Source organism: Prosthecobacter sp., assembly GCF_044227185.1.
Taxonomy (GTDB): domain Bacteria; phylum Verrucomicrobiota; class Verrucomicrobiia; order Verrucomicrobiales; family Verrucomicrobiaceae; genus Prosthecobacter.
This window is the reverse complement of record NZ_JBGAFO010000014.1, coordinates 115,344-215,379: the sequence shown is the minus strand read 5'-3', so window position 1 is coordinate 215,379 and position 100,036 is coordinate 115,344. Positions and strand designations below refer to the sequence as shown.

The window sequence follows — 100,036 nt, the reverse complement described above, 5'->3', positions numbered from 1 at the left end:
GGAAACTTCACCGCCCACTGGCTCGTGGTCACACGGCCAAACAGCTCGCCATTGATGAAATTGGCGATCCGCCCCAGAAACACCCCCAGCGGTGCGCCGCAGACAATGGAGTCCCCGATGCCCGCCCAGGAGATCTTGTGTTTCCACGCATACCAGCCGCAGAACAGCGTCACTCCGGCGATGCCGCCATGGCTGGCCATGCCGCCCTGCCACAGCATGAAGAACCTCCACGGCGCATGGATGAACCCGTCAAAGTCATACAGCAGCATGTAGCCCAGCCGCCCGCCCAGCAGCAGGCCGAACAATGACACATACGTGATGAAGTCCGCCACCGCTTCCGGCTTGATCTCAGAGAGACCACGCTGCGCCAGAAAATACATCACCCGGTAGGTCAGGTAAAATCCCAGCACGTAGGCGAGACCATACCAGTGAACGGCAATTCCATCCGTAAACTTGATCACAAACGGGCTGAGGTCGTGCAGGTAATAGGCGAGCGGCATTCCCATAGGCATTGAACGGGAGTCGCGGGCGCACAAGCGGCAAAATGCAAAGAGAGAGAAGCGTGGCCGCAGTCAAGGTGTGCCGACGCACCTCAAGCATCGCATCCAGCCTCCGCCTCTTGACCGGCGCAGCCTTGACCCTTCTCTCCTTGACCTCTGAATCTCCTGACCTTCCACCTAGTGCAGGAAATGCCGCACGCCGGTGAAGCACATTGCCAGCTTGTGCTCATTGGCAGCCTTGATCACGTCCTCGTCCTTCACGGAACCCCCGGGCTGGATCGCCGCGGTGGCACCGGCTTCCGCAGCGGCGATCAGGCCGTCAGGGAAGGGGAACATCGCGTCCGAGGCCACGATGCTGCCTTTCAGGCTCAGCCCCGCCTCCTTGGCCTTCCACACCGCGATGCGGCAGGAGTCCACCCGGCTCATCTGCCCGGCGCCGATGGCCAGCGTCCGGTCATGAGAGGCGAAGACGATGGCGTTGGATTTCACATGCTTCACCACGCGCCAGCCAAAGCGCATCGCCTCCAGCTCGTCGCGCGTCGGCGGGCGGATGGTCTTCACCTTGGATTCCAGATCGTCCAGTCCCAGCGCGCGGGAGTCGCTGTCCATCACCATCACGCCACCAGGGGCGGAGCGGATGATCGGCTCGGTGAGCGCCTCGGCCACACCCGGCAGCATCTGGATCAGCCGCAGGTTCTTTTTCTTCTGTAGCAGCGCCCGCGCGTCCGCATCGAAGTCCGGCGCAATGATCACATCCGTAAAAATCTCCGAGATGATGCGCGCCAGGCCGATCGTCATGCTGCGGTTCACCACGATCACCCCGCCAAACGGCGCCTGCTTGTCCGTTTCAAAAGCCTTCTGCCACGCCTCGCGCAGGTCCTCGTCCGCGCAGCCCACGCCGCAGGGGTTCGTGTGCTTCAAAATCGCCACCGTCGGGCGGCGGAACTCCAGCGCGATCTCCGCCGCCGCCTGGATGTCCAGCACGTTCGTGTAGCTCAGGTCCTTGCCGTGCAGCTTCACAAAATAGTCGCCGAAGTTGCCGTAAAGAGACGTCTTCTGGTGCGGATTGTCCCCGTAGCGCAGCTCCGCGTACAGCGGCAGGCTCAGGTTGAAAGTCTTCTGCGTCGTCTGCTCCTTGTTCAGATACGCGGCGATGGCGCTGTCATACGCCCCCGTGCGCTGAAACACCTTGCAGGCCAGCCGCTCGCGCGTGGCCAGCGTCGTGTCGCCGGAGTTTTCCTTCATCTCCGCCAGCACGATGCTGTAGTCCGCGGGATCGGTCACCACTGTCACCCAGCGGTGATTCTTCGCCGCGCTGCGCAGCATGGAAGGACCGCCGATGTCGATGTTCTCGATCGCCTCCTCCAGCGTCACGTCCTTCTTCGCGATCGTCTGCTCAAACGGATACAAATTCACCACCACCAGGTCGATGCACGGGATGTCGTGCTTCTGCGCATTCTTCTTGTCCTCGTCATTGTCCCGGCGCTGCAGCAGTCCGCCGTGGACCTTCGGGTGCAGCGTCTTCACCCGCCCGTCAAACATCTCGGGGAAGCCGGTGTGGTCGGACACATCCGTCACCGTCAGGCCGCCATCCTTCAGATGCTTCGAAGTGCCGCCCGTGGACAGCAGCTCCACTCCCAGCGCCGCCAAGCCTTTGGCGAAGTCGAGAAGACCGGTTTTATCAGAAACAGAAAGCAGAGCGCGGGCGATGGGCATGTGTCTTGGGAAGGATGTTCGGGGGCGCGGACTAAAGGGAGATTTGCCAGGGTGCCAAGCGCATTTCACAGGCCAGTTTTGTGACTTGGGACACCCACACCTCCCTGATGCCGGCAGAAGGGCTAAAGCTGAGGGTCAAAAAGCTCCTCCCCGCTCCTTCAATTCTACAGTTCCAAATCGTTTTGCCCCTGTTTAAAAACCGAATGCCTCAACCCGACCGCTGTATTTTTCTTGCCACGGCCAGCCCCTTCGAATTAAGGAAGAGTTTCACTTCACACTCATGCGCATGCACACGCCGCCGCTCCCACCCCGTGGTCCCTCGGCATCCCGCCTGCCGCCCCCGGTGCCTTATCAAATGGCGGCCGTGTCTGATGATGATTCGGCCCAGCCTCCACCTACCGCCTGTGTGAACTGCGGCGCCTCCGAGTTCAGCACCCGCACCCAGATGTTTGTGTGCGAGCCCTGCCGCATGGACCTCGTGCGCCGCCCCTTTCCGCTCTGGGTCAAACTCTGCACCTTCGTGGTCTTCGTCATGGTCGTGGTCTCCCTGGCGCTCTCCCGCGGGCATTTCCAGGAGGCCCGGCTCTTCGCCCGTGCCAAGAAAATGCAGAACCAGCAGCGCTGGGAGGAGGCCTATCAGACCTGGCACGATCTCGTCCGCCGCCACAGGGACACCGCCAGCCTTCTGAACTACGCTGAAATGGCCGCCAGCAGCGGCCACTATGCGGACGCCGCCCTTGCCCTGAACGCCCTAGAAAACCGCTCCGGCACTAAGAGCGAACTGAACCAGGCCTCGCGGGTGCGGGAGCTGCTCGTGCGCTCCCTCCCCGTCGTCGCACAGCCACCACCGCCCGCCCTCACTCCTCCGGCCAATCCCTTCGGCGATTTCTCGAAGTTCCAGCAGCAGCAAGACCCTTCGTCCCCGCAATTCGACCCATGATCTTCATCCCTGGATTCCTCATCTCGATGCTCACCTTTCCCGGAGTCATCGTCCATGAGGCCGCGCATCAGCTCATGTGCCGTCTCACGGGCACTCCGGTGCTCGCTGTCTGTTATTTTCAGGTCGGAGATACGGCAGGCTACGTCATCCATGATTCCCCCTCCTCCGGCTGGAAGCATTTCCTCATCGCCTTCGCCCCCTTTTTGATCAATTCCATCCTCGCCGTCCTCATCTGCCTGCCCGCCGCCCTCGCCACAGCTTCAGACGCTGCCTTGACCCCGACGGACGTTTTCCTGGCCTGGCTCGGAATCTCCGTGGGCATGCACGCCTTCCCCAGCATCGGCGATGCCTCCGCCCTTTGGGCCGCCATGAAAAACGAAAAGGCCTCGTGGCTGCTCAAGATCACCACCTTGCCCGCCGTGGCTGTCATTTACATCGGCGCCGGGCTGTCCGCATTCTGGGTTGATGCCATCTACGCCGCCCTGCTTTGCTTCGGCCTCCCCCTTGTGGTGCTGGAGATGGTCGTGTAGTTCCGCAGCCATCCCGCGGAGGGCAGGGGACATGTCCCTTCAAGTGCTGCGTCTTCACCCCGTCGCCCGTCAAAAGCGGCCCTCAGCCCCCGTGCCCATCCCCCGGTCAAAGCGCATCCGGCGCACCCGGAGATCAGGCGGGTTTTTGGTGAGACCGAAAATTCCATCCCCTCCGAACCAAAAGAGAAGCCATCGCCAACCCCTGCCTGACCTTCCGATGAACACCCTCTCTTCAAAAACACCCCCTCCCGCAGCCGCAACTGCCCCGGTCAACAAGCGCACCTCATGGTATCTGACCGGCCTCGCCCTCATTGTGGCAGGCGTGGCATGCATTCCCACCATGTTCCTAGCTGCCATCGGCGGCGGGCTCATCCTCATCGGCATTGCCACCATCACCGCCGCATTCATTCAAACTCATCGAAGACCTCACTGATCGCTCACCGCGGCATCCGTTCCCTGCGCCCCCACCGCTCACAGCCCCGCCTTCGGCACAAACGGCCGGTAAAACTTCCGCTCCCCAAACTCCACATACCGGTTCTCGCCGCTCTTCAAATAGACAGGCAGGGGCAGGGGAGCCTTTCCGTCGCTCTGGGCGCGCTGGTAAATAAAATACCGCCCCGTTACATCCAGCGCCCGCTTCAGCATCGCCGCATCCTCAAAGGTCACCGCCTCCTCGCTGCGGCGAAACAGCCCCTCCTCCTCCCCCGCAAAGCGCAGGTTCGCCTCATACCGGTCATCCTCGCCCAGCGGCGTCGTGTAGTACTTCGTGTCTCCCAGCGCCGTCGGGTACTCCGTCCATTCATAGTCCGCCGGCCGCAGGTGAACGCGCCACGACAGCACTACTACCGACACAAACAACACCGCCCATCCCAGCAGCAACCTGCCCGGCGTATCACGGATTTCATTCGCTCCCATGAACGGCCTATAAAGCGGGGAAATCACCCGAGTCAAAATCGTCTCGCCTCGTCCTCGTCCTCCTACTCGAACTCGTCCTCGATCAAGGCGCACCGTGAAAAAACTTCCGCTCCCAAATAACCTCCACCCCCGCCACCTGCGCCAGCTCCCCATTCATCTTCCTCCTCCTCTTCCTCCTACTCCTCCTCCCTTTTCCGGCAACAGGAGCAAGAGCCCCCACCCCACCGCCTAGCTCCCCCCATCCAGCATCCAGCATCCAGCATCCAGGATCCATCGAATTCCCAGTTGCCCTCCCCGCCCCCCTCCGCTTCCATCCCCCCATGAGCATGAGCAAAAAATGGCGCATCGCCGGCATCAACTTCGATCACTTCCACATGGGCGACCTCCTCCGCCAGACCGCCGAGCACCCGAACGCCGAGATCGTCGGCATCTGCGATGAGCAGCCCGCCCGCCTCGTGGACGCCACCCGCCACTTCAGCCTCACCCCCGCCCAGGTCTTCACCGACTACCGCGCCTGCATGGAGCAGACAAAGCCCGACATCGTCATCCTCTGTCCCGCCGCCTCCCACCACGGCGACTGGGTCTCCAAGATCGCCCCCTACGGCACCCACATCATCATGGAAAAACCCTTCGCCGGATCCCTCGCCGAGGCCGACGCCATGATCGCCGCCATGCAGCCGCATGGAAAACTCCTCACCGTGAACTGGCCCCTCGTCTGGGACGCCGGCCAGCAGACCGCCCACCGCCTCATCCAGGAAGGCTTCATCGGCGAAGTCCGCGAATTCCACCACCACGGCGGCAACCGCGGCCCCCTCTACCACGGTGCCGACAAGATCGAAAAAGAACCCAGCGCCGCCGAAAAAGCCGCCAGTTGGTTCTACAGCAAAGAGCAGGGCGGGGGATCCCTCCTCGACTACATGGGCTACGGCACCACCCTCGGCACCTGGCACCTCGGCGGCCAGGCCCCGCTCGAGGTCACCTGCACCTGGAACCAGCCCGCCGGCCTCGAGGTCGATGAGCACGCCGTCGCCGTCATCCGCTACGCCTTCGGCCTCAGCAAATCCGAAACCCGCTGGGGCACCTTCACCGATCCCTGGACCCACCAGCCCCAGCCCAAATGCGGCTTCGTCCTCAAAGGCACCGACGGCACCATTTCCTGCTACGACTACGAGCCCACCCTCCGCGTCCAGACCCGCGCCCGCCCGGAAGGCTACGAAGTCCCCGTGGACCCCGTCCAGTCGCCCAACCGCAACCCCATCGAAAACGTCATCCACCACCTCGAGACCGGCGCCCCCTTGATCGGCCCCCTCCGCCTCGACATCTCCCGCATCGGCCAGCAAATCGTGGACACCGCCTTCCAAAGCGCCCAAGAAAAACGCACCCTCAAGCTGGTAGGGTAGGCAGGTAACCCGCGCCCGGTTTCTCCAGCAGAGGCCTCCTCAAAAGCCTCCGAGCGGCACGATTATTAACTACCAACAATCAATGTAATGTAAAGTATTTAACGTTGACAAATTAGCGAGATGGGCCGATGACTATCCAAGTTTCCATGAGTCAAGCTTGATAAAATGAAATTCGCAGAACTTCCCGCTTCACTGCTTGAGATTTTTGATCGTCCAGAACGCCCTGCGGCTCCAGCACGGTTGACTATGACCCACCAAGCCGTCATTGACGGAACAGTGGAAATTTTTGCAACGTCTGATGGCCTCGCCTGTGGTGGCTCATTTCTGATACCGCTGGGGGTATTTGCAGCTTCAATCGCAGAACAAGACGCGGATATTCTGCTTCCAGATCTGAAGGTGCGTCTGGAGGTTACGCTTCAACCCTGCCGGGCAGGTCTAACGCCACCTAATCATTATCACTTCATCTGCAAGTCTGCAGCTTCCTCCGAATAAGCGCCTGCTCAGCCCGCCGTGGCCGCCTCCAACCCCCGCAAAACAACCGCCAGCTCCGCATGCGGTTCCGCCGAAACAGGACAATCTCCCCCCCTCGGGAAAAAGTCCTACGTAACCTCGCCCCCCCTTGACCACCAGCGTTGACGGCATGCGCGGACCACACGGGATCGAATGCCGACCCACCAGCCCGTGGCGTACCCCAAGGATCACCTTAAAATGCGCCGATGGAAACCGGGGGAAAGATGTTAGGCATTGTAGCTTGTTTTAAACCGTCTCGTCAGGCTGTCTATACCATCAGACCTCAGTCTGACCGTCAACGTGGCACTTCTCCGCGTCCGTCTCGGTCTTAAACGACCAAATTTCAATTCCACCCAGAGCCATCCTCTGTTTGAGAAGGGTGTCAGCAGCAGGCGCATGACAGGAGAAAGTTTTGACAGAAGGCCAACCCGTAGGCCTGCGGAATTTAGAGTCTGGACGGCGAACATCAGCATCAACAAAGGCATGAATGAAGGCTGCAATCACCATGATAGAATTGGATTTGGAAAGAGATTCCAGCAGTCCTTTGGCATCTCCTTTTTCATAACCTTCGGTGTAAAGCAATTGCGCCATCGCCTCAAACATATCTCCGGACATCTGCCAAAGTTTCTCAAAGGTGAAGCCCTTAGCATCCGCGTAATAAGTCGAACACAGAGACTCTCCAGCTTGTTTCTTCTCACTGATGGTCACAAGAAAATGATGCATAAATCATCATGAATCACCCAGGCGAGATTACAAAGGAAAACAGAAAAGATGCCAGCATTGAGCTGGGCTCTGAAGCCATTTGATGTTATCCTGACCAATCTCGAAAAATGACTCCGGACGAAAAGCTTTTTGCCCAGGTGTGGGATTGGGAGTTAACGGAGCAACTCAGGGGGCGCGTGATCGCCAAAGTCGAGGGCCTACACGTCCAACCCAGAAGACGACAGCCATCCGGAAAAGGTCATCATGGAACTGGAGTGCGGGCAGATCCACAGCTTCTTCATCTCCATGGGCGGACACTGGCGGCAGATGGACCAGGAGGACGTCCTGTTTGAACGGGAGAACTATGAGTGCTCCCGAGTGGTTGATGACACGACCGCCTTCAATCTGAAAGGACAAGTGATTGAACGCGTCTGGTGTGAAGAGCGGAGGCCCGTGGCCATCCAGATTCAACTCAGTGGCGGCCTCCTGACCTTGACTGAGGGCGAAGGTGACGATCGTGAGGCCGATACCCTGCGGTTCCTGCCAGCGGGCATTGGGAACTGAACCAGACCAGCCACCATTCCCGCCCCCTGCTCTGCTGGATAGCCCAAAAAAAGTTTCCAAGTTTCCATCTCTAGGCACGGAACACGGAAACTTTTCAGCCCGTGCCAGCGGGGCGCATGAGGAGGCAGCCATGGGGCCTCGTTTTCGGTTTCCATGGTTTCCCTCTATAGGGGGGCAAAATGGAAACGAACCGGCGGAGGCAGGGAAAAGCTGCCGCTCGTGTCGATGAGTTCACCCGCAATACCCCTGCTCCGCCCAATGACGCAGTGTGACCGGATCAAGGTCGTAATGGTTCGGGCACGTGAGCACTCCATCGTCGATGTCCATGTCAGCAAAAAGAGCCGCTGAGCGCAGCGGCTCGACCATGGGCCCCTCCTGGCTGCTCAGCCAGCCAGGTTGAGTTCGGCCAGCAGGCCGTCACGAAAGCGGACCGCGATCTGGTGATCGCCTGTAACTCGTGCACACGTGATCTCGCACGCATTGAGGTCAAGGAGTGTCGCGGGCATGGCCTAATTTATTTCGGAGGATCGATTTTGAAAGGTGATTCATTCCGCATGCAGAGATCCCGCCCCCCCTTCCCTCTGTCGTCCCTCCCTCCCCACAACGACCACGCATCCCACGGCTGATCACGGATAATCAAGCCTGAAGCATCGGATCAATCCGTGCCGGTCGTGAAATCCGTGGTTCAAACAATGGGTCTGAAAATGCCTCCATCCCCTCCAAATCCGAAATTTTTCTGCCCAAAATCTTTTTGCCCCTTTTCCCAGCCCAAGCCCCCTGCACCGCAAGCATCTCCAGCAAAGAACCAATCCGTCCGCGGAATCCCCCGCCCCCAAATCTCCGGCCATTCCTTTGCCCACCATTCCTTTGCCAAAAACAGCGCCCCCACATCCCTCCCCACAACGACCGCGCATCCCACGGCCGGTCCCGGATAACCAAGCCTGAAGCATGGGATCGATCCGTGCCGGTCGTGAAATCCGTGGTTCAAAACATCGGAATGAACGCCGCCCTACGCTGAAGCCCGTTCTCATCCCGCTGCGGCCGCCTCCAGCCCCCGCAAAACATCCGCCAGCTCCGCATTCGGCGCCGCCGAAAACAAAACAATCTCCTCCTCGGGAAAACAATCCCAATCAATGTCCTCCGCCTTGACCACCAGTGTTGACGGCATGCGCGGCCCAAGCGAGCGAATGCCAACAACCAACCGGCGGCGTGCAGTCAGGACGACCTCAAAATCCGCCGACGGAAACCGGGGCGTCTCGCAATAGTCCTGCCCGCAAATCACCAGATACCGCCCATCACCCCCGTCGAAAATCCAAAACGCCCCCTCATCCTCGAACTCCTCACGCTCGATGATCCGGCTCGGTTGGCAGCGAATGACTCTGACCTGCCCGGCCTCCAACTCCTCAGCGATCCTTTGTCGATGCTCCATCATGCCCCGCCGCAACCGCCGCCTCTCCCAATATCCACCCAGGCGCATCCACGCAAACACCCCGGCAACGACTGCCCCAGCCATGGGATAGCGTCCGACCACTCCCACCAGGACCACTGCGGCACAAACAGCCAAAGTCACAAAAGCGGCCCGCCGTTCATCTCTCATCCAGTCAACACTGCCCACCTTAGGCACGACCGACCGCCTCCTCAATAATCGTCGTTCAGCTTCACTCAGGGATCGTGTGGTCTCTCGAATCATGACAGGAATGGCCCTCGGTTATAAAAAAGGTCTGGAAAAATGTTTCTACCCCTAATTTTTCTACCTTCGTTCCGGACGAAGCCTCACCCACAATAAAAAGATGCCGGACATGAATGGCAACCCGGTTAAGGCCATAAATCGCGGATTTGCAGTCGCTCAAAACATGGAAACATTTCGGGCGTGGCCGCAGAGCGCAGGGAGACAAGACATGCTTTTCGCGTCAGGGGCTCCTGTAGAGAAAGCTGCGACCCAGCTCCCCTGCCCCGCTGTTCCTCCCGCCTCCCCTCCCGTCTCCTGCCAGTGCCGCCGCAAGACTCTCCGCTACCAGGGTCACTGGCCTGTCCTGCCCCGTGCCTGTGGCTTGCTCATCATCCAGCCAATGAGCCGTGCCGGGGTTGACCCTCTCCGAGCTCTCATAAACCACCGCACCCCCCTCGCCTCACCTCCCGGCACCTGGCCCCGCCCGCACCCATTTCCCCCACGGGAGCCCCTACTCTCGCCGGGGCGCGGCCCTACGTCCTGCCGACGTCTGGGATTCGAAGATTCGGGTGTACCTCCCACCCCTTCAGCCAACCATGAACTCCTCATCGGGCATGAAATCGCTGCACCAGCTTCTGCTGCTGGGCGGCATGGCGGTGGCGGTCACGGGTTCGCTTTGTTCGTGCCGCACCGTCAAAAATGTCTTCGCGGCCACCCAGGTGCAGCCATCCGGCTTTTTGACGCACAAAACGGAACTCAGGCAGGATCGAAAGCGCTCGCCCTTCATCGGCAACTGGTGGAGCAAGAACCCCAAACTTCTCGCGGCGGCGGACCGCTGCCGCAAGATCTACATCGCACCCGTCGTGTATGACGACATTCGCGCGGACCAGACGGTGGTCTCAAGGGTGGAACACACCGCCGGCTGGAGAAAGCGCCACCTGCCCGAGCTGGCGCAGTACACGCACGCCGCCTTTGAGCACGCCTTCCGCAAGTCCAGGCAGCCCCGCTATGCCGTCGTGGCGGCGCCGGCGGCAGATGCCCTCACGCTGGAGCTCTCCCTGCTGGAATGGGGGCCCAATACCTACACAGGCCTCATCGTGCGCGAGGTGGTGGGGCTGCTGACCTTTGAAATGGGCACCGGAGCCCTCCTGCGCAACACCCGCGGCTACATCGCCATCGAGGGCAGGCTGGTCGAGCCGCGCTCACGCCAGCCGGTGTTTGAATTTGCGGACAAAGAGTATGGCAAGATCGTGCTTCTCATTTCACTCCAGGACTTCCGCCGCTCCGGCCAGGCCCACGCCGCCATCCAGCAATGGGCCAGCCAGCTCGAACGCCTCCTCCGCGCCAAACCAGGAGAGAAAGTGAAGGACAGCCTGCCGTTCACCATCGTGAACTTTTAGCCTGGAAAAAAGAAAAAGATGCCGGGCATGAATGGCACTCGGCTAAGGCCGTGCGTCGTTAGGCTTGCACCCCCCCGTCGCATAGCGTCTTCGACAGCAGAATCTCTCTTTGCCATGCCTGCGTCCATTCTCGCGTCAGCCCTGAAATGGCTGCGGATTATAGCCCAGGGTCAGGCGAGCCTGAGCGAGGCGACCCTGGGTTATCGCAAGCAATTCGGGAAGCAAAGCCAGCGCTTCGCCGCAGTCTGCCGGTTGCCAGCAGCGTTGGCAAAACCCTCCGCCGCACGCTTGCGTGCAGCGGCACCGACAGCCCCCATCAACCGTCTTAATCGAGTGCCATTCATGTCTGGCATTCGTTCACCCGGCCCTCATTCACGGCAGCAAGAGCAGGCTTCCATAGTCAGCTTTCTTTTGGCGGGGCTGGCCGCGGTAGAGGTAGGTCACCGTCAGGGTGCCTCGGTCTTCGGAGAGCTCTGCGGCGACACTGCCGTCCACCCAAGGGCTGGCGATGGGCACCCCTGTTCCGCTGGTGCCGCCCAGGGCGGCCGCCAGGCTTTGGCCGGCTGGGCTGCTGCTCAGCACGTCACGACAAAGCCGGTCTGAGACCTCCAAGACCACAAACCCATTCTCGGCGGCCCGGCGGGCCAGCAGTGGCTTCAGATCGCACGTGAGAGCGTTGGTCCGGGCGTAGCGAGCGCTGAGGATCTGAATGTCCTTGGGATCAAAAGCAGCCGTGGAGATGCCAAAATCACCGTTATTGTTGTTGGGTATGGCAACGACACCAGCCGCAGGCTGCTTCGGTGCCGGCCCGCCTCCCGCTGGGAGAACACACCCGCACAAGGCAAGGAGGATCAGGACTCTTCGCATCATGGCTGGCCATTTCATCACACCCCGGCGCTGCCGTCAAGCCGCCCGCCCCGTTTCGATAGAAGCCGGAAAAGTTTCCAAGTTTCCGTGTCTAGGGATGGAAACCTGGAAACTTTTTGGGACGCGGCAGGAGAGCGCATGAGGAGGAAACAGCGGAGCCTCCTCTGGCGGCGCGCGGGCCTCCGAGCCCGCAGCAGGTGCCACTCGCCTGACGCGGGATTCACCGGGCTCCCAGCACCGCAAGCAGGACGATGCCTGCTGAGTGAATGGATAGCGGCTGGATGCGCCGATGAGAGATTGGAGGGCGCGCCACCTCGTGGGCAACCGAGGGCGCTGGGGGGCGGAGACTGAAGAACGGTGGGTGTTTGCGGAGTGCTGCGGGCTCGGAGGCCCGCGCGCCATGGGGCGCCGTCTCCCATGGACAGCCGGGATGGCTATAGCGTTTCCAAAACGGATTTCCGGTCAGCGGCGCTTCGGGACGTTCGGCGGAGGCTGGAGGACCAGCCTCCCCACCTCGCTGCAGGCATGCGAGTGCCCAGCGCAGGCAGGGCTGGCTGTCCTCAGCCAGCCGCCGTCGAAGCCCATGATCCGCGTCAAGAAACAGCCCGCTCAACGGAAATGAGTTTTGCGAACCGCTATAGAAGCCGGAAAAGTTTCCAAGTTTCCGTGTCTAGGGATGGAAACCTGGAAACTTTCGAGTTCCGAGTCCCGAAGCGCGCCATCCCCCCCTCAATGAATCGAAACCGCCACCCCGGCCCGCACCCGCGTGGCCAGGCGCACAATGTCCCAGTTCGCCAGCCGGATGCACCCATGGCTCGCACTGCGGCCGATGGCATCCGGATCGCTCGTGCCGTGCAGGCCGATCCCCGGCTTGTCCAGCGCCACCCACACCACCCCCACCGGATTGTTCGGCCCGGGCGGCAGCAGGTGGGTCTTGGAGCTGCGCTCCCCGGTCTTCAGGAAAGACAGGTCGTAGCGGAAGTTCGGCAGCAGCGCCACCCCCTTCACCTTCCACTCCCCCAGCGGTGACTCCGTCTGCGCGGAGCCGATCGTCACCGGATACGCCGCCACCAGTTTACCCTTCTCAAACAGCCGCAGCATATTGTCCTTCGTGTCCACCTTGAGGGCGATCTCCTCCGGTGAAAGCATGCCTGGCACGGCGGCTGTGGGCGCCGCCTCCGCCGTCTTGGCTCCCTTCTCTTCTCCCTCCGGCTTCGGCTGTGGCGGCGGCGGGACCTCCCCGCCCTTCGCCTTCCCGTCCTTTTTCCCAGCCTCGCCCTGCGCCTTCTTCCCGCCCTTCTCCTTCCCCTTGGCGTGCGCCGCTTTGGCCTCGGCTTTTTGCGCCTTCTCCGCCAGCACATCCAGCAGCGGCAGCGCCTTCACGCCCGCCAGATCAAAAGGCTCCACATTCGGCACCTTCAGCACGTCTCCAGCCTTCAGGGCCTCCACCTTGCCAGGGTTCAACTCCTTGAGGTAGTCCACGTCCACGTGGTACCGCTCCGCCACCGCCTCCGCCACGGTCTCATACGGCAGCCACTTCAGCTTCGCCTGCTCCGGCACCGCCTTTGGCACCTTGCCCGTGGCCTTCACATCCGCCTCCGTCACCGTGTAGTCCACAAAGACCTCCTTCACGCTGCTCAGGTCCATGTCAGAGAGGTCCGGCAGCGCCACCGTCTTCTCCGGCTTACCCTCCTCTTTGGGGGAAGCCGGCGCGGCAGTAGCAGCGGCAGGCAGAGCTGGCAGCCCGTGTGCCTCCCGATACAAGCCCAGCGCCTTCTCCGAAAATCCGCCGAAACGCCCGTCGATCTTCCCCGGCCCAAAATTCGCCCGGTCCAGAAACACCTGCAGCCGCGTCGCCGCCTCCCGGTCGCCGGCATGAAGAGTCGCAGGCGGTGCGTCCGCTGCGGTGACAGTGCGAGGCAGCGGCCAGGCCAGGCCTGCAAGTGCGAGGAGCAGCATTCGTGTAAGGGTGGGCTTCATGCCCTCCATTCGCCGCAGCCCGCACGCACGGCCGTGCGCCATTCCCCGCAGGCAATGTCAGGCGGGGTTCGGGGACTCGTTCGACTGCGGATGGAAAGTCTGGCGCGAGGAAACGCCCGCCTCCGCCTCCTCAGACTCGGCCCGGATGCTAGTAGGACTCCGGCTGTCTGCGGAGGTAGTTGGCCAGGAGCCTTCCCTGCTCCAAAATCCCCACACTGTAGTTGAGGGGATTAGAGGTGAGCCACATGAAGCCTGCTTCCGTCTCCGCGTGGATCTTTTCCGCCGCTTCCTGGGCATAGGAGTCGCCTTTGACGCCTCTGACCAGCTCCACGGAAGCATCCGCGAGAACCCGCAGGTCTTCCTTGCCGAGCTTTTCATGCGTGCTCTGATCGACCTTCGCGTCGATTATTCGAAGCGCGGCGAGGGCCGATTTCGTGTTCATCCGGGCACTTCGTTCTGTTACCTTCAAAGTCAACACGTTTCGCAGAGAAGCCAGCTCCTAGCCGCAGGGGCGTACTTCGTGGGGAAGCAGTTGCCATTAAAGCGGGTTAGGATGGCCACTGATGAAGCGGTACAGCCCATCACAGGTCTTTAGGCTATAAGATTTTCACCCGAAGGGCACACAGGCCGACATTTTCACAGGGCAGGCCGCCACCTCCCCGCCCTGGCGGAGTACACTCGCGCCCGGTTTCAGGACTCCTTCAGGGCCTCCAAATCTCCCCGCCACGCCGTCGTGGACGCCTCGGCACCGGACGCCCTCACCGTCGAGCTCTGCCTGCTCAAGTGGGGCCCCAACACCTACACCGGCCTCATCACCGCCAGGCCGTGGACTTCTTCACCCTGAACTTCGGCGGCGAGGTCGCCCTGCGAAACACCCGCGGCCACACCGCCCTCAAGGGCCGCGTCGTCGAGCCCCGCTCCCACCAGCCCATCTTTGAGTTTGCCGACAAAGAGTACGCCAAAGTCGTCCTCATCAATTTCTAACGCCGCCCTCCCGTCACAGCCTTTGAAAAAGAGGAGCCGTTCAACCCATCAACATCCTGGGCACGGAATCACCTCAGTTATTTGATACATAGTGAATTAATTCGCCTTTTTACAATCCTGAGGTGTTGGTCAGCGGCTCCAGAAACCCGCTCGTACCCGCTCAGCTCAAGGCCCGTAAGACACACCCGCCTCCCGGCCCTCACCCTGCGGAAAAATCACCCCCGCCTCCCACCTCCCGCTGTAGATACAGGGACAGCGAAATCCCGCATTTCAGGATCTCGTCCCGGTGGCTGCTAGCCCGGTCCACGCTCTCTAGAAACCCCGCTTGAACGAGCCCCACGATCCACGCGGCTCTTTTCGCCACATCGGGCTCATCCTGCACACTTTGGGTCAGCCTTCGGCACGCCTCCCGCAGCTCCGCCTTCTCCCCCTGCCCCACCTCTCTGTGACCGCTTTTGTACACGATCACATCAATGGTCTGCAGAGCGACGAGGGCTGACTCCTTATGCATGGGACGCGTGCCTTTCAGCCGTGCGGGTTCTTAGTCAAGTCGTCATCTTTGGGATGACGAATCATTCATAAAACCACGGCTGGCACCGCCACAAACAGAGCCCCCTCCCATCGCGCCCACGTCTTAATTGAGGGCGTCCCAGAGCACCGCCCCCCGCCCACGTCCTAGGAGCGCGGACCCTTCGAGCCCGCAGCAGGTTGCAGACATTCCCCCCAATCCCTCTCCCGCCAGTTCGCAAGCATGCGCCTCCAGCCCGTCCTCAGCGGCTGGCCTGCCAGCCCACTGCCCCACAGGAGCGGCCACGCAGCGCACTGCAACGGAAGTCGCACAGCAGGCTTTTACCACACGCACCCTGCCATGGCAGTGCGCCAGTGCGCCCCCTGCCCCCAAACCCTCCCCCGGCCCGCCCCAGCTCACCACTCCCTGTTTGCCTGAACAGCCTCAACATCAGGGCTTTGGCGAATTCGTTCAATCCTTTCGTAAGTTTTCCCACCCCGGCCGCACCCCCTGACTCCCGATTTCATGGTGCTAGGAGATCAAAAAGCCATGAAAACATTCAAAGTGTTTCTCAACATCGGAGGAGCCTCCTTCGTCCCGGCAGACCGCTGGGAGCGGGAAGGAGACTGGTACAAGTTCTACCGGGACGGGTCCGTGATCGCCGAGTTCGCCGCCCTCTGGGTGGTGAAAATCGAAGAACGCGACTTCCAGGAACCCACCTTCCCGGGCAAGTAACAGACCCTCCCCCCCTCCAACACCCACACCAACACAGACACTCTCCCCACCCCTTAAAACCCAAATAGAACGCCGCAGATCAGACCTCCTCCGTGAGCTCGCTCTGCGGCGTTCTTGTTGGTGCTCAGATCCTCCAGATCCCCTTTTTAAATACCCGGAGATGATTTTAATTAACTAATATTAACAATGCGTATATCACTATAAATGTGTGATTTAAGCTATAGCAAAAGCTCTCTCCCGCGATCCATACCCCCCCATTCCCGCAGGGTCTCTCCCCTGCAATCATAGCCGCGCAGCAGGCACCCCCCTAAAGGAGTCCAGACAACTCCCCTGCCCGGCAGGCTTTTCGCCCGAGATCTCGCCTCATCCACTCCTGCTGGCTGCAATGAAAAAACACCCCAAAAGCCCTCGCGACTAAAAATATAATTAATATATGTTAATATTACATATATCCTTTTAAATCCGGGCGTTAGGCGTGGCCCGCACTACGCTGCCACCCTCTCTTTTACCGCTCAGAGCAGCCTCCACAGATGAACGCCCATCAAGCGACCCGCCAGGCCTCCCGCATCGGGCGGAGCAGCCTCTGGTTCGCCTGCTCGTCCCCCTCAAAGCGCTCGGCCTTCGGGTCAAACTTCAGCGGCCGGCCCAGCGCGGCGGAAATGGCCCCTATGTGGCAGGTGGTCGCCGCCCGCTGGGCGATCTCCGCCGTGGCGGCGGTGCGCCCCCGGGAATACACCGCGTCGATGAAGTTCCGGTGGTGGTTCTTCGACTCGTACAGCTTCACATCGCTGTCCTTGAGCTTGGCGCGCAGAATCGCATCGTCGCTGGCCTTCAGCACTTCGGACTCGGTGTAGATCCACCCCTCGCTGCCGATGAAGCGCGTCCCCCACTTCGTCTTGTCCTCCGTGCTGGTCATCACCACCCGTACACCATTGTTGTACTGGTACTCGATTCGGAAGCTCTCGGCAGCGTCATAGATGCCGGCGCTGCGCCGCTTCACCTCCGTGGCGCTCACCTCGGTCGGCGTGGTATCGTCCATGCCGGCACCCCACTGCGCCACGTCCAGAAAGTGCGCGCCCCAGTCGGTGATGTAGCCGGGGGCATACTCCTCGATCCAGCGGAAATTGAAGTGGCAGCGCGCCGCCGTGTACGGCTTCTCCGCCGCAGGCCCCAGCCACATCGCATAGTCCAGGTGGGCTGGCACCGCCTCCGCAGCCTCCATCCCGGTGTAGCCTCCACGAATGGCAAACTTCCCCGGCACGCCGATCTCGATCTCCTTGAGGTGGCCGATGTAGCCATTCCGCACCCGCTCGCAGGCCATGCGCACCTTCAGCCCGGAGCGCCGCCACGTGCCGCACTGCAGCACGCGCTTGTTCTCCTCCACCGCCCGGCAGATGGCCCGCCCCTCCACGATGCTCGCCCCCAGCGGCTTCTCCGAATACAAATCCTTTCCCGCCTTCGCCGCCGCCACTGCCACATTGGAGTGCCAGTGGTCCGGCGTCGCGTTCATGATGGCGTCCACATCCTTGCGCGCCAGCACCTCGCGGAAGTCTTTGAAGATGGCGCTCTCCGGCAGCCCGGCCAGCTTCGCGGCAGCAGCCGCATGCTGGGAGTCCACATCGCAGATGGCCACCACCTGCACCCGCTCATCGCCCATCAGCGCCCTCAGATTGCTCGTGCCCTGACCACCCACGCCGATGCACGCCAGCCGCACCTTCTCATTCGGAGACACCGCCCCGGCACGCCCTAGCGTGGCGGCAGAGACGATCAGAGGGGCGGCGGCGCGGAGGAACTGACGGCGGGAGGGAGAAGCAGGCGTGGACATGGGAAAGAAACGCCGCTTCCGGCCGATATTCATCATTCCACCTATCTCACCTCATTCATGGACTCCCCCGCCCTGCCCCGCCGTCGTGACTTTCTTCAAACCACCGGTCTGGGCCTCATGAGCTGGCCCGTCCTCTCATCTTTCCTGAGCAGCTCAGACGCCATCGCTGCCGCTGCGCCAGCGGGCCCCTCGCCCGCCTCCACCCTCCCACCGCTGAACCGCTTCCCCCGCATGCTGCAGGACTGGCTCGTCCGCGAAGTCCGCGCCGCCGAGCAGCGTGGCAATGCCCGCCGTGAAGCCCTGAAAACCAAGGCCGACGCCGAAGCCTACGTCAAGTCCGCCCAGGACCGCATCCGCGACTGCTTCGGCCCCCTGCCGGAAAAAACCCCGCTCAAGGCCCAGATCACCAAGACCCTCCAGCGCGAGGGCTACCGCATCGAAAACATCGTCTTCGAAAGCCGGCCAAACTACCTCGTCACCGGAAATCTCTACCTCCCCACCAGCGCCACGGGCAGCGCAAAGGTCCCAGGTGTCATCGGCACCTGCGGCCACTCCCTCAATGGCAAGGCGGCCGAGGCCTATCAAAGCTTCGCCCAGGGCCTCGCCCGCCAGGGCCAGGCCTGTTTCCTCATCGACCCCGTCGGCCAGGGCGAGCGCTTCCAGTACCTCAATGAAAAGCTCGGCTCCCGCCTCGGCGGCGGCACCTCCGAGCACAACCAGATGGGCGTCCCCCAGGCCCTCGTGGGCGAATTCCTCGGCACTTGGTTCGTCTGGGACGCCATGCGCGCCCTCGACTACCTCATCACACGCCCGGAGATCGACACGCAGCACCTCGGCGTCACCGGAAACTCCGGCGGCGGCACCCAGACCACCTGGCTCTGCGGCATGGAGCCCCGCTTCACCATGGCCGCCCCCTCCTGCTTCGTCACCACCTTCCGCCGCGACGCCGAAAACGAACTCCCCCAGGACATGGAGCAGTGCCCGCCCCGTGTCCTCGCCCACGATCTCGACCACTGCGACTTCCTCGCCGCCATGGCGCCAAAGCCCGTCATCATCCTCGCCCAGGAAAAAGACTTCTTCGACAACCGCGGCTCCACCGAAAGTTACGAGCGCCTCAAAAAACTCTACACCCTCCTCGGCAAGCCCGGGAACATCCAGCTCCACATCGGCCCGGATCCCCACGGCTACTCGCAGTCCAACCGCGAGGCCATGTACCAGTTCTTCGGCAAAGCCACCGGCATCCCCGCCGCAGCCGCCGAGCCCGCCATCACCCTGGAAAAAGACGCCGACCTCTTCTGCACCCCGAAAGGCCAGGTCAGCGAGGAAGGCTCCCGCACCCTCATGTCCTTCACGCGCGAGAAAGCCGAAGCCCTCGCCGCCCGGCGCAAACCGCTCTCTGGCGAGCCATTGCAGAAAGCCCTCCGCCACGTCCTCCGCCTCCCCGCCCTCCCAGACACCCCGCCCGACTACCGCATCCTGCGCAGCGTCGGCCAGCGCAAGTACCCCGCCAAAAGCTACTGCACCTACGCCGTCGAGACCGAGCCCTCCATCTTCGCCCTCCTCACCCGCCTGAGCGACGAAGCCCTCACCTCCCGCCTCCCCCGCGGTCAGACCCAGGCCGTCCTCTACATCTCCCACCGCTCCGCCGACGCCGAACTGCGCGAGGCCCCCTTCGTCAAAGAACTCCTCGCCGCCTCCCCCGGCGCCGCCTTCTTCGCCTGCGACCTCCGCGGCATGGGAGATTCCCAGCCCGACACCTGCGGCGCGAACCAGTTCCTCGGCCGCTACGGCAGCCACTACTTCTACGCCGCCTTCAGCCAGATGCTCGACCGCCCCCTGCCCGGCCAGCGCACCCACGATCTCCTCCGCGTCCTCCAGCTCCTCACCGCCGCCGGCCACACCCAGATCCACCTCGCCGCCCAAGGCTGGGGCGCCCTCCCCGCCGCCTTCGCCGCCGTCCTCAGCAGCCCCCAGGTCACACAAGTCACCCTCAAGCACCCCCTCACCTCCTTCCACGACCTCGCCATCCACGAAGACCAGCAATGGCCCGCCGCCCTCATCGTCCCCCAAATCCTCCCCCACCTCGACCTCCCCGACTGCTACACCGCCCTCAAGGCCCAGAACCTCCACCTCATCGCCCCCTGGTCCGCCCCCGATGGCATGAAATGACTTGTCTCGGATAGCGTCCACCGAATCCCCACGGGCAAACCGTTGCCTACATGCCGAAAAGCACACCCCTTGGCCCTTGTTCGCGCCACCTTTCTGCGGCAAATGGCAAGCCTACATCATCAGGACAGTCGCATGCCTACCGAAGTTGTTTCCGAATCCGGCCATCACATGCGCGTTGCCGGCACCTCGGAAGAGTGATCAGGGAGCCAAACGCCGAAGGATGCAGGCGTTTGAGACAATCCGAAGGATTGCCCCGAAGGGGTGAATCTGCGGGGAGCAGATGAATCAACCGCTCCGTGGCGGGCGTTGCGCTGGCATGTTCAGTTGGAAGTAGGTTTTACGTTTCTCCGTCAAAAAGCGTTGTCAGGAATATGACCAATCCGCAGCCTCAAATGTGCAAGCGCTGGCTGTGGGGAACTCATGGAACTGCTTCCACATAGGAGAGTTCAAAAACCGAGCTGCGAAGCCCGACGAAGGAGGAACCTGGGCTGATTTCAAATTTTTAAATAGGCTGGCACGTCCCGCGCTATTGGTTGGCGCGTGGGTTCATTTTGATCTGGCTCCGCCGCATCGCGGTGGATGGCTCGAAGACCCACCATGCCCACGAACGACGGTCCACGCTCATTTATAAAGATTTGGTTTATCCAACATTGATTTTAGCAACTTTGAATTCGGAGGAACGTCGCCATTAAAAAGCTTTTCAAGCGCTCCATATTCAAATCTAAAACGATCTGGAATGCTGACATAAACTTTAACAGCTGCGCTCCGTGGCAGTTCAATTACAGATGAGACAATGCCAAATTTTTTCATCAAATGCATTCGAAGGCGGCGTTGCCCCATTTCATTGAGCTGAACTTGATTTAATAATTCCAGGAGTTTCTTTTGTTCGGAAAACCAATAGGGCGGACCACCTTCTAGGTCAGCACCACTCGCCATTCTATTCAAGTGGGAAACAAATGCTCCGATGTTCGTGTCATCGTATTGATTTTCCAAGGCAAATACTTGTTGATAGGTCGATTCCAACCTGCTCAACATTTCACGGTCAACGCCCAAAAATAGGCGGGAAACACAACCTGCGATGCAGGCAGTGAAAAACGCAAATATCAATGCCGTTGAACACAATCCTAGAGAACTGTCTTTTTTATGATGAAACATACTTTTAGAAAAAGGCGAGGTATTTCACGGCTTAAAAATTAAGCGGGAATGCACGCGGCGGAGCACCGCGCTCATTTTCTTTGTGCGGCATAGCTTGCGCATCAGGATGTAATGGCGGCGGCTCGTTAAGGACTTTATATTGCAGTTTTGCCCCTTGTTTTGTTGCACATTGAACGGCTCTCAAAAGTTTGAATTGTGAGTCTATCGTATCTTGGAGACCAAATCCAGGCACACGATATTGTGTTCCGATACCATTTCTCGCAGCAAGTCCAAAGCGATCTCCGTCAAAAGGAGAGATAACTGGAATGTATGAAGTGCCGATCAACACACATCCGGTGGAGTGATTAGCAGTTGGCCAAAAATGAATATTTCTTCCATCCTTAACCTTATTTATATCAGGGTGAAATTCTTGATTGACTATATCATCATAATCAGACTGCGACATTTCTGATGGCTTTTGTGGAAGCCTTCCCGAGCCAGGTGAAATCCATTGCATCATCGTGATGAATTCAAGTTTTCCTCGAATACTGGTAAAGCGTCCTATGAATTCACCGTCTTCGTCTTTTGGAAAACCTGTGCCGTTGGCTCCCGTGCCATTGGCCCATGAATTTTCAGGGCTCGTATATGGGGTATAAGTTCCCACCTCTTTTAAAGGTTTACCAACGGTTTCCAAAGTTATAAACTTTAGAGGAACCAGTGCCGTGCAGCATGCAAATTTTGCTTCTTCTGCTCGATTTAATTTCAAACTTGCCGACAGTTCACCATACACGGCGAAATTACCTGTCAGGTTTCGTTTTAACACGATTTCAAAAGTCGCGAGTCCCAAAATATCCACCTGGTTCAGCGCGTCATTGCCCACCATCCCGTAAAGATTAATTCCCCCTCTTTCCTTGATGGGGTCTCTGGAGAGCCACCGTGCATTGGGAGCATCGTAAAGACGGTAGCCGTAGTTATAAAATCCGGATTCCCCGTCCAGATATTTCGTGCTGAACCGAAACGGATTCGCCTCAGCCACCGCGCCGCCATCAATGCTGATCGTTTCTCCAAAAGAGCCGTATTCGTACCGGGCACTCATGGTTCCGCTGGCGGGGTTGACCAATTCGGTCACATTCCCATTGCCATCATAGCAGGGAACTTGGACGACCGAAGATGGTATCGTGTGGAACCGCTCGATGAGTAGTCCTCCAACACCACCTGCGCCTTGCATCGTTTCGCTAATGTCCGTGCCCCACTCGTAGCTTCGAAGAAGCTGCGTACTGCTAGTGGTGTCGATCTCGGCGATCATGTTCCAGCCATCGTAAAGCTCAACGAGGCTCTGCTGCAACACAAAACCTCCGCTGCCAGTGGCGATGAAGGTGCGCTTACCGATGCGGCGGCCCCGCGCGTCGTAGTCGAACTCAAGTCGAGTCCGCTTCACCGGTGTGATGCTGGTCGGCTGAACGATGAAGCTGTTTTTTTCCTCCTGCGCGACCAGCCGATTTTCACCGTTCCAGACATAATTCCAGCGGGCGTCGCTGGTTAAATTGCCGTCCAGGTCATAGGTCGGCACTTCGCTAGGCGGCGGGATGAACAGCGCGCCCTGTTGCTGCGTGGTCACCGGGCCGTTGTTGACGCCGCCATCGGGACGTGTGGCGGTGATTTCCACCTCGCGGCGCACCGGGCCTTCGGTGTTGTCCACGCTTTGCTCGTAGAACCATAGCGTGCCTGTTGTCAGCGTTGGCGCATTGCCATCAATGGTCACTGTGGTACCCGCGGCGGTGTTGGCACTGCCGCGCAGCACCAGCCACCCGGGCTGCGGATGGGTGATGGAATCATACTGGTTCAACGCATTGGCGCTGTAACCTGTGGTTCGCAACGTGGAGGTGCTGGCGATGCTCGACACACTGCTGCTGGTGCGGTTGCCAATGCCGTCATAGGCAAAGGCGAACTGCTTGCCCGGTTCGGTCCCCTTGGCCGCGTTGGTGACTTCTCCGCGTGCGTTGTAGCCGTAGCTCCATGAGGAGCCGTCCTGCCGCTGCGCGGCGGTGCGGCGGTTCAGGGCATTGAGCGTGTAATCATGGCCGCTCACCGTGACCCCGCCCACGCTCCAGGTGATGGCATCCAGCCGCCCCAGCGCATCCGCCGTGCGTGTGCTGCTCAGGCCGCTGCTGTAAGTCACCCCGCTGTTCCAGCCGGTGGCCGCGTCGTAGCTGTAGGTGACGGCGAAGTCGCTCGCGCTCACGCCTGCCATCCGCCCGCTGCCTGCCTCATAGGTGTAGTTCACGGTCGGCAGCGTGATGGCGCCGAGGCTCGTCGCCCGGCTGCTGCGCTTCCCTGCGGTGTTGCCATAGCCCATGCTCAACCCGGTCCATGCGCCAGTGCCGCTGACGGACCAGCCAGAAACCCGCCCCCCTGAAGCGGCGTCATCATAAGTGAACGCATGCGTGCCCGCGGCATCCGTGGTGCCCGTGCGCCTGCCCGCGCGGTCATAGGTGAAGCTCACATCCGGCGTGCTGTCACTGTAGTCGATGCCGGTGTGCCTTCCCATGGCATCGTAGCTGTACGTGGTGGTGACCCCGCGCTGCCAGGCACGCGTGAGCACACGCCCTGCGGTATCGTAGGTGTAGCCCACGCTGCGGCCTGCGGCATCCGTCTTGCTCACCAGCACACCGCTGGCGGCATCGTAGGTCCAGGTGGTGACATCATCCGCACTACCACCCCGGTAGGTGTGGAGCTTCCACAGGCGGCCCATGGCATCGTACTCATAGCCCAGCGGATAACCCGCCGTGCCGCCCTGCGTGAGCACACGGCCCTGCGCATCGTAGGTGTAGGTGGTCGTGCTGGAGTCCGAATGCGTCTCGCTCGCCACCTGCCCTTGGGAGTTATAAGCATAGGTGACCGTGTCTCCCCCGGTCTGCCCTTGGGTGAGCACACGCCCCGCCGTGTCATACGTGTGGGTGATCGTGCCATTGAGCGGATGCACCACCGTCTCCACCTGCCCAAAGCCGTTGTAGGTGTAGGTCACCGCCGACGTCATGCCCGGTGGCGTTTCACTCATGAGCAGGTCGTTTTGATAAATCTGGACCTGCGACTGCGTGCCCGTGACACTCTGCTGCCCATGAATCGTGCGGATGCTGCCGGAAAGCACATCAAATTGCGTAAAGACACCGCCATCCGCCTGCGTGCTGCGCTGCCAGGAGGAGCCTTCCAGCAGCTTGCGCTCGGTCTTGGTCTCCAAGGTGGTGTCATCCCCGTCCTGCGTGTACTGCTGGCGCACCACCTGCTCCAGCACCGTTCCCTCACCCGTCACATAATCCGTGCTGCTGGTGCTGAGCACATCGGTGGAGCTCACCGTCAGCACCCCGTCTGCATCCATGTCGTAACCCTGCTGGCTCACGCGCCCCCAGCCATCATACGCGATGATCAGGTCCGCCATGCCCGGACTGCTCGTCTTCACCCGCTGGCCTTTGGCGTTGTACGTGTGCACCTTCGCACTCACGCCTGTGCCGGTGGGCGAGGGCGCCTCTTCCCGCAAAACTTGACCGAGGTAGTTGGTCGTCGTCTTGCGCCAGGCCGCGCCGCTGTCGGTGCCGTAATACACCGTCTCAGTGATGCTGCCCGCTTCATACGCGCCCACACTGCCGTCAGTGACCGTGTAGCTGTGGTACTCCGGCGTCACCGCCGTGCCCGTGATGCTCTTGAGCTGGCCATCCAGATAGTTCTCAGTGATCCGTGTCCCACCACCCGGCAGAGTCTCAGTCACCGTGCGCCCGTTGTTGGCATAGCTGTAGGTCGTCACACCACCGTTGGCATCCGTGCTGCTCACGGTGCGGCCCTGGGCATCCGTGACCGTCACGCTCATCGTGCGCGTGATGCCATCCGCCGTCTGCGTCACTGTTTGCGTGGTGCTGCCGTCGGTGCCGGTGGCTTTGGTGTAGTTCGTTGTCAGGCCCAGCCGTGTTTCAGAAACCACCTCCCCCGTGGTCTCATCCGTCACCGTGGTCGTGGTGATTCCCAGAATATCCGTGCTTGTGGAGGTGCGCAGACCGCCGGCAACCACGTCATCACCCTGGGAGGACAGCGTCAGATCACCCGCGCTGCGGGTGTAGCCAGTTTCTCCTGCATAGGTGGTGATGATGGTCTGGATCGTCGTGCCGCTCTCGCTGTACTTCGAGGTTTCAGACACCGTGCGACCCTGGGCATCCGCAGTGGTCGTTCTCCACAGCGGAAACATGACGCCCTCTGCGTAAACTGGAAATAGGGTACCGTAGGTGTTGTCTTCGCTCACCAAACGTCGCCACGAATCCCTCGCCGTCAGCCCTCCTGTCAGGGTCGCGCTGGAGCTCAGCGTTGCCACGTAGGTCTGATCCACAGTCGCGCTCATGCTGCCGTCTTCAGACTCAAAACTTTCGCTCCATGCGACCTGCGTCCCCGCGCCAGTCCAGCGCTCCGAACGGCTCTGCGCATAGAGGTAATTGTCCCCGGGCAGCGCATACGCATTGTCCAGATACCCCTGGCCGATGAACTCATAGCTGGTGCCCACCACTACGCCATTGATCAGGCTGATGTCACGCCTTGACCAAGGCGGCAGCGTCCCGCTGGTGATCTCGCTGGCATCGAAGGAGCGCGTGATCTGGCAGCCCGCGATCTGTGGGTTCCCCCCCCGTGGCCTGGGAAGCCAGGGCCGTGAAAAACGTCTCGGCGGCCGCCGTTGTGCTCAGGCTCCCTGCTCCGGAGGGACCATCCAGCCAGGGAGTGATTTGCAGTGTTTCCACCAGATCGGGACTGGCGGAGTCCGGCACGTAGCCGCGCACCGTCAGCGTCCAACTGCCCGCGGAGTCCACCTGCCATCTCTCCTGACCAAAGCGGCTGTCCACCACAGTTCCGCTCTTGTAGTAGGACTCGTAGTATCCATGCAGCGTGGTGGCCTCGTCCAGCACCGTGGTGCCGAGCTTGGTGGTCACCGTCTCTGACGTCACCACCTTGGCGGACTGCTCTGCGGACTGGTTGCCGATCCTGGCATAATGCCGCTCCGTGATCACCGTGGGCTGGCCGATTGCCGCCGGGATGAACTCCAGCATTTCCGTGAGATCGCCGGTCCACTTCCCCTGGGTGGCGTTCCAGGTGAACGCCGCTGATTCCGACATCGCGGTCCAGATCTGCACATCGCCGTTGGTGTCCACCGTTTTGAACGAGCCATACACCGTGCCGTCAGCCGCGATGCCGGTGGTGCCTGCGCCGCTGTTGTAAAAAGCCATGAACTCCGAATTGCTGCCTTCTGTGCGGGTGTATTTGATGCCTACCCCAGTGAAGTCGCCAGTGCTGGCAACCTTTTCAAAGGTGTGGGTGGACACCGGCTGGGAGGAACCCGCCGCTGGTGTGACGGTGAGGGTGATGGACTGCAGATCCGTGGCGGGTGAGGCAGCGGCCGTGGTTTCCACCAGCAGCGTCGCCATCACATCTCCAGCGCGGTTTTTCACCTAGCGTGTGCCTGCTGTGAGCGTGCTCACATCGCCGCCCAGCACATTGCTGAAGGCCAGGCTGCTCAGAGACAGCGTGTGCACTTCCGTGAGGTTGACGGAAAAATTCAGCATGCCATTCACCGCCAGGGCGCCCCCGGCCACCGTGTCACCTCCCATGCCAATGGAAATGCGGACCTTCCCCGGCTCGTCATCATCATCGCCTCCGGAGCCACAGGTGCTGCATCCCGCCACCGGCAGGCCGTTCGCATTCCCGTTGGAAGTCGCCGGCATCTGCACCTCCGTACAGCCCGCCGGCAGCGATGAGCCCGCGCTTCCAGACAATTGCGCCGGAGTAAAATAGGGCGTCTGGAAATTGATGCCCCCTGTCAGCTTTCGCACGCAATTGCAGTCCGGCCACTGATTGGGGTCCACGCTCATGCCGCCCGGCAGATTGTAAACCTCGTCATGGATCGATACCTCCCAGTCATTGAACGTCGCGTTGTAGTTCACGGCCGTCACCTTCATGATTTCAGTGCCATAACTGGCCGTTTCATCCCCCCCTTTCGGACGACACCCTCCGGCAAAGTAACGGATGCTTCCCACCTCAGGCGGGTCCAGTGAGTATTCTGTAAAATCTGTAGCATTGGGCCACTGGCTTCCCAGTGGTGGCAGCGGGCAGTTCTTGGCGCCGCAGCCGCCGGTGCTGTTGGCCTTCCGGATGCCCTGGGCCTGCGCCGTCATTGGCAGCAGCAGACATGCGCCGAGCAGCACGCATTGCTTAAAGATGGAGTTCAAGGTCATAAAAAAGGCAAAGATCTAAAGAAAAAGTAGGGAATATGGTTTCATCATCGCAGGTCAGGCAGAGCCGTGGTCCTCTTCCCATCGCCATCATCCGTGGTGCTCGCGCTGACGGGCTCCTGGAGGCAAATGCCACTGTCACCTGCAAAACAAAGCTCAGGAGGCAAAGCCACCCGCCAAATCCGCGCCGATGCAGCTTCTTCAACACGGTGCCGATGCTGCCACACGCCGCCTCATTGCCAAACTGCAATCTCATGTGCCTGCGTTCATCACAATCTTGCGGCAATGCCTATCCGACATCATCAGTTCAGTCGCATGCCTACCGAAGTTGTTTCCGAAAACGGCCATCACACATGCGCTGCCGTCAATTTGGAAGAGTGATCAGGGAGAAGCGCATTGGTGGCGGGCGTTGCGCTGGCATGTTGAGTTGGAAGTAGGTTTTCTTTTTTCCGTCAAAACCGTCGTCAGGGCCATCAACGATCCGCGGCTGCAAGTGTGAAAGCGCTGGCTGCGAAAACTTCATGGCGCTGCTTCAACATTGGAGGGTTCGGAACCGAGCAGCTGGGCTGACTTCAAATTTCTCAAGTGGGTTGGCATGGCCAATGCCATTGGTTGGCTCGTGGGTTCATTTCCATTGGTTGGCTCGTGGGTTCATTTTGGCGCGTGGGTTCATTTTTTTAATAATAACTGATTTTAATTTTTTTTGCATGAGTCCCTTCCAGCACAACAATCTCAGAAGGTAAAGCTAGAAGAATATCAGTTTGATCACCGGAAATATGGTCAAATTCCATTTTTATATAAACCCTAGTGGGGGAAAAAACATCGGTGAAATAGTATATATCCATTTCCGGAGGCCCAGGGTTTATTTTTAACTCTGGTTTCAATATCGCATCAACAGTTTTTCGGCTCATGCCAGCTCGCAGCTTCTTGGCGCACTCCATCAATCGATTAGTGGGCAGGCGTATTGAGTTATAGTGGCATCCACATACACTAACGGCCATTCCAACCATAAAAAAAACAACTCGTATATTCATTTGATAAATTTGGTAAAGTTAACCCCCAAGCAACAATCCCATTCCGATATAAGTTTACGCTTTTCATTGTTTGAATGATTACCAAAAGACTGCTTGCTTTTTCCCAAATTGTAATCAGCCCATTGTACTGGCGGATATGGCGGATACATTAAAGGCTCAGTAACTTGGTCGTAGTTAAACTTTTTAGTTGGCTGTGGATTTTTAACTAAATCTTCTGTGAAGTACGCTGTTGCTTCTATTTCGACTCTTCCCGCGCACGGTGTTAATTTGCCCCTACTCTTGCTAAAAGCAGCATACCAATCTACGGAACCCCACGTATCGCCTGATTTCAATGGGTACGACCATGCCTCCTTGAACTTTTCGTCCAGAATAAGGACGGCGTGCGCCTTGTCGGCACCTTTTGGTGTGCATGGGTATAAATATACCTTTCTTTTTCCCTCTTGATAAACAGTTCCATTTATCGGACCACTCCCAGAACTGGTCACATGCCATTCGATATCATAACGAAAATGTCCACAAAGACCCAGCCACCCCCCTTTGTCTTTTAAAGATAATGTATATCTTTTTGGATTCGACCCCGAGCGCAAACCCATATAATCCCATTGATTTAATGAGTCATTTTCACACATCCCATAAAGATTGACGCCGCCTCGTTCGCCTATTGGATCTCTTGACAGCCAGCCACCCTTCACTGCATCGCAGTAGCGGTAGCCATAGTTATATAATCCAGTCTCTTCATCCAGATACTTCGTACTGAACCGGAACGGATTCGCCTCAGCTAACGCACCTCCATCCATACTGATCGTCTCGCCAAACGATCCATACTCATAGCGGGCAGTCACATTGCCATTGGCGAGATTCACCAACTCTGTCACGTTGCCATTGCCATCGTAGCAGGGCGCATGTGCGACTGTCACTGGCGCTGTGTGGAACCGCTCAATGAGCAGGCCACCGACGCCGCCCGCTCCGTCCATTGTGCCGCTGATGTCCATGCCCCACTCATAGCTTCGGGAAAGCTGCGCGCTGCTGGTAGCGTCGATCTCGGCGATCATGTTCCAACCATCGTAAAGCTCAACGAGGCTTTGCTTCAACACAAAACCGCCGCTTCCCGTAGCAATGAAGGTACGTTTACTGACGCGGCGTCCCTGCGCGTCGTAATCGAACTCCAATCGTATCCGCTTCACCAGCGTGCTGCTGGTGGGCTGAACGATGAAGCCGGTTTTCTCTTCCTGAGCGGCTAGACGGTTTTCACCGTTCCAGACATAATTCCAGCGGGCGTCGCTGGTCAGATTGCCATCTAGATCGTAGGTGGGCACTTCAGTCGGTGGCGGGATGAACAACGTCCCCTTTTGCTGCGTAGTCACTGGGCCGTTGTTGATGCCACCATCGGAGCGCGTGGCGGTGATTTCCACCTCGCGGCGCACGGGGCCTTCGGTGTTGTCCACGCTTTGCTCGTAGAACCATAGCGTGCCTGTCGTCAGGGTGGGCGCATTGCCATCAATGGTCACTGTGGTGCCTGCGGCGGTGTTGGCACTGCCGCGCAGCACCAGCCACCCGGGCTGTGGATGGGTGATGGAATCATACTGGTTCAATGCATTGGCGCTGTAGCCCGTGGTTCGCAACGTGGTGGTGCTGGCGATGCTCGACACGCTGCTGATGGTGCGGTTGCCAATGCCGTCATAGGCAAAGGCGAACTGCTTGCCCGGTTCGGTCCCTTTGGCCGCGCTGGTGATTTCACCGCGTGCGTTGTAGCCGTAGCTCCATGTGGAGCCGTCCTGCCGCTGCGCGGCGGTGCGCCGGTTCAGAGCATTGAGCGTGTAATCATGGCCGCTCACCGTGGCACCGCCCACGCTCCAGGTGATGGCATCCAGCCGGCCCAGCGCATCCGCCGTGCGTGCGCTGCTCAGACCGCTGGTGTAAGTCACTCCGCTGTTCCAGCCGGTGGCCGCATCGTAGCCGTAGCTGACCGAGAAATCGCTGGCGCTCACGCCAGCCATCCGTCCGCTGCCTGTCTCATAGGTGTAGTTCACCGTCGGCAGCGTGATGCTGCCAAGGCTCGTCGCCCGGCTGCTGCGCTTCCCTGCGGTGTTGCCATAGCCCACGCTCAATCCAGACCATGCGCCCGTGCCGCTGACGGACCAGCCAGACACCTGACCACCGGAGGTGGCGTCATCATAAGCATACGCATGCGTGCCCGCGGCATCCGTGGTACTTACGCGTCTGCCCGCGCGATCATACGTGATGCTCACGTCTGGCGTGCTGTCACTATAGTCGATGCCGGTTTGTCTTCCCATGGCATCGTAGCTGTACGTGGTGGTGACCCCGCGCTGCCAGGCACGCGTCAGCACACGCCCTGCGGCATCGTAGGTGTAGCCAACGCTGCGGTCGGCGGCATCCGTCTTGCTCACCAGCACACCGCTGGCGGCGGCGTAGGTCCAGGTGGTGACATCGTCCGTCCCTACGCCCCGGGAGGTGTGCAGCTTCCACAGGCGGCCCATGGCATCGTACTCATAGCCCAGCGGATAACCCGCCGTGCCGCCCTGCGTGAGCACATGGCCCTGCACATCGTAGGTGTAGGAGGTGGTGCTGGAGTCCGAATGCGTCTCGCTCGTCACCTGCCCTTGGGTGTTATAAGCATAGGTGACCGTGTCTCCCCCGGTCTGCCTTTGGGTGAGCACACGCCCCGCCGTGTCATACGTCCGGGTGGTCGTGCCATTGAGCGGATGCACCACCGTCGCCACCTGCCCAAAGCCGTCGTAAGTGTAGGTCACCGCCGACGTCATGCCCGGCGGCGTCTCACTCATGAGCAGGTCGTTTTGATAAATCTGGATCTGCGACTGCGTGCCCGTGACACTTTGCTGGCCATGCACCGTGCGGATGCTGCCGGAAAGCACATCGAACTGCGTGAAGACACCGCCATCCGCCTGCGTGCTGCGCTGCCAAAAGGAGCCTTCCAGCAGCTTGCGCTCCGTCTTGGTCTGCAAGGTGGTGTCCGCACCGTCCTGCGTATATTGCAGGCGCACCACTTGCTCCAGCACCGTGCCCTCCCCCGTCACATAATCCGTGCTGCTGGTGCTGAGCACATCGTTGGAGCTCACCGTCAGCTCTCCGTCCGCATCCATGTCATAGCCCTGCTGGCTCACACGGCCCCAGTCGTCATAGGCGATGATCATGTCCGCCATCCCCGGGCTGCTCGTTTTCACCCGCTGGCCTTTGGCGTTGTAGGTATGCAGTGTTACGCTTACTCCTGTACCGGTGGGCGAGGGCGCTTCTTCCCGCAAAACTTGACCGAGGTAGTTGGTCGTCGTCTTGCGCCACGCCGCGCTGCTGTCATTGCCGTAATACACCGTCTCGGTGATGCTCCCCGCCTCATAGCTGGCGTCACCACCATCATTGACCGTGTAGCTGTGGTACTCCGGCGTCACCGCCGTGCCGGTGATGCTTTTGAGCTGGCCGTCCAGATAGTTTTCCGTGATCTGTGTGCCTCCACCCGGCAGCGTCTGCGTCACCGTGCGGCCGTTGCTGGCGTAGCTGTAGGTCGTCACCCCGCTGTTGGCGTCCGTGCTGCTCACCGTACGGCCCTGGGCATCGGTGACGGTCACGCTGACGGTGCGCGTGGTCTCATCCGCCGTCTGTGTCACGGTTTGGGTGGTGCTGCCGTCGGTGCCGGTGGCTTTGGTGTAGTTCGTTGTCAGGCCCAGCCGTGTTTCAGAAACCATCTCCCCCGTGGTCTCATCCGTCACCGTGGTTGTGGTGATTCCCAGAATATCCGTGCTTGTGGAGGTGCGCAGACCGCCGGCAACAACGTCATCCCCCTGGGAGGACAGCGTCAGATCACCCGCGCTGCGGGTGTAGCCGGTTTCTCCTGCATAGGTGGTGGCAATGCTCTGAATCGTCGTACCGCTCTCGCTGAACTTGGAGGTTTCAGAGAGCGTGCGGCCATCGGAGTCGCTGGTGGTGGTGGACCACAGCGGAAACATGGCGCCCTCTGCGTAAACTGGAAATAGGGTGCCGTAGGTATTGTCTTCGCTCACCACCCGCCGCCACGAATCCGCCGCCGTCAGCCCTCCTGTCAGGGTCGCTTTGGAGCTCAGACTCGCCACATAAGTCTGATCCACATTTGCGCTCATGCTGCCGTCTTCAGACTCAAAACTTTCGCTCCATGCGACCTGCGTCCCCGCGCCGTTCCAGCGCTCCGAACGGCTCTGCGCATACAGGTAATTGTCCCCAGGCAGCGCATACGCATTGTCCAGATACCCCTGGCCGATGAACTCATAGCTGGTGCCCGTCACCACGCCATTGATCAGGCTGATGTCGCGCTTTGACCATGGCGGCAGCGTCCCGCTGGTGATCTCGCTCGCATCAAAAGAGCGCGTGATCTGGCAGCCCGCGATCTGTGGGTTCCCCCCCGTGGCCTGTGAAGCCAGTGCCGTGAAAAACGTCTCGGCCGCCGCCGTTGTGCTCAGGCTCCCTGCTCCGGAGGGACCATCCAGCCAGGGAGTGATTTGCAGCGTTTCCACCAGATCGGGACTGGCGGAATCCGGCACGTAGCCGCGCACCGTCAGCGTCCAGCTGCCCGTGGAGTCCACCTGCCATCTCTCCTGACCAAAGCGGCTGTCCACCACGGTGCCGCTCTTGTAGTAGGACTCGTAGTACCCATGCAGCGTGGTGGCCTCGTCCAGCACCGTGGTGCCGAGCTTGGTCGTCACCGTCTCTGACGTCACCACCTTGGCGGACTGGTCCGCAGACTGGTTGCCGATCCTGGCATAGTGCCGCTCCGTGATCACCGTGGGCTGGCCGGTTGCCGCCGGGATGAACTCCAGCATTTCCGTCAGGTCCCCGGTCCATTTGCCCTGGGTGGCATTCCAGGTGAAAGCCGCAGATTCGGACATGGCGGTCCAGATCTGCACATCGCCGTTGGTGTCCACCGTTTTGAACGAGCCATACACCGTGCCGTCAGCCGCCACGCCGGTGGTGCCCGCGCCGCTGTTGTAAAAAGCCATGAATTCCGAATTGCTGCCCTCGGTGCGGGTGTATTTGATTCCCACTCCGGTGAAGTCGCCAGTGCTGGCAACCTTTTCAAAAGTGTGGGTGGACACCGGCTGGGAGGAACCCGCCGCTGGTGTGACGGTGAGGGTGATGGACTGCAGGTCTGTGGCAGGTGAGGCAGCGGCCGTGGTTTCCACCAGCAGCGTCGCCATCACATCTCCAGCGCGGTTTTTCACCTGGCGTGTGCCTGCGGTGAGCGTGCTCACATCGCCGCCCAGCACATTGCTGAAGCCGAAGCTGCTCAGAGAGAGTGTGTGTACCGACGCAAGGTTCGCTGAGAAATCCACCGAACCGTTCACGGTCAGATCACCGTTGACTGTGTCACTGCCTACGCCGATGGAAATCCGGATGGATCCCGCGTCGGTTTCACCGCCGCCGGAACCACAGGTGCTACATCCAGTGTCTGGCACGCCAGCGCCGCCTTCGTTTGAGGTGGCAGGCATCTGCACTTCAGTTCCGCCGACCGGTAATGGCGATGATGTGGCGCCGCTGGACGGCTGCGAGGGAACAAGGACGGGGACATAAGCATCGTATTGATCTCCATTGAGTTTTATTGCGCATTTACATATCGGCCACTGGTTGGGGTCCGAATTGAGGCCGCTAGGGGGAAAGTAAACCTCTGTATGTACAGTGACGTCCCAGCTATTCCATAGGGGGTCATAACTGACACTCGTGATCTTATCGACGATAGTTTGGCCTCCACTTCCAGTCCCTCTGCAGGAGCCCCCGTAATAGCCAATGGTCCCCACCTCAGGCGGCAAGAAGGAGTAATCATTCCAATCCATCGAATAATTAAGTTTGCCCAGCTGCGGCAATGGACAGGTTTTTGCGCCGCATCTGTTGCAACTGCCGTCACTGCAGGCCTTCCGGATGCCCTGGGCCTGCGCCGTCATTTGCAGCAGCAGGCATGCGCCGAGCAGCGCGCATTGTTTAAAGATGGATTTCAAGGTCATAAAAAAGGCAAATATCTAAAGAAAAAGAAGAGAATTATGGTTCATCATCGCAGGTCAGGCAGAGCCGTCGCCCTACGTGGCATCAAGCGGGGTGAACACGCGAAGCCCCAGAAGTGCCGGAGCATTGGAGGTGGCATTGGTCGGATCCGTCCCTTCGGCCACCTCCTGTTCATCGCTGATGCCGTCGCCGTCAGAATCCGCCACGTTGGGGTCAGTACCCGCCTGCCACTCGGCCAGATTGCTCAAACCATCCCCGTCAGCATCCCCGCCCGCGCCCTGGTCAAGATTGCCAAACATCTGCATCTCCCACGCATCCGGAATGCCATTATGGTTGGTGTCGTTGGGGGCAGGCGGGTCATCGTTGACCAGGGGGTCGCGCCTCTCCGCGTACTCCTGGAGGTTGATCAGTGAGTCATTGTCAGGATTGGCCTGCGCATCTCCGGAATCGCGCAGATCCAGGTGATAGCGGTGCTCCCAGCAGTCTGGCATGCCGTCGCCATCATAATCCCCGCTGGCCACGCGGCCTGGGAGGGTCAGAAGGCCCGGGCTGCCCTGCACCGCGGCGGCAAAGGCTGCCAGGCCATCGGGCACGCCATCGTGGTCCGCATCCGTCGTCACCTGCCACGCCGGCAGCACGGAGCCGCTCACCACCGCTCCGTGGAAGGACACCGCCACACCGCTGCCCATCACCAGTCCCTGCCAGGCCCACTCTTGCAGGTCGCTCACGGATGTCACACGGCTGTACGCGCTGCCGGGGTTGAGCCCGAGAAGGATTTCCTCGAAATTCATGAGGCCGTCACCATCAAAGTCCTGCGTGGCGTCAGCCGCGGTGCTGTTGCTCAAAATGCCCGGATACAGCCCGTTCCACGCGTCCTCCAGCACGTCCAGAATCCCGTCATGGTCATTGTCATAGCCGTTCAGGCTGGCGGTCAGGCTCCAGCCATTGCGCCACGCCTGCACGTTGCTGTAGCCATCGCTGTCCAGGTCGCCGTTGGCGTCGGAGGCGTCCGTCGGGCTCATCCCGTAGCCCTGGGCCGCGTAAAACTGCTCCACACGGTCCGGGATCCCATCGCCGTCCGTGTCCGTCTGATCCACCATGTCATAATCTGGGTAAAGCTGGTTCGGGTTGGTTTTCGCCAGCAGCGGGTTGGTATGATAGGTGAAGAGCTCGTCAAAATCACTCAGGCCGTCATCATCCGTGTCCCACTTCGCCGGGTCCGTGCCATACTGCGTGTTTTCGTCGCGGTCAGCAATGCCGTCACTGTCCGTGTCCGCGTTGTTGGTGGGATCATCGGGATAGGCATCCACACCGTCAGGAACGCCATCGTTGTCACGGTCGCTCCATTCGCCGGCGTATTCCTCCCCCAGGTAGCTGTAGTGCGGCGCATCGTTCCAGGAGTCGCTGGGCCAGGAGTCTTGCGCATCGGGAATGCCGTCGCCATCTTGGTCGCTCCACGGGCCGGCGTACTGGAAGCCATTGTACCAGTAGCTGTAGGCGATGTCGGGAAACGGATCCGCGGCGTCGGGCACCTCATCACCATCCATGTCGCTCCATTCCCCCGCATATTCGGTGCCCTGATACCAGAAGCTGCCATTCGGAAAACCATCAAACATGTCTGGGACCCCGTCGTTGTCCATGTCGCTCCAAGTCCCGGCATATTCCGTGCCCAGGTACCAGAAGCTGACGCCGTTTGGGAAGGGATCATCCCAGTCAGGCAGTCCATCCCCGTCGGTGTCTATCAGTTCCCCGGGATATTCGGTGCCGTTGTACCAGTAGCTGCCAGCTTGGCTTGGGAAAGGGTCCGCGGGATCGGGAATGCCGTCATTGTCCTGGTCCACCCACGAGCCGGGGTATTCCATGCCGTTGTAGGTGTAGCTGCCACCGATGGTCGGCCAGGGATCAAAGGCATCCGGGATGCTGTCATTGTCCTGATCCACCCAGGGACCGGGGTACTCCACCCCGTTCCAGGTGTAGGTGCCAGTGGGGGTTGGATCAAGGTCATCAGGAATCCCGTCGCCGTCCTGGTCACTCCAGACTCCAGGATACATCGCCCCGTTGTACTCATAGCTCCCCGAGATCGTAGGCCACGGGTCCAGGGCATCAGGGACCGCGTCTCCATCCTGGTCCACGAGGGGGGCCGTGTATTCCACGCCCGCATACCAGTAGCTTCCATCCGGAAACGGATCAGCCGGATCAGGCACACCATCCCCGTCACGATCGCTCCACGAGCCGCCGTACTCAGTCCCTTGGTAGAAAAAGCTCCCGTAGGGGAACGCGTCCTGCGAATCCGGCACCCCGTCCCCGTCGCTGTCCGTCTCTCCCGGAGGCCCCATGCCATTGTAGGGATCGTCCATGTAGCTGTCATTCCAGTTGAGCTGCCCGTCTCCATCGCGGTCCATGTTCAGCGGGTCGCTGTCCTCAAAGTTCTTGATCCCGTCCCCATCCGCATCCGAGAAGCTGTAAAAGCTCCCCTGCGACCGACCGGTATAGTTCACCACCGGGTTGTAGCCCTGAATCTCATGATAATACTCATCGAAGTCGGAGAAACCGTCCGCATTGCTGTCCCACTTCCACGGATCATAGGGCAGCGGCTGGCCTGCAGCCAGCGCGGCCTGCGAATACAGGTATTCCACGCTGTCTGCCAGACCGTCATAGTCGGAATCCAGGCAGTAGGGATCGCTGCCAAACGCGGCTTCCTGCCCGTTGCTAAAACCGTCGCCGTCCGCGTCCTGCGCATACCAGTCATCCCCCTCCGGCGGATCGGCGACCTCGGTCTTAACACCATTGTTCAGCGTCCAGTAAGAAAAAGCTCCTGGAAACGGCCTCATGACCCACGTGAGAAAAACCAGGAGTTGGACCAAATGCACCCAGCGGGCGCGGCGCAGGTGGGGTAAGAGAGTGTCTTTCATTAGATGAGTTGAAATAGCATGCTTAATCTAAGCCGGCGTCTGTCAGTGAATCCACTATAGGTATGCGATGTCAGATGCAAGAATATCGTATCAAGGGTCTAAAATTTCTAAGCCCGCACACTGTTGCCACAAGGTGAAAAGCTCCCAAAGCCCCCCGGGCGGAGTCGTCCGCACTCTCCGAGTTCGGTTTCTCAGCGCCCCGCCCACGCCGAAAACCCTCGAGGCGCCCCGCCGTCCTTGTTGAGAATCCGACCTGCCATTGAAAGTAAAAACCACAGGTGATTATCACCTGAAACGGCTCCTTTGGCAAGCGAATTCAAAACCCGGTTTCAATGACCCGCCACTCGACTCTTCCGCCACTCCACACCGTGAAAAATCCGCGCCAGACAGGCAAAGTCGAACATCCTCCACAGGGCCTCATTGCCATCATCCTCTGGGGCTTTGGCTCGCTCGTCGGCACCTACCTCGCCGGCCGCTCCATGGATCAGCACAAGTTGGCCGCGCCAAACGGCAGCATCACCCACGACTCGGCCGCCATCTGGGCCATTCCCGCACGGACTGCCCGTCCTTCCTCGGTCTCTTCCGCGATCCGCGGAAACCGTCACTGCCTTCATGACGGACGTCATTAACCGTGGTCGGGCTGGCGAGATTCGAACTCACGACCTCTTGCACCCCATGCAAGCGTTCTACCAGGCTGAACTACAGCCCGACCTATGGTTGACGTTCTCACCAGCGGTAGCCGCCGTTGGGGTGGCTGCCGGTTGGCGAGAGGACGCGCATTTTGGACAGACCTGAGGGCTTTGCAACTGCGATGTTATGTTCTTGTGAGAATCTCTGCGAAGCTTGCCATCCCCCAGCCGCTCAGCTAGAACCAGCCGAAATCCGCATGGTCACCATCACAATCCAGGAACTCACCAAACGCTTCAGCGGCAGCGTGGTGCTGAGCAGCGTGGATTTGCAGATCGCCGCCGGCGAATTGTTCTTCCTCCTGGGCCCCAGCGGCTGCGGCAAAACCACCCTGCTCCGCCACATCGCCGGCTTCTACACGCCCGACGCCGGCAAGATCTGGTTTGATGACCAGGACGTGACCCGCCTCCCCGCCCACAAGCGTGCCACGGGCATGATGTTTCAAAACTACGCCCTCTGGCCGCACCTGAACGTCGCCCAAAACGTCGCCTTTGGCCTGGAGGAGCGCAAACGCCCCCGCCGCGAGATCGAGCATCGCGTCTCCGAAGCCCTGGAGCAGGTGAAGCTGGACGGCCTCGGCACCCGCAAGATCCAGCAGCTCTCCGGCGGCCAGCAGCAGCGCGTGGCCCTGGCCCGCGCCCTGGTCATTCGCCCCAAATGCCTCCTCCTCGACGAACCCCTCTCCAATCTGGACGCCAAGCTGCGCCTGGAAATGCGCACCGAGATCCGCCAGATCTGCAAAGAGAACGGCCTCACCGCCATCTACGTCACCCACGACCGCGACGAAGCCCTCAGCATGGCGGACCGCATGGCCATCATGGACGCCGGCAAGCTCATCCAGGTGGGCGCCCCCCCGGAGATCTATCTCAATCCCGCCACCCGCATGGTGGCCGAATTCATCGGCGAGACCAATTTCATCGAAGGACGCACCCTCCGCGAAAGCAGCCGGGAAGGCTTCTACGACATCGAGACCACCTTCGGCGTCCTGCGCGGCCGCACCAATGACGAAACCTGGCAGCCCGCCAGCGGCCAGCCCGTCATGCTGAGCATCCGGCCCGAGGCCCTGACCTTCGGCAGCGTCCTGGACTCCCCCAACCGCTTCCCCGGCAAGATCATCGACACCACCTACCTCGGCGCCATGGTCCAGTACCGCATCCAGGTCCAGAACGGCCCGCTGATGAAGGTCTGCGAGATCAACCCCATGGAACTCCGCCTCCCCGGCGAAGCCGAAGTCCGCGTGATGGCCGCCATGGGCGACGTGGTGATTCTGCGCAAATGAACGCGCTCCTCCATCACCCCCGCACCCAGGCCCTCCTCGCCTGGGTCAAAGTCTGGCGCAAAGAACTTGCGGTAGGCCTGGCGATGCTCGCCACCCTCGCCGGCCCGTTTTTGCTGAATCCGACACAATCAACCGCCCCCGCGCACTACGACCGCCGCCTCGTCATCATCTCCCCCCACCACGACCGCATCCGCGCCGAGTTCGGCCACGCCTTCGCAGCCCACTGGAAAGCCACCAGGGGACAGACCCTCTTCATCGACTGGCGCGTGCCCGGCGGCACCTCGGAGATCGCCATGCTGATCAAGTCAGAAGCCCTCGCCGCATTTCAGCAGCACTGGCAGAAACAACTGGGGCAGACGTGGTCCCCCGCCGTGGCGCAGGCCTGCCTGAATCCCAAAGCCGCACCGGAAGATCCCGCACGCCGGGCCTACCTTTCCTCCAACGTCGGCACCGGCATGGATGTGTTCTTTGGCGGCGGCGCTTATGACTTCGAGCAGCAGGCCCGTGCGGGCACGCTGGTGCCGGGCGATGGTGAAACGAGCGGCCTCAGCGCACTGGCGAAGAAACATCCCGAATGGTTCACCGACGCAGGGATTCCTGAAAAGCTCAGTGGCGAACCTTTCCGCGATCCGCAGTTCCGCTGGTGCGGCACCTGCCTTTCCAGCAGCGGCATTGTTTTCAATCGCGATGTGCTGCGCCGCATCGGCATCGCGGAGAATCCCGTGGCCTGGGACAACCTGGCCGATCCACGTTACTACGGTCAGATCGCGCTGAGTGATCCGGGCAAAAGCGGCTCAGTCACGAAGGCGCTGGAGATGCTGATCCAGCAGCAGATGGAGATTGCTCATGCACGCCTCAAAGCGCTGCCAAAGTCCAAGCTCACACCGGAGCAGATCGAAGCGCAGGCCGTGGCGGAGGGCTGGAATGAAGGGCTGCGCCTCATCCTGCGCATCAGCGCCAATGCACGCTACTTCACCGACTTCTCCACCAAGATCCCGCTCGAAGTGGCGAAGGGCGATGCGGCCGCCGGCATGTGCATCGACTTCTACGGCCGCTCTGCTGAAGAAGATGTGCGCCGGGCCGATGGCAGTTCCCGCGTGGGCTTCATCGCCCCGCTGGGCGGCACTTCGGTAAGCGTGGATCCCATCGGCATGCTGCGTGGCGCGCCAGATCCGGAGCTGGCCACCGCCTTCATGGAGTTTGTGCTGGGAGATGAGGGGCAGAAGCTGTGGAGCTACCGCGTGGGCGAGCCTGGAGGACCGAAGGAGCACGCGCTGCGTCGTCTGGCAGTGCGGCACGATTTGTACACGGCAGAAAACATCGCCCGCATGAGCGACGGGCAGGAGGCGCCCTTTGAAAAAGCCAAAGCCTTCACCTACCACCCGGAGCGCACCGCCGCCGCCTTCAGCGTCATCCGCTTCCTGGTGCGGGTGATCTGCGTGGACTCCCATGATGAACTGCATGCCGCGTGGAAGACCATCATCGACAACGGCATGCCGGAGCGCGCCGTGCAGGTGCTGGAGGATCTCACCCGTGTGAAGTACGAAGCCGCCACCGGCAGCATCGCCAAAGTCCTGGCCTCCCGCGACAAAGTACAGGAAACCCGTCTGGCCCGTGAACTAGGGCAGGCCTTCCGCAATCAATTCATCAAGGCCGGCAGGATGGCCCTGAGAGGCGAGTGAGTCATCTCGGCTTGCACAGCAGCGCAAAGTTTGAAATAATCATGCCATGAGCAGCATCGCCCAGGAACTGGACGCCACTCTTGAGAGCCTGGAGCCATCCACCGCCGCCAAGCTAACAAGCCTGGTGCGGGAGGCCATGCGACAGGTGCGCGGGTCAGGTGTTGCCACTCATCCCCCCCTGAGTCCGCAGTCTTGGGAGAAAAGGCTGGTGTCACGCAGTGCGCAAGTGGCCACGGGAAAACAGGGGGCTTCGCTCCAGCAAGTGATGGATGATCTGCGGGACTGATCACGATGAGCTACTGGGACACATCCGCTCTGGCAAAACTCTATTTGCAGGAAAACGACAGCGCGGTGTTTCGTGCCAGGGCGGTGCAGGATGCTCCAATCAACACAGCGCATGTGGCACGGAACGAACTGCGCGCCGTTTTTCTGCGCCGGGAATCCGAAGGGGTGATTCAAGCAGGTGCCGCGTTGCTGCTTTTTCAAGATTTTGAGGCGGACATCGCCGCCGGCATGATTTTCATTCAGAGCGAGACAGCCGCTGTACAGCAGGAGTTTGTGAAAGTGCTCGAACAGTGTTTTCTCGCGGCGCCTCCGGTTTTCATTCGCACCAATGACGCGCTTCACATTGCCAGCGCCCGCGTTCTTCGGCAGGCAGATTTCGTCACCGCAGACAACCGGCAGAGGGTGGCGGCAGCCCATGTGGGACTGAATGTTGTGTAATCCCCATGTCCAAAGTCCTCTCACTGCTGATCTTTCTGGGGATGACCGCGTTCTTCGCGTGCTTCTTTGCCTATCCCATCTGGGCGGCGCTGGAGGCGGCGTTTCGGGGGCCGGATCATCGGTTCACGCTGGATTATGTGTCCGAGGTTTTCTTCAATGAGTTGTACCGCGAAGGGCTGTGGAATTCCTTTGTCATCGCGGTGTGGACCACGCTGGGCGGGCTGTGCGTGGCGCTGCCGCTGGCGGTGTGCTACGTGCGCTTTCAGTTCCCCGGGCGGGCGCTGATGAACTCGCTGGTGCTCATGCCCATGATTCTGCCGCCGTTTGTGGGGGCCATCGGCATCAAGACCCTCCTCGGCCAGGCGGGCGCGCTGAACAGCCTGCTCATCAATCTCGGGCTGATGGATGCCATGCACCCTACGGACTGGCTGGGGCAGCATCGCATGCTGGGCATCGTCATCATGGAGGTGCTGCACCTGTATCCGATCATCTATCTCAATGCGGCGGCGGCGCTCTCCAATCTCGATCCTGCGCTGGAAGAGGCCGCGGCCAATCTGGGCTGCAACGCCTGGGACCGCTTCTGGCGCGTGACACTGCCGCTCATCATGCCCGGGGTGTTTGCGGGCGGCACCATCGTGTTTGTGTGGTCGTTCACCGAGATGGGCGTGCCGCTGCTGTTTGACTACGACCGCGTGACGGCGGTGCAGATTTTTCGCAGCATCAATGACCTGAGCGGGAACCCCTTCCCTTACGCGCTGGTGGCGGTGATGCTCGTTTTCAGCACTCTTTTTTACCTCATCAGCCGGGTCTTTTTTGGCAGCGCCAACGCTCTCGGTGGCGGGCGGGCGACGACCAGCCGGGAAACGATTCCCCTGCCCTCCAGTGTGGGCTGGATCTGCACGGTGTTCTTTGCCGCCGTCACCTTTCTGGCCGTGCTGCCGCACCTGGGCGTGGTGCTGCTGTCGGTTTCCAAAGACTGGTACGGCACCGTCATTCCGCACTCGCTGACGCTGCAGCATTATCACGATGCCCTGGGGCATGAGCTGACGCTGTCCTCCATCGCCAACAGCTTGAAATACTCCACGCTGGCCATGCTCGTGGCCCTGGTGCTGGGACTCGGGGTGGCCTATGTGTCTGTGCGCACCCGCCTGTGGGGCCGCCAGCTTCTCGACGCCATGGCGATGCTGCCGCTGGCAGTTCCTGGTATCGTGCTGGCCTTTGGGTATCTGGCGATGACACGGGAAGGCCGCCCCTTTCACTGGCTCATGCTGGGAGAAGATCCGCTGCTGCTGCTGGTCATCGCCTACGCGGTACGGAGGCTGCCGTATGTGGTGCGCTCTGCTGCGGCAGGATTCCAGCAGGTCAGCCCCACCTTGGAAGAAGCCGCGCAAAATCTGGGGGCACGCCCGGAACGCGCTCTGTGGCGGATCACCCTGCCGCTGGTGGCGCCGAACCTCGTCGCGGGTGCGCTGCTGGCCTTCTCTTTTGCCATGCTGGAGGTCAGCGACTCGATGATCCTGGCACAGCAGGCCAGTTACTTCCCGATCACCAAGGCGATCTACTCCCTGGTGCTCGCCCTCGGCAGCGGCCCCAATCTCGCCTCCGCCCTCGGCGTGTGGGCCATGATCTTCCTGGCCGTGACCATCCTGGGCGCCGGGGTGATTTTGGGGAAGAAACTGGGGGCGCTGTTTCGGGGGTAGTTTAAGTTTACCAGGGTGCGCAACCCCGGCTTGGACAATCTTTCTCCCATGCAATCTTCGATCCTGCAAACTCTGCTTGATAGTCCTATTCTGCCAGAGCTGGTAGAGGAGGCAAATAAGGTCCTGGTCCGCGAGCAAAAGAGGCGGAAAAAGTTTTGGGCTGAAATCACAGACGAGAACAAGTGGGAGTTCATTCAGGGCGAGGTCATCATGCACTCGCCTGCCCTGAATCGGCACCTGCTGGCCACAAACCGTTTGTTCAGTGCCATGGAGACTCATGTCCGTGTGAAGGAACTCGGAGTCGTTCATGCCCAGAAAGCCATGACCTGCTTTCCTCGCAATGATTATGAGCCGGACATTATATTCTTTGGCCCGTCCAAGACCCAGCTTATTGGCCCGGACACTCTAAGATTTCCTATCCCGGACCTCATTGTCGAGGTTCTTTCTCCGTCCACGGAAGCTCGGGATCGCGGCATCAAGTTTCAGGATTATGCACTTCATGGCGTGCAGGAATACTGGATCATCGATCCCGTGGCCGAGAGCGTGGAACTCCATCGCCTGACCGGAGAGGTCTATCTTCCGACAGAGCGGCAGACCGAGGGCCTGCTGTGCAGTGACACCATCGCGGGATTTGAGATTCCAGTACGTGCCATCTTTGACGAGGCGGAGAATCTGAGAGTTCTGCGGGAGATATGGACAGGTGCGTGAGGGAAATTTCGGGCAAAGTTTTCGGCAAGGTGTAAGGCAGACAGCCCTCGTCGCAGCCACTCATGAAGCCCAAGCTCCCCGCAAGAATCAAAACCTTCGAGCAGGCTTATAAGTTCGTCTTGAGGGTGAAGACCTGCCTGATCTTTGGCTCGAAGAGCTCGAGCCTTCCCTGCCTGTGGGAGGTGGTGGATCTGCCTGGCAGGCAGCCGGGGCAGAAGGGCTGGGGCGCGAAGGTGGAGGCGATCTGGGCGTGGAAAAACGAGCTGCCGGCGCAGTTTCCTGACGAGATCTTTTACGGCAAGCTGCCGGGTGGACTGGCGGTGCTGATGGACGTGGAGCATCTGCGGCGCGTGCATTATCCGGCGCATCATCGTCCGGTGTCCACGTGCAGCGCGCTGGCGCGGCGAGCGTATGAGCTCATCCGCAGCGAGCCGCACACCACGGCGGAGCTGCGCAGGGCGCTCTCCCCTTCCGGCACTGTCAGCAAGAGCAAGGTGGACGGCGCGCTGGTGGAGCTGCAGGTGACGCTGAACATCACGCGCTCCAATGCCCCGAATCTGAAGCGCGACACGTGGCTGCCTTTTGCGGAGCAGTATCCGGACATCGGAGGTGGGGAGGAATGAATCGAACGGACCGCCTTGTCTCCATGGTGATGCTGCTGCAGTCTCGGCGTGTCATCACCGCTGCGCAGATGGCGGAGCATTTCGAGATCACCGAGCGCACGGTGTACCGCGATCTGGCCGCGCTGGGCGAGGGCGGCGTGCCCATCGTCGGAGAGCCGGGAGTGGGCTACAGCCTCATGAGCGGCTACTGCCTGCCGCCCGTCATGTTTTCACCGGAGGAGGCCTTTGCCTTCGTCACCGGCGGGCTGCTGGTGGAGCGCATGACGGACGCCTCCATGCGCGAGGCCATCCGCTCCGCCATGGGCAAGGTCACGGCCGTGCTGCCCTCCGGCCTGCAGGGCCGCGTGGACCGCCTGCGCAAAACGACGGTGATCGGCACACGCCCGCCCACCAAAGGCAGCGTGCCCCTGAGCACCGTGCAGCGCGCCATGGCCGAGGGCCGCGTGCTGCGGCTGGACTACCTCGGTGCCGCACGCGGGGAGCCTACTGAGCGCCTGGTGGAGCCGCGCGGGCTGGTGTTTTACATGGACCACTGGCACCTCATCGCCTGGTGCCGTCTGCGCGGGGACATGCGGGACTTTCGCGTGGACCGGATCGTCCGCTGCGAGACGCTGCCGGAGCCGATCCCGCCGCACCCAGGCTTCAATCTCCACGAGCACCTCGCCAAATGCGTCGTGTCGGAGCGCAGCGAGTTTGCCGTCATCGAGATCCCTGATTACCTCCTTGAAACCGTACGCCGCTTCTGGGGGCCGACGATCGTGGAGGAGGAGTCGGTTGCCGGCAGGCGGGCGCTTGTGCGCTTTGCCTACCGGGCCGAAGGGCTCGACTACGTCTCCCGCTGGCTGCTGAGCCTGGGCACGGATGCCGAGATCGTCTCGCCTGAAGCTCTGCGGGAAAGAGTTTCCGCCCTGGCACTGGCGACGGCGGAGCATCATCGGCGAGGGGCGAAATAGGGACGCCAATGGCTGATAACGGCGCCAGGCTTTGGATTGGTAAGAGCCTGCGGTGCTGCGGGGCTTTCCTTGTTCCGCAGGAACAAGGCTACTTTGGCTTCGCCTGGCGCGGAAGCGCAAAGCAGCTCAGTTCCTGTGGAACTGAGGAGGGGTACCGCATCGCCCACCGGGTGCGTCCTTGAAAGCATGTCGGATCAGGTTCCTTCGCGAAAAAAGCACCCCTCCAAAATCACCCCTGACATAGGGTTGTCAGGGGTGGGTGCGAATGCTGGCGGGTGATCGCAACTGACTGCGGTCCGACTTCACAAATCCCAAGCCAAGACCCACCCATGAGCCAGCCCCAAGCACCCACCGTCTCCTTCTCCCTCACCTGCAAAAGCGCCGCTGATGCGCTCGATTTCTACACCCGGGCCTTTGGTGCCGTGGAGCTGTTCCGGCTCTCCCCGGCTCCGGGCGTGGTGCCGCATGCGGAGTTCATGATCGGGAACACCCACATCTACATCTCGGACGAAGCCCCCTGCGCCAATGCCCACGCCATCCCGGCGGGCGGTATGGCCCCCTGCGGCTTCACCATTCAGGTTCCAGACTGTGACAAAGCCTTTGAGCGGGCCCTGGCCGCCGGCGGCTCCCCGCTGAGCCCCTCGCGGGATCAGTTCTGGGGCAGCCGCACCGCCATGATCCGCGACCCCTTCGGCTACCGGTGGAGCTTCAGCCAGCACCTCGAAGACGTGCCGCCGGAGGAACTGCTCAAGCGCGCCCAGGCCTTCATGAGCCAAGGAAGCAAGGAGTAGCCAGCGCACAGGCTCGGAAGTTTCTGCCGGGTGGCCACACCGCCCGGCAGAAGAGGCTGCGGAAGTTGAAGGGATCCCAGAAAAGGCGGTGCTGGGACGCACGTATTGGAGGAAGGCTGGCTCTGGAGGGACGCCGAGTTGTTCACAATAACGTCAATGTAACGTTAATAAGGTTTCCTTGACGGCGCTGGCTGCCAGCTCTGATAATGGCGGCCATGAGACGCCCATGGATCAAAATCGAAACCTGCACGCCGGACAAGCCGGAGGTTTGCAGCCTGGCAACCCAGCTTAGGCTGGATGAGGACACGGTGGTGGGGAAGCTGGTGCGGCTGTGGTCGTGGGCGGAGCTGAACCGCATCGATCCTAACGATCTGGGCGTTACGCGAGAATTTATCGACAAGCTGGTCGGACGGAAGGGATTTGGTGCGGCACTGGAGAAGGCGGGATGGCTGGTGGAGGTGGATGGGAAACTCTCTTTCCGTAACTTTAAGCGTCACAACAGCCCCGTAGCGCAAAACAAGGCACTGACGGCCAAGCGCGTGGCGAGGCATCGTCTGAGGAAAGCCGAGGGAAAGAAAAAAGTAACGAATGAAGCGTTTACTGAGCCGTTTGAGGCGGCGATCAAAGCCGAGGAAATCGGCGAGCATATTGATCCCGTTCAGGAAGTAACTACTACGGTTTCTGAATTGATCGTGAGTGATGAAGGAGGAACCAATATTGATCCAGTAGTTAACGAAGAGGTAACGGTCATTGTAGAAACCGTTGAGGAGATGGAACCCGTTGCTGATGAACCGGATTTACCACCACTAAGCCCTGTGGAAGATGAGGTGGCCGCTGTGGTGACGGAGGAGCCAGCCCCCAAGAAACGACGGGGTAAGGCGGCCGCCGAGAACGACGACCAGCCGATGTTGTTCTGAACCGGCGAGCCTGGGATGTGATACGCTTAAACCGTTACCTTTGACACGTGAAACTGAGGTCGCCGGCGGCGGAACTGGGGTGCTCGTGCTGTGGTGAATGGCCGACGGCCTGTCTCTTTTGGGCTGTAACGGTATGCGCGTGAATCACTGCTGCTCATTGCCAGGCCTCATGCCGCCGGAAAATGACGACCGAATCGTTACTTCGGTGAGAAACTCAACAGCAATTGCCCTGGAATGAATGGCGATAAATTTACGTGTTAAATCGATGTAGGTAGCTGATAAGTGGTTATTTACACCTCATGAAATAGGCTTGCTCAATAGTGGGCGGGCGGTCTTTAGCTCGCGGCGCGGGCTCCGTCAGAAGAGGTGGTGGTTTTTTCGCGGCGGCGGTAGCGGGAGGCCCAAGGATTGGGCTTTCGCTCGACGACGTCGGCGATGAGTTCGCCCAGGACGGGGGTGAACTTGAAGGCGTGACCAGAGTCGCCAGCGGCGATGATGAGACCGGGGTGGGCGGGGTCGTGGTCGATCCAGAAGGCACCATCAAAGGTGTCGCAGTAGAGGCAGACGCGGGTGGCGTGCAGCGGGGCCCCGGCCAGGGAGGGAAAGGTCTCGCAGAGAAAGGCGCGGTAGCGCTCCTCCTCCCCGGGTGGGAGGCTGCGCGGGGCACGGGCGTCCACGCGGCGGCCGGGGCCGTGGTTGGCCACTTTGACGAGCCCGTCCGCATTGGCGGGAAAGCCGTACCAGCCGGTGCGGCCGATGTCCGCCCCCCAGACGGGGAACTGCGGCGGGGTGAATGGCCGCGGGTCCTGGGGCTTGAAGTGGAAGACGGTCTGCGCGGTGGCCCACATCACGTCCTGCAGGTGGGGCAGCAGCGTGGGAGTCCAGGCCCCGGCGGCCACGAGCACGGCATCGGCGTGCCAGGCTTGATGGGCGGAGGTGATGCCGGTGCAGCGGCCGCCTTCCAGCAGCGGGCGGGCCTGGGCGACGTTTTCCACGATGTTGATGCCGGCGGCACGGGCCTCGGCGGCCAGGCGGGCGATGACGCGGCCGCTTTCCACCCAGCCGCCGACGGGGTTGAGGTAGCCGTCCTGATACACCGCATGGTTCCAGGCTGGGTGGAGCTCGCACAGCCGTGCGGCGGAGGTGCGATGCAGGGAGTGGCCGCGTTTGGAGAGGAAGGCATGGCTGTCATGCTCAAAGCCCACTTCTTGTAGTGAATGACGCGACATCACAAGGAATCCGACCTCATGGTACAGCTCCTCCCCCCAGCGGGCGTTCCATTCACGCCAGCGCTGGATGCTGCGCTCGCCCATGGCTGTATGTTGTTCATCCTGAGCGTAATCCATGCGCACCACCTTGCTGATGTCCGTGGAGGCGGCGTCGGGGTGAGGGATGGAGCCCTGATCGATCACAGTGACCTGCCAGCCACGGGCGCGAAGCTCGAGGGCGGCGGTGAGGCCAAAGCAGCCGCCACCGAGGATGAGAAGAGTTGAAGGTTGCGGCACATTCATGTCCTTTTGGATGAGGTTGGAGCGTAGCCTGCTCCCGCTCTTACTTTACATGCATTTCCGGAAAAACATCGATGTCAAAATCGCGCTGCTGGCCGCCCAGCTTCTGCTGCCGCTGGCGGGTGCCGGGGCTGCAGACCGGAATCTGGAGTCCCGCCTGATGAGCCTGCCGAGCCTGACGCCGGGCGCGAAACCGCCCAAGGTTTCTTTTTTCGCACGCGGGCTTCAGGCGCTGGAGGGCAAGGACTACGCGGCGGCGCTGGAATACTTTGACAAGGCTGTCGCCAGCACGGGGATCAAGTCCACGCCCCTGAGCTGGCTGACCGCGCAGTATCAGGTCTGCCAGACGCTGAACCTGCTGGGCCGGAAACCGGAGGCGGTGACCCGTGCGCGCCAGATGGTGGAGACCTGCGAGTCTGCGCTGGGAGCCGAAGACCCGATCACCAGCGAGGCGCTGGCCTACCTGGCCTTTCTGCTGCAACGCAATGGCCGCCTGATGGAGGCGGAGCCGGTGTATGCGCGGAATCTGGCCGGGCTGGTGGACAAGCATGGAGGCGACAGCTTTTTCGCCGCCTGCGCCCGCACGCGGCTGGCCAATCTGCTGATGCAACTGGGCCGGATGGAGGAGGCGGAAAACCACCACCGCCAGGCCCTGGCCGCCGCGCAGACCGCCCTGGGGCATGAGCATGCGGACAACTGCTTCTTTCTCACGCATCTGGGCTACTGCCTGCATGTGAAGCAGAAGAAGCCAGAGGCCGAGACGCTGATGAACAAGGCCTTCAGCATCGTGCAGGCGAGCAACGTGCTGGAGATGCCCAATGGGAGCTCCATCCTGCGGCGGCAGGCGGAGTTTTTCCGGGACATCAAGCAGCTCGACAAGGCACGGGTGGCCGGGCGGCTGTGCCTGGAGCGGCTGGCGGGGCGGGCCGAGACCAACCGGGCGCGCTTCTTTTTCTACGACCAGGTCAAGGAGCTGTACCACTCCATTCTGGCGGCGGATGGTTTGAAGCCGCATGAAATCAAAACCCATGTGGCCGAGGTGGAGACGCGGGCGCGGGGGGACCGCTGAAAGCAGTCCTGAGCCACAGCGGAGGCTGACCGCCGAGGGCGCTGTGGCTGGCCCGAGCTCGTGAGGCGAGGGTGGAAGCGCTGGCCAGAACGAGCTGAAGCTCTGAACTACTTTGCTTCGTGCTGGATGGTTTCGAAGACGGCACCGCCGAGGAGGCGTTCACCATCGTAGAGGGCGCAGATCTGGCCGGGGGTGAGGGCGCGCTGGGGTTCGGTGTATTCGAGTTCGGCGCGGCCGCCGCCGAGGGGGCGGAAGGTGGCCGTGCCGGCGGGGCAGCGGTAGCGGGGCTGGGCCTGTAGCAGGCGCTCCTGGGTCAATGGCTGGCCGGTGGTGGAAAGGGAGTGCAGGGTGGCTTTGCGCGCCCAGAGCAGCGGGGTGTCCGCGCTTTCGATGGCGACGACGAGTTCATTCGTGGCGGGGCGCTTGGCCACCACCACGTAGGCCTGCTTGTGCACGGGGCTGGCGACGCCGTGGCCTTTGCGCTGGCCGAGGGTGTAGAGGTGGAGGCCGCGGTGCTCGCCCATGATCTTTCCTTCCAGGTTCACGATGGGGCCGGGGCGGTCCGGCACGAAGGTGCGCAGGAAGTCCTCCATCTTCACCTGGCCGATGAAGCAGATGCCCTGGCTGTCCTTCTTTTCGGCGGTGGCCAGGCCAAACTCGCGCGCCAGCTCCCGCAGCTCGGGCTTGAGGAGGTGGCCGATGGGAAACTGGGCGATGCGCACCTGCTCCGGCTGCATCATGGCGAGGAAGTAGGTCTGGTCTTTGTTGGGGTCGGCACCGCGATAAATCGCGGGTTCAGCGTTCTCGGTTCCCGGTTCGCTGTTGCCAGAAACCGGGAACAGCGAACTGGGAACGGAGAACGCCTTCCGCGCATAGTGGCCGGTGGCGATGGCGTCGAAGCCGTGCTCGCGGGCCCAGTCCCAGAGGACGCCGAATTTCATCTCGCGGTTGCACATCACATCCGGGTTTGGGGTGATGCCGGCCTGGTAGCCTTCGAGGAGGTATTTCACCACTTTCTCACGGTACTCGGTCATGAGATTGACCACGCGAAACGGGATGCCGAGCTGCTTTGCCACGGCCTCGGCATCGGTGATGTCCTGCTCCCAGGGGCAGTGGCCGATGATGTTCTCCTCGTTGATCCAGTTCTTCATGTACACGCCGGAGACTTCGTGCCCGGCACGGACGAGGACGGCGGCGGCCACGCTGCTGTCCACGCCACCGGACATGGCCATGAGGATTTTGGAGGGGGGGGCGGCGTTCAAGAGTCGGATTTTCTTTGGTGAGGAAAGTGTGAGTTACGAATGAGAGCGTCTATCTGGGATGGTGCAAGCTGGGGGAGTGGGGAAAAAGGAGAGAGGTGGCGGGGTGGGCCAAGGAGCGGGGGTCTCTGACCCCCGGAGGAGGATTCCAGACTGGGGGTCGGAGACCCCCGCTCCTTGGGGGGCAAAGGGCTGGACGGGAGGTGAGGAGGCTTTAATCTCGGCTGATGAACTGCGTTTTTCTTTTCCGTCTGCCCGGCGTGTTTGCCCTGGGGGTGGTGCTGCTCTTGTCTTCCTGTGCGTCTCGCCGCACCCTGCCTGCGCTGATGGTGGAGAGGCTGGGCTGGATGGACAAGGTGGCGATGGCGAAGCAGATCCAGCACCTGCCGACCACCGATCCGGTGCGTGAGGCGGAGCTGCTGCGGGCGGTGACGCAGCGTGGGGTGGCGGCCGGAGTGGAGGCGAAGCGGGTGCGGAGTTTTTTCCAGGGGCAGATGCAGGCGGCGAAGGTGCGGCAGGAGGAGTGGCTGCGGCAGCATCCGCAGGGGGTGACGTCTGAGGTGAGGGTGCCGAGCCTCACGAAGACGGTGCGGCCGGCGCTGGATGAGATCGGGAAGCGGATGATCGATGAACTGGCGCGGGAGACGGGGATTCTGACGTCGCAGGGAGTGCGGAGCCTGCTGTCTGAAGCGGAGGAGCACCTGACGCGTGCCGGGTATTCCGCGGCGGTGAGGCAGCCTGCGATGGAGGGGCTGCAGGAGGCTTTGAAGATCGATCTTCCGATGGCGGAGCGGCGGTGAAGAGGGAGGCGGTCCCCCTGCCCTGTCCTGCCACCGGCAGAAAGCGAACCCCCGGCTTGATCTTTGCCGGGGCTGCATTGAGATGAAGGGATGTCAAAGAACCCAAATGAGCCTGCGGCCGAGTCAGATGAAGGGATTTCAAAGATCCCACAGGAGCCCGCGGCCGAGTCAGATCAAGGGATGCCAGAGGTTCCCCAAGAGTCCACGGGCGGGTCAGATGCGGGGAAGTCGAAGATTCAAAAGCTCCCCACGGGCGAGTTTCATTCGGGTTACGGCTGCATCATCATGAGCGCGGTGATCGGCATCTTTGGCTTCATTGTGTGGTGGAGCTATTACACGCTGACAACAATGGATGCGGCGATCGCGGCGATCACGCAGGCGGCTCCGGCGAAGCTGCCGGACGTGACGGTGGTGCCGGGGCTGGAGCAGCGGCTGGCGGACTTTGGCGCGGCGGCCACGGCGGGCAAACCGGCCACGCTGAAGCTGAGCGTGGCGGATCTCAATTCCCTGCTGCTGCTGGCTCCGGACGGCGGCGCGGGCAGCTACAAGGACATGCTGCGGGTGAAGGCGCTGGACGCGGAGAAGCGGGTGATCATCGCGGACATCAGCATGCCGCTGAACAAGAAGTTCTGGGAGGATTCGAAGCGCTACCTGGTGGGCGAGATGGATGTGAGCCTGGAGATGACGGAGGTGGGGCCGGATGCGAAGCCCAGCGCGGTGCGCGTGCCGGGCAAGACGGTGCCGGAGGAAATGGTGAAGGGCATGGCGATGTATGGCTACCTGAGGCCCTACCAGAATGATCCGAACCTGGAGCCGGTGCTGAAGGCGATCAAGAAGGTGGCGGTGGAGGCGGATGGCGTGGTGGTGACGACGGAGGAGGAGAAGAAGTGAAGTGGGGCGCTTGTTTGGAGGCGCCTTGATATTATAGGGAGGAGGAGTAGGAGGAAGAGGAGGATGGAGAGAAATGCGGGGAGGATGAGGGATGGCGGAGCGCTGGAATCGAGGACGAGTAGGAAAACGAGGACGAGGACGAGAAAGAGTGAGCTTCGGCGAAGGGGGCTTGACCGCTTGACCATTCCTTGACCTCTTGACCTTTCAGCCCTTGCCTTTTTCCTCATGACCACCCTTCCCCAACACCCCAATCCCTGGCAGACGGTCTCCTCGCGTGAAACGTATGCGAACCCCTGGATCCGGGTGCGGGAGGATCAGGTGATCAAGCCGACGGGCGGGCCGGGCATCTATGGGGTGGTGGAGTACAAGAACATCGCGGTGGGGGTGATCCCGATTGATGACACGGGGCACACCTGGCTGGTGGGGCAGTGGCGCTACTGCCACGGGCGCTATGAGTGGGAGATCCCCGAGGGCGGCTGCCCGGCGGGCGAGTCTCCGGCGGCGGCGGCCAAACGGGAGCTGCTGGAGGAGACGGGGATCGTGGCGGCGCACATCGAGCCGCTGCTCTCCGGCATTCAGCTTTCCAATTCCACGAGCAATGAGGTGTGCGACATCTTCATCGCCACGGGGCTGACGCAGGCGGAAGCGCAGCCGGAGGACACCGAGGAGCTGGAAGTGCTGCGGCTGCCTCTGAAGGAGGCGGTGCAGATGGCGCGGGACGGGCGCATCCGCGACAGCATCAGCGTGCTGGCGCTGCTGGCGGTGGCGGGGCGGGCGTAGCATGCGGCGCGTGGACTGAAGCGGTTAAAGTGTGGGCCTGATTTGCGTCTCAGACTCAAAACCCTTGTCTGCGCGGCAGGCCGATGTCAGAGTGGAAACACATGAACTCAGAGCAACTTCAGCAACTCAAGACAATGGTGGCAGACGCGGGCGATCTGCCGGCGGACGCGAAGGCCAAACTGCTGGAGCTGCTGGACCGCACCGGGGAAACCGCCGCCAATGGCGACACGGATGATGCGATGGGCGTCTGGCTGCCCTCCGTGCAGGAGTTTGAGGCCTCCCACCCGGAAGCCACGGGCTTCATGAACCGGCTGGCCACGACGCTGGCCAACATGGGGATCTGACCGAAACGGGAGCGGAACGGCCGCGCAGGAGGGGGGCTTTTCATCGGCTTCTAAAAGAACTGTAATCCGCCTTTGACAGAACTTAGGAGGCGTGTAGTTTCGCGCCCCCTTTCCCCCGGGGAATTGTCGCCATGCCAAACACACAAGTCATTCTCAAAGAAAAAATCAAGGGCCTCGGAGCCGAAGCTGACGTGGTCAGCGTGAAGCGCGGTTTTGCGCGCAATTTCCTGCTTCCCCAGGGCAAGGCCTATGAAGCCACCCAGGGCAACCTGCGCCACACCGAACGCCTGAAGGCGGTGCGCGCGGAGCGTGAAGCCAAGGAGCTGGCCGAAGCTGAGAAGCTGGCCTCCAAGCTGAAGAAGGTGAAGCTGAAGCTGACCCTCTCCACCGGCCAGGGCGGCAAGGCTTTCGGTTCCATCACCACCATCGACATCGCCAAGGCGCTGTCCGAAGAGTCCAAGATCGACATCGACCGCCACATGATCGTGCTGGAGAAGCCGATCAAGAACACCGGCAGCTTCGAGATCGCCGTGAAGCTGGGCCACGACATCACCGCCACGGTGAAGCTGACCGTCTCCGCCGCCGGCGAAGCCGCCCCCGCGGAAGAAGGCGAGGCTGAATAAGCCGAAGCGTCCACAGTTCCAAACTTCTGCAAAGCCGCGTGATGAGCGCGGCTTTGCTGCGTACTGGGAAAAGGAAAAGTACTCGTGAGCTTTAGCTCACTCTGGAAAGCCTTGCGAACCTCTGTGAGGGGGCTTCATCGGCCCGGGCTTCGGGTGCGTCCCGCCCAGGCGGCGATTAAAAAATAGCCGAACGACCGCAGCCCGCGGAGCGCGGGCCCTCCGAGCCCGCAGCAGGTCGCAAACACCCGCAGGCCGGTCATCGCTCCAGCCAGGGGGCAAGCATGAGTGCGCTGAGCAGCGTCGGTGGAGTGCCGGTGAGAAGCTGAAAGGGAGAAGCGGAACTGCAGCGTGCAGCGGGGTGCTGCGGGCTCGGAGGCCCGCGCGCCGAAAACGCTTGGACTCGCCGCGCTGCACCGGGTCGCAAACACCCGCAGGCCGGTCATCGCTTCAGCCAGGGGGCAAGCATGAGTGCGCTGAGCAGCGTCGGTGGAGTGCCGGTGAGAAGCTGCAAGGGAGAAGCGGGACTGCAGCGTGCAGCGGAGTGCTGCGGGCTCGGAGGCCCGCGCGCCGAAAGCGCTTGGACTCGCCGCGCTGCACAGGGTTTTCAATCATCCTAAAGGGGCAGGCGGAGGGTTTGTTTTGGCAGAGGAATGAAGGAGCAAGGGAATGCAGAAATTCTGAACTCTGAATTCTGAATTCTGCCTTCCGGCCATTCCTTTGCTCCTTCCTTCTTTTGCCCGCATGAAACGGCTCTTCTCGTGATAGACCGCCGGAACAAGCTGCTGCGCAGCCGCGAAGCGAACCTCTCGCCTACTTTAGGCCCTGCCTAAAAACACACGAAAGAGACACTTCCGTACCGGGTATTGGTATTGACAATTCTGCCTCCGGTTTGGAGCATGCAACGATCTACACCATGAAAAAATACAACGTCGGAATCATCGGATACGGCTGGGCTGCCAGCGCTCACATTGACGCCATCAACAAAACCAAGCAGGCGCAGGTCACGGCGATCTATTCCTCCCGCAAGCTGGATGACGCGGAGCTGAGCAAGAAGCACGGCACGCCGATCAAGAGCTACCAGAACCTGGACGAAATGCTGGCCAGCCCGGACGTGCATGTGGTGGACATCTCCAGCTATCCGAGCCAGCACCGCGACCAGGCGGTGAAGGCGGCGAATGCGAAGAAGCACATCATCCTGGAAAAACCGATGGCGAACTCGCTGCAGGAAGTGCGGGAGATCGTGGCGGCGGCCAAGGCGAACGGTGTGAAGGGCTGCGTGTGCTTTGAGTGCCGCTTCTCGAATCAGTTTCAGGTGACGAAGGCGCTGATCGACGAAGGCCTGCTGGGCAGCCTGCACTACGGTGAGGTGGACTACTACCACGGCATCGGCCCGTGGTACGGGCAGTTCCGCTGGAACACGGGCAAGAAGGACGGCGGCAGCGCGCTGCTGACGGCCGGCTGCCATGCGCTGGATGCGCTGCTGATGGTGATGGGCGGCGAGGTGGAAAGCGTGACCAGCTTCTCCACCAAGACAAAGAGCGAGATCTTCAAGCCCTATGAGTACGACACGACGAGCGTGACTCTCATTCACTTCAAGAACGGCGCGGTGGGCAAGTCCGCCGCGGTGGTGGACTGCCTGCAGCCCTACTATTTCCACACGCACCTGTGCGGCAGCCAGGGCAGCCTGCTGGATGACAAATTCCACTCCATGAAGCTGGGCACGGACAAGCACGCCTGGAGCAAGCTCTCCATGAAGATGCTGGACTCCGGCGATGTGAGCGACCACCCGTATGAGACGCAGTTCCAGGCGTTCTTTGATGCGCTGGACGAAGGCAAGGACATGCCGCTGACCAGCTTCCCCGAAGCGCTGCGCAGCTTTGAAGTCATCTTCGCCTCCGACAAGAGCGCCGAACAGGGCGGCAAGCCCGTACGCATCGCGGATCTGGAATAACCGCAAGGAAAGTACTCGTGAGCTTTAGCTCACTCTGGAAAGCGCGCCGCCACACCGAGAAGGTGGAGCGCGGCGGCGCTTCGTAGCTGCGGCTGGGACGCGGCGCTTTCCAGAGCAGGCTAAAGCCTGCGAGGACATTCTCAGAGCGCGGAGCAGGGCGGCAAGCCCGTGCGCATCGCGGATCTGGAATAGCCGCAAGGAAAGTACTCGTGAGCTTTAGCTCACTCTGGAGAGAGTGCCGCCGCACCGAGAAGGTGGAGCGCGGCGGAGCTTCGTAGCTGCGATTGTGAAGCGGCGCTTTCCAGAGCAGGCTAAAGCCTGCGAGTACATTCTCAGAGCGCGGAGCCCGTGCGCATCGCGGATCTGGAATAGCCGCAGGGAAAGTACTCGTGAGCTTTAGCTCACTCTGGAAAGCGTGCCGCCGCACCGAGAGGGCGGAGCGCGGCGGAGCTTCGTAGCTGCGGCTGGGACGCGGCGCTTTCCAGAGCAGGCTAAAGCCTGCGAGTACATTCTCAGAGCGCGGAGCAGGGCGGCAAGCCCGTGCGCATCGCGGATCTGGAATAGCCGCAGGGAAAGTACTCGTGAGCTTCAGCTCACTCTGGAAAGCGTGCCGCCGCACCGAGAGGGCGGAGCGCGGCGGAGCTTCGTAGCTGCGGCTGGGACGCGGCGCTTTCCAGAGCAGGCTAAAGCCTGCGAGTACATTCTCAGAGCGCGGAGCCCGTACGCATCGCGGATATGGAATAGCCGCAAGGAAAGTACTCGTGAGCTTTAGCTCACTCTGGAAAGCGCGCCGCCACACCGAGAAGGCGGAGCGCGGCGGCGCTTCGCAGCTGCGACTGGGACTGGGACTGGGACTGTGACGCGGCGCTTTCCAGAGCGGGCTGCTGCGCAGCCGCGAAGCGAACCCTGCGGGCGCTCTTTGACTCTCACCGGTGGCTCTTGCTTTATGCGGCGGGAGGTGGATGGTCGGGGCATGAACGCGAACTCCTTGCTGTCTGCCGGCAAAGCCGGACTTCTCCTTGCCACTGCGATGTTCACCCTCACGAGCTGCGATCCCTTCTATGGCTACGGCTATGGAAACGGATACGGAGGGGGCTACGGCGGAGGGTATGGCGGGGGCTACTACAATGGCGGCGGCTACTACGGGGGCTACGGCTACCCGGCGGGCCTCTCCTCGTATGTGCCGCGCTACGCGAACTCCTACAACTACTCCTACTACCCGCGCTACGGGGCCTATTATCACCGCCCCACGCAGCAGTACCACTACATGAGCGGAAACCGCTGGATGTCCGGCCCCAGCATGCCGGGCTACTCGCACCACTCCATCCAGTCTTCGCATTCGGTGCCGTTCAATTTCAACAGCCATCCCTCCAACTACCACGGCCAGGTGAGCCACGCCTTCCCGCATAACTGGTCGCCGCCCAGCGGCGGCGGCGGCAGCTATGGCGGCAGCCACAGCGGCGGCTGGAGTGGCGGCGGCGGCCACAGTGGCGGGCATAGCGGCGGTCACAGCTCCTGGCACTAAACCAGGCCGGGCGGTGTGCGTGTGCGTGTGGGTGTGGGTGTGCGGTGTGAACCGCGGCGCAGGCCGGCCTTCGGAGCGCGGGCCCTCCGAGCCCGCAGCAGGTCGCAGACATCTCCAGACGGCTCACTGCCCCCCGCAGGTGGCAAACACGAGCTTTCTGGGGAGGAGGACGGAGCGGCAGGGCAGTAGCGCGCACACCGGTGTGTGGTGTGTGTGTGCGCGGAACAGCCTGCCTGAGCCCACCTTCAGGCACCTCTGGAAGCCTGCGCGCCAGCGAATCGCAGCCTGCAAAGCGGAATGCCCCGGCCCCCTCACCCGGCCTCTCCCCGGAGGACGCTCAGACCCAACATATCCTCGACGGGGAGAGGAGGATTCGCGTTGGAGCTCTTTGGAATTCAATCGGAGCCGTCACGCGTTTCTCCTCTTCCCGTCGAGGACACCGCTGCCTGAAGGCTGGTTCGGGGAGAGGCCGGGTGAGGGGGCGGATGGTGTAGCGGTTCGCAAAACTTATTTCCGTTGAGCGGGCGGTTGCTTGATCGCGGATCATGGGCTTCGACGGCGGCTGGCTGAGGACAGCCAGCCCTACCCCCTACCTGCGCTGGGCACTCGCATGCCTGCAGCGAGGGTGGGGAGGCTGGTCCTCCAGCCTCCGCCGAACGTCCCCCAGCGCCGCTGACCGGAAATCTGTTTTGGAAAACGCTATAGAGTAGCGGTTCGCGAAACTTATTTCCGTTGAGCGGGCGGTTGCTTGATCGCGGATCATGGGCTTCGACGGCGGCTGGCTGAGGACAGCCAGCCCTACCCCCTACCTGCGCTGGGCACTCGCGTGCCTGCAGCGAGGTGTGGAGGCTGGTCCTCCAGCCTCAGCCGAACGTCTCCACGCGCCGCTGACCGGAAATCCGTTTTGGAATACGCTATCGCTTTTTCGCAGGATGCGATTGGGCGGCGGAGGGCTGCACTGCCGTTGCGAAGCTGAAGGAAGGCGCGGGGGGGACCTGTGTGCGGTGTGCTGCGGGCTCGGAGGGCCCGCGCTCCGGGGGGGCGCTGGGGCACATCGTGCTTGGGCGTTTCTCTTGGGAGCCTTTCCGCAGACGGCGGCTCAGGGATACTCCAGCAGGGCCTTGATGACTTTGCGCTCGGCCACGGCTTTGAAGGCGGCGGCGATGTCTCCCACGGGGAAGCGGTGGGTGATGAAGTCTGCGGAGGTGAGGCGGCCTTCGCGGATCCACTGGCAGAGGGCGGCCTGGGATTCCTTTTCATACCGGCGCGTGGGCCACTGGTGCACGAAGAGGTTGAAGTTGAAGTCGGCCTTCGCTTTGTCGATGTGCAGCACGCCGTGGGTGAGCACGCCGTAGATGCAGTGGGAGCCGCCGCGGCGCAGGAGGGGCAGGCCCTGCTGCACGATGTCCGGGTGGCCCACGGCATCGATCACGGCATCGAGCTTCTTGCCGCGGATCTTTGCCAGCTCACCGATGGCGAGATCGCCGGGGGCAAAGGCTTCGTCTGCGCCAAAGCTCAGCGCCTTGGCCTGCTTGTCAGCGTGACGATCCACGATGCCGATCCACCCGAGGCCGAAGAGGCGGCCGAGTTTCACAAAGCTCAGGCCCACGGGCCCGGCGCCGTAGATGAGCACATCGTCTCCGGGCTGCAGGTGGAAGTCGCGGAAGGCACCGAGGACCTCGCGCCAGGTGCAGAGCAGCACGGCTTCCTCCGGCGGAATGTCTGCATCCACGCGCGTTTGAATTTCGAAGACCTCCACCCAGCCGTGGGCTTCATCCGCCACACCCTCGGCCACCATGGCATCGTGGTCATTGGCCAGGGTGTATTCGCCAAAGCCGCCCCAGCCGGAGTCCACGCCCTCGCTTTGCAGATCAAAGACGAGGCCGCCCACCGCGCGGTCGCCCACTTTGAAGTTCCTCACTTTCTCGCCGACTTCGACGACGATGCCCACGCTCTCGTGCCCGAGGGCGAAGGGAAACTTGTCCTGCATGCCGGGAAAGCTGCCGCCCAGGAGTTCGGAGTCCGTGCGGTTGCAAAGGCAGGCGCACTCCGTGCGCACCAGCGCCTGGTAGGGCCCCGGGCGCGGCTGCGGGGTGTCGAGGATGGCGAGTTCTCCAGGGGCGATGGCGATGACGGACTTCATGGGGGGAGTGAGGGGCGCACCCGAACATGCGGCACGGAGAAGTGCAAGCGGGGAAGAGGTGAAAAGGCGTGCGAGCGCGGGCCTCCGAGCCCGCTGGCACCTGCAAGCCCCTCAAAGCTCCCGGCAGGCGACACAAATGAAACGCCGGGCGTGCACGCCGCAGTGGCGCACCTGCCTGCGCGGAGCCACCGGGTTCTGGCGAAGTGCTGCGGGCTCGGAGGGCCCGCGCTCCGACCGCGCCAGGCCCGCGCCGGTCAGTCCACCGCGATCAGGCTGCGAAGGGGGATCTCACGCCACTGGCCGTCATTGATGGACCATTCCAACGGGCCAAACACCCATTCGTTTGCGGCGATGGAGTCTCCCAGCTTCAGGCGCAGCTTGTCCGAGCCCGGCTGTGGGGTGACGACAACGTAGCGGTGGTGGTTGCTCCCCTCTTCCTGGAAGTCGCAGAGCTTTCCGTCCACCGTGAATTTCAGGCGTTCGCTGCCGCTGGCCTTCGCGCTGCGCAGCTTCACTGTGCGGACTTTTCCGCTGAGCAGGAGCACGCCTTCCAGGGTGACGGCGGTTTGCTTGGACGGCAGCGTGACGGGCTTGTTTTCCCACACGCTCTGTTTGCCGCCGAGCGTGAGCAGCAGGCCATTGGCCAGCTTGCCGGTGACTTTGCCATCGGCCACCTCGCTGGCCAGGGCCTTGCGCACGGCATCGATGGCATTGGCCTCCGCGAGGTTGCCGGCCTTGGTGGCGTCCCGCAGCGCGGGCTCCAGATCGCGGAAATACTGCCCTTTGGCCGCCGTGAGGGCATCGCGGTACATGTTTCGCGCGGTGATGAGCCCCTGCCGCTTGAAGTCCACGGTGACGGCCGCGCTTCCCGCCACCTGATTTTTCGCTTCGGTGATCTGATTGGCCTCCTCCAGCGCACCTGCCTGCACAGCGAGCTTCATGTTGCGGTCCAGCTCATCGGTGAAGCGCTTGGAGGCTGCGGCGATGCTCTGTTCATAGCGCTGCTGGGCGCGGACGGCGGCGGGCGAGGCAAAGGCGGCGGCGTCCGCGCCATAGCCCCTGCCGAGGAGCCATGCCAGGGATGAGAGGACGCAGAGCAGTGAGCGGACGGTGGAGGAATTCATGGCGAGGAAGACGTGGACTCAGGTGTTTGAGTAAGGGCCGAGACTAGCGCGGGCGGCGGGGGGCTGGCAATGCAAAAAACGCTGCGGAAGCGGGCTGCACCAGCCGCGCTCCCCTCCCCAAGCCTCCCCTGCCCCGGAGCGCAATCCGCGCGCAGCATCTCCCCAGATCCGCACTGGAAATCTGCCCGTTTCTTGCTTTGAAAAGGTGTCCATGTCCATGCTTCGCACTGTTTTTGAATACCTGCTCTGGCCCCTCATCCTCACTGCCGCGCTGATCCCCACCGGGATCGGCATCGCCAGCGGGCATGGGCCCATGGCTTTCAACATCACCTACTTCAGCCTGGCGGCGCTGCTGTTTGTGCTGGAGCGGAAGTTTCCGCATGAGAAGGAGTGGCTGCAGTCAGACGGGCAGGAGTTTCCCGACTTTGCGCACACCGCCTTCACCAAATCGTTTGTGCAGCTCCTCATCGTCTCCGCCACCATCGTGGGCCTGGCGGAGATGGTGGGAAATGACCACGGCGGCCCCTACTGGCCCACGCAGTGGCCCATGTTTTTCCAGGTGGTGCTGGGGCTGGTCATTGCGGAGTTCGGGCTGTACTGGGCGCACCGCATCGCGCATGAGTGGATGCCGCTGTGGTACTTTCACGCCGTGCATCACAGCAGCAAAAAGCTGTGGTTTTTCAACACCGGGCGCTTCCACATCGTGGACACGCTGAAGAGCGCCATCTTCTCCGCCCCGCTGCTGGCGGCCGCGGGCGCGCCGAAGGACATCCTGCTGTGGTTCGGGGCCATCACGGCCTACATCGGCTTCCTCACCCACTGCAACATCCAGATGCGCTTTGGCTGGCTGAACTACCTTTTCAACACCCCTGCCCTGCACCGCTGGCACCACTCCAAAGACCTGCGCGAGGGGAACAAGAACTACGGCGAAAACCTCATGCTCTGGGACCTCCTCTTTGGCACGTACTACGACGACAGCGCCCGCCGCCCGCCGGTGGAGGTGGGCATCAAGTCCGCCATGCCCAAGTCCTTCTGGGGCCAGGTGGTGGAGCCCTTCCGCTGGCACAAGTTTCAGGCCGCCGCCAAGGAAGGCACGCAGAAGCACGAGCTGCTGTGAGGCCGGGGGCGTGGGTGGAGTGGTGGAGTCTTGATGTCCTGGAGAGTGGAATGTGGCGCGGTGCGGCGCGCTGCGGCGTGGGCCTGGGTGTAAAAAGCAGAGGCTTTCGCGCCAAAACGACTTGCCGCCCTCCGGTGCCCATGCGAAACATCGGGCCCCCGAAACAACGCGCCCGTAGTTCAACGGATAGAATGGTGGTCTCCGAAGCCGCAGATTCAGGTTCGATTCCTGACGGGCGCACCAGGGGTGGAAAGAAAGCAGTCCCCGAGCCTTAGCTCGCTCCGGTGGTCAGGAGACATTCACCTCCGGCTGGCGTCACTCTCTCCCTCAATCGGCGGCAGGACAGCATCATTTCCGCTTCTCCAGTTTGAGACGGGTTTTCTCCAGTTCAGCGGCTAGAAGGTTTTCATTCGGCAGCGTCATCCGATACTCGCGGGCCAGCACCTGGTTGGGAAGATTGTGCAGGGCATACCTGGCCACAGACTCATCTTTCTCCGCACACAGGATCAGGCCGACGGGAGGATTTTCGCCTGCGTGCGTCCAGTGTTCGCGGGCGTAGTTGAGGTAGAGATGCATCTGGCCGGCATCGGCATGGGTGAACCTGCCTAGTTTCAAATCGATGACCACAAGGCAGCGGAGGCGCCGGTGGAAGAACAGCAGGTCCACGCGAAACCACTCGCTGCCGAGACGCAGCCGTTTCTGCCGGCCGATGAAGGCAAAGTCCCCTCCCAGCTCCATCAAAAACGACTCCAGGTGGCGGATGAGAGCGTCTTCCAGATCTGACTCAGAATATTCGTCCCGCAGATTGAGAAACTCGAGCACGAAGGGGTCGCGAATCTCTTCGTCCGGCAGGACGACATCCTCAGGCTTTGCTTTGCCACCTTGCGTGAGCATGGAAGCTTTGTTTTTTGAGAGAAGCGCCCGCTCGTAAAACTTGGAGCTGATCTGGCGGTCGAGCTGCTTGATCGTCCAGCCCCCGCGCAAGGCTTCGGCATGGTAAAAAGCGAAGGCCTGGTCCGATTTGAGCCGGATGAGCCTGGTGTAATGGGACCATGAAAGCGGCAGGTTCGAGGCCAGGATCTCGACCCACGCCAGGACGGCAGGCTCTGATTTCCGCAACGTCACTGCGGAAATCCCGCCACATGAAACCGACGGCGCGTTTTTTTGTGCAAGCGATTCGGAAATCCGCAACGGCATTGCGGAAATCTCCGGCAGAGGAAAGCGGAGATAGAACAGGCGGAAGCGTTCCAGATTGTCCACACTGAACCCGCGGCCATGCTTCGCGGTGAGATCGGCGGAGAGCCGCTCCAGCAAGGCGTCTCCGTAGGCCGCCCGGACTCTGCCCCCCTGCTCAAACTCCACCAACTGCCTCCCTGCGTCCCAATAGGTGGCAGTCATGACCGCATTGGCTGCACGAGCGGCAAAGCGGCGCGCAGTCGTGATCAAAAAATCAATGCCTCCAAGCAGATGCTCGTATCCAGCCGCGAACGAGGCCGCCTGGGCTTTGTCTGCTTTGGATTTGCCTTTTGCTTTGGTCAGACGGGGCTTTTCGTTTAGCTCTTCTGGCAGCTTCGGCAACTGATCACCTCACCTCCCTGGCCGGTTCTGATATCATTCGATGACGAAGATAAAACCGGGATCCGCGGGGCCGTGCATGGACTCCACCAGCAGCGCGTCGGCCTCGGCTTTCCAGGCACCGAATCCGCAGGCGTGTGGCTGGGGGCGTCCGCCGTGAAGCCCGCCGAAGCCACCACAAGCACCACCCCTGCCGCGAGAGCTGCGATCCGGAGGCCTGTGGTTGCGCTGACTTTCCCTGCCATGCGACTGAGGATAAAAACAGCCGCGGTGAATGGCAAGATCCATTCTGTGAAGCGGGCACGGCGGGAGCCTCTGCGGAGAGCGCCTCATGAAGGAACCACGGACACCGGTTTCGGTGGTTTTGGTGGTGCATTCTGGAGGAACGAATTTTTCCTTTCAGCGGCGGTGGTGGGCTGCCACCGAATGACAAGCCACGCGGACTACGATGGAAGAAAGTGTGATGATCTGCTGGCAAGGCCTGCTGCATGCAGAGCATTCCTTTTGCGTTCTTACGCACGATAATGCTACACTCCCTGTTCATTAATGCGTCCCCTGGCCTCCCAATTCCAAACGCTCATCGCCGCGTATCGCGCCCGCGGTTTGAACAATGGGGATGGGATGCTGCCGCCGGTGGATCAAAGAGTGATCTCAGAAGCAGAAGTGCTTCTGGGGTTCAGTCTTCCTGGGCCGCTTCTGTCCATCTATGAGCTGTATGGTGGTCAAAAGTACATAGATCCCGGCACCACGGGCATCCTGGGCAGGCACAGGTTGCTGACTCCTCGCGAGGTCGCCAGCTCCTGGCAGATGTATGAAGACGCGCAGCGCTTTCCTGGCGCTGAAATTCCGCCGCATGGTTCGGTGCCTGGAGAAAATGAATGGACGTGGTGGCACCCTGCGCTGGTTCCCTTTGCCAACTGGGATGCCTACCATCTCGTGATATGTCGTCACACCCGCAGGATTTGGGAATACGAGCCCTACATTGGACTCTCGCACATCCATTACCGCGACATGGATGCTCTGCTGGAGGCAGCCATGGAGGCCGCCAGCAGCATGGACGTTCCAGCCATTGATTTTATTGGACTGGAGCAGCAGTCAGCTTCCTAGAAGGGCTCGTTTTAAGCTCTCCACGGCATCGCTTTTACCTCTCAATCACGCATGTGGGATTAGACGGAGATCAGGATGATTTTCTCCTCGCGGAGCCGCCCTCTCCTGCCCCCCAAAAAAACTGCTCTCTCAAATCACACCGTCAAAACCACCAAAACCTCCCCCTTTTTCCCGGCGGCATTGTTGCGTCTTCATGCTGCTTTCTGCAGAGTGACTTTCGCGAGCGAATTCAAATGGTAGATCGTGGTAGGTCGGCCGCCTTTGCTGCTGGCTGGCTGGGGCGTGGCAATGAGCCAGCGATGCTCAGCCAGAAGATCGCAGGCGCTTTCCACGTCCTCCAGGCGCAGAAGGCCGCTCCAGCCTTTCTGGCGGATGTCCCGCGCCTTGAACTCCTCCGGTAATCCGGCCGTGCCCTCGCAGAGTTTTTTCAGGAGGGTGTGGACGGCGTCTGTCTCCGCGACGTTGCCGGCGCTGAAGACGCGGTGGGCGTGGGATTCCAGGCAGGTGGCGAAGGCGATGGCGCGCTGCAGGGCGGAGTGGGAGACGTGGCCGCCGAGCTCCTCTGCGGCGTGGGTCAGCACGGCCAGGGCGGGCACCAGCTTGCGGTATTTGCCCAGGTGCGCCTCAAAGGGGGCGGGCAGGCCGCCGCGGCGCAGGCGGTGCTCCAGCCCGCTGCGCCAGTGGGTGAAGAGCTCCTGCGCCTCCGCATCAAAACGGAAGGTGGGGATGCCATCGCGCCCCATCTTCACGCCGCGGCTGGTGAGGTCCGCGGGCTTGAGATTTTCAAAGGCCAGGAAGGTGCTGGAGGCCTGCCACTCGGCGTCCTGGTCCAGCGGGCGGTCGATGTTTTCCCAGCGCGGATCCACGTCCGGCCAGACCATGAGGGAGAAGCGCTGCAGGAAGCCGTCTGCGCCCGCGGTGTGGCCATTGGCGGCGCGCACATGCGCGGCGATGACGCCGGGCTGGATGCTGCCCAGCACGCTGAGCGCGCAGGACTCCACCCGCCGCCGCCCGCGGCCGATGCGGTCAAAGGTGAAGCCCTCCTTGCCGCTCCAGGCCTGCAGCAGAAAGGCGCGCAGGGACTGGTTGCCATCCTTTTCCAGCAGGGCCAGCAGCCCGGCCAGCTCATCCTGATAGAAGAGCGTGCCGGTGGGGTTTTCCATGAGCACCTCCCCCAGGGCCTCGATGCTGGCGTCATTCACGATGAAGCGGCGGCAGGGGCAGGCGCTGAGCTCGGGCTCGATGAGGGTGGCGTAGTCAAAGGGCTCGCCATTCTGCGCGGCCTTGCGCGCGGTGGACTGCAGGGCGCTGCGCTTGATCTTCGCGGCGATTTCGGCGGCCTTTCGCTCATGCTCCATCTCGCCGAAGTTTTTGAAGGCCTCGTCTTCAAGCTGGTGCAGCGGGCGCATGGCGGCCTGCATGGCGGGAGACTTCATCATGGCGGGATTGCCGATGAGCATGGCCCACAGGTGGGGGAACTCGGTGAAGGAGTCGTCCAGCGCCTTGGGCTGGATGCAGAAACGCCGCCCCGCCACGCTGCTGAGCGCGGCCATGGCCGCCACGGCGGGAAACTCCGCCGGGCACTGCATGCGCTCCGCGATGTCCGCAATCCACGGGCGGAAGGGCTCCGGCAGCCAGGCGGTGTCAAAGGGCAGCACGGGTGGCAGCGCTGCGCGCAGCGGCAGGGGGCGCGGTGCATCCCCGCCCGTGACGCAGGCGATGTGCTCCATCTGCCGCAGGCTCTCCCGCAGCACCGCGGCCATCTCCAGCGGCCCGGCGTCCGCCTGCTGCGCCATCTCCACCGCCTGCGCCAGGAGGCGGCGCGCATGCGCATGGGCGATCTGCTGGGCGTGCCACTCGGCCATTTCCCGGTTTAAAATACCATGCTGTGTCATGATGATGCACGCGCGGGTGTCGCCATCCGGCACGGTGCCGCTGCGGCGCAGGGCCACGGACATGCTGGCCAGGGAGATGACCTCCTGCCGGGCGTGCATTTCCAGCATCACCTGCCACATGGCGCGGCGGTCCGCGTCCACAAAGGCCTCCGGAGTCTGGATGATGCGGCTGATGGCCGGCAGCCAGTCGTTGTGGTCATCGAGAATCACGGCGAGGACCTGCTCCTCGCTGTCCGGTGCGGAAAGCTGCGTGCCGGTGAATTGAGAGGGGTAATGCAGTGGAAACATGGCGTGTGGCTGGGCGTGGGGTTCTTCACGCAGGCTCGCTTCCCCTCAGGCGGCGGAGGGCGGGCTTCGGCTGCTGCTTCTTCTTCGTGGTGGCGGTGGTGGTGGCGGAGATGGCTGGCGTAGCGCCACCCGGGCTCCCCTGCCCTGGCTCCTGGGGCTGAGGATGAGCCTGAGGATGAGCCTGAGCCTGTGCCTCAGCGCCGCCCACGTGGAAGCGCTGCCGCAGCGTGGCCTCCACCTCCGCCAGGTCATAGCGCACGGACTTGCCGATGCGGTAGTGCCCCAGCACGCCGCCGCGGGTGAGTGCATCGATGGTGCGCACGCAAAGGCCGCAATGCGCGGCCACCTGCTGGCGCGTGATCTTCCCGGCCGGAAGGCTGGAAGCGGACGCTGGAGTCGGTGATGAATGATTCATGCCGACCCTTTTCATTGGGCCGGGTTTTCAGGAGTCAAAGCGAAAGTTGCATGAAATGCAGCCTGCGGGAATGGGGTGCGCTGAAAACCACACTCGGAGCATGGTGGGGTATTTTGTGGTATGGAGTGGAGCGAGCGGAGGGTCCGCCTCCGATCTGCCCCCTTTCTGCTTCTTCCTCACCCCCGCCCCCGGTTCAAGGAGCCTGCCTGGCGTCCACGTAGGTCCACTGGGTGGGGTGCTTGTACTCGGTCTGTTCGAAATCCTTGATCGTGGAAACGAGCGTGCTGGCGTCCGCGGAGAAGGCCAGGTTTTTGTCGTGGCCCAGGCCGCTGGGCATCAGGACGCGGATCCGCACCCAGCGCTCCTTGTCATTGCTCTGCTGCACGGTGTAGGTCATGCCCTTCTCCGCGCTCGTGTCCACCATCGTCAGTTTGCCTGTGGAGAAGTAGTAATGAGTGTCTCCAAACGCGGCGGAGCGGGCCACCCAGTGCCCCAGCAGGGACTTCTGCGGGCTGGAGGTGTCTCGCGCGGCGGTCGTCTGACCCGTCAGAGTCAAGGTGCCGGCGCAGCAGATGAGGAGGGCGATGAGGCTGCGGTGAAGAAGTCGGCTCATGGGCAGGGCAGTGATGATGAGGTGGAAACGGAAGAAACAAAGAAGGACCGGTGCGAACGTGACACAGAGCCGCATGATGAAGCAATGAAATTCGCCAGCAGGCGCAGCCATCGAACGATTCCGTGGAGCGCGGGCCCTCCGAGCCCGCAGCAGGTGGCAAACACGAACGCAATCTTATCTCCGTCAAGAGGGGCAAACAGGATCGGGCGCTGCGGCTGCGGAGTCTGAGGAAGGAGCGGAGTTTGCTGTGTTTGCGGAGTGCTGCGGGCTCGGAGGCCCGCGCTCCGGGGCGCTGGAGCTGCGGAGTCTGAGGGAAGCGCGGAGTTTGCTGTGTTTGCGGAGTGCTGCGGGCTCGGAGGCCCGCGCTCCGGGGCGTTGCGGCGGCGCGGGTGTCAGGGGTCAGCGCGCACATAGGTCCAGGGCCACTGTCGCCAGTCGGCCGCCAACCCGGCTTTCACGGGATTGTTGCGGATGTAGCGGATGGTTCGCTCCTGATGATCCGCGTCGCGCATGTAGGTGTCCCAGTAGTCGGCCTGCCAGAAGGGGCCGGAACGCCCGAGGTGTTTGTTGGCTTGCGTAGCGGTGTATTGTTTCCAGCTTCCGATGATGTCGGCCATCGGAACCGCCTGCACATCAAACACCACATGCACATGGTTTGGCATGATGGTGAAGGCGATCAGCCCATAGCGAATGGCGTCAAACTTTCGCAGGGAGGCTGCTGTCATCCTGGCCAGGGTTTCATCCCGCAGGTGGCACGCCCCGTGTCCCAGATCGAGCCAGGCTTCGAGCTGGATGCGCCGTTCACGATCGTCCTCGATCTCCAGCAGCTTGGACCATTCCACCCGGAGATCCTCCGGAAAACTGTCCGCGAGCCGGAAGGTGACAAACTGCGTCAGCCCCGGCTCATCGCGATGAGGAATGTAACCGCGCTCATTCCACCCACGAAAGCCATCCATCTGCTCTTCCGGTGTCGGATTCAGCGAGGTGGACCGCTGCCGCCTCACCACATTTCGAACCTCAGGATGATGCGGAGGACCTTGCGGGCGGCGGCGGCGGCTTTCGCTCATTCAACAATCAAACGACGACCCGGCTGCTATGCAAGCAGAACCGGAGCGCGGGCCCTCCGAGCCCGCAGCAGGTGGCAAACACGAGCGCAATGTTATCTCCGTCAAGAGGGGGCAAACAGGATCGGGCGCTGGAGCTGCGGAGTCTGAGGGGAGCGCGGAGTTTGCTGTGTTTGCGGAGTGCTGCGGGCTCGGAGGCCCGCGCTCCGGGGTGCTGGAGCTGCGGAGTCTGAGGGGAGAGCGGAGTTTGCTGTGTTTGCGGGGTGCTGCGGGCTCGGAGGCCCGCGCTCCGGGGTGCTGGAGCTGCGGAGTCTGGGGGGAGCGCGGAGTTTGCTGTGTTTGCGGAGTGCTGCGGGCTCGGAGGCCCGCGCTCCGGGGCGCTGGAGCTGCGATGCGGACCTGATTTCCATGAAGAGTGCGCCGCCGTTTCCGGCAGCGCCGTTCGTTTCCAAACCGGGGGATCAGGGTGATCTGATCCCCCTCTTCGTCAGGCTTTGCCTTGTCTCGCCTTGGCCCGCCTCGCCTCGCCTCGCTTTGCCTTACCTTCCCAGCACCAGGGTGGCCAGCGGTGGGAGATCCACCACGATGCTCCAGGGCTGGCCGTGCCAGGGGGTGGGCTGGGCCTGGAAGCCTGCACCGGCGCTCACACCGGAGCCGGCATAGGCGGGGGAGTCGGTGTTCAGCAGTTCGCGGTAGCTGCCGCCTTCCGAGACGCCCACGCGGTAGCCGGGGCGGGTCACGGGGGTGGCGTTCACGAGCACGGTCACCTTGTCGCCGTCCGAGGCGGAGCGGGTGTAGGCAAAGATGCTGTTGTCGGCGTCGTTGGCATCCAGCCAGTGGAAGCCGCCGGGCTGATGGTCCTTGGCATACAGCGCGGGGCGGGTGGTGTAGAGGTGGTTCAGGTCCTTCACGAGCTTTTGCAGGCCGCTGTGCTCCTCCCCCAGAAAGAGGTGCCAGTCCAGGCTGCTGTCATGCCGCCACTCATTCCACTGGCCAAATTCACCGCCCATGAAGAGCAGCTTCTTGCCGGGGTGCGTCCACATCCAGGAGAAGAACATGCGCAGGTTTGCAAACTTCTGCCAGCGGTCTCCGGGCATCTTGTTGATGAGGGAGCCCTTGCCATGCACCACTTCATCGTGGCTGAGCACGAGGATGAAGTTTTCATCAAAGGCGTAGATCATGGAGAAGGTGGCCTCGCCATGGTGGTACTTCCGGTGCACGGGGTCCTCGGACATGTAGTGCAGCGTGTCATTCATCCAGCCCATGTTCCATTTGAAGCCGAAGCCCAGGCCGCCGGTGCTCACGGGTTTGGACACACCGGGCCAGGCGGTGCTTTCCTCGGCGATGATGGTGGTGCCGGGGTGCTTGGCGTAGCAGACGGTGTTCAGCTCGCGCAGGAAGGAGATGGCCTCCAGGTTTTCGCGCCCGCCGAGATGGTTGGGAATCCACTCACCCGCATTGCGTGAGTAGTCGAGATAGAGCATGGAGGCCACGGCATCCACGCGCAGGCCGTCGATGTGGAATTCCTCCAGCCAGTAGAGCGCATTGGAGATGAGGAAGTTTTTCACCTCATGGCGGCCGTAGTTGAAGATCAGCGTGCCCCAGTCCTGATGCTCGCCCAGGCGCGGGTCTTCATGCTCATAGAGGGCGGTGCCGTCAAACTTCGCCAGGCCATGGGAGTCTTTGGGGAAGTGGCCGGGCACCCAGTCGAGAATGACACCGAGGCCCGCCTGGTGGCAGCGGTCCACGAATTCGCGGAACTCATCCGGATTGCCAAAGCGGCTGGTGGGCGCGTAGTAGCCCGTGACCTGGTAGCCCCAGGAGCCGTCAAAGGGATGCTCGGCGATGCCCATGATCTCGATATGCGTGAAGCCGAGGCCTTTGACATAGGGGATGAGGTCATCCGCCAGCTCCTTGTAGGAGAGCCAGCGGTTCCCCTGCCCCTCCTTGCGCTTCCAGGAGCCGAAGTGCACTTCGTAAACGCTCATGGGCGTGTGGTACAGGTCGTGCTTCGGCCGCGCGTGCATCCACTCGCCGTCAGACCACTGGTAGCGGTCCATGTCAAAGACCAGGCTGGAGGTCTGCGTGCCATGCTGGGCAAAGACGGCGTAGGGATCGCTCTTCAGCGTGAGGTGGCCGTGCTTGTCCACGATCTCAAACTTGTAGTGCGTGTGCTCGGTGACGCCGGGGATGAAGATCTCCCAGATGCCGGCCTCGATGCGGTTGCGCATGACGTTCACGCGGCCGTCCCAGCGGTTCCAGTCTCCCACCACGGAGACGCGCTGCGCATTCGGAGCCCAGACTGCGAACTGGCAGCCGGCCACGCCGTGGTGGGTTTTCAGCCGCGCGCCCAGCACCTCCCACAGGCGCTGGTGAGTGCCTTCGCGGAAGTAGTACATGTCCTGGTCTCCCAGGAGGATGCCAAAGGAGTACGGGTCGCTGCGGCGGGTGGTTTCGCCTTCGTAGGGAGTGACCTCCAGCTCGTAGAGGCCCCTGGGAGTGACGGCTTCAAAGAACCCGTCCTTGTGCACCTTCTCCGCCACGATGCGCTGGTCCCCCATGATCACGGCCACCTCCCTCGCGTGCGGCTGCACCGTGCGCACCACCTGCCTGCCGTCCCCCGCTTCATGAGCCCCCAGGAAAGCGAAGACATTCGGGTGGCGCGCGCCGAGCACGGCGTCGATTTCATCTTTGTGGGAATTGGGGCTCATTGAGAGCCATTCATGGAGCGTTTCAGCCAGAAAGCAACGGCTCTAGCATCTCGCGAATGATTCGCGGCCATGCCAGGCGCACCATCATCTGCCGCTGCGCCTGCCGGACCTGTACACCAGGGTGCGCCCTGATCTTCCGCGCCAGGTTTTTTGGCGAGGCGGTGAGCTTGAAAAACGTGGCCCCCACCGCCACCTCCCGGTGCGCGGGAATGTGCGAGCAGAAGACCGGCACGCCATGCAGCGCGGCCTCGATGAGCGGGAGGCCGTAGCCTTCCTGCGTGCTGGGAAAGAACAGCAGGTCCGCCATGTGGTAGAGGCTGCGCACGTCATTGTCCGTCAGCGCGCCCTTCTCGCCGAGGAAACGCACGCGCCTGCTCACGCCGAGCTCTTTGGCCAGGCGCTTCAACTCACGGAAATACTTCGCCCCGTCCTTCTGATGCGGATCTGGGGCGGCAGTGACGAGATAAAGCGCCTCCGGCAGTTCCGCGAGCAGGCGCAGGCCAAACTCAATGTTCTTCCGCCGCACAAAGCGCGTGGGCTGCAGCAGCACCAGCCCCGCCTGCTCCAGCTGCAGCTCCTGCACGCGCTCGGTGAGGCCCAGCACCGCGCTGGAGTCGCAGCCGTTCGGAATCACGTGCACGGGCTCCTGCGTGGCCTTCATGTAGTCCAGCCGCCGGTGCTCCGAGACCGCCACATGGATGGCCTGCGGCACCTGCGCGGACCAGCGAACATCATGCACCCAGTTGATCCAGCGGATGTCCGGCCGCGAGCGGGTGAGCGCGACGAGCTTCTTCGTCCACGCGAGATCGAAGGGCATGGTGAAGACATTGTGCACGATCACGGCGTCCCAGGCGGCCAGGTGCCACTCATGCCGGGTGAGGATTTCCACCTCATGCCCCAGGGAGCGCAGCGCGGCGGCCTGCTCCCCAATGACACGCTCCACGCCGCCGATCACGGGCGGCTTGGAGTAGTGAAGGATGGCGATGAGCATGACACATCACATGAGCGCGAACCTCCCGCGCGCGCAAATGCCTGAATGCTTAGGAACCGCCCAGCCACGGCGTAAAGCCAGGGAGCGCCCCCCGCCGCGTCACGCACGGGGCCCGCCGCGCCACAGGCGCCGCCCGGCCGCCTCCACGCAGGGAGAGGCCGCACCTGCCGGGTGGATTTGACTAATGCGCTTCGAGACGCGGCATGAAAAGATTCTGGGGCAGGCTTGACAGAAATGAGGTTTTTGCCATATGCCATTGCACGATGAAAATGCTTCTGCCTTTTGCCGGAATGCTCGTGACACTGCTCGTTCTGGCCCCCTCCCCGCTGCAGGCCAAGGATGAAATCCGGCTCTCCTACCCGTCCAAAGTGGAGGGCTCGAAGGCGAAGGAGCGCGAGAAGCTTTTCACCCCCTGGATGAGCAGCGAGGAGCTGCAGGTCAAGACCGAGGAAAAGCGCTCCAAGGGCGAGCAGCTCATCTACTTTGAGTACAACAACGCCACCGGGCAGTCTCGCGCCATTTACCTGAGCAACTTCAAGCTCGAAGGCCCCTACTCCCGCTGGTCCTTCACCAGCGAGCCGGTGATGGAGGCAAAGCTCAACAGCGAGATGAAGGCCGGCCTGCAGCCCGCCTTTGTGGTGCGCACCATCAGCGGCGCCTTCACCATGCTCTTTGTCTCCCCGCAGGACATGGCCGCCGTGCGCCAGGAGCTCGCCAAACTGGGCATCGGCGAGCCGAGGCTGAAGAAGTGAGCGTGAAGCAGCGGCTGGCGCCTGAATTCTCGATCTTTGCGTAATGGGGCTGTTTTCCGCAGCCATCCCGTGGCATCAGGCACGGCAGCTCAAGGTAACTTTGTTCCGCCCCTCACCCGGCCTCTCCCCGTATGAGCCTGCCAGCAACGGTGTCCTCGACGGGGAGAGGAGATTCGCGTCGTCGCACTTTGAAGTTCAATCGGAGTCACAACGCATCCCCCCTCTACCCGTCGAGGACATGATAGCTTTACCGTTACCCACGGGGAAAGGCCGGGTGAGGGGCCGATATGTTGTTTCGCAGGCCGGGTCACACCACGATGTTCACCAGCTTGCCGGGAACGACGATGATCTTCTTCGGCGGCTTGCCTTCCATGAACTCCTGCACACGCGCACTGGCCAGGGCGATCTTTTCGATCTCCTCCTTCGTGGCCTGAACAGGCACGCGGGCTTTGTCGCGCAGCTTGCCATTGACCTGGAAGACGATTTCCACCTCGTCCTCGATGAGGGCGGCGGGATCGTATTTCGGCCAGGTGGCATCGCTGAGCAGTCCGTCCACGGCCAGCGCGGGGAACTTGCTGGCGATTCGTGCGTTCAGCTCCTCCGCGATGTGCGGCGCAAAGGGGCTCAGCACTTTCAGGAAGGTCACGATGGCGGCGGCGGGCTTCACCTCCGCGCCGGTGAAGGCATTGGTGCAGACCATCATGGCGCTGATGGCGGTGTTGAAGCTGAGCTTCTCGATGTCCTCGCCGCACTTCTTGATCGTCTCATGCAGCGCCTTGGTGAGCTGCTTGCTGGCGGGCACGTCCTGCAGCGCGGCGGAGATGCTCCACACGCCCTCGTCATCCACTTCCATGACCAGACGCCATACACGGGCCAGGAAGCGATACACGCCCTCCACGCCCTTCATGCTCCAGGGTTTCACCTGCTCCAGCGGGCCCATGAACATCTCATACAGGCGCAGTGAATCCGCACCGTAGTCACGCACGACGTCATCGGGATTCACCACGTTGCCGCGGGACTTGGACATCTTCTGGCCGTCTTCGCCCAGGATGAGGCCCTGGTTCACCAGACGCTGGAAGGGCTCTGGCGTGCTCACATAGCCCAGATCAAACAGCACCTTGTGCCAGAAACGAGCATACAGGAGATGGAGCACCGCGTGCTCGGTGCCGCCGACGTAGAGATCCACGCCACCGGGCTTGCCACCACCCATCCAGTACTTCTCAGCGGCTTCGCCCACGAAGCGTTCGCTGTTCTTCGCATCGCAGTAGCGCAGGTAGTACCAGCAGGAGCCGGCCCACTGCGGCATGGTGTTCAGCTCACGCTTGGCGGTGGCGGAGTACTGCACCCAGTCGGTGGCCTTGGAGAGAGGCGGCTCGGGCGTGCCCGTGGGCCTGAAGTCCTCCAGATCCGGTGGCATCAGTGGCAGCTCGCTTTCGGGAATGCTGCGGTGGTTGCCGTCTTCCCACACGATCGGGAAGGGCTCGCCCCAGTAACGCTGACGGCTGAAGAGCCAGTCGCGCAGCTTGAAGTTGATGGTGCCTTTGCCCAGGCCCTTTTCCTCCAGCCATGCGGCGATTTTCTTCTTGGCTTCGGGAGTGGTCAGACCGTCCAGGAAGCCGCTGTTCACTGCGGTAGCAACCTCTGTATGAGCGGCACCAAACAGTCCAGCATTCTGTAGATAAACCTGTCTAAACTGAGTAACATCATGCTCAGGAGCGGGAACATCACCCTTGTTGGCAAGCAGCCATTCGTCTGAAGGCATCAGAACAGCGCGAATCGGCAGTTCAAACTTTTGCGCGAATTCAAAGTCACGCTCATCATGCGCAGGCACGGCCATGATGGCTCCGGTGCCGTAGCCCATGAGCACGTAGTCGGCGATCCAGATGGGGATCTGCTCACCGTTGACGGGATTGATGGCATACGCGCCGGTGAAGACGCCGCTCTTTTCCTTGGCCAGTTCCGTGCGCTCCAGATCGCTCTTGCGGGCGGCCTTCTCGCGGTATTTCTCCACCTCGGTGCCCTGCTCTTCGGAGACCAGCGAGTCCACGAGGCGATGCTCCGGCGCCAGCACCATGTAGGTGGCACCAAACAGTGTGTCCGGGCGTGTGGTGAAAACGGTGATCGTCTCCTCACTGCCGGCCACTTTGAATTTCACCTCGGCACCTTCGCTGCGGCCGATCCAGTTGCGCTGCAGCAGCTTGATGCTTTCCGGCCAGTCCAGGCCGTCGAGTTCATCGATGAGGCGCTGGGCATAGGCTGTGATGCGCAGCATCCACTGGCGCATGGGACGGCGCTCCACGGGGAAGCCGCCGACCTCGCTCTTGCCATCCACCACTTCTTCATTGGCCAGCACGGTGCCCAGCTCAGGGCACCAGTTCACCGGCGCGGAGGACACATAGGCAAGACGCTTCGCATCGATCTCCTCACGGCTCAGGCCCTTGCCTTCCAGTTCGGAAATCGGATGCGCTTTGCCGTCCTCACCCACATACGAATTGTACAGCTTCAGGAAGATCCACTGCGTCCATTTGAAGTAGCCGGGGTCGGTGGTGTTCACCTCGCGGTCCCAGTCATAGGCAAAGCCCAGGCTCTTGAGCTGTTTGGTGAAGTTCGCCACGTTCTTCTCCGTGGTCACGCGCGGATGCGTGCCGGTCTTGATGGCATACTGCTCCGCAGGCAGGCCAAAGGCATCCCAGCCCATGGGGTGCAGCACATTGAAGCCGGACATCTTCTTGAAGCGGCCGATGATGTCCGTGGCGGTGTAGCCTTCCGGGTGGCCCACATGCAGCCCCGCGCCGCTGGGATAGGGGAACATGTCGAGCACGAAGTACTTCGGCTTCGAGGCATCGAAGTCGGCATCGCCAGGGTTCGGCGTGCGGAAGGCCTTTTTAGCCTCCCACACATCCTGCCACTGCGGTTCAAATTCGGAAAATGGAAAGGCTTTGCGCTGCTCGCTGGACATAAGGGGGCGCGAAAGAAGGCGAGGGAGGCAGGGAGGTCAAGGTAGCAGTGGAGCGCGGGCCTCCGAGCCCGCAGCATTTTGCTGACACAGAGAATGACCTCCTCCACCCGACGAGCTGTGCTCAGGAATAGGCCGACGAAACAGAAGCGCGCGTTGGCAAAACACGGAACTCAGGGGGCTTCATGGAGTGCTGCGGGCTCGGAGGCCCGCGCTCCGTCTCTCATCCCCCCTTACTTGAACAGCTTCGTCCCCGCCTTCAGGTGTTCTTCATGCTCCTGCAGGCGCAGTTCCACGCGTTCGCGGATGGTGCGTTCGCCGATGCCGTCATGCTTCGTCGCCACCAGCGCCTTCAGCAAATCGATCATCGATTTCAGGTCGTCCATCATCACATACTCCGGCGCAATCTGCCGCGCGTCGTTCAGATTGTGGTAATTTCCCAGCGGGATGGAGATGCCCACGCTGCGCACGCCGGAGGCCTGGGTGGCGGTGGCTTCGCAGGCACCGGCATCCAGCAGGCAGCGCTGCACGCGAATGCCCTGCTCCTTGGCGGTCGTCATCAGCACGGCCATGGCCTCATTGTCAAAGATGGAGACGCGGTCTCCCACACGCAGGATGGGGCCGCCGCCCATCACGGCGCCGTTCACCGGACGGCTCGTTTCGAGGGAGAGGAAGACACTGTCCGCACCGAAGGGCCAGTTTTGCGCCACGTGCCAGGCCCCCAGCCAGCCCACCTCCTCCGCACGGGTGAAGGCGGCATGCACCGTGGTCTGGATGTTCAGACGGGCGAGCTCAAGGAAGGTCATCACGATGGCGGCGCAGCCGATGAGGTCGTCGCAGGCGGTGGCTTCGATGCGGGTGTTGGTGATGTTCACCGGAAAGTTCCAGGTGGCGATCTGCCCCTTCACCTTGCGCAGGCCGCGCTTCACGCCGGCATCCACCTCGTTCCTGCCCACACCGCCGAGGAAATCCCACTCGTCCTTCTTGGTGCTGCCGGGCGGCTTGATGAAGGCGGGGTGGTCCATGTGCGCGCCAAACACCCAGGTGGGCTTGCTCTTGGACTTGCCGTTTTTGTACGTGGCCAGCAGGTTGCCAAATTTGTCGCGCTTCAGCTTCACATTCGGGCAGTCCTTGAGCAGGGCCTCGATCTCCGCGCGCACATGGTATTCATGAAACGGGGCCGTCGGCTGTTTGAGGAGTCGCTTGAGAATGCTGCTGAGGTTGGGGGATGGCATGCATCATCGTAACGCATTTTGTGCAAACACCAAACGCCACGTGAAGCCGCCCTGATATTTCTTCGCGGCCGCCTCGCTCCGGGATCCGGCGCGCGTCACGCCGGGCGCTATTCCCGGTTGAACGCGGCCATGGGCCGTCGTAACACGGACCGCACCCCTTTGAATGATTTGTGAAGAAGATTCGATACTATTTTGAGATCCAGTTGCTCGATCTGGCCGTGTGGCTGCTCCCGCGGGTGCCGCGCCACGTCCTCATGGTGCTCTCCCGCGTGCTCGGCACCCTGGCCTTCTGGCTGGACCAGCGCGGCCGCGCCACGGCGCTGGACAATCTTCGCTGCGCCTTTGGCGATCAATACACGCCGGCGGAGCGGAGGCGCATCGCACGGCACTCCTATCAGGTCTTTGCCCGCACCTTCGTGGATTTGTTCTGGTCCCCCCAGCTCACCGCGGACAACTGGCGGCAGCATTTCGACATCATCACAGACGCCGCATCTGAAGAGCGGGCACGGCAAAACGGCGCGGTATGGGTGACGCCGCACTACGGCAATTTTGAGCTCGTCAGCCAGGTGTGGGGCTTTCGCGGATTCCCCTTCACCGTGGTGGCGCAGGATTTCAAAAACCCGGCCATCACCCACCTTTTCAAAAGGCTGCGCGAGCAGTCAGGCCACACCTTCATCTCCCAGGACAATGCCATGATCAAGCTGATGAAGGCGCTCAAACGCAAAGGCCACGCCGGGCTTCTCACGGACCTGAGCATCCCCCCCGGCCGCGCGGCCGCCGCCATCCAGTGCTACGGCCTGTGGACGTCCGTGCCCACCCTGCATGTGGAGCTGGCCAAGCGGCTGGGCCTTTCCATCATCACCGGCGTGTGCCGCCCCCTGCCGGACGGCCGCTACGAGGCGCATCTGTTTGAGGGCATCGAGCCCGGCCCGGACGCCGACACGCGCGAAATGACGCAGCGCATCTGGGACATCTTTGAGCGGGAGATCCGCAAGCACCCCGAGTGCTGGCTCTGGATGTACAAGCAGTGGCGCTACCGCCCGGTGGGCGAGCACGGCGTGCCGCACCCGGACTACCCCTTCTATTCCAATTTCTCCGAAGGTCTGGCACGCATGGTCCCGCCTGAACTGCTCAGCCAGGGTGTCGCGCCTGCCGCCTCATCCGCACACGCCTGAAAGACTTGACCATGGATGCCAGTTTTTTCATTGCCCCGCGTGCAGGACGCTCGTAATCCTCACGCTCCCTCAAAAAACAACCGCCAATGTCCATTCCCCATCTCCCTGCCCTCCGCAAAGGCCGCCCCTATGAGTCGCTCGACAAGGTTCAGGTCAAAGACCACAAAACCGGCGAGGTCTGCGCCGAGATCAGCCAGGTGAATGCCGGCATCGTGCGCAAGGACCTGGCAAAGATCGGCGAGGCGCGCGCGGCGCTGAAGAAGTTCACGGTGGAGCAGCTCATCGAGATCACGGCCAAGGCCGGCGACCTCTTCCTCAATGGCACCCTGCCGCTGGGGGACAAAGGCCACACGCAGACGCCGCAGGAGTACATCGCCACCCTTTCCCGCACCAGCGGCCTGCCGCACATCATGGTGAAGCGCAACATGGCCAAGCTGCACTACGCGCTGACCAACATGAAGGTCATCCTCAACGGCCTCACCCGCGGGCTGGACCTCAGCGTCATTGACCGCGGCTTTGGCACGCAGTCCGGCTGCCCGGTGTCCTACTTCCCCACCACCAAGTCCCTCGGCCTGGTGATGCCGAGCAACTCCCCGGCGGTGAACTCTCTCTGGCTGCCCGCCATCGCGCTGAAGATCCCCGTGGTCATCAAGCCCGGCCGCGAGGAGCCGTGGACGCCGTATCGTCTCATCCAGGCCTTCATCGCCGCCGGCGCTCCGCCGGAAGCCTTTGGCTTCTACCCCACCGACCACGAAGGCAGCGGCGAGGTGGTGAAGCTCTGCGGCCGCAATCTCGTCTTTGGCGACGTGAACATGGCGAAGATGTACGAGGGCAATCCCGCCGTGCAGGTGCATGGCCCCGGCTGGAGCAAAATCATCATCGGCGAAGACAAGATCGAAAACTGGAAGGACTACCTCGATGTGATGGTGGCCTCCATCAGCGACAACGGCGGACGCTCCTGCATCAATGCCTCCGCGGTCATCGTGCCGAAGTATGGCAAGGAGATTGCCACCGCCATCGCCGAGCGCCTGGGCCCGGTGAAGCCCACCACGGCGGACGATGAAAACGCCCGCCTCTCCGGTTTTGCCAATGTGAAGATGGCCGACTACATCGACAGCGCCATCGACAGCGACCTGCAAACTCCTGGCGCGGAAGACGTGACCGCGCAGTTCCGCGACGGCCCGCGCAAGGTGGAATTTCAGGGCGGCACCTTCCTGCGCCCCACCATCATCTGGTGCTCGGACAACAAGCACCCCCTCGCCAACCGCGAATTCCTCTGCCCTTACGCCAGCGTGCTGGAGATGCCGCAGAGCGAAGTGCTCGGCCGCATCGGCTACTCCCTCATCGTCACCGCCATCACCCAGGACCCCGCCTTCATCAGCGACCTCCTCGAGTGCGGCGACATCGACCGCCTGAACATCGGGCCGATCAGCACGATGAAGATCAGCTGGGACCAGCCGCATGAGGGGAACATGTTTGAGTTCCTGTACAAGCGGCGCTCGATCGACTGCGCGTGATTCAGAACTCCCGCGCACGCCATGGGCTACTTGGTCAAAGCATCCTTCAATGCGGAACCCCGGGCGTATGCGCTGGAGGGCATTCGCACGGATGTGGACACCGGGATACTGCCAGCCATGGCGATGGCGAGACATGAAAAACAGGATTTCTGGTATCCCGTCAGCGAGTTGCTCGGCGAGTCCCCGACTCCTTCATTTCGCTATCTGTGCGGACATTGTAAAAGCTGGCTTGCAGCCCGCAAGATCGATGTTGGTCTCCAGACCAAATGCGGTCAATGCGGGCAGATGTTTGACGTCCCTGATGTCGAAGCCCGTCAGCGGGACGTTTCGTCTCATGATGCTCCCAAGCAGGTCAAGGCACTCATGATCGCCGGTGCCCTTGTTGCTTCTGTCGGAATTATCTCGACGGTGGCGAGCTATTTTTCAGCCGTGCAGGCTGGCACCCGAGGCTACTCCATCTTTACAGGCCTGATTATCCTGGGACTTGGAACATTCCATCAGGGATGGAGCCGGTCCTCACAGATTCGTCGCAAGCCCCCCTTAGACAGAAAATAATGTCCCTCGCCCCCTTCGACTACCAGCCGCGCACGCGGCTCATTTATGGCAACGGCACGCTCGCACGCGTGGGCGAGCTGGCGCGTGATCTCGGCGGCAAACGCGCCCTGGTGGTGAGCGATCCGGGCATTGTGAAGGCCGGTTACGTGACCCGCGCAGTGTCCTTCCTCGTCGAGGCCGGGCTGCAGGCCCGTGTGTTTGGCGAGGTGCGGGAAAACCCCAGCACGGAAGACGTGGACGCCTGCGTGGCGGTGGCGCGGGAGTTTCAGGCAGACCTCCTCATCGGCCTCGGCGGCGGCAGCAGCATGGACACCGCGAAGGGCTGCAACTTCATCCTCACCAACGGCGGCCGCATGCACGACTACTGGGGCGTGGGCAAAGCCGGCAAGCCCATGCTGCCGCTCATCGCCATCCCCACCACCGCCGGCACCGGCAGCGAATGCCAGAGCTTTGCGCTCATCTCCGATGCCGAGACGCATGTGAAGATGGCCTGCGGCGATCCCAAGGCCGCCGCGAAGGTGGCCATTCTGGATGCGGAGCTCACCGTTTCCCAGCCGCAGCGCGTGACCGTGTGCACCGGCATCGATGCCCTCACGCACACGCTGGAAACCGCGGTAACCAACAAGCGCAATGCGTTTTCCTCCCTCTACTCCCGCGAAGGCTTCCGCCTCTGCCACAGCGGTTTCAGCCGGGTGCTGCGCGATCCGAAGGACACCGAGGCCCGCGGCATGATGCAGCTCGGCGCCGCTTATGCGGGCATCGCCATCGAGAACAGCATGCTCGGCGCCGCCCACTCCTGCGCCAATCCCCTCACCGCCAAATTCCACGTCGTGCATGGCGAAGCGGTGGGCGTGATGATGCCGCACGTGATCCGCTTCAACTCGCAGGACCCCGAGATCGCCGCGATCTACAAAAGTTATTTCGACGGCGACCTGGCCGACCGCGTGAGCGAACTCCTGTGGGAGGCCAAAATGCCCCGCAACATCGCCGACTACGGAGTGAAGGAAGAACACCTGCAGGACCTCGCCGAAATGGCCGCCAAACAGTGGACCGCGCAGTTCAACCCGCGCGTGCCCAGCGTGGCGGAGTTTGTGGAGTTGTATCGGGCGGCGCTGTAAAGTACTTGCGGGCTTCAGCCCGCTCTGGAAAACGCGTTCGCCCTGACCAGAGCGAGCTAAAGCTCGCGAGTACTTTCGAATGACTCCCCCCGAACACCTCGACCAGCTCCTCTCCCGCCCCGAGCCCCTGCTCGCCCTGGCGCCGATGCAGGACGTCACGGATCTGGAGTTCTGGCGGCTGATGGCGCGCTACGGCGGCGCGGATGTGTACTACACGGAGTACTTCCGCGTGCATCCAGACTCGCATCTGGACAAGCCCATCCTCGCCTCGCTGATTCACAATCCCACGGGCAAACCGGCCATCGCGCAGATGATCGGGAACGACATTCCCTCGCTGGTGCGCAGCGCCAAAGAACTGCAAAACTACCACATCGCGGCCGTCGATCTCAATCTCGGCTGCCCCGCGCCGATCGTGTACAAAAAGTGCGCCGGCGGCGGCCTGCTGCGCGATGTGCCGCGCATCGAGGGGATTCTCGGAGCCCTGCGCGAGGCCGTTTCCATCAAGTTCACTGTGAAGACCAGGCTCGGCTTTGATGACACGGAGACCATCGATGCGCTGGTGCCGCTGTTTGTGAAGCATGGTGTGGACCTCGTCACCATCCACGGCCGCACGGTGCTGCAGATGTATCGCGACGGCGTGCGCTACGATCTCATCGGCCAGGCCACCGCCGGCCTCCCCTGCCCTGTTCTGGCCAATGGAAACATCAACTCCCACATCGACGCCGCCGAGGTGATGCAGCAGACCGGCGTGCGCGGCCTCATGCTCGGGCGCGGTGCCATCCGCAATCCGTGGATGTTTGACCAGATCCGCCAGCACGTGCGCGGCCAGCCCGTCTTACAGCCCACCCCCGCGGACCGCCTGCGCTACGTGGAGGAGCTGTACGAATGCGTGACCACCGCCAACACCCGCGAGCTGGACATGGTGAACCGCATCAAAAAGCACCTCAACTTCTTCGCCTGGGGGCTGGCCGATGCCGAGATCTTCCTCAATCAAATGCGCCGCTGCACCACGCGCGCGGGGATCATGGAGGTATGTGCGAGGGCGTTTGCAGCCTGAATCTCGATATTTTAGACCGCACGTCACTCATGTTTTTCAATGCACACATAAACCTTAAAAATAACACTTGACTTCCTTATTCATGATTGCGCTCAAGGGCTAGCGATTCTATCGCCTCATCGACTTCATGAGGACTTTTGGTTATTGGAATATCCACATTCAAGTCCTCACCAGTAGAGGAATCGAAAACGGCATGGCGCCTCTCATATTTAGATCCTCCTTCCACAGGAGTCCATTCCTCAACCACGATCAGTCTCTTTATTGCCTTGTAATGGCCATGTCGAAACCACCGAAGATGGTCTGACTTAACTCTCCAATCCATTGTGGAAACATCCACCCCACTACGATAAACATATTCGCCTGGTGCATACTTATCTCCATCAAATATTTTCTTTAGTGAGCAAAGATAAAGTCGATTATGCGCCCATCTGGAGGTATTACCCCAGTGAAAAACGCCAGAAATTGGTCGTACGCTCCCAAAGTTATCAAATCGTGGAGACCATGTAGCCGGCACTCCAGGCTTTAACGTTGCGTCATCTAGCAGTCTTATAAAACGCTTGATCGTATTAGTAGGCTTGTTCTGCAGCAGTTTTGCACGCGCTCGAATTTGAGTGAGAAGCCAAGCGATGCCTAGGCCCGCATAAATGCCATCGTGCATAGCAACCTCATCATTTGTTTTGTAGTTGGTAGGCGCAAATGGCCTAGGCCAAGAGGTGGCACCTGAGTATAAATATCCAGAGTCTAGGGACAATACAAATTGAGCAACAAAATCCTTATTATTTTCTTCTTTCGCAAGTGCGCTCCACGTTTCTGACAGTTCTTTAAGCGGTGATGCCTGTCCTGCAGCGATGTAACAAAGAGGCCATGCCTGCTGTTTTGAGTGAGCAAATTCATCAGTGAATTTAAACATGGCTGATATTTGCCTTAATTTACTCCAATCCTCCGCTAGCTTCTTACTGGTCAAATTCGAGGTGATCATTATTGCCGCAATCACTTGATCGCATAAAACATTGGCCTTCCCTCCTTCGGAACCTGTTGGAATCATTATTTGAGCATCTGCGGGAACAATTAATAAATCGATCTGAACATCGGCCCCACAACCATCATAATCCAGCATTCGTCCACCTTGAAGAATCCGAAAATCCGAACCTAGTTCTCGCTGAAGGAACTGCTGCCAGACGCGCTCGACCTCCGCTCCATAGTCTGAATTATTAATAAGCATTCTCGCAGATAGCAATTGCTCCAAAAGCAAAAGACGCAAATTGTGAAAATGGTTCCTAACAGCAATTGCGGTTTTAAGTTTTAATCGCTTCTCGATGGGTTTGATCGTGAAAGATTCCTCAATTCTCTCATAAATACTTCCAACTGAAATCTGAAGAGGAATCCATTTCTGCTCTGAAATATCATCAATCGTCTTTTCTATTTCACGTGCTTTCTCAGTGAGATGATGCGTGGAACGAATTTTGTGAAATCCCTCAGATAATAGAACCCAGGTCTCCATCGCCAAATCACCAAGCATCTTTGCGGCCCCTACCAGCAAATCACAATATTTATGCTGCAAAATTTTAGATTGTTCCTTTAAGACGTGATGAAGCGCCTGTTCAAGGAGTGCTTGTGTCTCTGGATTGGAGGCCATTCGTTAAACGCAATTTATCGACTTTTTTGGTTATCTCGCCATCCTGTTTTCGGCTCTGGATTATATTATTGATCACTTTTTTCCGCTGCCAATGCTGGATTAAGAGCTTTTTAAACCTGAAATGCGCTGCTGTACCACCCGCGCGGGCATCATGGAGGTGTGTGCTCGTTTTTTCTGAGTCCGCCCCAGTAGTCTCCTCTCGACGCTCGGCTGATCATCTGAGGCTCGGCCAAAGTGTCTGACACATCGTAGAGCACAATGACCGATTGGGTGTCGCCGTATCGCAAATCGTAGTGGTGACCGGCCTTCGCCACGAAGCCGAGCGGCTCATAGTCATACGCATTTCTACCTGCAACGAGGTGGAGCTTAATGGGGCCCGGTGGGACTCTGAACCACTCAGCCAAGCGCCAGAATGACGTGGGCTGTTCGTTGAGCTGGAAGATGCCGATCCCAGAATCAAAGAACGCTGCCGCAGGCTGTACCGTCACAAGCGCGTGAGGCTGGGCGCGAGGGACGTCCCGAAACTGATTGCGAAAAGCACAACTGCTGCCCGTCATGACCAGCCACGCCACACCCAGGAAGGCGGCAAGGCTTTGAATTCCTCTCATGGGAGAAAAATAGTTCCGCGGTCCGTAGTTTCCAAGACTTTTGCTCGTATTGGACATCCCCCCAAGCCTATGCTATCGCCCCGACCCATGATTTTATCCCGACCTCTCCTTTCCGCCCTGGTCCTGACTCCCGCGCTGCTTGGCGCAGCGGAGAAGATTGATTTCAACAAGCAGATCAAGCCCCTGCTGGAAGGCGCCTGCACGCACTGCCACGGCGAAAAAGAGGACAAGGGAGACTTCCGCATGCACACGCTGGAAGACATCAAGAAGGGCAATGAGAACGGCCCAGGCCTGACCCCGGGCGACCCGAAGAAGAGCTCCATCTACACCACGCTGCTGCTGGCCCAGGATGAAGACACGGCGATGCCGCCGAAGAAGGAAGGTGCGCTGGAGAAGTCGCAGATCGAAGTGATCAAGACCTGGATCGAACAGGGGGCCGAGTGGCCCTCCGGTGTGGTGCTGGAGCAGTCTCCGCGCATCAAGTTTGAAAAGCACATCCAGCCCATCCTGGAGCAAAACTGCGTCTCCTGCCACAACCCGGAAAAGGCCAAGGGAGACTGGGTCATCACCACGAAGAAGGAAGCCTTCAGCACCGGTGAAAACGCGCCCAACATCAAGCCCTTTGACCTGACCAGCTCCATCTACCACCTCACCACGCTGGCCGCGGATGAAGACGATCTCATGCCGCCGAAGAAGAGCGGCGGCCCGCTGAGCAAAGAAGACATCAACTACCTCAAGCTCTGGGTGCAGCAGGGAGCCCCCTGGCCGGACGACCTCAAGCTCACCGCCAAGGAAAAGAAGGGCCCGGCTTCCAACAACCCGGACAACCTGGAGCTGGTGAAGAAGATCCACGCCTTCATCGTGCAAACCTCCAAAGAAAAGAAAGAGGCGGACATGAAGGCCTACGAGACCAAGATCCCCAAGACCGGCGTCCCCTTCGGCATGGTGGTGATCAAGAGCGGTGAGTTCACCATGGGCAGCCCGGAGAGCGAAGCCGGCCGTGGCGACGACGAAGGCCCGCAGGTGAAGAAGACCCTGAAGCCCTTCTGGATGGGCAAATACGAAGTGACGTGGGACGAGTACGAGCCCTTCCAGCTCACCAACATCGGCCGCAACAAGGACGGCTCCCGTCAGGTGTGGCAGCCCACCGACAAGCCGGAAGACCTCATCTCCCAGCCCACCCCGCCCTACCAGCCGATGGATTTCGGCATGGGCCGCGACCGCATGCCCGCCATCTGCATGACGCAGCACGCCGCCAACAAGTACTGCCAGTGGCTCAGCGCCCAGACCGGCCACTTCTACCGCCTGCCCACCGAGGCCGAGTGGGAATACGCCGCCCGCGCCGGCACCAAGACCGCCTACTTCTTCGGCGACGACAAGGCCCAGCTCAAGGAGTACGCCTGGTACTTTGAAAACGCCCCGAACTTCCAGTACGCAAAGGTCGGCCTGAAGAAGCCCAACCCCTGGGGCCTCTACGACATCTACGGCAACGTCTGCGAATGGTGCCTGGACCAGTACACCCCCACGCCCCCTGGAGCCTCCATTCTCGGCAATGACTGGATCCGCTCCAAGACCCCCTACCCCCAGGTGGCCCGCGGCGGCACCTATGACGATGATGCCGAGCTCTGCCGCAGCGCCGCCCGCAAGGCCTCCGATCCCCTCTGGAAGCAGCAGGACCCGCAGCTCCCGAAGAGCATCTGGTACCTTACCGACGCCACCTGGCTGGGCTTCCGCATCGTGCGCCCGCTGGAAATCCCCACGGTGGAAGAGATGTACGCCGCCTGGAACAACGGCGTGGCCAAAGAATAACCTCCCCCCTCTCACTTGATGCGCAGGCCGCTGACCTTCAGCGGCCTGCCTGTTCTCTCCCGACTTGCAGCCAGATCGAATGACGAAACCAGAATGGCGAATGACGAATGAAGCTCCAATGACTCCATAGCGCGTCATTGCTGCTTGTTCGTTCATTCGTCATTCCTCATTCTGGTTTCGTCATTCCCCAGTCCACCTCCCACACTCACTCCCCTCCACCAGACATGACCCAGCCCAAATCCTCCAACAACGGTGCCGTGGCCGCACTGATCGCAGCCTTCCTCGGCTGGCTCTTCGACGGCTTTGAAATGGGCTTGTTCCCGCTCATCGGCAAGCCCGCGCTGCAGGATCTGCTGCCTTTGAAGGATATGGCGCCTGATGCGGCCAAGCTGATTCGGGACCAGTGGTTCACAGTCATCATCTCCGTCTTCCTGGTGGGTGCCGCCACCGGCGGGGTGCTGTTTGGCTGGCTGGGAGACAAGCTGGGCCGCGTGAAGGCCATGACGCTGGCCATCTTCACCTACGCCATCTTCAGCGGCCTCTGCGCCTTCGTCACCGAAGCCTGGCAATTCGCAGGCCTCCGCTTTGTGGCCTCCCTCGGCATGGGCGGAGAGTGGGCGCTCGGCGTGGCCCTGGTGAATGAAATCTGGGGTGGCAAAAACCGCGCCTGGATCGCCGGCATGATCGGTGCCGCGTCCAACATCGGCTTCCTGCTCACGGGGTTGATCAGTTGGAAGCTCAACGCCAGCCTGGACGTCGTCACAGGCTGGATTCATTCCATGGGCCTGTCCCCGGAAAACACGGAGTACCTGCTGCACAACCGCGCCTGGCGCTTCATCGCCGTCAGCAGCGCGCTGCCCGCACTGATCAATTTCTTCATCCTCGTCTTCGTGCCAGAATCCCACAAGTGGGAGGAGGAGAAGAAGGCCGGCAGCACCTCGCACTGGGCCACCATGGACCTGATGGGAGTGCTCATCGCCTGCCTGGCGGCCATCGTCATCATTTACGTGTGGTCCCCCCTGGCTGCTGAAAACAAGACGCTCACTCAGCTTGCAGCTTACATCTCCGAAAGCCAGGACGCCGGGCTCGGCGTGATCGCAGGCGTCGTGACACTCCTTGGCCTGGCCGTCGCCATGTGGGGTTATCTGCACCCGGTGCGCCAGTACATGGCGCGCTCCGTGGCCGCAGGCAGCACCCAGGCTGCGGACCGCAGCACCATCATGCGAAATCTGCTGACTGGTGCGGGACTGGCTGCCGTGGCGCTTCTCGGCACCTGGGGCTCCGCGCAGCAGGCCGCCCGCTGGGCCTCCGGCCTCGCCCCGAAGGACAGTCCTCTGCCGATCATTGACTACATCGTCATCGCCACCGCCCTGGGTGCCATTCTCGTGACCCTGATCACGCCTTTCATTGCAGACAAGCTGGGCCGCCGTGTCACCTACACGCTGCTGTGCGTCACGGCCCTGGCCTCGGCCCTCGCCTTCTTCCAGCTCAACAAGCCCTTCCAAGGAGATCACACGCCGGGCTCCCTTATCATCACCGCCTTCCTTCTGGGCGGCATCACCGCCTCGTTCTACGGCTTCTTTCCCCTCTACTTCCCCGAGCTCTTCCCCACCAGCGTGCGCGCCACAGGCCAGGGCTTCTGCTTCAACTTCGGCCGCCTCATCGCCGCCGTGGGAGCGCTCCAGCTTGGGAACCTGACCAAATTTTTCGGCGGAGCCGCAGGCGGGCAGCATGCGGAGGCGCATGCCTTCTCCGTGCTGTCCTGCATCTACGTAGTGGGCATGGTGCTGGTGTGGTTCGCACCGGAGACAAAGGGAAAATCGCTTCAGTAGCACCTGAGCGCCCCCAATTGGGGAGGTTGACTCTGGTGGTGGATTGAAAGATTGTTTGCCAAAGATTCTTTCATCGGTAATAATAAGTTTATATTAACCTCTCACAAATAAGAAGTTATTGATCGGCTTGAGTAAAAATTTATGGATTCTATGATTTTATCTTGATCCTACCAATGGAACTTGTTACATTAACTGAAGTTCGAGATTTTCTCGGAAACCATAGCTCTAAGGACACCTCCCATGATTAACGGAACCAAAAACCCAGCCAAAGACCACGCCAAACTGGCAGATTTCATCCTGTTCAGTCAGCGCGAGTTTTTGCTTAATCTCTCCCGCGAGCTGAACCGAGATAACATCTCTTTTGCTCAGTTCTTCCTTCTCGGCTACCTGGCGACCTCCAAGGAGCTGACCATGACGGACATCGCCCGCAAGATGGGGCACTCCACGGCGGCCGCCACCGGCCTCGTGGACCGTCTGGAGAAGCTCGGCCTCATGGAGCGCACGCACGCCGTGGATGACCGCCGCAAAGTGCTGGTCCGCATCACCTCCCGTGGCATCGAGCTGGTCAGCCGCCTGCGTGACGAGCTGCAAAACCAGATTGCCGACGCCATGAGCGAAACGTCCTCCGCGGACGCCGGCAGCTTCATGGACTCCTACCGTGCGCTGGACACAGCGGCCACCCGGTAAGCGATTCCTCCCCGTCCTTTTTGCCAAGGCGCACGGTTTTCCCCGTGCGCCTTTTGTTTTTTCGTGGCAGAACAGCGCCTGGATGAAGCACGATCAACCTTGGATGACCTTCCCTGCCCTTGAAGCATTGCCCGGCTTCGCGCACCGTTTCACCCTGCGGCATCCGGACATCGATGTGGATGAAGAGCGCGCGGTGGTGGTGAGCCGGCTGTGGGACTGGCACCGCGCCCAGGCCCGGGAGCTCGGCTTTGCGGATGCGGCGCTGTGCATCGCGGAGCAGGTGCATGGGAAAGAAGTGGCGGTGCTCACGGCACCCACGAATGAAATCATTCCCGGGACCGACGGCATTGTTTCCAATGTGCCGGGGCTCGTGATCGGCATCTATGTAGCGGACTGCTGCGCGGTGTTTCTGGCGGACCCGCGCAGCGGAGCCTTTGGAGTGGTGCATTCAGGCAAAAAGGGCTCCGAGATGGGCATCACGACGCAGGCGATTGAAAAAATGCGCCAGCACTTTGGCACCCGTCCGGAGGATCTGCATGTGCAGCTCAGCCCCTGCATCCGCCCGCCGGCTTATGAGATCGACTTTGCCGCGCAGATCCGACAGCAGGCGCGGGAGGCCGGGGTGCCTGCGGCGCAGATCCACGACACGGGGCTGTGCACTTCTTTGGATTTGCGTCGGTTTTATTCCTACCGCATGGAGAAGGGCCGTACCGGGCGCATGCTGGCGCTGCTCGGTCGCAAAGCCTGACCACCATGACCTTTCATTCCCCTGCCAAAATCAACCTGTGGCTGCGCATCCTGGGCAAACGGCCGGACGGCTTTCATGAAGTCCAGACCCGGCTGTGCCGGCTGGCCTTGGGAGACACGGTGGAAATCGAGCTTCGTGGCAGCGGCAGGGAGGTGGCTCTGACCTGCTCAGACCCCACGGTGCCGCTGGATGAGAGCAACCTGGCCATGAAGGCGCTGCGTGCTTTTGAGAAGCGCACGGGCAGAAAGTCGTCCTGGCGCATACATCTGGAGAAAAAGATCCCGGCGGGCGCGGGACTGGGCGGTGGCAGCAGCAATGCAGCCACGGTGCTGAAAGGCGCCAACGAGCTGGCGGGCTCCCCGCTGACGCGGGCGCAGCTCATCGAGCTGGGAGCGCAGATCGGCTCGGATGTGCCCTGCTTCATTCTTGAGAGCCCTGCCGCGGACGGCGCGGGGAGGGGCGAGCAGGTGACGGAGGTGGAGTTCCCCTGGCAGCTTCCGCTGGTTTTGATCAAGCCCGCCTTCCCCATCCCCACCCCCTGGGCCTACCAGCGCTGGGCGGAGTCGCAAGAACTCCCCGGGGTGCTTTACGCGCCGCAGCTCTGCCCATGGGGAGCGATGTCAAACGACCTGGAGCGGCCGGTGTTTGAAAAGTACCTGATGCTGCCCGCGCTGAAAACCTGGCTGCTGGAGCAGGGAGAGGTGCGGGCGGCGCTGATGTCCGGCTCTGGCAGCACCATGTTTGCGATCACGGAAAGCGCGACCCAGGCGGTGGACGTGGCTGAGAAAGCCCGGGAATGGTGCGGGGAGACGACCTGGGTGCAGGCGACGCAGGTCGGGTGAGGGAAGGTCTCCAAAGCTTGTTGCGGCGGAGATTTCCGGAGCGAGCCGAAGCTCCCGACTGCCTTAAAAAGATTGAGGCCGGGCGGCTCCCGATTCCGCCCGGCCTCTGGTTTGATCAACCTCAACTTGTCCTGCGGTGAAGCAGGGGTTTAGTTAACAACCAATCACTCTCAAGACCCAGTTAATGGAGGGCTGAAATCCCCGCATCAACTGTTACTGGTGTTAGTCACGGGGGCGGCGGAACTGTTGAAAAAAGATGAAATTATTTTTTCGCGGGGTCTGTTCAACCTCTCCGACCCATGCCCGAACACCCGCCGCTGACCGACCCCGAACGTGAGATTTACGCCTGGCAGATGTGGGTGCCTGGGGTCGGGGAGGAAGGCCAGCGGAAGCTCAAGGCGGCCACGGTGCTGATTTCACGCGTCGGCGGGCTGGGCGGGCTCGTAGCGCTGGAGCTGGCGGCGGCCGGGGTGGGAAGGCTGGTGCTGGCCCATGGCGGAGACCTGAAAGCCTCGGATTTGAACCGTCAACTGCTGCAGACGCACGACCACATCGGCAAACCGCGCATGGAGTCGATCGTGCGCCGTCTGGGCGAGCTCAATCCGCGCTGCGAGATCGTGGGGGTGGCGGAGAATGTATCCGCCGCCAACGCGGATTCTCTGGTGGCGCAGGCAGACATTGTGGTGGACGCGGCACCGCTGTTTCAGGAGCGGCTGGCGCTGAACGCCGCAGCCGTGCGCGCCGGGAAGCCGATGGTCGAATGCGCGATGCACACGCTGGAGGCGAGCGTGACGACCTTTGTGCCCGGCAGGACAGGCTGCCTGGCCTGCTATGTGCCGGAGGTGCCGCCCACCTGGACGCGGCAGTTTCCGGTGTTTGGTGCGGTGTCTGGCACGGCGGCGTGCATCGGTGCGATGGAGGTGATCAAACTGATCACGGGCATCGGCGAGACGCTGTGCGGGGAGCTGCTTTCAATGGATCTGGGCGGCATGCAGTTCCGCAAGGTGCGGCTGCCGAAGCGGGATGACTGCGCGGTGTGCGGCTGATTTATTTCGCGACGAAATCGACGACGCAGACTTTGTCGAGCAGAGGCTTGAGCTTGGTGACGAATGCGGCGTGCTCGGGGTGCGGGAGATAGACGTCGAGACCGGCCTTGTTTTTGAAGGTGACGAGGAAGCAGTGGGTGAAGCCGTCGTTGAGGCCTTCGGGGCTCACATTGGTGCCCCACTCGAAGGCGGTGACGGTGTCCACTTTTTTGGCAAGCTCGATGAAGGCTTTTTCAATGCCCTGCACTTCCGCGGGTGTGGCGCTGTCCTTGAACTTGAAGAACACAACGTGGCGGTAGGGGGCGTCTGCGGCGGTGGCGAGGGTGGTCATGGCTGAGAAGAGAATGGCGAGGGCAAAGAGAGCGGCTTTCATGGCGCGGCGAGACTGCCGCAGAGAGCCCGTGGCGTCAACGCTCAAACAGGTTGCGCCGTGGCATCGCACATGCTCCTTAACGCCTGATATGAGCCATTGGGACCGCTTTCAAAAATACTTTGTCCGTTACTCCAACCTGGGTTTTTCCATCGACATCAGCCGCATGGCTTTTGGAGATGACCTCTTCAGCCAGATGGCCGGGCGCATCGAGTCCGCCTACAAGGCGATGATCGAGCTCGAAGCCGGAGCGATCGCGAATCCGGATGAAAAACGCATGGTGGGGCACTACTGGCTGCGCAATGCGCGGCTGGCCCCGAATGCAGAGCTGCAGCATGAGATCAGCGAGACGCTGGCGGCCACGCTGAAGTTCGCGGCGGACGTGCATTCCGGCGCCATCACGGCGGCCAACGGCCAGAAATTCACCCGAGCGCTGGTGGTGGGCATCGGCGGCTCGGCGCTGGGCCCGCAGCTCGTGGCGCATGCCATCACCCCGGCGAATCCGCCGCTGAGCATCTCCTTTCTGGACAACACGGACCCGGACGGCATCGACCGTGTGATGGAGCAGATCGGCGCGGAACTGGCGACGACGATCACCATCGTGATCTCCAAATCCGGCGGCACGAAAGAAACGCGTAACGGCATGCTGGAAGCCGAGGCGGCCTACAAAGCCGCGGGGCTGGACTTTGCCAAGCACGCCGTGGCCGTGACGGGTGTGGGCAGCGAGCTGGACAAGCACGCCACCGCCCAGGGCTGGCTGACCCGCTTCCCGATGTGGGACTGGGTGGGCGGACGCACGAGCCTGATGAGCGCCGTGGGCACGCTGGCCGCCGCGCTGCAGGGCGTGGATGTGCTGCAGTTCCTGGCAGGCGCCGCGGCGATGGACGTGGAAACCCGGCAGCGGCCCGCGATCGAAAACGCGGCGATGCTGCTGGCGCTGATGTGGCACCATGCCGGCAAGGGCCAGGGGCTGAAGGACATGGTGGTGCTGCCCTACAAGGACAGGCTGGTGCTTTTCAGCAAATACCTTCAGCAGCTTGTCATGGAAAGCCTGGGCAAGGAGCATGACCTCGACGGCGCGGTGGTGAACCAGGGCATCGCTGTGTATGGAAACAAGGGCAGCACGGACCAGCATGCCTATGTGCAGCAGCTCCGCGACGGCGTGAACAATTTCTTTGTCACCTTCATCGAAGTGGCGAAGGACCGCGACAAGGCCTCCATGGAGGTCGATCCCGGCTTCACGACAGGCGACTACCTGCAGGGTTTCCTGCGCGGCACGCGCAAGGCGCTGGCGGAGAAAGGCCGGGAGTCCATCACGCTGACCATCCCCGAGCTCAATGCCTTCACGCTGGGCATGCTCATCGCCCTGTTTGAGCGGGCTGTGAGCTTCTACGCCAGCCTGGTGAACATCAACGCCTACCACCAGCCCGGCGTCGAGGCGGGGAAAAAGGCCGCCACGGACTTTCTCAACCAACTGGCCAAAGTGCGGGCCGCGCTCTCCAGCACAGGGAGTACGGCGGACGAAGTGGCCGGCAAGCTGGGCATCGATGCGGAGGACGCCTTCCATATGCTGAACCATCTGGCCGCCAATGGGCAGGCGCGAATGGCCGCCACAGGCGAGGGAGCGGCGCAGGATCAATTCGCAGCACCGTGACAAATCGGCGATTGCGCTCATATTCAGTGCAATCTATAAATCGGCTTCCACCCGGGCATTGCGGCCCACCCGTGGCACCCTCATGCGTGAAATCCCCATCCATTATCAAATCGCCTGTGTCATTCTGACGGCCCTCTTCATCTGGTCGTTCAGCATTGCGCGGGAGCCACGGGGCTGGCGGCGTCTGTTTCAATCGATGTTTTCGAAATCGGAGACCTTCTCCGTGAACAAAAACAAGGTCATCGACGAGGCGCTGAAACGGTATGGCATCGTGATAGCCATGGTGATCCTGGTGCTGGACGTCTCATGCTTTGTGCTGGGCGTGACGCACCCGTTTCGTGAGAAGCTGCGCAATCTTTCGCCGGAGCAGCGGGAGAGCATGAACGAGATCAACAAGTATCAAAACGCGAAGCCGGGCATCTCCCAGCTCCCCTGATCAGGGCTTTCGACGCGTCACCAGGGTGTCCGCCACCAGATCGTGCAGACAGCGGCGGTCCTGGCGGAAGATCAGGAGCACATTGGCCACCGGCAGGGCCATGCCCGCGAGGCCGTAGAAGATGAGACTGCCAAAGACGAGGATGCCAAAGAGGACATTGCGCAGCAGCACCGCCTTCACAAAACCGGCCCTCTCCCCGCCCGGAAAACGCACGACCTGGATGCCCAGGCACATCTTGCCAAGAGTCTGGCCGCGCACGGTGAGGAGAATCACGTTGGCAAGCATCAGCAGGTTCATGATCAGGCTCATGATGGACGGGACGGGATTGCCGGAGGCCTGGACGACATCGATGCGGCGCTGAATGGCGGCGGCCATGGCCGCAGGATCCTTCTGCAGGGCCTGCACCTCCTCCTGGAGCGCCTGATCAAAGACGATCATGTAATAGACCATGAAGGGAACGACCATCATCACCAGATCGATGAGATGGGCGGCGAGACGCTGGCCGCGGGAGGCCGGCTGGAGGCGGAGCGTCTGATCCTGCCGGACCTCGGCGCGCAGGGCGGCCAGACCGGGGACCTCGGAGACGGGAGCGGCGGCCGTGTCCATGTTCAGCTCCTGCAGGTGGGCACCCAGGGGCAGCCACCCGGGCATGCCCTCCGCCCAGCAGAGGTCGGTGGGCCTGAAGCGGCCCTCCCGCAATCCGGCGCTCACATCCAAATCATTGAAGATGCCGAGCTGTTCCTCGCCGCGTGCCAGATGGTATTTCATGGATATGCCTGTTGCTGAGTGTCGTATGCTCAATAGCTGCTAACCCGTCCGCATCAAGCTCCCATCCCTTCCATTTGAAAACCATCGCCCGCGTCTTTTCCTACCTGCGCCGCTACCCCTGGCTCGGCTCCGCCCAGATCGCCTGCGCCGTCACCGGCACCCTGATGGTGATCGTCTTTCCCCACATCACGCGGGAGGTGATGGACGTGGTGGTGCCGGGGAAGCAGTGGGACCGCCTGGGGCCGCTGGCGCTGTGGGCCCTCTTTGCCTACTTTGCACAGCATGTGTTCAATTCGCTGCGCATCCAGCTCAACAACACCTTTGAGCAGAAGGTCATCTACGACCTGCGCAGCGACATCTACCAGCGGCTGCAAACGCTGCCGCTGCGGTGGTTCGACAACCGTCCCTCCGGGGACATCATGACCACAGTCTCCGAAGACATCCCCTCCGTGGAGCGCGTGCTCATTGACGGCATCGAGCAGGGGCTGGTGTCCGTGCTGCAAATCATCGTGGTGGGCGCCTTCATGTTGCAGGCAGATGTGACGCTGACGCTCTACGCGCTGATCCCCCTGCCCTTTCTGGTGGCCGGGGCGCTGACCTACACGCGCACCTCCCGCGACCGCCACCGCAAGGTGCGCAAGGCCAGCAGCGCCATGAACAGCCTGCTGCAGGACAACGTGTCCGGCATGCGGCAGATCAAAGCCTATGCCATGGAGACGGAGGAGCACGGCCGCTTTAACCGCGCCAGCGGCGCGCTGCGCCAGGCGACGCTGCATGTGATGCGCGTGTGGGCGCTGTACCGGCCGGGCATGCAGTTTCTCACCAGCGTGGGCATGGTCATTGTGCTGTGGGTGGGCGCGCGCCAGCTGATGGCGGGGAAGATTCAAAGCGGCGACCTCACGGCCTTTCTGCTGCTGCTGAAGTTTTTCTACGACCCCATCGAAAGCCTGCACCAGCTCAATCAAATTCTACAGGCGGGACGCGCCGCCGGGGAGCGTGTGTTTGACATTCTGGATGCCGAGCCTGAAGCCGACACCACGGGGGGGCGCGAGCTGCCGGGCATCTCCGGCCATGTGAAGTATGACAACGTGGGCTTCAGCTATGCGGGCAAAACGCCCACGGTGCACGGCGTCTCGCTGGAGGCGCGACCGGGACAGACCATCGCGCTGGTGGGACCGACGGGCGCGGGCAAGTCCACCCTGATCAATCTGCTGACGCGCTTCTATGAGTATGATGAAGGGGTGATCACCATCGATGGAGCGCCGGTGCATGAGCTGAACAAGGCGTGGCTTCGCCGGCACATCGGCTACGTGACGCAGGAAAGCTTCCTTTTTAACGGCACGGTGCGGGAAAACCTGGTCATCGGCAAACGTGATGCGACGGACGAGCAGCTCTGGGAGTCGCTGAAAAGCGCGAATGCAGACGGCTTTGTGAAACGCCTGCCCGACCTGCTGGATACGCATGTGGGCGAGCGCGGCGTGAAGCTGAGCGTGGGTGAAAAGCAGCGCATCAGCATCGCCCGCGCCCTGCTGCGGAATCCGCCCATCCTCCTGCTGGATGAGGCCACGGCAAGTGTGGACACGGAAACGGAGCGGCAAATTCAGGAGGCGCTGGAACACCTGATGGCGAACCGCACGAGCTTCGTCATCGCGCATCGTCTGAGCACGGTGCGCAACGCGGACCGCATCTACGTGCTGGATCGTGGATGCATCATCGAGCAGGGCACGCACGATGAACTCATCGCGCATGACGGGATGTATGCGCGGCTGTGCCGGACGTCGTTGATCGCGGCGGGGGGATGACAGGAGTGAGAGCGCTTTGCAGGCTCACTTCCCGGTCCATTCCTTCACCAGTTTGTTGCCAGCGGAGCCACCCATGGCGGTGGTGCCTTTTTGGATGATCTTGCCGTCTCCGCCGAAGAGGAAGTACATGGGACGGTCCGTGCCGTCGCTGCCGATGTGGTCGCGGATGTGCTTGTCTTTGAAGTCGGTGACGACGATGAGGAAGTTGTCCCGCACCAGCTTCTTGGTCTCCTCAAACTCCAGCATGCCCTTGATGTGGAAGGCCTGACTGTTTTTCTGCTCATCCAGCGCAAAGACCAGCACCTTTTTGTTTTCCTTCTTCGCGCGCTTCACGGCGGCATCGATGCTGACGCCGGAGGTCACGCCGAGGACGGCTCGGGAGTCAAAGACGTCCGCGCGGAGGGAAAGGCTGCCGAAGGTGAGCAAGGCAAGGGAGAACAAGGCGATGGTTTTCATGATGATGGGAGATGTTGCGATGTGAGTGACGTATTCGCGGGCGGTTTCTTGGGGGGAGGGAATACCTCTCTACTCCCTCAGACAACGCCGGAAGAAATCCACCGTCATGCCGAGGGCCTGGCGGGCCAGCTCGGCATCGTAGCGGAGGCCTTCGTCTCGGAGGAAGGCGTGGGCGGCGTTGAACTCATGCCAGGTGAAATTGACTCCCGCGGATGTGAGCGTCTGGTAGATCAGAGCACGCCCCTCGGCAGGAACGTGGGGGTCCTGGCGGCCGAAGACGAGCATGAGCTCGCCTTTGATCTCGGCGGCACGGGCGAGCGAGTCGTCGTTCATGCCAGCGCCGAGGCTGCGTTTGTGCAGGTCGGTGGGGTAGAAGCAGGCGGCGGCGAGAACATCTGGCTGCAAGGCGGCGCGGTAGGTGAGGTGGCCGCCGATGCAGGGGCCAAAGGAGCCGAGACGCCCGGTGCAGTCCGGATGGGACTTGAGGTAGTCGAGTACGGCGCGGTTGTCCGAATCGTAAGCGGAGACGGGCTTTTCGATCTTGAGCTTGTTCCCCACATCCGAGCCTGCCTGATCGTAGGCCAGCACGGTGCCTGCTGGCAGGTATTCGTGGTAGATCTCCGGCAGCGCGACGATGAACCCGTGCCCTGCGAGAAACGCGGCGGTGCGGCAGATGGGGGCGGTGTTTTGAAATATCTCGGAGTGAAACAGCAACCCGGGAAAGCGGCCGGCCGCCGCAGGGCGGAGCACCAGGGTGCGCATAGGGCCGGTGGGGGTGGAGAGTTCGACGATTTCAGGTTCGCGGAGGGTCATGAAGGGAAGGAATGTGGAGGTGGTGAGGAAGATCAAGGTTTGCCCGGCACCCAGGCGACGATGCGCAGCGGGCCGCCGCTGCCTTCTTTGATCTTCATGGGGAGTGCGATGATGTAAACACCGGTGATGGGGAGCTGGCTCATGTCTCCCACGTTCTCAAAGGCGGGAATGTTTTTCTCCAGCAGGATGCGGTGGCTCTCAAAGAGGGAGGACTGGCCGTAGTCGATGCTGGCGGTGTCGAGGCCGATGGCCTTGATGGAGCGCTGCGTCACGAGCCAGCGCGCGGTGTCCGGATGCAGGCCGGGGAAATGGAGCTGGGGCACGGCCTCGGCACCGCGCTGCTCGGTGCCGAGGTAGGTTTTCGGGTCCGGCCAGCGCGTGGCATATCCGGTGCGCAGGAGGACGATGGCGTCCTTTGGCAGCGGACCGTGTGCCTTTTCCCAGGCCTCGAAATCTACCACGCTGACCTGATAGTCGGCATTGGCCGCAGCCTGTGACGAGACATCCACCACGACGGCGGAGCCGAGGAGTTGATCGACGGGCAGTTGGTCCAGGGTTTTGCCTTTTTCCGCGAAGTGAATGGGCGCATCAATGTGCGTGCCGCCGTGCTCGGAGGCGCGGTAGCGGTTGGCGGCGTAGAAGTAGCCCTTTGGCGTCATGGCGCGTGATTCCACCTCGAGCTGAAAGCGCTGCGCGGTGGGCCAGTAGAGCGTGTCCGCGGCGAACTCATGGGTGAGATCGATCCATGTGCCCCCGCTTGAAAACAGCGGCTGCGGTGCGGCGGCCGGCGCGGCCATGGCGAGATTGAAGAGCCAGCCGAGAGAGATGACGCCGAGCAGGCTGAGGGGGACGATGAGCGCTTTCATGCGGCTCAGTTCTAGCCAGCGGCGGCGCTTTTTCCAACGAGGGTTTTGCCTGCATGCGGCATCGGAAGGTCGAGCGGCTCTTGCGGGCTGCAGCCATAGACGCTAGGTGCGACACATGACCTCTGATTTTTCCTCCCGTCTCGCCGGCATGCTGCAGGGCAGCTTCATCGCTGAATCGCTCTCTCTCG

At 61.5% G+C, this 100,036-nt stretch carries 85 protein-coding genes and 2 tRNA genes (1 of these 87 running past the window's edge); 49 read left to right on the top strand and 38 right to left on the bottom strand.

Annotation, left to right across the window (positions count from 1 at the left end):
* Positions 1-500, bottom strand: a 500-nt coding sequence (gene lgt, locus ACILSQ_RS27285; protein ID WP_395746860.1) for a prolipoprotein diacylglyceryl transferase, incomplete at its 3' end; no start/stop codon positions are given.
* Positions 501-677: 177 nt separating this feature from the next.
* Positions 678-2,216 carry a bifunctional phosphoribosylaminoimidazolecarboxamide formyltransferase/IMP cyclohydrolase gene (gene purH, locus ACILSQ_RS27280; protein WP_395746859.1) on the bottom strand — a complete coding sequence of 513 codons (1,539 nt, stop codon included), beginning with the start codon at positions 2,214-2,216 and terminating at the stop codon, positions 678-680.
* A gap of 286 nt (positions 2,217-2,502) precedes the next feature.
* Here purH and ACILSQ_RS27275 point away from each other — a divergent pair, with 286 nt between their 5' ends.
* The 3 genes from ACILSQ_RS27275 to ACILSQ_RS27265 all read left to right on the top strand — a co-directional run bounded on the left by ACILSQ_RS27275 (position 2,503) and on the right by ACILSQ_RS27265 (position 4,119).
* Positions 2,503-3,156, top strand: a complete 654-nt coding sequence (locus tag ACILSQ_RS27275) for a hypothetical protein (RefSeq protein WP_395746858.1) — start codon at positions 2,503-2,505, stop codon at positions 3,154-3,156.
* Positions 3,153-3,686, top strand: coding sequence for a metalloprotease family protein (locus ACILSQ_RS27270; protein WP_395746857.1), 534 nt, complete (start codon positions 3,153-3,155; stop codon positions 3,684-3,686). The genes ACILSQ_RS27275 and ACILSQ_RS27270 overlap by 4 nt, the downstream gene beginning before the upstream one ends.
* 217 nt (positions 3,687-3,903) lie before the next feature.
* Positions 3,904-4,119, top strand: a complete 216-nt coding sequence (locus tag ACILSQ_RS27265; protein WP_395746856.1) for a hypothetical protein — start codon at positions 3,904-3,906, stop codon at positions 4,117-4,119.
* Positions 4,120-4,157: 38 nt separating this feature from the next.
* Here ACILSQ_RS27265 and ACILSQ_RS27260 read toward each other — a convergent pair whose 3' ends face one another.
* Positions 4,158-4,601, bottom strand: a complete 444-nt coding sequence (locus ACILSQ_RS27260; RefSeq protein WP_395746855.1) for a hypothetical protein — start codon at positions 4,599-4,601, stop codon at positions 4,158-4,160.
* Between the two features lie 326 nt (positions 4,602-4,927).
* Here ACILSQ_RS27260 and ACILSQ_RS27255 point away from each other — a divergent pair, with 326 nt between their 5' ends.
* Together ACILSQ_RS27255 and ACILSQ_RS27250 are read left to right on the top strand one after the other, a co-directional pair.
* Positions 4,928-6,001: a Gfo/Idh/MocA family protein gene (locus tag ACILSQ_RS27255; RefSeq protein WP_395746861.1), complete on the top strand. Its 1,074-nt coding sequence runs from the start codon at positions 4,928-4,930 to the stop codon at positions 5,999-6,001.
* Between the two features lie 165 nt (positions 6,002-6,166).
* Positions 6,167-6,493, top strand: a complete 327-nt coding sequence (locus ACILSQ_RS27250) for a hypothetical protein (RefSeq protein WP_395746854.1) — start codon at positions 6,167-6,169, stop codon at positions 6,491-6,493.
* Positions 6,494-6,787: 294 nt separating this feature from the next.
* Here the strand turns inward: ACILSQ_RS27250 and ACILSQ_RS27245 are convergent, their stop codons facing one another.
* A complete protein-coding gene (locus ACILSQ_RS27245; RefSeq protein WP_395746853.1) occupies positions 6,788-7,234 on the bottom strand; it encodes a hypothetical protein in 447 nt (148 codons plus the stop codon).
* Positions 7,235-7,477: 243 nt separating this feature from the next.
* Between ACILSQ_RS27245 and ACILSQ_RS27240 the strand changes: the two genes are divergently transcribed.
* Positions 7,478-7,777: a hypothetical protein gene (locus ACILSQ_RS27240; RefSeq protein WP_395746852.1), complete on the top strand. Its 300-nt coding sequence runs from the start codon at positions 7,478-7,480 to the stop codon at positions 7,775-7,777.
* Positions 7,778-8,804: 1,027 nt separating this feature from the next.
* Here ACILSQ_RS27240 and ACILSQ_RS27235 read toward each other — a convergent pair.
* Positions 8,805-9,467 (bottom strand): hypothetical protein, encoded by a 663-nt coding sequence (locus tag ACILSQ_RS27235; RefSeq protein WP_395746851.1) that lies wholly within the window; start codon positions 9,465-9,467, stop codon positions 8,805-8,807.
* A gap of 575 nt (positions 9,468-10,042) precedes the next feature.
* Between ACILSQ_RS27235 and ACILSQ_RS27230 the strand changes: the two genes are divergently transcribed.
* Complete coding sequence (locus ACILSQ_RS27230) at positions 10,043-10,846, top strand: DUF3313 family protein (protein WP_395746850.1); 804 nt, start codon at positions 10,043-10,045, stop codon at positions 10,844-10,846.
* 372 nt (positions 10,847-11,218) lie between these two features.
* On the opposite strand, the gene ACILSQ_RS27225 is transcribed toward ACILSQ_RS27230, so the two are convergent.
* The 3 genes from ACILSQ_RS27225 to ACILSQ_RS27215 form a co-directional block, all read right to left on the bottom strand.
* Positions 11,219-11,716, bottom strand: coding sequence for a hypothetical protein (locus tag ACILSQ_RS27225; protein WP_395746849.1), 498 nt, complete (start codon positions 11,714-11,716; stop codon positions 11,219-11,221).
* A gap of 726 nt (positions 11,717-12,442) precedes the next feature.
* On the bottom strand, positions 12,443-13,693 hold the full coding sequence (locus ACILSQ_RS27220; RefSeq protein ID WP_395746848.1) for a L,D-transpeptidase family protein: 1,251 nt from the start codon (positions 13,691-13,693) through the stop codon (positions 12,443-12,445).
* 148 nt (positions 13,694-13,841) lie between these two features.
* Positions 13,842-14,135, bottom strand: a complete 294-nt coding sequence (locus ACILSQ_RS27215) for a hypothetical protein (protein WP_395746847.1) — start codon at positions 14,133-14,135, stop codon at positions 13,842-13,844.
* Between the two features lie 383 nt (positions 14,136-14,518).
* On the opposite strand from ACILSQ_RS27215, the gene ACILSQ_RS27210 reads away from it, so the two are divergent.
* Positions 14,519-14,677 carry a hypothetical protein gene (locus ACILSQ_RS27210; RefSeq protein ID WP_395746846.1) on the top strand — a complete coding sequence of 53 codons (159 nt, stop codon included), beginning with the start codon at positions 14,519-14,521 and terminating at the stop codon, positions 14,675-14,677.
* A 199-nt stretch (positions 14,678-14,876) separates the two neighbouring features.
* On the opposite strand, the gene ACILSQ_RS27205 is transcribed toward ACILSQ_RS27210, so the two are convergent.
* On the bottom strand, positions 14,877-15,188 hold the full coding sequence (locus ACILSQ_RS27205) for a hypothetical protein (RefSeq protein WP_395746845.1): 312 nt from the start codon (positions 15,186-15,188) through the stop codon (positions 14,877-14,879).
* A 546-nt stretch (positions 15,189-15,734) separates the two neighbouring features.
* Here ACILSQ_RS27205 and ACILSQ_RS27200 point away from each other — a divergent pair.
* Entirely contained in the window at positions 15,735-15,920 is a 186-nt protein-coding gene (locus ACILSQ_RS27200; RefSeq protein ID WP_395746844.1) for a hypothetical protein, read from the top strand.
* 541 nt (positions 15,921-16,461) lie between these two features.
* On the opposite strand, the gene ACILSQ_RS27195 is transcribed toward ACILSQ_RS27200, so the two are convergent.
* A complete protein-coding gene (locus ACILSQ_RS27195; RefSeq protein WP_395746843.1) occupies positions 16,462-17,745 on the bottom strand; it encodes a Gfo/Idh/MocA family protein in 1,284 nt (427 codons plus the stop codon).
* Positions 17,746-17,802: 57 nt separating this feature from the next.
* Here ACILSQ_RS27195 and ACILSQ_RS27190 point away from each other — a divergent pair, with 57 nt between their 5' ends.
* Positions 17,803-19,914 carry a prolyl oligopeptidase family serine peptidase gene (locus ACILSQ_RS27190; protein ID WP_395746842.1) on the top strand — a complete coding sequence of 704 codons (2,112 nt, stop codon included), beginning with the start codon at positions 17,803-17,805 and terminating at the stop codon, positions 19,912-19,914.
* Positions 19,915-20,535: 621 nt separating this feature from the next.
* Here the strand turns inward: ACILSQ_RS27190 and ACILSQ_RS27185 are convergent.
* The 4 genes from ACILSQ_RS27185 to ACILSQ_RS27170 are packed head-to-tail and all read right to left on the bottom strand — an operon-like array spanning position 20,536 to position 27,305.
* On the bottom strand, positions 20,536-21,069 hold the full coding sequence (locus ACILSQ_RS27185) for a hypothetical protein (protein ID WP_395746841.1): 534 nt from the start codon (positions 21,067-21,069) through the stop codon (positions 20,536-20,538).
* Positions 21,070-21,100: 31 nt separating this feature from the next.
* Positions 21,101-25,591: an RHS repeat-associated core domain-containing protein gene (locus tag ACILSQ_RS27180; protein WP_395746840.1), complete on the bottom strand. Its 4,491-nt coding sequence runs from the start codon at positions 25,589-25,591 to the stop codon at positions 21,101-21,103.
* A gap of 25 nt (positions 25,592-25,616) precedes the next feature.
* Positions 25,617-26,528 carry a hypothetical protein gene (locus tag ACILSQ_RS27175; protein WP_395746839.1) on the bottom strand — a complete coding sequence of 304 codons (912 nt, stop codon included), beginning with the start codon at positions 26,526-26,528 and terminating at the stop codon, positions 25,617-25,619.
* A complete protein-coding gene (locus tag ACILSQ_RS27170) occupies positions 26,529-27,305 on the bottom strand; it encodes a hypothetical protein (protein WP_395746838.1) in 777 nt (258 codons plus the stop codon).
* 193 nt (positions 27,306-27,498) lie between these two features.
* On the opposite strand from ACILSQ_RS27170, the gene ACILSQ_RS27165 reads away from it, so the two are divergent.
* Positions 27,499-27,807, top strand: coding sequence for a hypothetical protein (locus ACILSQ_RS27165; protein WP_395746837.1), 309 nt, complete (start codon positions 27,499-27,501; stop codon positions 27,805-27,807).
* Between the two features lie 178 nt (positions 27,808-27,985).
* On the opposite strand, the gene ACILSQ_RS27160 is transcribed toward ACILSQ_RS27165, so the two are convergent.
* The 3 genes from ACILSQ_RS27160 to ACILSQ_RS27150 form a co-directional block, all read right to left on the bottom strand.
* A complete protein-coding gene (locus ACILSQ_RS27160) occupies positions 27,986-28,342 on the bottom strand; it encodes a hypothetical protein (protein WP_395746836.1) in 357 nt (118 codons plus the stop codon).
* A complete protein-coding gene (locus ACILSQ_RS27155; protein ID WP_395746835.1) occupies positions 28,339-33,834 on the bottom strand; it encodes an RHS repeat-associated core domain-containing protein in 5,496 nt (1,831 codons plus the stop codon). Before ACILSQ_RS27155 ends, ACILSQ_RS27160 begins: the two co-directional genes overlap by 4 nt.
* Before the next feature lie 582 nt (positions 33,835-34,416).
* On the bottom strand, positions 34,417-37,173 hold the full coding sequence (locus ACILSQ_RS27150; RefSeq protein WP_395746834.1) for a hypothetical protein: 2,757 nt from the start codon (positions 37,171-37,173) through the stop codon (positions 34,417-34,419).
* Positions 37,174-37,622: 449 nt separating this feature from the next.
* Between ACILSQ_RS27150 and ACILSQ_RS27145 the strand changes: the two genes are divergently transcribed.
* Entirely contained in the window at positions 37,623-37,883 is a 261-nt protein-coding gene (locus ACILSQ_RS27145) for a hypothetical protein (RefSeq protein ID WP_395746833.1), read from the top strand.
* 3 nt (positions 37,884-37,886) lie between these two features.
* On the opposite strand, the gene ACILSQ_RS27140 is transcribed toward ACILSQ_RS27145, so the two are convergent.
* Positions 37,887-37,963 (bottom strand) — tRNA-Pro (locus tag ACILSQ_RS27140).
* 177 nt (positions 37,964-38,140) lie between these two features.
* On the opposite strand from ACILSQ_RS27140, the gene ACILSQ_RS27135 reads away from it, so the two are divergent.
* From ACILSQ_RS27135 to ACILSQ_RS27090, 10 genes are all read left to right on the top strand, one after another.
* The gene (locus ACILSQ_RS27135) at positions 38,141-39,220 is read left to right on the top strand and encodes an ABC transporter ATP-binding protein (protein WP_395746832.1); all 1,080 of its coding nucleotides are present in this window, start codon (positions 38,141-38,143) and stop codon (positions 39,218-39,220) included.
* Positions 39,217-40,902, top strand: coding sequence for an ABC transporter substrate-binding protein (locus tag ACILSQ_RS27130; RefSeq protein ID WP_395746831.1), 1,686 nt, complete (start codon positions 39,217-39,219; stop codon positions 40,900-40,902). Before ACILSQ_RS27135 ends, ACILSQ_RS27130 begins: the two co-directional genes overlap by 4 nt.
* Before the next feature lie 46 nt (positions 40,903-40,948).
* Positions 40,949-41,188, top strand: a complete 240-nt coding sequence (locus tag ACILSQ_RS27125) for a hypothetical protein (protein ID WP_395746830.1) — start codon at positions 40,949-40,951, stop codon at positions 41,186-41,188.
* Positions 41,189-41,193: 5 nt separating this feature from the next.
* On the top strand, positions 41,194-41,625 hold the full coding sequence (locus ACILSQ_RS27120; RefSeq protein WP_395746829.1) for a type II toxin-antitoxin system VapC family toxin: 432 nt from the start codon (positions 41,194-41,196) through the stop codon (positions 41,623-41,625).
* A 5-nt stretch (positions 41,626-41,630) separates the two neighbouring features.
* The gene (locus ACILSQ_RS27115; RefSeq protein WP_395746828.1) at positions 41,631-43,325 is read left to right on the top strand and encodes an ABC transporter permease; all 1,695 of its coding nucleotides are present in this window, start codon (positions 41,631-41,633) and stop codon (positions 43,323-43,325) included.
* A gap of 48 nt (positions 43,326-43,373) precedes the next feature.
* Positions 43,374-44,033: a Uma2 family endonuclease gene (locus ACILSQ_RS27110; protein WP_395746827.1), complete on the top strand. Its 660-nt coding sequence runs from the start codon at positions 43,374-43,376 to the stop codon at positions 44,031-44,033.
* A 62-nt stretch (positions 44,034-44,095) separates the two neighbouring features.
* Positions 44,096-44,656 carry a hypothetical protein gene (locus ACILSQ_RS27105; RefSeq protein ID WP_395746826.1) on the top strand — a complete coding sequence of 187 codons (561 nt, stop codon included), beginning with the start codon at positions 44,096-44,098 and terminating at the stop codon, positions 44,654-44,656.
* Positions 44,653-45,609, top strand: coding sequence for a helix-turn-helix transcriptional regulator (locus ACILSQ_RS27100; protein ID WP_395746825.1), 957 nt, complete (start codon positions 44,653-44,655; stop codon positions 45,607-45,609). The genes ACILSQ_RS27105 and ACILSQ_RS27100 overlap by 4 nt, the downstream gene beginning before the upstream one ends.
* A 329-nt stretch (positions 45,610-45,938) precedes the next feature.
* Positions 45,939-46,400, top strand: coding sequence for a VOC family protein (locus tag ACILSQ_RS27095; protein ID WP_395746824.1), 462 nt, complete (start codon positions 45,939-45,941; stop codon positions 46,398-46,400).
* A 215-nt stretch (positions 46,401-46,615) separates the two neighbouring features.
* Positions 46,616-47,317 carry a hypothetical protein gene (locus ACILSQ_RS27090; RefSeq protein ID WP_395746823.1) on the top strand — a complete coding sequence of 234 codons (702 nt, stop codon included), beginning with the start codon at positions 46,616-46,618 and terminating at the stop codon, positions 47,315-47,317.
* A gap of 335 nt (positions 47,318-47,652) precedes the next feature.
* Here ACILSQ_RS27090 and ACILSQ_RS27085 read toward each other — a convergent pair whose 3' ends face one another.
* Positions 47,653-48,828, bottom strand: coding sequence for an NAD(P)/FAD-dependent oxidoreductase (locus ACILSQ_RS27085; RefSeq protein WP_395746822.1), 1,176 nt, complete (start codon positions 48,826-48,828; stop codon positions 47,653-47,655).
* A gap of 49 nt (positions 48,829-48,877) precedes the next feature.
* On the opposite strand from ACILSQ_RS27085, the gene ACILSQ_RS27080 reads away from it, so the two are divergent.
* Positions 48,878-49,894, top strand: a complete 1,017-nt coding sequence (locus ACILSQ_RS27080; RefSeq protein WP_395746821.1) for a tetratricopeptide repeat protein — start codon at positions 48,878-48,880, stop codon at positions 49,892-49,894.
* A 107-nt stretch (positions 49,895-50,001) separates the two neighbouring features.
* On the opposite strand, the gene mnmA is transcribed toward ACILSQ_RS27080, so the two are convergent.
* Entirely contained in the window at positions 50,002-51,156 is a 1,155-nt protein-coding gene (gene mnmA, locus ACILSQ_RS27075) for a tRNA 2-thiouridine(34) synthase MnmA (protein ID WP_395746820.1), read from the bottom strand.
* Between the two features lie 224 nt (positions 51,157-51,380).
* Between mnmA and ACILSQ_RS27070 the strand changes: the two genes are divergently transcribed.
* The 7 genes from ACILSQ_RS27070 (at position 51,381) to ACILSQ_RS27040 (ending at position 58,067) form a co-directional block, all read left to right on the top strand.
* Complete coding sequence (locus ACILSQ_RS27070) at positions 51,381-51,953, top strand: chorismate mutase (protein WP_395746819.1); 573 nt, start codon at positions 51,381-51,383, stop codon at positions 51,951-51,953.
* Between the two features lie 180 nt (positions 51,954-52,133).
* A complete protein-coding gene (locus ACILSQ_RS27065) occupies positions 52,134-52,844 on the top strand; it encodes a hypothetical protein (RefSeq protein WP_395746818.1) in 711 nt (236 codons plus the stop codon).
* 225 nt (positions 52,845-53,069) lie between these two features.
* A complete protein-coding gene (locus tag ACILSQ_RS27060) occupies positions 53,070-53,624 on the top strand; it encodes an NUDIX domain-containing protein (protein ID WP_395746817.1) in 555 nt (184 codons plus the stop codon).
* Between the two features lie 101 nt (positions 53,625-53,725).
* Positions 53,726-53,968: a DUF4404 family protein gene (locus ACILSQ_RS27055; RefSeq protein ID WP_395746816.1), complete on the top strand. Its 243-nt coding sequence runs from the start codon at positions 53,726-53,728 to the stop codon at positions 53,966-53,968.
* 131 nt (positions 53,969-54,099) lie between these two features.
* The gene (rplI, locus tag ACILSQ_RS27050) at positions 54,100-54,591 is read left to right on the top strand and encodes a 50S ribosomal protein L9 (RefSeq protein WP_395746815.1); all 492 of its coding nucleotides are present in this window, start codon (positions 54,100-54,102) and stop codon (positions 54,589-54,591) included.
* Positions 54,592-55,504: 913 nt separating this feature from the next.
* Positions 55,505-56,542: a Gfo/Idh/MocA family protein gene (locus tag ACILSQ_RS27045; RefSeq protein WP_395746814.1), complete on the top strand. Its 1,038-nt coding sequence runs from the start codon at positions 55,505-55,507 to the stop codon at positions 56,540-56,542.
* Between the two features lie 973 nt (positions 56,543-57,515).
* The gene (locus ACILSQ_RS27040) at positions 57,516-58,067 is read left to right on the top strand and encodes a hypothetical protein (RefSeq protein WP_395746813.1); all 552 of its coding nucleotides are present in this window, start codon (positions 57,516-57,518) and stop codon (positions 58,065-58,067) included.
* 1,099 nt (positions 58,068-59,166) lie between these two features.
* Here ACILSQ_RS27040 and ACILSQ_RS27035 read toward each other — a convergent pair.
* Positions 59,167-60,210, bottom strand: coding sequence for a zinc-binding dehydrogenase (locus ACILSQ_RS27035; RefSeq protein ID WP_395746812.1), 1,044 nt, complete (start codon positions 60,208-60,210; stop codon positions 59,167-59,169).
* Between the two features lie 254 nt (positions 60,211-60,464).
* Positions 60,465-61,334 (bottom strand): hypothetical protein, encoded by an 870-nt coding sequence (locus tag ACILSQ_RS27030; protein WP_395746811.1) that lies wholly within the window; start codon positions 61,332-61,334, stop codon positions 60,465-60,467.
* A 217-nt stretch (positions 61,335-61,551) separates the two neighbouring features.
* Between ACILSQ_RS27030 and ACILSQ_RS27025 the strand changes: the two genes are divergently transcribed.
* A complete protein-coding gene (locus ACILSQ_RS27025; protein WP_395746810.1) occupies positions 61,552-62,451 on the top strand; it encodes a sterol desaturase family protein in 900 nt (299 codons plus the stop codon).
* A gap of 168 nt (positions 62,452-62,619) precedes the next feature.
* Positions 62,620-62,694, top strand: a tRNA-Arg gene (locus ACILSQ_RS27020).
* Positions 62,695-62,799: 105 nt separating this feature from the next.
* Here ACILSQ_RS27020 and ACILSQ_RS27015 read toward each other — a convergent pair.
* Complete coding sequence (locus ACILSQ_RS27015) at positions 62,800-63,849, bottom strand: YhcG family protein (protein ID WP_395746809.1); 1,050 nt, start codon at positions 63,847-63,849, stop codon at positions 62,800-62,802.
* A gap of 723 nt (positions 63,850-64,572) precedes the next feature.
* On the opposite strand from ACILSQ_RS27015, the gene ACILSQ_RS27010 reads away from it, so the two are divergent.
* On the top strand, positions 64,573-65,133 hold the full coding sequence (locus ACILSQ_RS27010; RefSeq protein WP_395746808.1) for an SMI1/KNR4 family protein: 561 nt from the start codon (positions 64,573-64,575) through the stop codon (positions 65,131-65,133).
* A 191-nt stretch (positions 65,134-65,324) separates the two neighbouring features.
* Here ACILSQ_RS27010 and ACILSQ_RS27005 read toward each other — a convergent pair whose 3' ends face one another.
* From ACILSQ_RS27005 to ACILSQ_RS26980, 6 genes are all read right to left on the bottom strand, one after another.
* The gene (locus ACILSQ_RS27005) at positions 65,325-67,316 is read right to left on the bottom strand and encodes a DUF3987 domain-containing protein (RefSeq protein ID WP_395746807.1); all 1,992 of its coding nucleotides are present in this window, start codon (positions 67,314-67,316) and stop codon (positions 65,325-65,327) included.
* 25 nt (positions 67,317-67,341) lie between these two features.
* Positions 67,342-67,731, bottom strand: a complete 390-nt coding sequence (locus tag ACILSQ_RS27000) for a helix-turn-helix domain-containing protein (protein WP_395746806.1) — start codon at positions 67,729-67,731, stop codon at positions 67,342-67,344.
* A 193-nt stretch (positions 67,732-67,924) separates the two neighbouring features.
* Positions 67,925-68,344: a hypothetical protein gene (locus ACILSQ_RS26995; RefSeq protein WP_395746805.1), complete on the bottom strand. Its 420-nt coding sequence runs from the start codon at positions 68,342-68,344 to the stop codon at positions 67,925-67,927.
* Between the two features lie 392 nt (positions 68,345-68,736).
* Positions 68,737-69,411 (bottom strand): transposase, encoded by a 675-nt coding sequence (locus tag ACILSQ_RS26990; protein ID WP_395746804.1) that lies wholly within the window; start codon positions 69,409-69,411, stop codon positions 68,737-68,739.
* Positions 69,412-69,947: 536 nt separating this feature from the next.
* Entirely contained in the window at positions 69,948-72,119 is a 2,172-nt protein-coding gene (gene glgB, locus ACILSQ_RS26985) for a 1,4-alpha-glucan branching protein GlgB (RefSeq protein ID WP_395746803.1), read from the bottom strand.
* A gap of 22 nt (positions 72,120-72,141) precedes the next feature.
* Positions 72,142-73,110 carry a glycosyltransferase gene (locus tag ACILSQ_RS26980; protein WP_395746802.1) on the bottom strand — a complete coding sequence of 323 codons (969 nt, stop codon included), beginning with the start codon at positions 73,108-73,110 and terminating at the stop codon, positions 72,142-72,144.
* A gap of 263 nt (positions 73,111-73,373) precedes the next feature.
* Between ACILSQ_RS26980 and ACILSQ_RS26975 the strand changes: the two genes are divergently transcribed.
* Entirely contained in the window at positions 73,374-73,862 is a 489-nt protein-coding gene (locus tag ACILSQ_RS26975; protein ID WP_395746801.1) for a hypothetical protein, read from the top strand.
* A gap of 307 nt (positions 73,863-74,169) precedes the next feature.
* Here ACILSQ_RS26975 and leuS read toward each other — a convergent pair whose 3' ends face one another.
* Together leuS and ACILSQ_RS26965 are read right to left on the bottom strand one after the other, a co-directional pair.
* A complete protein-coding gene (leuS, locus tag ACILSQ_RS26970; RefSeq protein ID WP_395746800.1) occupies positions 74,170-76,821 on the bottom strand; it encodes a leucine--tRNA ligase in 2,652 nt (883 codons plus the stop codon).
* Positions 76,822-77,051: 230 nt separating this feature from the next.
* Positions 77,052-78,053: a M20/M25/M40 family metallo-hydrolase gene (locus tag ACILSQ_RS26965; protein ID WP_395746799.1), complete on the bottom strand. Its 1,002-nt coding sequence runs from the start codon at positions 78,051-78,053 to the stop codon at positions 77,052-77,054.
* 170 nt (positions 78,054-78,223) lie between these two features.
* On the opposite strand from ACILSQ_RS26965, the gene ACILSQ_RS26960 reads away from it, so the two are divergent.
* From ACILSQ_RS26960 to ACILSQ_RS26940, 5 genes are all read left to right on the top strand, one after another.
* Positions 78,224-79,228, top strand: coding sequence for a lysophospholipid acyltransferase family protein (locus ACILSQ_RS26960; protein WP_395746798.1), 1,005 nt, complete (start codon positions 78,224-78,226; stop codon positions 79,226-79,228).
* A gap of 86 nt (positions 79,229-79,314) precedes the next feature.
* Positions 79,315-80,745: an aldehyde dehydrogenase family protein gene (locus tag ACILSQ_RS26955; RefSeq protein WP_395746797.1), complete on the top strand. Its 1,431-nt coding sequence runs from the start codon at positions 79,315-79,317 to the stop codon at positions 80,743-80,745.
* Between the two features lie 21 nt (positions 80,746-80,766).
* Positions 80,767-81,300 (top strand): hypothetical protein, encoded by a 534-nt coding sequence (locus ACILSQ_RS26950; protein WP_395746796.1) that lies wholly within the window; start codon positions 80,767-80,769, stop codon positions 81,298-81,300.
* A complete protein-coding gene (locus ACILSQ_RS26945; protein WP_395746795.1) occupies positions 81,300-82,418 on the top strand; it encodes an iron-containing alcohol dehydrogenase in 1,119 nt (372 codons plus the stop codon). The genes ACILSQ_RS26950 and ACILSQ_RS26945 overlap by 1 nt, the downstream gene beginning before the upstream one ends.
* A gap of 79 nt (positions 82,419-82,497) precedes the next feature.
* Positions 82,498-83,475 carry a tRNA dihydrouridine synthase gene (locus ACILSQ_RS26940; RefSeq protein WP_395746794.1) on the top strand — a complete coding sequence of 326 codons (978 nt, stop codon included), beginning with the start codon at positions 82,498-82,500 and terminating at the stop codon, positions 83,473-83,475.
* Between the two features lie 76 nt (positions 83,476-83,551).
* Here the strand turns inward: ACILSQ_RS26940 and ACILSQ_RS26935 are convergent, their stop codons facing one another.
* Both ACILSQ_RS26935 and ACILSQ_RS26930 read right to left on the bottom strand, forming a co-directional pair.
* The gene (locus tag ACILSQ_RS26935; RefSeq protein ID WP_395746793.1) at positions 83,552-85,111 is read right to left on the bottom strand and encodes a DUF6602 domain-containing protein; all 1,560 of its coding nucleotides are present in this window, start codon (positions 85,109-85,111) and stop codon (positions 83,552-83,554) included.
* Between the two features lie 149 nt (positions 85,112-85,260).
* Positions 85,261-85,719 carry a hypothetical protein gene (locus ACILSQ_RS26930; RefSeq protein ID WP_395746792.1) on the bottom strand — a complete coding sequence of 153 codons (459 nt, stop codon included), beginning with the start codon at positions 85,717-85,719 and terminating at the stop codon, positions 85,261-85,263.
* 87 nt (positions 85,720-85,806) lie between these two features.
* Between ACILSQ_RS26930 and ACILSQ_RS26925 the strand changes: the two genes are divergently transcribed.
* The 6 genes from ACILSQ_RS26925 (at position 85,807) to ACILSQ_RS26900 (ending at position 92,683) form a co-directional block, all read left to right on the top strand.
* Complete coding sequence (locus tag ACILSQ_RS26925) at positions 85,807-87,528, top strand: SUMF1/EgtB/PvdO family nonheme iron enzyme (RefSeq protein WP_395746791.1); 1,722 nt, start codon at positions 85,807-85,809, stop codon at positions 87,526-87,528.
* Positions 87,529-87,752: 224 nt separating this feature from the next.
* Positions 87,753-89,360: an MFS transporter gene (locus ACILSQ_RS26920; protein WP_395746790.1), complete on the top strand. Its 1,608-nt coding sequence runs from the start codon at positions 87,753-87,755 to the stop codon at positions 89,358-89,360.
* Positions 89,361-89,600: 240 nt separating this feature from the next.
* Positions 89,601-90,047 (top strand): MarR family transcriptional regulator, encoded by a 447-nt coding sequence (locus tag ACILSQ_RS26915; RefSeq protein WP_395746789.1) that lies wholly within the window; start codon positions 89,601-89,603, stop codon positions 90,045-90,047.
* Between the two features lie 103 nt (positions 90,048-90,150).
* Positions 90,151-90,795, top strand: a complete 645-nt coding sequence (locus ACILSQ_RS26910; protein WP_395746788.1) for a polyphenol oxidase family protein — start codon at positions 90,151-90,153, stop codon at positions 90,793-90,795.
* Positions 90,796-90,800: 5 nt separating this feature from the next.
* The gene (gene ispE / locus ACILSQ_RS26905; RefSeq protein WP_395746787.1) at positions 90,801-91,637 is read left to right on the top strand and encodes a 4-(cytidine 5'-diphospho)-2-C-methyl-D-erythritol kinase; all 837 of its coding nucleotides are present in this window, start codon (positions 90,801-90,803) and stop codon (positions 91,635-91,637) included.
* Between the two features lie 299 nt (positions 91,638-91,936).
* Positions 91,937-92,683, top strand: coding sequence for a HesA/MoeB/ThiF family protein (locus ACILSQ_RS26900; RefSeq protein WP_395746786.1), 747 nt, complete (start codon positions 91,937-91,939; stop codon positions 92,681-92,683).
* Position 92,684: 1 nt separating this feature from the next.
* On the opposite strand, the gene ACILSQ_RS26895 is transcribed toward ACILSQ_RS26900, so the two are convergent.
* Positions 92,685-93,056 (bottom strand): Dabb family protein, encoded by a 372-nt coding sequence (locus ACILSQ_RS26895; RefSeq protein ID WP_395746785.1) that lies wholly within the window; start codon positions 93,054-93,056, stop codon positions 92,685-92,687.
* 88 nt (positions 93,057-93,144) lie between these two features.
* Between ACILSQ_RS26895 and ACILSQ_RS26890 the strand changes: the two genes are divergently transcribed.
* Positions 93,145-94,707 carry a glucose-6-phosphate isomerase gene (locus ACILSQ_RS26890; RefSeq protein ID WP_395746784.1) on the top strand — a complete coding sequence of 521 codons (1,563 nt, stop codon included), beginning with the start codon at positions 93,145-93,147 and terminating at the stop codon, positions 94,705-94,707.
* 82 nt (positions 94,708-94,789) lie between these two features.
* Positions 94,790-95,143, top strand: coding sequence for a hypothetical protein (locus ACILSQ_RS26885; protein ID WP_395746783.1), 354 nt, complete (start codon positions 94,790-94,792; stop codon positions 95,141-95,143).
* On the opposite strand, the gene ACILSQ_RS26880 is transcribed toward ACILSQ_RS26885, so the two are convergent.
* A complete protein-coding gene (locus tag ACILSQ_RS26880; RefSeq protein ID WP_395746782.1) occupies positions 95,144-95,911 on the bottom strand; it encodes an RDD family protein in 768 nt (255 codons plus the stop codon).
* A 74-nt stretch (positions 95,912-95,985) separates the two neighbouring features.
* On the opposite strand from ACILSQ_RS26880, the gene ACILSQ_RS26875 reads away from it, so the two are divergent.
* On the top strand, positions 95,986-97,713 hold the full coding sequence (locus ACILSQ_RS26875; RefSeq protein ID WP_395746781.1) for an ABC transporter ATP-binding protein: 1,728 nt from the start codon (positions 95,986-95,988) through the stop codon (positions 97,711-97,713).
* Between the two features lie 24 nt (positions 97,714-97,737).
* Here the strand turns inward: ACILSQ_RS26875 and ACILSQ_RS26870 are convergent, their stop codons facing one another.
* The 3 genes from ACILSQ_RS26870 to ACILSQ_RS26860 all read right to left on the bottom strand — a co-directional run bounded on the left by ACILSQ_RS26870 (position 97,738) and on the right by ACILSQ_RS26860 (position 99,848).
* Positions 97,738-98,169, bottom strand: a complete 432-nt coding sequence (locus ACILSQ_RS26870) for a hypothetical protein (protein WP_395746780.1) — start codon at positions 98,167-98,169, stop codon at positions 97,738-97,740.
* Positions 98,170-98,238: 69 nt separating this feature from the next.
* A complete protein-coding gene (locus ACILSQ_RS26865) occupies positions 98,239-98,982 on the bottom strand; it encodes a dienelactone hydrolase family protein (RefSeq protein WP_395746779.1) in 744 nt (247 codons plus the stop codon).
* Positions 98,983-99,014: 32 nt separating this feature from the next.
* Positions 99,015-99,848 carry a cyclase family protein gene (locus tag ACILSQ_RS26860; protein WP_395746778.1) on the bottom strand — a complete coding sequence of 278 codons (834 nt, stop codon included), beginning with the start codon at positions 99,846-99,848 and terminating at the stop codon, positions 99,015-99,017.
* A gap of 115 nt (positions 99,849-99,963) precedes the next feature.
* On the opposite strand from ACILSQ_RS26860, the gene ACILSQ_RS26855 reads away from it, so the two are divergent.
* Positions 99,964-100,036: the 5' end (the start) of an ADP-ribosylglycohydrolase family protein gene (locus ACILSQ_RS26855; protein WP_395746777.1), read on the top strand. The gene runs 815 nt beyond the window's last position; 73 of the gene's 888 nt are visible here — the first part of the coding sequence; the start codon lies at positions 99,964-99,966; its stop codon lies beyond the right edge, outside the window.

Bases quoted from the DNA above. Each gene is read 5' to 3' on its own strand.
- purH (WP_395746859.1), bottom strand. From the start codon at position 2,216: ATGCCCATCGCCCGCGCTCTGCTTTCTGTTTCTGATAAAACCGGTCTT.
- ACILSQ_RS27275 (WP_395746858.1), top strand. From the start codon at position 2,503: ATGCACACGCCGCCGCTCCCACCCCGTGGTCCCTCGGCATCCCGCCTG.
- ACILSQ_RS27270 (WP_395746857.1), top strand. From the start codon at position 3,153: ATGATCTTCATCCCTGGATTCCTCATCTCGATGCTCACCTTTCCCGGA.
- ACILSQ_RS27265 (WP_395746856.1), top strand. From the start codon at position 3,904: ATGAACACCCTCTCTTCAAAAACACCCCCTCCCGCAGCCGCAACTGCC.
- ACILSQ_RS27260 (WP_395746855.1), bottom strand. From the start codon at position 4,601: ATGGGAGCGAATGAAATCCGTGATACGCCGGGCAGGTTGCTGCTGGGA.
- ACILSQ_RS27255 (WP_395746861.1), top strand. From the start codon at position 4,928: ATGAGCAAAAAATGGCGCATCGCCGGCATCAACTTCGATCACTTCCAC.
- ACILSQ_RS27250 (WP_395746854.1), top strand. From the start codon at position 6,167: ATGAAATTCGCAGAACTTCCCGCTTCACTGCTTGAGATTTTTGATCGT.
- ACILSQ_RS27245 (WP_395746853.1), bottom strand. From the start codon at position 7,234: ATGCATCATTTTCTTGTGACCATCAGTGAGAAGAAACAAGCTGGAGAG.
- ACILSQ_RS27240 (WP_395746852.1), top strand. From the start codon at position 7,478: ATGGAACTGGAGTGCGGGCAGATCCACAGCTTCTTCATCTCCATGGGC.
- ACILSQ_RS27235 (WP_395746851.1), bottom strand. From the start codon at position 9,467: ATGATTCGAGAGACCACACGATCCCTGAGTGAAGCTGAACGACGATTA.
- ACILSQ_RS27230 (WP_395746850.1), top strand. From the start codon at position 10,043: ATGAACTCCTCATCGGGCATGAAATCGCTGCACCAGCTTCTGCTGCTG.
- ACILSQ_RS27225 (WP_395746849.1), bottom strand. From the start codon at position 11,716: ATGATGCGAAGAGTCCTGATCCTCCTTGCCTTGTGCGGGTGTGTTCTC.
- ACILSQ_RS27220 (WP_395746848.1), bottom strand. From the start codon at position 13,693: ATGAAGCCCACCCTTACACGAATGCTGCTCCTCGCACTTGCAGGCCTG.
- ACILSQ_RS27215 (WP_395746847.1), bottom strand. From the start codon at position 14,135: ATGAACACGAAATCGGCCCTCGCCGCGCTTCGAATAATCGACGCGAAG.
- ACILSQ_RS27205 (WP_395746845.1), bottom strand. From the start codon at position 15,188: ATGCATAAGGAGTCAGCCCTCGTCGCTCTGCAGACCATTGATGTGATC.
- ACILSQ_RS27200 (WP_395746844.1), top strand. From the start codon at position 15,735: ATGAAAACATTCAAAGTGTTTCTCAACATCGGAGGAGCCTCCTTCGTC.
- ACILSQ_RS27195 (WP_395746843.1), bottom strand. From the start codon at position 17,745: ATGTCCACGCCTGCTTCTCCCTCCCGCCGTCAGTTCCTCCGCGCCGCC.
- ACILSQ_RS27190 (WP_395746842.1), top strand. From the start codon at position 17,803: ATGGACTCCCCCGCCCTGCCCCGCCGTCGTGACTTTCTTCAAACCACC.
- ACILSQ_RS27185 (WP_395746841.1), bottom strand. From the start codon at position 21,069: ATGTTTCATCATAAAAAAGACAGTTCTCTAGGATTGTGTTCAACGGCA.
- ACILSQ_RS27165 (WP_395746837.1), top strand. From the start codon at position 27,499: ATGCAGCTTCTTCAACACGGTGCCGATGCTGCCACACGCCGCCTCATT.
- ACILSQ_RS27160 (WP_395746836.1), bottom strand. From the start codon at position 28,342: ATGAATATACGAGTTGTTTTTTTTATGGTTGGAATGGCCGTTAGTGTA.
- ACILSQ_RS27155 (WP_395746835.1), bottom strand. From the start codon at position 33,834: ATGCCTGCCACCTCAAACGAAGGCGGCGCTGGCGTGCCAGACACTGGA.
- ACILSQ_RS27150 (WP_395746834.1), bottom strand. From the start codon at position 37,173: ATGAGGCCGTTTCCAGGAGCTTTTTCTTACTGGACGCTGAACAATGGT.
- ACILSQ_RS27135 (WP_395746832.1), top strand. From the start codon at position 38,141: ATGGTCACCATCACAATCCAGGAACTCACCAAACGCTTCAGCGGCAGC.
- ACILSQ_RS27130 (WP_395746831.1), top strand. From the start codon at position 39,217: ATGAACGCGCTCCTCCATCACCCCCGCACCCAGGCCCTCCTCGCCTGG.
- ACILSQ_RS27125 (WP_395746830.1), top strand. From the start codon at position 40,949: ATGAGCAGCATCGCCCAGGAACTGGACGCCACTCTTGAGAGCCTGGAG.
- ACILSQ_RS27120 (WP_395746829.1), top strand. From the start codon at position 41,194: ATGAGCTACTGGGACACATCCGCTCTGGCAAAACTCTATTTGCAGGAA.
- ACILSQ_RS27115 (WP_395746828.1), top strand. From the start codon at position 41,631: ATGTCCAAAGTCCTCTCACTGCTGATCTTTCTGGGGATGACCGCGTTC.
- ACILSQ_RS27110 (WP_395746827.1), top strand. From the start codon at position 43,374: ATGCAATCTTCGATCCTGCAAACTCTGCTTGATAGTCCTATTCTGCCA.
- ACILSQ_RS27105 (WP_395746826.1), top strand. From the start codon at position 44,096: ATGAAGCCCAAGCTCCCCGCAAGAATCAAAACCTTCGAGCAGGCTTAT.
- ACILSQ_RS27100 (WP_395746825.1), top strand. From the start codon at position 44,653: ATGAATCGAACGGACCGCCTTGTCTCCATGGTGATGCTGCTGCAGTCT.
- ACILSQ_RS27095 (WP_395746824.1), top strand. From the start codon at position 45,939: ATGAGCCAGCCCCAAGCACCCACCGTCTCCTTCTCCCTCACCTGCAAA.
- ACILSQ_RS27090 (WP_395746823.1), top strand. From the start codon at position 46,616: ATGAGACGCCCATGGATCAAAATCGAAACCTGCACGCCGGACAAGCCG.
- ACILSQ_RS27085 (WP_395746822.1), bottom strand. From the start codon at position 48,828: ATGAATGTGCCGCAACCTTCAACTCTTCTCATCCTCGGTGGCGGCTGC.
- ACILSQ_RS27080 (WP_395746821.1), top strand. From the start codon at position 48,878: ATGCATTTCCGGAAAAACATCGATGTCAAAATCGCGCTGCTGGCCGCC.
- ACILSQ_RS27070 (WP_395746819.1), top strand. From the start codon at position 51,381: ATGAACTGCGTTTTTCTTTTCCGTCTGCCCGGCGTGTTTGCCCTGGGG.
- ACILSQ_RS27065 (WP_395746818.1), top strand. From the start codon at position 52,134: ATGCCAGAGGTTCCCCAAGAGTCCACGGGCGGGTCAGATGCGGGGAAG.
- ACILSQ_RS27060 (WP_395746817.1), top strand. From the start codon at position 53,070: ATGACCACCCTTCCCCAACACCCCAATCCCTGGCAGACGGTCTCCTCG.
- ACILSQ_RS27055 (WP_395746816.1), top strand. From the start codon at position 53,726: ATGAACTCAGAGCAACTTCAGCAACTCAAGACAATGGTGGCAGACGCG.
- rplI (WP_395746815.1), top strand. From the start codon at position 54,100: ATGCCAAACACACAAGTCATTCTCAAAGAAAAAATCAAGGGCCTCGGA.
- ACILSQ_RS27045 (WP_395746814.1), top strand. From the start codon at position 55,505: ATGAAAAAATACAACGTCGGAATCATCGGATACGGCTGGGCTGCCAGC.
- ACILSQ_RS27040 (WP_395746813.1), top strand. From the start codon at position 57,516: ATGAACGCGAACTCCTTGCTGTCTGCCGGCAAAGCCGGACTTCTCCTT.
- ACILSQ_RS27035 (WP_395746812.1), bottom strand. From the start codon at position 60,210: ATGAAGTCCGTCATCGCCATCGCCCCTGGAGAACTCGCCATCCTCGAC.
- ACILSQ_RS27030 (WP_395746811.1), bottom strand. From the start codon at position 61,334: ATGAATTCCTCCACCGTCCGCTCACTGCTCTGCGTCCTCTCATCCCTG.
- ACILSQ_RS27025 (WP_395746810.1), top strand. From the start codon at position 61,552: ATGCTTCGCACTGTTTTTGAATACCTGCTCTGGCCCCTCATCCTCACT.
- ACILSQ_RS27015 (WP_395746809.1), bottom strand. From the start codon at position 63,849: ATGACTGCCACCTATTGGGACGCAGGGAGGCAGTTGGTGGAGTTTGAG.
- ACILSQ_RS27010 (WP_395746808.1), top strand. From the start codon at position 64,573: ATGCGTCCCCTGGCCTCCCAATTCCAAACGCTCATCGCCGCGTATCGC.
- ACILSQ_RS27005 (WP_395746807.1), bottom strand. From the start codon at position 67,316: ATGTTTCCACTGCATTACCCCTCTCAATTCACCGGCACGCAGCTTTCC.
- ACILSQ_RS27000 (WP_395746806.1), bottom strand. From the start codon at position 67,731: ATGAATCATTCATCACCGACTCCAGCGTCCGCTTCCAGCCTTCCGGCC.
- ACILSQ_RS26995 (WP_395746805.1), bottom strand. From the start codon at position 68,344: ATGAGCCGACTTCTTCACCGCAGCCTCATCGCCCTCCTCATCTGCTGC.
- ACILSQ_RS26990 (WP_395746804.1), bottom strand. From the start codon at position 69,411: ATGAGCGAAAGCCGCCGCCGCCGCCCGCAAGGTCCTCCGCATCATCCT.
- glgB (WP_395746803.1), bottom strand. From the start codon at position 72,119: ATGAGCCCCAATTCCCACAAAGATGAAATCGACGCCGTGCTCGGCGCG.
- ACILSQ_RS26980 (WP_395746802.1), bottom strand. From the start codon at position 73,110: ATGCTCATCGCCATCCTTCACTACTCCAAGCCGCCCGTGATCGGCGGC.
- ACILSQ_RS26975 (WP_395746801.1), top strand. From the start codon at position 73,374: ATGAAAATGCTTCTGCCTTTTGCCGGAATGCTCGTGACACTGCTCGTT.
- leuS (WP_395746800.1), bottom strand. From the start codon at position 76,821: ATGTCCAGCGAGCAGCGCAAAGCCTTTCCATTTTCCGAATTTGAACCG.
- ACILSQ_RS26965 (WP_395746799.1), bottom strand. From the start codon at position 78,053: ATGCCATCCCCCAACCTCAGCAGCATTCTCAAGCGACTCCTCAAACAG.
- ACILSQ_RS26955 (WP_395746797.1), top strand. From the start codon at position 79,315: ATGTCCATTCCCCATCTCCCTGCCCTCCGCAAAGGCCGCCCCTATGAG.
- ACILSQ_RS26950 (WP_395746796.1), top strand. From the start codon at position 80,767: ATGGGCTACTTGGTCAAAGCATCCTTCAATGCGGAACCCCGGGCGTAT.
- ACILSQ_RS26945 (WP_395746795.1), top strand. From the start codon at position 81,300: ATGTCCCTCGCCCCCTTCGACTACCAGCCGCGCACGCGGCTCATTTAT.
- ACILSQ_RS26940 (WP_395746794.1), top strand. From the start codon at position 82,498: ATGACTCCCCCCGAACACCTCGACCAGCTCCTCTCCCGCCCCGAGCCC.
- ACILSQ_RS26935 (WP_395746793.1), bottom strand. From the start codon at position 85,111: ATGGCCTCCAATCCAGAGACACAAGCACTCCTTGAACAGGCGCTTCAT.
- ACILSQ_RS26930 (WP_395746792.1), bottom strand. From the start codon at position 85,719: ATGAGAGGAATTCAAAGCCTTGCCGCCTTCCTGGGTGTGGCGTGGCTG.
- ACILSQ_RS26925 (WP_395746791.1), top strand. From the start codon at position 85,807: ATGATTTTATCCCGACCTCTCCTTTCCGCCCTGGTCCTGACTCCCGCG.
- ACILSQ_RS26920 (WP_395746790.1), top strand. From the start codon at position 87,753: ATGACCCAGCCCAAATCCTCCAACAACGGTGCCGTGGCCGCACTGATC.
- ACILSQ_RS26915 (WP_395746789.1), top strand. From the start codon at position 89,601: ATGATTAACGGAACCAAAAACCCAGCCAAAGACCACGCCAAACTGGCA.
- ACILSQ_RS26910 (WP_395746788.1), top strand. From the start codon at position 90,151: ATGACCTTCCCTGCCCTTGAAGCATTGCCCGGCTTCGCGCACCGTTTC.
- ispE (WP_395746787.1), top strand. From the start codon at position 90,801: ATGACCTTTCATTCCCCTGCCAAAATCAACCTGTGGCTGCGCATCCTG.
- ACILSQ_RS26900 (WP_395746786.1), top strand. From the start codon at position 91,937: ATGCCCGAACACCCGCCGCTGACCGACCCCGAACGTGAGATTTACGCC.
- ACILSQ_RS26895 (WP_395746785.1), bottom strand. From the start codon at position 93,056: ATGAAAGCCGCTCTCTTTGCCCTCGCCATTCTCTTCTCAGCCATGACC.
- ACILSQ_RS26890 (WP_395746784.1), top strand. From the start codon at position 93,145: ATGAGCCATTGGGACCGCTTTCAAAAATACTTTGTCCGTTACTCCAAC.
- ACILSQ_RS26885 (WP_395746783.1), top strand. From the start codon at position 94,790: ATGCGTGAAATCCCCATCCATTATCAAATCGCCTGTGTCATTCTGACG.
- ACILSQ_RS26880 (WP_395746782.1), bottom strand. From the start codon at position 95,911: ATGAAATACCATCTGGCACGCGGCGAGGAACAGCTCGGCATCTTCAAT.
- ACILSQ_RS26870 (WP_395746780.1), bottom strand. From the start codon at position 98,169: ATGAAAACCATCGCCTTGTTCTCCCTTGCCTTGCTCACCTTCGGCAGC.
- ACILSQ_RS26865 (WP_395746779.1), bottom strand. From the start codon at position 98,982: ATGACCCTCCGCGAACCTGAAATCGTCGAACTCTCCACCCCCACCGGC.
- ACILSQ_RS26860 (WP_395746778.1), bottom strand. From the start codon at position 99,848: ATGAAAGCGCTCATCGTCCCCCTCAGCCTGCTCGGCGTCATCTCTCTC.